Source organism: Candidatus Sulfurimonas baltica, from assembly GCF_015265455.1.
In the GTDB taxonomy this organism is placed as follows: Bacteria; Campylobacterota; Campylobacteria; order Campylobacterales; family Sulfurimonadaceae; genus Sulfurimonas; species Sulfurimonas baltica.
The window spans coordinates 1-115,343 of sequence record NZ_CP054492.1 but is presented as its reverse complement, the minus strand read 5'-3'; the positions used below and the strand labels follow the sequence as shown (position 1 = coordinate 115,343).

Here is a 115,343-nt window from a genome sequence, read left to right as displayed (position 1 = left end):
CTTTACGGAATGACCCTTGATGAGGCAATATCTAAAGCACTAGATAAAAACCCCTCTTTGGAGTCTATTGCAAACCGTATAGCAGTAAATAACTCTAGCATAGATATTTCCGATCAGCTTCCAAACCCCTCTCTCTCTTTTTCACAAAACACTTTAGATGAATCGCAGGCTATGAGTCAAAAGATTTTAACCTTGCAACAAAAGCTTCCATATTACGGCAAAAGAGATAAGTTGAAAAATATTTCTTTGGCTGAAAAAGAGGTTTTATCTACAAACTTGACACAAGCCAAAGTAACATTGGTAAATGAGATAAAAAATCAGGCTTACACTATTTGGGAGCTTGAGAGTCTTTACAAAACAATAGTTTCTTACGAGGAGTTAACAAAACAAAATATTGAACTTTTTCAATCTTACACTGCTACCTCCGGAAACCAACATATTGGGATTATGTCAGCTGAGCTAACTCTCTCCGATCTTCGTATTCAAAAAAGCACTTTAAATGCAAAAATATATTCATCATATGCAAAATTATCCTATCTTGCATCTTTTGAAATAAAAAAGCTTAACTTATCCCTTAGTATTAAGAAAATGCCGGATATGGAGAGCTTACATGTAGGATTAACAAATAACACTGCTCTCTCTTTAAGTGATAAACAGATTCAAAAGAGCAACGCTATTGTTGAGAGTGCCAAAGCAGAGAACTATCCGGATGTCAATGTTTTAGCAGCGTACTCATTTAGGAATAACTTTGACGACTTTATGACTTTTGGTATTGGGATAAATCTTCCAATATACTCAACAGAAGACTACAAAGAAGAGCAGGCAAGAAAATCAGCACTTGTAGCTCATAGCTTAAAAGAAGATACAAAAATATCTGTCGAGGCAGATTTTAAAACTGCCTATTTGCAGATGAAGTCTGCTTATGAAATCTACCATATAATTCAAAATGAGGCTCTTCCTCAAATAGAACATATGTTTGAATTAACGTCATCATCTATTGCGACAGGTGGAGATTTGTTTAAATATATAGATATCTTAATTAAAAAGCTAAAGCTCGAACAAACAAGCATAGCTGCTGTAGCCTCATATAACCGCAACATAGCAAAAATTTCTGCCCTTTCAGGAGAGTTAAAATGAAGACAAAATTAAAACTATTTTTACTGGTATTACCTTTACTGCTTGTTGCAAAAGATGCAACTGTAAAACAACTTTTTAGTGTACAGACCATAAAGGTAAAAAAAGAGACTAATAGCCAACGAATTAAAAACTACGGTTATGTAATGACGGATGAGAGTCGTAAATACGACATATCACCTCGCTTTGGTGGCTATATTGTTGAATTATATGCCGATAAAATATATAAAAAGGTAAAAAAAGGGGAGGCACTAGCTACCGTATATTCTCCTGAAGTATTTAAAGCAAAAGATGAGTATCTAAATACATTTAAGTATATAAAACAACGTCCAAATAAAGGGATGCTGGAGAGTTCAAAACTTAAACTACAACTCCTTGGAATAAGCGACAAAGAGGTAAACGAGGTTATTGACGGAACAAAGGTCTCACCAAATACTACTATTTACTCCCCTATAGATGGTTATGTATTTATTAAAAGCGTTGACAAAGGGGCTGCTTTCAATGCAAAGCAAAAACTTTTTCAGATAGTTAACCTTGATGAAGTTTGGGTTGAGACAAAACTCTTTGAAGAGGAGAGAGCAAGACTCTCAACTACTTCTAGCTATGAACTTACTTTTAAAGGGTTGGAGAAGGTTTACAAAACTAGCAATAAACTTCTTTACCCGCAGCTTGACCCAAAAGTAGCTACTCTGACTCTTCGTTTGAGAGTAGATAACGAAGCGCACAACCTATTTCCGGGAATGTACGCCAACGTTATTTCACTTATAGATGAGAAATCACAGCTTGTCTTACCATCAACAGCAGTTATTCGTAAAAGCGGAACTCACTATGTCTTTATGGTTGGCGAATATGAGGGTGAATATGAGCCTATAGAAGTAGAAGCTAAAATAATTGACGCTAACACATACGCAATTGTAAGTGGTCTTAATGAAGGTGATGAAGTTGTCAACAATGCTCTGTTTATGATGGATTCAGATGCTCAGATAAATTCACTATATTAGGAAATCAAAATGATTGAAAAACTAATAGAATTCAGTATTAAAAATAAATTTTTAATACTTATGATGACACTCTTTTTGTCAATGGGGTCTTACTATTCCATAAAGAACACTCCGCTTGATGCACTACCAGATTTGTCTCCTCCACAAGCAATTGTGCAGATAAATTGGCCAGGTCAATCTCCTGAGATTATAGAAGATCAAGGGACGTACCCTCTAGTTTCTCAATTTTTGGCAATTGCAGATATTGACACAGTTCGTGGATACTCTACTTATGAAAACGGTCTTATCTATATTATTTTTAAAGAGGGGACTGATCTTTACTGGGCAAGAAGCCGTGTACTTGAGCAACTCTCCGCTATACAGTCACAACTCCCTCCATCAATGGCCGTTTCACTTGGTCCTGATGCTTCGGGTGTTGGCTGGGCTTATGAGTATGCACTAACATCAAAAACAAAAAATCTGGCACAGCTTAGAACTCTTCAAGACTACTATTACAAATATGCACTTATGGGTGTAGACGGTGTCTCTGAAGTTGCTTCCATAGGCGGCTTTGTACCGACCTACCAAGTAAGCGTAAACAATGACAATCTTATTAGGTACGACTTAAGCATAAATGATGTTGCACAAGTTCTAAAAGCAAACAATAACGATACAGGCGGACGGATAGTAATAGAAAATGGTTTTGAGTGGATGGTTCAGGCCAAGGGCTATGTTCAAGATTTGGATGATATCAGAAGGCTTGTTGTAACTCAAAAAGGTGGCGTTGCCGTTACACTCGGTGATATTGCACGAGTTGAACTTACACCGGCAGCTAGGCGTGGCGTAGCAGATTTAAACGGTGAGGGTGAAGTTGTTGGCGGTATTGTACTGCTGCGCTACGGAGAAGATGTTTACTCGGCAATAAAACGTATAGACAAAAAAATGAAAGAGCTAAAGGTTGATGATGTTGATGTTGTTACTGTTTACGATCGCTCGTCTTTAATAGAAAAAGCTGTAGAAACACTAAAGAGTACACTTATAGAAGAGAGCATAATAGTTGTCGTCATTATTGGTCTATTTTTGATGCACTTTCGCTCATCTCTTATTGTTTTAATAATACTTCCTTTAACAGTTGGTGTAACTTTTCTACTAATGCACTTGTTTAATATTGGCTCAAATATTATGTCTCTAGGGGGAATTGCTATTGCTATTGGAGCGATGGTAGATGCCTCTATTGTTATGATAGAAAATGCCCATAAAATGTTGCATAAGTTTGAGACTAAACACAATAGGTTGCCAACAAACCAAGAGAGAATTGATGTCATTTTAAAGTCTTCTCAACTTGTTGGCCGCCCAATCTTTTTTGCTTTGGCACTTATTGTTGTCTCATTTTTCCCTATATTCGCTCTCTCAGGTCAAGAGGGTCTGCTTTTTACTCCTCTTGCATTTACAAAAACATTTACAATGGGAGCAGGAGCAATCTTAAGTATCACCCTTGTACCTGTTCTTATGATATATTTTGTAAAAGGGAAAATCTTACCGGAAAATAAAAATCCGCTAAACAGATTTTTTATATGGCTTTATCACCCCATAATTGTTTATGGACTAAAGCTCAAATATCTTGTTATTATTCTTGTTGTCGCTTCACTAGGTTACATGTACCCGCTTTACAAAAATTTAAAATGGGAATTTATGCCTATGCTTAATGAGCAAAGCTTTATGTATATGCCTGTAACTCCCTATGGAATCTCTATAGACCAGTCAAAAGCTTTAACACAAAAAACAGACAAGATTATCAAATCATTCCCTGAGGTTGAGACTGTTTTTGGAAAAGGTGGACGTGCTAGTACTGCTACAGACCCTGCACCTTTAGGAATGTTGGAGACTATAATAACTCTTAAACCCCAAAGTGAGTGGCGAGAGGGAATGACATATACAAAATTAAGAGAAGAGATGGAAGCAGCTCTTCAAATCCCTGGGCTTGTAAACTCATGGACTTACCCTATTCGTGGACGTATAGATATGCTTTTAAGCGGTATTCGTACACCTCTAGGAATTAAACTCTACGGTCAAACTCCAGACGGACTTCAAAAATATGGAAAAATAATCGAGGATAAACTTCGTGGCTTCAATAAGACTCTCTCTGTTTTTGCCGATCAGGCAAGTGCAGGATATTATGTAGATATAGAGATAGACGAAGAGGCTCTTCAACGTTATGGCTTAGCAAAAGATGCACTGCTTGAGTATACATCTTTAGCTATTGGCGGTATGAAAATCTCTACTATGTATAAAGGTCTAGAGCGTTACCCTATCACTCTGCGTTTAGATGAGAGCGAGAGACGTTCAATTGATAGCATTAAAGATATTCAGATTAAAACTAAACTTGGCTTTGTCCCACTATCTACTTTTGCAGAAGTTGGGTACAGACAAAGTGCTTCTGTAATAAAGTCTGAAATGGCAACTCCTGTTACATTTGTGTACATTACACCAAATGACGGGGTTACAGCATCGGAATACAAAGCACAAGCTCAAAAACTAATTGATGAGATTGATTTTGATTCGGGCTATTACGTAGAGTGGGCTGGGCAATCTGAGTATCTAGAGTCAGCTATGGCTAAAATAGTATGGATTATACCTGCTGTTTTACTTAGTATTTTAGTTCTTATATATTTTGCGCTCAAAGAGATGGTTCCAACTCTTATTGTATTTTTAACCCTCCCTTTTGCTCTACTAGGGGGCTTAATCTACATAGATATGTTGAACTTTGCTATGAGTATAGCCGTAATTGTCGGCTTTTTGGCACTCCTTGGTGTGGCAGCTGAAACCGCAATTGTTATGATTGTTTACCTTCAAGAGAGCGTCCATGAGTCTAAAGAGAAGCATGGCAATGAATTTAATCTGGTGCACTTAAACAAAGCAATATATGAGGGTGCCGTTCAAAGAGTCAGACCAAAACTTATGACAGTATTTTCACTTCTTGCCGGACTTGCTCCAATCATGTATTCACATGGTGTGGGGAGTGAAGTAATGCAGAGAATTGCTGCACCTATGCTAGGAGGAGCTATATCTTCTGCTATACTAAGCTTGATAATTATCCCTATTTTATATGAGCTGTATGCAAAAAAAGAACTCTCAAATAAAAAAAGAGAACTTGAAAATATCGGGGAAGAAAAATGATGAAAATTAAAATAATTTTATTTATTTCACTAGCGCTGCTTCTACTAAGCGGGTGTGGTGAAAAAAAAGAAGAGAGCAAAGCTGCTCCGGGTATGAAATGTGGTGCTGGAAAATGTGGTGCAAATATGTTTGACGGTAACTCCGCTTTAGCTAAAAAGAAAAACAATATACTCTCTCAGATGCGTGAAAAAGACTCACGAAAAGATTGTGTAATGCAAGCAAAGACAACGAAAGAAGCGTATGATTGTGTCCGTGACCCTGACGGCATCAAGCTTATTTTAAAATGTGGAACAGGGAAATGTGGGGCAGCACCTGCCATGAAATGTGCTGCCGGAAAATGTGGTGCTTCGATGAATGAGCCTAAACCTAAAAAAGAAGCTCCAAAAGAAGCTGTAATGAAATGCGCTGCTGGCAAATGCGGTGCCTCAATGAATGAACCCAAACCAAAAAAAGAAGCTCCAAAAGAGATTCCAAAAGAAGCTGTCATGAAGTGTGCTGCGGGAAAATGCGGCAGTTCTATGAAATAATGAGTTTAAATGATTGAAGCTTTTTATGTAATTATTGGGATGATATTTGGCGTACTAGCTCTTTGGATTATTGTAATTAAGGGTATGCAAAACTCTCTTGATGAAGAGACTAAAAAAGTTGCAGCACTCTCAAATGAAAATGCTGTTTTGCATGAGCGGATAAACGGTATAAACCAGATGAGTCAAGAGAAAATAGATTTGCTTGAGAAAAATAAAGAGCAGATGAAGCTTGAGTTTAAAGAGTTAGCAGACAAGATACTCGAATCTAATTCACAAAAGTTCTCTACTCAAAACCAAGAAAACATAAGCAAGATGATAAACCCTATGAGAGAGCAGTTCAACGAGTTTAAAAAGCAGATTGATGATGTTTACATTAAAGAGGCGAAAGACCGTTCAATGCTTCAAGCAGAGATAAAAAGCATCAAAGAGATAAACCATCAAATGAGTCAAGATACTAAAAATCTTACCAAAGCATTAAAGGGGGAGAGTAAGACTCAAGGTGTATGGGGAGAGATGATTCTAGAGAGCGTTCTTGAAAACTCAGGCTTAAGACTAGGAAAAGAGTATGAGCGTGAAGTGAGTTTGGAACATGAGAGTGATGGAAGTCGTTATAGACCTGACGTAATAGTTCACCTCCCTAACACTAGAGATATTATAATAGATGCCAAAACTTCACTAACTGCATATGAGCAGTATTGTTCATGTGACAATGATAAAGATAGAGAGAGTTTTGCCAATCTACATGTAGCCTCTATGAAAAAACATATCAAGGAGTTAAGCGGCAAAGATTACACCTCTTTAAAAGGTGTTGAGACACTAGACTTTATCTTTATGTTTGTCCCCATTGAGTCTGCTCTGCTAATGGCTATGGAGTATGACAGTACACTTTTTGACCATGCTTTTAAAAGAAATATCATCCTAGTTGGTCCAACTACACTTATGGTCTCTCTTCGTGCGGTTGAAAACAGTTGGAAGTATGAACATCAACAAAGAAATGCCCAAGAGATAGCAAAAAGAGCCGGCCTTTTGTTTGATAAATTTGCAGGGTTTGTGGAGAGCGTCGAGAGGCTTGGAAAACAGATAGTTACCGTACAAAAAACCTATGATGAGGCTTACTCAAAAATGCATCATGGTGCAGGAAGCATTACCAGCCAGTTTCAAAAGCTGGAAAAACTTGGAGCCGCAGCGAGCAAAGAGTTGCCTGAACACATAAATAGAATGGGAGAAGATTAGTAGCTTTATCAGTTTAATAGAAGAGATATAGGCAATACTAAAAATTTATAGCCATCTTTTTGCATCGGTATTATATGCTCACCCATGTAAAAAACAAATCCACCCCTAAAAAGTTCTCCGCTATTCTGGGCTAGTTTTACAAGTCCTCTTAGCTCTGAGCTTTTTATATTTGTAGAAGATTTTACTTCTATGCCTATTATATTTGTGTTACTCTGTTCTAGTACAAAATCAACCTCATAATCAGCATCTCTATAGTGATAAATCTTAGTTGTTTTTTGAGAATATGTTGTATGTTTTAAAAGCTCTGCATATATAAAGTTTTCAACTAAATTTCCAAGGTGTTCTCTTTGTGTTAGAAGCAGTGCTTCTTTATCTATACCCAGAAGATGCGAGGCTAAACCTGTATCTGTAAAGTGAATTTTAGGAGCTTTAACTTCTCTTTTACCTCTGTTAGTAAAGTAGGGATTTACTCTTTTGACAAGATATAGTGCTTCAAGTATCTCTATATCTGACTTTACTGTCATATCTTTTATAGCTAGATGTTGAGATAAGGAGTTATATTTTAAAAGATTAGCATTGTTGTGTGCTAGGAGTGAGAGTAGCTTAAATATCTCAGACTTGTTCTCCTGACTTACACGCTTTATAAGACTTAAATCCTTCTCAATACGAGCTGCAATGTAACTCTCAAACCAAGCAGAAGATACTCTTTGTGACTTATTATAAACGTCTGCAAAGCCACCTTTTACGATTATCTCAACTTGTTCCTCAACACTAATTGCTTTAAAGTTCCTATCTGAAACCTCTTCACTAAATAACAAATCTATTAAGTTCTCACTTTTATGGTGTATCTCATATTGAGAAAAAGGAAATAGATTTACACTTACCATTCTTCCCGCGAGTGATTCATTGATAGCACTCATTTTAAACAAATCAGCAGACCCTGTTAAAAGGAACATTCCATTTTTGTTTTCTTCATCTACTACCATTTTTAACGCTTTTACTAACTCTATTGCCATCTGTATCTCATCAATGACAGCAGGTGACTTTGCTAATTGTTTTGCAAAAGTTATTGGGTCATCTTTTGCAGCTTTTAAGATAGTCTCATCATCCATTGTATAGTATGAAAAACCAAGCTCTTTGGCTATCTCTTTACTAAGGGTAGTTTTACCAGATTGTCTCGGTCCTGCGATAGTTACAATTTTAAATGATTCTAGTAGTTCTAAAATGTAAGGTTTGATATTTCTTTGTATAAACATAGTTGCTCCATAATTATGAATTATTATATCATATATTATGAGTTATCAGAAGTATTATTATGATTTAACTTAATAATTTACTCTTTTGTTCTACATGTAGAATGGGAGAAGATTAGTAGCTTTCTCAACCATATAGTGAGTCAAGTATAGCATCTGCAACTCGAAAAGAGTTTGCATAAATAGTCCAAGTATACGGGACGCTTCCCCCAGTTGGCATAAAACTAGCATCTGTCACATAAAGATTGTTAAGCTCATGTGCCTTGCAGTTTAAATCCAAAACTGATGTTTTAGGATTTATTCCAAACCTGCACCCGCCAGCCACCAGATTTGGAGGGGGAGAGGCTGAAATATTTACAGATATATCTTCTGCTCCCATCATCTGCAAAACAATTCTTGCTTTTTTTGCTAAATACTCCCCAACCTCGACATCCCTGGGATGCGAGTAGAGGTTTATAGCTCCAACTTTTACACCATATTTATCTTTTACTTTATCATCTATGGTTACATTGCAGTAATCAGTTGGCAGCCAGTCGTTAAAAACTTCAAATGTCAAAACTCTTGAAGTTGTAAGATTTTTATGTATCTTTTCTTGAAGTTCCTTACCCCATAAAAGATGTCCGTTGTCACCATACATCTCTCTGCTGGCACGACTTATAATATTTGCATGTTCAAATAAAAAGTCTATAGTCCCGCCTTTGTACTTTTTCTCTCTGTGTTCGTACTCGTACCAATCCTGCAAGGAACGGTTAAAAAAGAGTCCAGGCTCCATTAACTCTTTTCGTTGTTCAGCTGTCAGCGATTCAAACCTGAATCTCCCTGTGCCACTTCCTCCCGCAGAAAAAATCAGATTTTTTCCAACTTCTCCACTATTGTTTGCCAAACCTTTGGGAAAGTGTACATTTTTAGAGTTTAAAAGAAGTCTTGATGTCTCGATTGCCTGGGCAGCAACTACAAATATATTCGCCTGAATAGTGTGACTTTTAAGATTTTTGTCATAGTAATGTGCTTTAGTAACTTTATGTTTATTGCTGTCAAGCTTATAAACAAAAGCATCAGTAACTATCTTTGCATTGCATTTTTGAAGCAGTGCAGCTCTTGCACTCCCCTTAGCCCCTGTTGCACACCCATAACTTCCGCAAAAGTTAGAATAAGAACAACCGTTTCTACCTAGTGCATTATGGGATAAAACAGCTCTTGGAGTTGGTATACTCTCATAACCCAACCTTCTACATGTAGAATCAAACCATTTAGTAGCACCATTGACTTCAAGCATTGGATATGGAAAGTTTTTTGTTGAGCGAGGCTCTAGAAATTTATGTTTTTTAGCATCTCCTGAGACCCCTATAAGTTCCTCAACCTTTGTATAATATGGCTCTAAATCTTTGTAGCTTATAGGCCAATCTACAACATTCGCCCCTTCTATCTCACCAAACTTGCTTTTTAGGCGAAAATCATTCGGTTTCATCCTGTGAAAATAACCGCTCATAAGGTTTGAAGAGCCCCCAACCATTGAGCCGTTCCAAAAATTCCAGTTGTATTCACTACCTACATATCTCGTTACAGAGCCATCTTTTTCTCTATCATTTATTACATGTTGCTCATCTTTTAAGAGCGGAGTAAAGAGAGACCTTCTGCTAACTGCTATCTCATCTTTAGAGAAATCTTCCTCTTTATAATTAGAACCTTTTTCCAAAACTATTACTTTGTATCCAGCTTTAGAGAGTTCATAAGCTATTGGTGAGCCACCTGCTCCACTACCCACTATACATATATCATACTTCACAAAAGTGCCTTTTTTGGTCTTGGTAATCCAGATTTATGATTTAGCCATTTCCAGCCTACCTGACCCTTATTCCCGCCATAAATCGGATCTCCGAGCATAGCTTCAAACAGATAATTCATAATAGTTTTAATCCAACTCTCTCCCCAATTTGTCTCTGCTATATCTTTTAGTGTCTCCTGCCGCTGTTGCCATGAGAGCGCTGAGTATAGTTTTTTATACTTTAAAACCGCCTCTTCATTGAGCCACTTAACTCCATCTTTTATAAAAGCTTTATCTTCATCAGTGACACGGGAGTGAGAGAGTATCTGAGTTAGGTAGTAAGTTGCGTTTATCTCTTTAGTATGTGGGAACAATGGGGTAGAGGGGAATAAATCACCCTGCACCATAGAGATAGTCTGCATTGGAGTAACAGCACCAAAGAGTTCACTCCCACATGTAACAAATACAACTGAACTTAGAAAGCTATTTTTTAAAAATAATCTGCGTGAATTAAAAATCATAGTTTATTATACTAATTTTTCTCGCCAAATATCAATCTATCCAAACTATACTTCCCTGCTCCGTTGGAAACAAAGATAAATAAAAATATCATATAGTAAAGCGGAATCTCAAAACCATTCTCTCCTGCTGAAAATCCATGTGGGAGATGCACCGTTACAATTGCAACAATCATCACAACTATAAGAGGCAAAGATATAGCCCTTGTAAATAGCCCTAAAGTGAGCAATACTACCCCTACTATCTCTGTTGTAGCTGCCATATAAGCATTTAAAAGAGGCAGAGGAATTCCCATTGAGCCAAACCACTCAGCAACATTCTCAATACTTTTCCACTTCATCATAGCCGGCTCGTAAAACCCGTAAGCAACTATTAACCTTGCTATAAGCAAAGAAAGTGGTTTAAATAAATCACCTACATGTGAAAAATTCATATACAACTCTTTGAGTTTCATAATAGACTCCTTTATGCACTTTAGCTTAAAATTATACTTATAGAGCGTGCACTCTTTGTGTAGTAAGAAATAATTGAAGCTTCTGATCAATTATCCAATTATTTATGATGCACTTGGCTGAGAAAGAGTTTAAAGGCTTGACCTCTTAAAAATATTTTAAAACTCTTTATGAGGATTTTAGGGCAAGTTTAAAAATGTTATATAATGCTGGATTATATATTTTATTTGTTTAAGAAAATTAACGAATACTTTATGATATAATTTCAACACTATATTACTAAGGAAGTTAACAATGAAAATTTTTCGTTTATTTTTAGCCTTGTCTGTTGTTGCAACGTTATCATTTGCCGGTGGCAAGGAGCTTGCGGTTCAACTTGGTTTAAACGCTAGTTCAAAGGCCATAACACAGTGGGAAAAAGTCTTCGAAAAAGACAAAAAGATGGCAAAATATGGCATAGACAAATTGTCTGATGCAGATAAAACTGCTTTAAAAAAGTATTTAACAAGTCATGCAGCGGATTCTGATCATCCTGAAGCAGCAGGTATATAAAGATGGAGTTTAAAATGAAAAAAGTAATGAAATTAAGTTTAGCGGCATCTATTCTAGCTTTAGCTATGAATGCAAATGCATCAGATGATATAAATTCAAAAATAGATAGTCTTCAAAAACAGATTAATGAACTAAAAAATTCTCAGCTTGATGTTAATGATGAGCTAGAAGAGCGTATTGATGAAGTTGAAACACTAACTATGACTGATAAAATCCAGTTTGGTCTTGACTTTCGTACACAAATGAACAACTTTGATGCAAAAGATGCTACTGGTAAAAGCTCAAAAGACAACAACTTGTGGACTAACCGTTTAAGATTAAACCTTAGTTCACAAATGACTGATGACATGAAGTTTAAAGCTCGCCTTAGTATGTATAAAAACTGGGCTGGAGATGGTGTTGGTAATATAAACACTATGTCTAATGTTGATATGATTCAAGGTAGAAGACCTAACGACTCTACTCTTTTTGTAGAAAGAGCATATGTAGATTGGACAGCAATTAAAGGTGATATTCCTGTAACATTTACAATTGGTCGTGGTCCTACTTCAGATGGTCCTTCTCACCAGTACAAAGACAACGGTGTTCGTAAGGCAACATACTCAGCACTTAGCTTTGATGCTATTGCAGATTCAATCGTTGCTACTCTTAACTTACAAAAAGTATCTGGCGTTAATGGAATGTCTCTTAGACTAGCTTATGGAAAAGGTTCTCAAGATAGTCAACCTGGAAGCTATGTAGGAAATCATCTTGGTGATGCTATGGAAGATATGAACTATTATGGTACTTTCTTTGAAACAGGTCTAGGAATGGAAGGTTCATTACTACAACTTAGTACACTATTGACTAAGGATGTTGTAGCGATGACTCCAGGTAATGCAAGTATTGGTGATCTTCAGCTTTCTACTGCTATGTTAGAGTTTACAAACATCAAGAGCACAGGTATTGACTTCTTTGCTCATTATGCTGTTTCAAAAGTTAAACCTAACGGCGCATATGGTTTAATGGATCCTAAAAGCCCAATAAGCATGACTAATCCACCTATGGGATTTTTAACAAATACTCCTGGTGATACATCAACAAAAAGTGGTAATGCTTTTTGGGTAGGTACTAGATACACTATGCCTTTTGAGTCTATGAATAATCCTCGTATAGGTATTGAATATAACAAAGGTAGTAAAAACTGGTTTAACTTTACTCAAGCTTCAAACTCTTTAACAAACAAGCTTGCGGCTCGCGGTGATGCTATTGAGGTTTACTATATTCAACCTATTAACCGTTTTGCACATATTCGTATTGGTGCAGAGATGATTGATTATGATTATACTATGAGTGGTTTCCAAGTTGGTGCACCTATGTCAATGTCTCAAGCTAATCAAGCAGCAACTATGATGGGTGTCACTGGATTTCAAATGGGTGCTATAGATAAACTAAGCAATTATTATTTAGTTTTTAACGTAACTTACTAAAAATATAAAAAGGCATATATAATGTTGATGGAATTAATTAGTAGACTAACTATTAAGTTTAAAATAATTAGCATAGTTCTTTGGGGCTTACTATTTTTAAGCATAACAAGTGCTGTTAGCTATACTGCCTTTAGTGCTTCAAAAAGTAACTTTGAGCAGCTTAAATCAAAACAGCTATACCTTATCGATATCTCTAATGATATCGGTGAGTCCATCACATCATTACAAAATGTCTTTTTAACAGCTGCTTCATCGCAGCTTGCACTTCAAAGTGATTATAAATCAAAAAATGATAAAATTCAACAAGATATAAAAAAATCTGTTTTAGAACTTAAAAAACTATCTTTAGAAGAAGAATTTAACGAATTAAAAAAAATAATCGAAAATATTGAACTCAGGACAAAAGCACTTGGTACTATAGGCGTTGGCATGGTTAGAGAGTTTACAGACCCCGATGCAGATGCTGAAGATAAAGTTGATGCTATTGGCTCGTACAACTCGGTTGCACTTAAAACAAAAGATGAGCTTAATCATCTTATAGAATTCTCAAATAAGTCATTAAACAAGCAAATATCAACATTTGGAGAATACCTAAGCAACTCACAATCAAACGTTATAATAATTGCTTTAGTTGCGTTCTTTTTAAATATAGCACTTAGTACGGCATTTGTTTTGGTTATCCAAAAATCATTAAATACCTTACGAGAGGATGTTGAAGGCATAGAAAGTGCAAAAGACTTTACTTTCATAAAAGCTGGACTAAAAAAGAATGAAATTTCCAATGTTTATTCAAAATTAAACAGTCTGATTTCATCTACGCGAGAAGCTATAAACGACTCTAAAAACAGTGCTGACGACAACAAAAGAGTTGTAAATGAAATAGATGCCCATTTTGTCAACATGACAAATAGTATGAATAGCACAGCAAACATAATCAAAGACACAACCGAATTCGGTGAAAAAACAGTCATTATGATAAAAGAGGCTATGGATGATGCTGACATTGTAAGGGAAGATATAGCAAAAGTAAGTCAAATACTTGATGATGCAAGTAAAAACATCGTTCAAATGATAGAAGAGGTGCAGAAAAGTGCTGAAATTGAAATGGGTTTAGTGGATGATTTATCAACTCTAAGCAATGATGCTCAACAAATAACAGAGGTTCTTACTATTATCGGAGATATAGCCGATCAAACAAACCTTCTTGCTCTAAATGCCGCTATTGAAGCTGCACGTGCGGGTGAGCATGGACGTGGATTTGCCGTTGTTGCAGATGAGGTAAGAAAGCTGGCTGAAAGAACACAAAAAAGTTTAGTTGAAATAAATTCTACTGTAAGTGTGATAGTTCAATCAATCAATGAGGCAAGCGAGAAGATGAGTTCCAATGGTAAAAATATCCAAAAAATAGCAGAAATTTCATCAAACGCAAAAGAGCAGATTGAAAATACAGTTATGACAATGAACGAAACAACAATTGCGATGAATACTTCGCTAGATGCTCTTAATAAAACTGGAGATAGTACGAACCACATCATTACTAAAATTGGTGAGATTAAGACAAACGTCGACAGTGATGTTCAAACAACAAAAGTTATATCAGATGAGATGAAAATTCTTGATAATAATGCTAAAGCATTAACTCAAAAATTATCTCAATTTAAAACATAATCAGAGAGTTTAAAAGCAAACTCTCTTAAATACTATTTTAAGAAGAGTTAGATAAATTTTTAAATCAACCGCACTTACCAGTGCCACATTTCATTGTTTTTTTAGGAGCTTCTTTGTCTCCTCCACATTTCATTGTCCCTTTTTCACCGCCACATTTCATTGTCCCTTTTTTACCGTCTTTGCACTTAGTTCCATCACAGTCTTTAATGTCGCAGTTCTTTTCAGCGCACTTATTTGCAGACTTCATTGAGTCTCCGCACTTACCCGCACCACATTTCATTGATTCCTTAGGAGCTTGTTTTTCTGCCCCACCACACTTCGCGCTCAGAGTTGTCACACCAACCCCTGTAAATAGAGCTGCACTTAGTAAGAGTGCCGATAATTTTAGAGTCTTCATTATTTTTCCTTATATTTTGGTGTAAAAATTATATATTATAAGTGTGTAGTGTTTGTGTAAAGAGCAAATAGTTTTGTAGTATAATAACATCAACAATAATCATTAAGGACAATTATGAGAGAGCCTGTAGAAGAGTTAGAATCAAGACTTGAGAGAGCATTACTAAGTATAGAGAACATTGCTGAAAAGGTTGCTGATAAAAAGATGGATGCGTATGAAGGTTTCATGGAGACTGAAAAATATAGAGATATCATAGTGGAGATTGGGTATAAGCTTAAAGAGGTAGGCATTGATATAACTACAAGAACTGAGCAACTTTGAGTGTTACTTTATATTTTCTCCGATCTACAGAACAAAAAATTGCAGAGGATATGCTCCACTTTGCTTATCGCTTAGATGAAGTTGCAAAAACTGTAGATGATATTTGTGAACTTGAAAAATATACCCAAAACTATGGACTAACAAACAGAGACTTGGGGCTATATGCCCTCAAAGAGAATAAAATTGCCGGGGCAATCTGGCTGCGTTTACTCAAAGAAGATGATAATGCAAACGGATATGTAAACGACAATACTCCGGTGCTGACGATAGGAGTTAAGCCTGAGTTTAGGGGAGAAGGGGTAGGCTCTTCAATGCTTGAGCAACTCATCTTGGAAGCAGGCTCACTATATGAAAACATAAGCGTAAGTGTTTTGAACAATAACAAAACAGTGAGTTACTTTGAAAAATTTGGTTTTAGCAAGATAGAAGAGTCGCTAGGTAAAAGTCCAACTGATGGCACTGAAGTAATGACTATGATAAAAGCAATCTCAAAAGAGTTAGTAAAACGCCCTAGTGACGGCTATGACCCTAGGAAATGGATGGACTAAAGATGAAAATACTTTTGATGGAAGATGATGCTGTTTTATCTGATATTTTACTAGATTATTTATCTGAGTCATGGGATGTAGATTATGCTTACAATTCCGAAGAAGTATATAAAAAATTAGATTCCGCAAAGTATGATCTTTTTATATTTGACATTAATGTAGCTGGAAAAAATGGACTTGAGCTTTTAGCCGAACTAAGAGAATTCAATGACACAACCCCAACTATATTTATAACGGCATACACAGATACTGCTTATTTGAAAAAGGCCTTTGAGCTTGGCGCTCATGACTATATAAAAAAACCTTTTGAGCTTGAAGAGCTAAATGCCCGCATACTAAACACAAAAAAACTTTTCAATATTGACAACAAAACTCAAATTTTTATCTCCGAGGGCATCTTCTATTTACCAGATCTACGACAAGTAAATAAAAACTCAAATATCTTCTCTTTGGGTCAAAAAGACGGTGAGATGTTGTTTTACTTTTTAAAAAATCAAAAACGAGTAATTACTAATGATGAGTTAATTCAAAATATTTGGGATTTTGACCATATACCAAGTGATGCAACTATACGCTCTCACATAAGAACTCTGCGCGAAATGATAGGAAAAGATAAAATACAAACAGTAAGAGGGGTTGGGTACACTTATGAATAACATAACAAAAAAATCATTTTACTCTTTTTTAACCCTCTACCTTCTCTCTTCATTTATATTTTTACTTTTTGCAAGCTACTGGTTCTACACTTCACAAAAAACTATAGAGATGCAAAACAACTACTACAAGATGAACCACATTTCCGATAGAGTAAGTTCGTCTATTATTAAAGCCCATATGATGGATAATAAGTTTATTCTTGATAGCTTTGAGAATGCAACAGTAGCTCTATATGATAATAAATATAAATTGATTGATGGGCAAAACATACAAAAAGTAGATTTGTCAAAAGAGTACTATATGGAAGGTGATACATTTACTCTAGTATCAAAAAGGACAGCAGGACACCTTGGCATTGATTATGTTGCAGTACAGAGCAATGAGTTCACACAAAGTGTCACAAAATTAAGAAATAAGGTTATTATCACTTCAATTTTTGTTGGGATAATCATTATAATTATTTCTGTAATACTCTCATATATATTTTTGCGTCCCATAAAAGACAAGATGCATGAGATAGAGGAGTTTGTAAAAGACACAACACATGAGCTAAATACGCCAATTACTGCCCTTATGATGAGTACTTCAAGAGCAAAAAATAAAAAAATATATGATGAAAAGATTATACAGAACATCTCTATCAGTACAAAACAGCTCTATGACATATACTCATCTTTAAGTTTCTTAAGTTTTGATGCAAAAAGTGAAGAAGCAGTAGAATTAAATTTTGTCTCTGTTGTAAATGAAAGTATTAAATATTTTAATGAGCTCTTGGAGAAAAAAAATATAATTGTAGAGTTTAAAAAAACCACATGTACTCTCACCATGGCTCCAACTAAAGCAAAAATGCTTATTAACAACCTTCTAAGCAATGCAATAAAATACTCACCTCCAAATAAAAAAATATATATCAGCGTACTACAAAACAGCTTTTCAATACAAGATGAAGGGATTGGCATCGCTAAAGATAAACTTGGCACAATCTTCAAAAGATTTACAAGGGCAAATAGCTATGCTGGCGGTTTTGGTGTTGGTCTCAGTATAGTTGACTCTATTGTTAAAGAGTATAATTTTAGAATTGATTTAACCTCAAAAGAGAGCGTAGGAACAACTGTTAATATAAAATTTCACTAAGCTGTATTATATAAACTATCTTGTAAAATACTTTAATCTAAAATAAACGGTGTATTTTAAAGGCTATAAATGGAACACGATAATCATTTTGAATTTTCAGCAAACTCTTCAAAAGATGGAATCTGGAGCTATGACATTCTTAAACAAGAGTTTAATCTTAGTAAAGAATGGAAAAAAAGGCTAGGATTTGCTCAAGATGAGAAGCTGGGGTATTTTGATTATTTAGGACTTATCCCTGATGAGAATAGATTTGACCATCATAATGCAATGCATGATGTACTAGAAAATCACTCTGGAGAACTTGAATATGTTCACTTCACTATCCAATACCCTCTTATCACTAAAAGTGGGGAAGAGCTAGAAATTGAAGACATTGGAAATATTTTTTTTAACGACGATAAAAAACCTGTAAAAATTGCAGGTTTTCATCGGGATATTACAAACAGATAGGGCTATTAAAAACGAAATACAAGACCTGCGTAAATGCCGGAAAAATCAATGTTTAAATTTGAGTCCGTCGTATCATCCGTCTCTATTTTTTGCACTCTGTATCCAACTTCTAAAGCAGGTTGAATTACTGGAACAAAATCCATAGTATAATCTACTTTTACCCTTACATCATACATAGTATTAGAATCAAATGAAATATATTTCACATCTGCCTCAATACCAATATCTGTTGTTGGAATTTCAACACGTGCTCTAGCATAAAGAAGCGGAATTGCTACTGTTTCGCTACCACTTAAGTCACCTGTGATACCAGCAACCGGAGCAACCGCGTAAGATATGTCTATAACTTTTATATCCAGACCAAGATCTAAAGTAATCCAAGCTGTATTATCTAAAATATTATAGTATGGGATAATATCATATTGTTTCATATCATAAGACATTGTAGTACTACCTACTGTTACATCAAAGTCTTTGAATTGACCACTTACCACTCCTTCATCACTAAGAGATGCATACTCCAACCTAAGATTAGGAAGGACAGGCACTGGATGCTTAAGTAGCAACCAAGCATAACCTTCTGTATTGTCTTTCTTGCTAGAAACATAACTACCGTCTGCCACACCATCAGTGTAACTTGCTGTACCCTCTGGAGTTTGCATCCAAGCTCCTGCACCCACTTCAACCCTTGCAATGTCAGCCATTGCAGCTGTTGATACTATTGCTGCGCATGTTAATACAGATAAAATTTTTCTCATTAAAAATCCTTAATATAATTTAATCAATTATAGCAAATTGGTTTGTTTAGTTATCTTAAGTTAAAAAGCAGTTGTGAAAACTTTTAGGACGGAAGTCCTAAAAAGGAGAAAAGGATACTTATGTATACCCCATTAAGTCTAAAATTTGTTACTTAACTAACAGCAGCGATTGCAGCGTCGTAGTTAGGCTCTTCAGTTATTTCTGGAACGATTTCTTTATAAGTTACAATACCATCTTCGTTTATTGCAAAAATTGCTCTACATGTTACACCAGCAAGAACAGAACCACCAAGTAATACACCGTATGCATTAGCAAAATCTTTGTTTCTAAAATCTGAAGTTACAGTTAAATTAGTGATACCTTCTGTTGAACAAAAACGCCCAGCAGCAAATGGTAAATCTAAAGAAACAATAGTTGGCTTTACACCCGATAAAGATGAAGCTTTTGCATTGAAATTACGAGTTTCAGTAGCACACACACCTGTGTCTAATGAAGGAACAACAATAATAAGTTGCTTGTGACCTTGAGCACCACCAACTACTACATCACCTAAACCGTCTGAATTTACAACAGTAACTGAAGGTGCTTTATCACCAACATTTACCTCATTTCCTAATAATTCTACGTCTGTACCTTTGAATTTTGTAGTTGCCATTTTGGCTCCTTATGTTTTAATTTAATTTATTTTAACAAAATAAACCTTTATTATTTTTAAAAAGTTTCTTTCTTGTTTTGTTGAGAGAAGTATATGTTAAATCGGATAATAATAGTCTTATTTAAACTTTGGAGCGATTTCTCATAAGTTTAAGTTAAGATTTGCCTCTCAAATAATGCTTCTAGGAGAAATATCTAACTCGTCGAGTGAACTAAACATCTCTTTTTCATACATCTCTATGGCAACTCTGCCTATCATTGCCGCGTTGTCTGAGCAATATTTCAGTTCACTTAAAAGCAGAGTGGCATTATGAGGTTTTAGTAACTCCTCTATCTGTGAACGCAGGTAAAGGTTAGCACTTGCACCTCCAACTATTGCGAACGTTTCAGGTTTTACCTCTTTAAAGTACTTCTTTAACTTCTGTGTGAGATGTGCTGTTGCAATATGCTCAAACGAAGCTGCTACATCTTTATATTCGCTCTCATCCACTTTCTCAATTGCAAGTCTTACCGCATTTTTAAGTCCTGAGTATGAAAAAGCTATAAGTTTAGATTGAGATAGAGGAATAGTAAAGTTATGCTTTTTTCTATCTCCATCTTTTGCTAACTCTTGAATAAGAGGTCCACCGGGATAACCAAGTCCCATCATCTTAGCCACTTTGTCAAAACTCTCACCAAAGCTGTCATCCATACTTTTAGCTACAGTCTCAATCTCTTCTAGGCTTTTAACTTCCATTACCTGCGTGTGACCACCAGAGACTAAAAGAACTGTTAGCGGAAAGTGTGCTTCTTTCTCTATGAAGAGTGAATATATATGCCCCACAAGATGATTTACCCCTATTAGAGGTACATCAAGGGCAACAGAGATTGCCTTAGCCATTGTCACACCCTCTACTAATGTTACTGCAAGACCTGGGGTTGAAGTGACTGCAACTGCTTTTAAATCCTTGAAATAAGGCTTGCACTCCTCGAGTATTTTAGGAAGTGCCTCTGCATGTAGGCGTGCTGCAAGTTCTGGAACAACTCCACCATAAACTGAATGCTCTAACTCTTGTGATATCTTTTTATGAAACAGAAGTTTTTTTGTTGCTATCTCTGTTATAGCAATTGCACTATCGTCACAGCTGCTCTCTATGCTTAATATCATCCTCTACCTCTCTTTGCGGCTTTTAATGTCCCATAGGGCTAATAAGCCAACCACAACCACAAGTAAGCCAAAAGTCACGCTCCAAATAAAAAAATCTCCGCCACTTGTTGCTTTATCAATACTATCTATCACTTATTATTTCTCCAAGATATGCACTCACTTGAGTATTTTCTAACTTCTAGATCCAAAGAAAAAACATCATCAACGCTTTTTGGCAACTCTGTAAATTTTTCAAAAGCATCTATTATAATTTTACTAATATCCATAAAACCTATCTCTTTATTTATAAATTTCTCTATTGCTACTTCATTAGCAGCGTTCACAACTACACCACGGGCAGGGTTTTTTAGCAACTCTTCTCTTATTTGCCAAACTGGGTATCTGTCTGTTGTAATCTCTCGAAACTCCAATGAGCCGACTTTTAGCAAATCTACATGTGGGAGTATATTCTCATCCATTTTGGCGTTTAATGCAAAAGCGATAGGGAGCTGCATACTTGCATGTGCAAAGTGTGCGGTGGTTGAGCCGTCTTTGAAATCTATAAGTGCATGAATAAGTGATTTTGTCTCAATAATCGCATCATATTCGCCCTCTCCAAAGAGCCATCTAGCTTCAAGGAGTTCAAACATTTTATTGACCATTGTTGCACTGTCTATTGTTATCTTTTGCCCCATTGACCAGTTTGGATGTTTTTGAGTGTCTGCTAATGTAGCGTTTTGAAGTTTGTTTAAATCCCAGTCTCTAAATGCTCCACCGCTCGCAGTGATAATCATTTTGCTTACCGGTCTGTTTTGCATTAGGTACCAAAGACCAAAGTGTTCGCTGTCTATCGGCTGGATTTTGCTTACATCTATAAAAGCTCCACATGAGACAAGCGACTCTTTGTTTGCAAGGGCAACTTTTTTTCCACATGCAAGGGATGTCAGAGTTGGACGAAGCCCTAAAAAACCGACAAGGGCATTTACAACTATCTCACTCTGCGAATCTTCTATAGCTTTTAAAACAGCCTCTTGACCATAAAAAACACTCTTATGGTTTACTTTTGCCATATCTTCTTTATCCGCAACAACAACTACTTTTGGATTATGTAAGGCAATCTGCTTGTTGAGAAGTTCTATGTTTTTTCCGCACACCAAAACCTCTACATGTAGAGAAAATTTCTTGGCAATTTCAAGTGTATTTACACCGATTGAACCTGTTGAGCCAAGGACTACCAACTACACTAAACCTCTTAAAAGAACTAACATGACTATTGCTCCAAACAGATATCCGTCAATTCTGTCAAGTATGCCACCATGACCCGGAAGTAAATCTCCGCTGTCTTTCACGCCAGCACTTCTCTTTAAAGAGCTCTCAAACAAATCGCCAAAAATAGAGCTTGTAGCAACCATAAATGAGATGATAAATGAGATGCCCAAATCAACTATGGTTAGTCCTACAAACATACCAGCAATAGTTGCGACTAAAATACCGCCTACAACACCCTCCATTGTTTTGTTTGGGGAAGTTTCGCTAAAAGGTGTCTTGCCAATGCTTTTACCAACTGCATATGCTCCAACATCCGTCATAGCGACAACAACTAAAAGCCATAGAAGCGATACCACTCCATACTCTTGGTACATTGTGAAGATAAACAGCATTCCGGCTGTAGGATAGATGAATGGGAGAAAGTTTTTCCAAGTTATATCTCTGTTGTATGCCGTGGCACTTGCATAAAAAACACCCGCAAGAACAAATAAATCATCACCGTACGGGTAAATTCCGGCTATTGCCCAGATGCCCGCTGCATAAATAAGCAAAGAGCCACTCTCTATTTCAAAGAGTCTTATAGCTTCTTTAAAGGCCAATATATAAATGGCACCAAGAACCAACCACATAAGAAAAAAGTTATCTATTAAACCAATAACTAAAACAGCTGCTACAAGTGCCAGACCAGTGACAATTCTCTCTTTTGAACTTGAAAATATACTCATCAGATAAATCCTAAATATAATATTAGGACAATTATAGCAAGTCAGACTTTAATATCTAAGTGGTAAGGATGAAACTCTTTGCCTTCATCTTCCTCTTTGTCTGATTTTTCTTGTTTTTTATTTCTTTTGCTCTCTTGGTCGGCTTCATTTTTTTCGTGTTCACGGTCAGGATCAACTTCGTGGTTTGCCTCTGCCGGACGCACCTCCAAAACTTTTGCCTCTTTCTCTTGGGTCGCTATCTGAGCTGCCATATTTTGAAAATCAACGCGGTTAGTATGGGCATTGGCAACAGAAGCGACACTCGCCATCTGCTGGTTTACATAGATTGCATTTCCGATAGGACCTATAGCCACAACTAACTCCTTGATTTTATTCTAAAATGAAAGTGTCCTCCATTTGTTTGTCCGCAAAAGGAACACGTCCCTTTTACTTCGCTGGCACCGCTGTGGTGACTGAAGTTAGCCTTTACAAGGCCTAAATCAGCATCGCCAGCGCAAGTTAAAATGAGACACCCCTCACAACTCTCAACGAGTGTCTATCTCTATGGTTTTGTACTTATTGTAAAGCACGTTTGCACCATTTTGAATAGTCACTTCTCTTCTAGGAGTATAATCGACCAAAAACCTGTCTTTTTGAATTGTTGTAAAATCAACACAGAGTCTTGCGGCACTCTCGATGATGTGCATTGGGAGGTTTTGCTTATCAGTTGTGATAATCACATGAGCCGATGGTCTATCTTTGAGATGAATCCAAATATCTTTTGCTCTTGCATTTTGTAGCAGTTCCACATTCCCTTTTTCATTTTTACCAAGCTGGACTTTATACCCCTCTATCCAAAAAACTTCAATACTTTCATTGACTTTTACTTTTTTAGCTTGTACGTTTTTTGGAAACAGAAGCTGGATTTTTGCTATATCTTTTGCCTCTTGAACTGTGTGAATAAAAAGTTTTATATGCTCTATTTTTGAGCTGAGCGACTCTTTTTCTATGTAAAGATGTAAGACTTTCTGTTTTGCTTTTTTACTTCTTGTAAAGAGTGAATTCGCCATTTGAGAGACTGAAGAGAACTCTTTGTGCAACTCTATCTCAACACTTTTACCCTCATAATCATCTACATGTAGAACTCTCTGATATGGATTAATATTATGCATATTTGCCAAAACCAAATTTCCATAGTGCTGGCAATTTTCAACCTCCGCCTGAAGTTTCGCTTCATCATCCAACGAGGCATATAGTTTCTCTAGTTTTTTGAGTTTTTTATTTAAAAATGAGACTTTCTGCTTTTTGAGAGAGGAGAGTTTCTCCTCAATATCTTGGGCATACTCATCATTTAAAAACTGCTCAACATCGTCAAGCGGGTACTCTTTTGCAACAAAAGGGGCTACAGGGACATCTAAAAGTTTCTGCCCTACCCTAACCTCGCGAAATGATGAAAACAGATCTACATGTCGGAGTGCTTCAAGAACAACATCATTTTCATCCAAGATAATAACATTGGTATATTTTCCCGTAAACTCAAACTGTAAATAAGTAATCTCCTCTTTGTATGCTGAAGCCACAGAGGTTTTAAACCTCACTATTTTATCGCCGTTTACAAGCTCTACATGTAGAATATTTGAGCGGTTAAATCGCTTTGCCAAAAGGACATCAAATGGCGCATTATAGACCTTTGAACGTGCGTAAGAAGGACATCTAAACATCTTAGAGTTTGAACGTTGCATATCAAAGTAGATTTCATCGTCTCTGTCAAATGCAACTTTAATGACAGTGTCACTGACTCTATAGATTGCAGATATCTTTTGAAATTTTTGTAAGTAGGTAATTATTTGTTTTAAATGTGATAGTTTCATAAAAAGATTTTATCTAAGTTTTCAGTTATAATTGCAAAAATTTAAAAAGGCTTGGACAAATGATTCCTAAAGGGTTTGGTAGAAAATACTTCTGTTTAGCTGCCATTCAAGCCTATATATCATTACTAAAAATCTCTGCTCTTAGCGTATCAGTTTGTACGCTTGACGGAAAACCACTTAAAGTAAAAAACAACTCTCCTCCCACCTCTTAACCATTCTTATATAATCAAGACCTTTGATTAATTCATAAACTAGATTCCAAGTCAAGCTTGGAATGACGATATTTTGTCGCTTGAAACGACGATATTTCTGTCGCTTGGAACGACGATGCTTACGTCATTCTGGACTTGATCCAGAATCTAGTTGCTAATTATTCATAGAGTTAAACTAATTACAAAAATAATGGAAAAAAATTATGTACAAAAAAAAGATACTATTATCAATACTTGCTTCAAGTATATTAGTTGCTCAAGAAATTGAGCTAAAACAAATCACAGTAACGAGTGCAACAACAACTACACAGTCTATAGAAGATGTCACATCCAATCTAAATGTTATAACCGCTAAAGAGATTGAAGAAAAACGCTATACGACGGTAGTTCAGGCATTAAACAGCATATCAGGTATTAGCTTCACAAGTAATGGTCCTATTGGACAAACATCTTCTGTATATTTACGTGGACTAAGCTCAAAAAGAACACTTGTTCTCATTGATGGTATCAGATACAACGATTTAACAGGTCTAAGCGGTGCTCCTTTTGGAGATTTGATGATAGGAGATATTGAGCAGATTGAGGTTATAAAAGGTGCTCAATCTGGTATTTGGGGAGCTGATGCAACTGCAGGTGTTATTAACATCATAACAAAAAGTGCAGAAAAAGGTGCTCATGCTTCGATAAATGTTGAGTATGGAAGTTTTAGCACAAAGAAGTATGGTGTTTTAGCCTCATACAAAACAGACGCTTACTACATAAAAGCCAGTGCACAAAAGATTGACTCAAACGGTTTTAGCTCACTGGTTCCAAACGGTGATGATATTGACATGTATGAAGATGACGGCTATAAAAACACAACTTCAAATATCAAACTTGGGTTTAATTTTGACGAAAACAACAAAGTAGATTTATCTCACACACTTATATACTCAAAGGTAGAGTCTGATCCTTTTGCAACTCCTAACGGTATTGAAAATTCAATCACAAAGGATAGTTTTAGCCAAGTAAACTTAAATCACAAAAACGATTTTACAGAGCTAGACGTTTATGCAAAACTTTCAATATTTAACAGAGATTATCCACAAGGATGGACAAAAGAGTTTGATGGAGAAGTAAAAGAGTATGGGATAAAGTCTAATACAGCATATAATGATGATGACTTTGTAGTTTTAGGTATAGACTACAAAACATTTGAGCATAAAAATGACTTGCAAGAAAAGTATAACAATAAGGCTATTTTCCTTACAAACTCTAATGAGTTCACTCTTTTAGGTGGGAGAACTGTTCTAAGTGAATCTATGCGATTGGATGCTTATGACAAATTTGATAATAAGACTACAGGTAAAGTAGGTATAAAACATTTTTGCAAAAATATAGACGGCTTAGTAACAAGTGCAAATATTGGTTCATCTTATAATGTGCCAACTCTGTATAATCTCAATGATCCAACTTACGGAAATAAAAACCTGACACCTGAAAATACACTAAGTTATGATTTAAGTGCAGAGTATAAAGCATTTAAAATCACTTATTTTAACTCTAAAACAAAAGATATGATTGATTTTGATTTGAATACTTGGAAGTATTTTAATGCCACAGGAGAGACTAAAATCCAAGGTTTTGAAATAGAGTACAATACTAAAATCAATGAAGATATCTCACTGACATCAAACTATACTTTGCTCGATGCCAAAAACAGTGATGATAAGAGACTTCAAAGAAGACCAAAAAACTCTCTTAAACTTGCACTCGATTATTATGGTGTTAAAGACTTACATGTAGGAATCAACGGTGAGTATATCGGTGAGAGACACAGCAGTGATGACAAGCAAGGCACACAAACAGGGAAATACACAGTTGTAAACTTTGTAACTAACTATGACATCAACAATAACTTTTCTGTATATGCTAAAATAGACAATCTGTTTGACAAATACTACCAAGTAGTAGACGGTTATGCAACTGCACCACTTAGTGCTTATGTCGGTGTGAATGCTAAATTTTAAGGAATAACGTGAGTATAAAAACAATATTTATTGCACTCCTTTTTGTACTCTCTCTTGGTGCTAATGAGAGGATAGTCTCTCTTAGCCCATCAATAACCGAAATTGTCTATGCTCTTGAAAAAGGTGACAAGCTTGTTGCTACGAGTGATTATTCCCTCTATCCGGAGGAGGCGAAAAAACTTCAGATTATCGGCGGATACAGCAATCCGAATATAGAAAAGATTCTCTCTTTCTCTCCTACCCTTGTTGTTGGGCAGGAACACAATGGGGCTACTATGCAAAAGCTTCAATACTTTAAAATAAAAACACTGATGCTAAATCTAAAAACTATAGAGTCAATAAAAAAATCTATTGCCCTTATAGACAAAGAGATTCACGGGTCAAGCCCGAGAATGACGAATGATATTGATTCCAAAGAGACTCATTCCAATGAGAATCACATTCGTCATTCTCAGCTTGACTGGGAATCTACTAAACTTATTAAAAACATAGACAACGCAATAAAAGATGCACCTAAAAACAAAAAACCTCACAGCGTAATGATAGTTTACGGACTTCATGAAGATTTGAGAAACGGCATTTACATCGCTGGTCACGACATATTTTTTGACGATATAATCTCTACATGTGGAAATACAAACGCTTACACAAGCGATACAACTTCTCAACCTGTTTTAAACTATGAAAACGTAATCGCACTTAATCCTGAGCAGATAATAATACTTTATTCTAAAGCTACAGACTCACATGTGGATGTGAAAAAAGCTCTACAAGCTTGGCACTCACTTCCGACAAATGCTTCAAAAAACAAACGAATCTCTATAGTAGACGAGAGCTATACGCACATCCCTTCACACAGGGTTGCACTTACTATCTCAAGGCTTTGCAGGGAGATGAATTTCTAATGTGCTATAATCGCTTTATTTATTCAAAACATTTATGAGACGATTATGAAAATAGAAAAACTTTTTAAAAATCTTAGCAACAATAGTGAGCTGCTTTTTTATCTTTTTGAACATCGAGATAAAGCAGTAACATACAGCGAGATAGAGCATATTTGTTCTGTAGAAAAACTAGAAATTCTAGTAAATTTTGAGATTATAGAACTTGTGCAAGATAAAATATTTTTAGATGGTAGAGTTATAAACTTTTTAGAAAACTATCTTGATATAGATGAAAATATTGAGGTTTCTCTTATCTCTGAAAAGATAAATACTCTAAAACATAAACTAGATATTTTAAGTGAATATAAAAATAGACAAAACGAGATAATCCCACAAATCAGACGAGAACTTAAAAAAATAGATTTTATACTTCTGCAAAATTTACTAAAATTGAGAATTCATATAGACAGGGTTTATAAAAATGTTTTTGAATTCAGCTTAAAAATAAAAGAGCTTAAATATTACAAAATAAAGCTAGATGAGTTCAACTCAGCACTAGTTGGTTTTGAAAAGTTTCTTTTTTTACATCAAAGCATAATGCACTCTTTTTATAACTCTGAACTAAACTCAATTTTGGAACTTTTACAAAACAATAGAGTGGAGTTAAATAGAAGTCTTATCCCTTTAACTCAAGATGTTATAGAGTACATAAACAAGGCTGAGAAAAAAAATATTTTTATAGAAAAAATTTCAAAAATAAAAGAGCTGAAGGACTCTTTAGAACTCAAAAACTCCACAAATATATTGGAGTTGATATCTAAATTTGATATACAAGAGAAACAGATACAAATAAAATCAAGACTTGATGATGAGATTCTTAGAAGTGAGCAATTAAAACCTCTGCTAGAGCGATTATCATCTAGTGCAAGTGTAAAAACAAAAACAGCAACGAATGTAAAAATATTTAATAAAAAAGTAGAAAAAGAGTTTGTAAATATCTACTCACTAAACTTAGAGTTTCGCGCATCCAATCAAAATCTGATAGAATTTTTACTCTCTAATAACAAACTAACAAACAAACCTATCAACGAGATAAGTGAAATATACTGCAAGCTTATTTTACTTTATGAAGATATATATAAAATCCAAAATGAAAATTTCAATTATGAAGATATGAGTTTTAAAAAGGTTTATTATGACAAGCAAATTAGATAAGCAGTTAACAGCAAAAATTTTCAACCATCTAAAAGACGGTAAATTTTTATCTCAAAACACACCAGATAAAAATGAAAAAAAATTATACACTTATGTGGAAAATAATAGTGATGAGATTATAGAACTGTTTCTTTATCTAGATATAGATTTAAAAATCAAAAATGGTTACTGCTACTTCGCTTCACTAGATAACAAGGAACAAAAAATCCAATCAATTTACGAACTAATTGATTTGCTTAGTTTTTTTTATAATTTCAATCCTATATTTGGCGTTGGTTTTAAGTTTAGTATCAACGATATCGAAGAGAGAGTAAAAGATGATATTACCCTAAAAGTAAAATTGGATAGAATCAAAAGTTTAAGCGGAGACACACTAAGAGCAAACTTATTGTCTCTAACGTCCAAGCTCGAAAAAAGAGGTTTTTTAACTCTTGAAGATGAGTATTTGCAAAGATATATAGTGTTAAACAGTTGTGATTATTTAATAGATTTTTTTAATAAAATAGAGATAAAGGAGTAGCTTTTGGATGCTTTAGAAAAAGTTGTACTTATAAAATCAGCAAAATATGAATATGCTGAAGTAGACCTTGATGGAAATTCTCTTTTCATAGGGGCAAATGGAGCTGGAAAGACTACACTTCTAAGAGCTATTTTATACTTTTATACAGCCGATGCGAGAACACTTGGAATAAGTAGCAGTAAAAAAATATCTTTTAGTGATTACTATTTTGAATACGATAATTCATATATTGTATATGTTTACAAAAAAAATGAAAAGTTTGTCTTGGTAACGGCATACAAAGATGTAACAGTGAAATTCAGGTTTTGCTTGCTTGATAAATTAGTAAATATACAAGATATTTTTGTTGTTAACAGCGCTCCAATAGATAGTGCTAAACTTTGGATAAAGCTCAAAGAACTTGGAATATTGAGCGGAGTTATTAGTAGCGGGAGTGAATACAAAAAGATACTCTACTCTAAATCTCACAAACTAAATTACTATACCCTTTTTGATGCAAAAGAGTATGATGGTTTTGTAAAAACGCTATCAAATATATTTATAAATTCCAAAGTTGATTCTGAAGCTATCAAAAGGGTAATAGTCTCATCTTTGCAGATAGATAAAAAAATAGATATTGAGCAGATAAAAAGACATCTTGAGAGGTTTGACACTCTTTATGAAGATATTTTTAGATTTAATAAGTATGATACCCAGATAAAAAAAATCATAAAACATATACAAGATTACGAACAAACAAAATCTTATATGCAAGATGAGTTTAGTTGCTTGGTAAACTCAAAAAAAATAACCTTAGAAAATATTCAAGAGCTAGATAAAGAGATTTCAGAGGCAAAAGTAGAGAAAACTCTTTTAGACGAAAAACAAAAGTATGAAAATAGTTTGTTTACAAAAAGAAAAGACAAACTAAGCAACGCTATCGCTGTCTCAAGAGAGAGCATTAAAAAAACGGAGCAAATAAAAGCTCACTATAAAGAGCAAAAGATTGATGAAAAAATATCTTCTTTTTCAAATCTTAGCAATCTTGAATCTGAGCGACAAAGAGTTGTATCAAAAAAAGAGTTCCTAACAAAAGAGCATCAAGAGATAGAGCAAAACCATAACAACCAAATTCAAAAGATACTAAATAATTTTGAAGCTCAAAAAAATCTTCTACAAAGCACTAAGCTAAACTTATCCATAGAACTAGAGACAAAAAAACAAATTTTAAAAACAAAAGAAAGTGAGGAGACTCAGCGCGTAAAAGATAGTTTTGAAAATAAAACTTCAAACGCCAAAGATGAAGCTCATACTTTAGATCTACATTTGAGTAAGTTTGATTTTGAGCTAAAAAATATAAAAAATAGAGATTATATTTTCAATGATGCGCAAAAATTATCACAACATCTGAAAACTCAAAAACAGTTAGAGTACGACATCTCAAGAGAAAAAGCAAACCTTGAAGCCAAAGATAAAGAGTTGAGAATAACAAACGAGTCATTTTTAAAGCAGATAGAACACAAAGAGCAGCAACAAATTCATGAAAAACAAATAATAGATAAAGATATTGACTCTTTAAAGAAACTAATATCACCAGATGAGAACTCTCTTAGCTTTAAAATAAATGCCAATCTAGGGCAAAGCGATAAATATATTCACTTTATTAAAGATGAGATTTTAACTAGTGATATTGATGTTCATATAAAAGATGATTCGAGACAAATATTTGCACTAGATTTTCTAGATTTTAAAGTACCAAAAAATAGCTTAGAAACAAAATATGAGAAGCTTAAGATATCTCTTGAAGCTATGTTGAAAAATTATTCAATACAGATTCATGAGATAAAAAACACTCAAAAGAACTTTGAAAATAAAATCTACAGAGACAAAAGAGAGCTAATAGATAAAATAAAATCTTTTGAGATACAACTAGCTGGCATTAAGAACAAAATCATCACCCTCAAAGAGCAAGACTCATACAAAAGAGTTGAGTTTCAGACAAATAAAGAAAAAGAGCTAGAAACTATACAATCCAATATAGATAAATTAACAAAAGAAAAAGAACTTTTAAAGCAGCAGATACAAGAGCTGGATAGTTTAAAAATAAAAGAGATTTCAGCAAAAAAATCACTCTTTACCAAAGAGCTGAATAAACTTACAGTTGAATATATAAAACCTCTAGAAGAGTTGGGGCTAAAACAAAAAAGTCTAGAGCAAGAGAAAGAAGATGCGACAAAAGAGCAAGAATATCTTTATAAAGAAATATTAAAAAATAAAAATATAGATATACAAAAACTACAGATATTAGAAAATAAAATAGCTGAACTAGCCTCCCAGATTGAACTAATCAACTCTTACAATGTACTTATAATAGAGTATAAAAAAGACAAGAGTGAATACATAGACAAAGAAAAAGAAAATACTAGGGAGCTAAAAGAGGCAACGCTTAAACTAGATCTTCTTAGTGATGAGCACAATCAGCTTAACTCTATATTTACAAGCCAACAAGAGCAGATACAAACTACTCTTATCCAAAAAACATCAGATCTAACTCTAAAACAAAACAATATTAAAAGAGTAGATGATTTTGAAAAAAGTTCTAGTTTCGCAGAATATTTAGAGTGGGGTATAAAATATGTTTCTAATGATGAGCTCCAAGAGATAGAGCTTATACTAAACAAGATAGACAATTTAGCAACAACTTATAGAAATTTACAAAACACGATACACAAAGCAACCCTAAAAGTTAGTGATTTGTATGATAACACTTTGCATATAAAAACAGGCTCTAGCCCTATTGATTCTGCATACAATTTACAAGAGTTTTACGAAGCAAAAAAGATAGATGAAGCTAAAGATTTTTTAGTTCGCAATCTAAATCAAATTGTAAAAAGTATAGTAGATGAGTATGATACGCTTTTAAACTCCCAAGGGCAGATTGAGTCTTTAATAAAAAAAATATCTAAACTGTTTGAGAGCATCAACATAGGAGTTGTAGATTCACTCTCGCTGAGATACTCTATAAGCAACAATAAAATTATAGATAGCTTCAAATCTATAAAACTTGAAAACGAAACAAATAAATTTGGATACGGCATCAATCTATTTAATGATAATAATAATTCAGAAGTTATAATAAAACTATTGAAACAGCTTGTAGATGTTATAGAGATAGAAGCGATAAGTAAAATAGAGTTTGAAGATAGTTTTCTTCTTGAATTTCGCGTAGTTGAAAATGGTAACGACAGTAAATTTGTAAGCTCTCTTGACAACATAGGTTCAAACGGAACAGATGTTTTAGTGAAAAGTATGATATATATAGCGATGCTTTATATTTTAAAAGAAAAAACAACAAAAAAAGAGCTTTTGTTACATGTAATCCTAGATGAGATTGGGATACTCTCACAAAGGTATCTAAAAGAGCTTATTGAGTTTGCAAATGCAAAGGGGATATATTTTGTAAATGGCGCCCCTGATGAAAAACTTATAGGAACATATAAAAGAGTTAGCTTAATAAGCAACATTGACAACAGCTCTGTTGTTCAGGAGTTGATTGTTAAATGAGACATTTGAGCACGCTCTTAAAACTAAAAAACGAAAAAGTTTTAAACTATTCGCAACTACCTAAGAGATTACTAAAAGAGTTGCTAGATGATGGGTTGATAGAAGTTAAAACAGTATCTGCAAACAAAAAAAAAGTTATTGCAAAAGATGAATTTTTTACTACCTACTACAACATAGAAGAGATTCAAAATGCTGATACTAGAGCAAAGCTAATACATGCACATACGGACTCAAAGCATAAAAGTCTTCCACCTCAAGATGGCTTATATATAAATGGTAACTGCTCTATTGAAGAGGTTAAACTTCCGCTATTTAGCCAAAGTGCAATTTTTTTAAAAGAGCTTCCAAATATAGATAAAAGCACCTTAATTATAGGTGTTGAGAACTTTGAGAATTTAATCTATTTTGAAAAACAGTGTAACTATTTTAGAAATGACAATATATTATTTATTTTTAGAAATAAGAAGATGTTGGAGCTATTTGAGAAAATTGAAAATGAGATTATCTATTTTGGAGATTTTGATTTAGCAGGAATTCATATATATTTGAATGAGATTTTTCCTAAAAATGAAAAGATAAAGTTTTTCATACCAGAAAATATTGAACAGCTTTTAGAAAAATTTGGCTCTAGAAAACTTTATGCAAGTCACCTAAGCAGATATACCAATATGTCATCTGATAATGAACAGATAAGTGAGTTAATCTCTCTTATGCATAAACACCAAAAATCTTTAGAACAAGAGTATTTTTTATTATGATTGAGTTAAAAAACCTTACATGTAGATATGACTCTAAACTAATTTTGGATGATATAAATATAAAAATCACCAATCATCTAAGTGTTCTTGGATCGAATGGCTCTGGTAAAAGTACTCTTGCAAAAGCAATATGCAATCTCGTAGATTTTGATGGTTTAGTGGAGTTAGAGTCTAAAAACATAAAAGAGTTCTCACTTTTAGATAAAGCTAAAACCATCTCTTACATCCCTGCAAAACTCGAACTCTATGACACATTTATAACCGCAGAGGAGTTTGTTCTGCTTGGGCGATTTGCTTATAAAAAAAGCTTTTTTGAGTACTCGACTAAAGACAAAAATATTACAAAACAGACTTTGGAGTTTTTAAAGATAGCGCATCTAAAAGAGCACACCATCAGCTCACTCAGTTCAGGAGAACAGCAACTCGTTTTAGTTGCTCAGGCACTTGCACAACAGAGTAAAATAATCATCTTTGATGAGCCGACAGCAAACCTTGACCCTCATAACTCTAAAATCATTGCCGAGCATATAAAAGGGCTAAAGGATTACCATCAAGTTATACTTATTACACACGATTTAAACCTTGCTTCTTATATTGACAGCCCTGTTCTTTTTATAAAAGATGCAGAGGCAAAACTCTACGAAGAGGGCTTTTTCAACAACTCCACTTTAGAAGAGTTATATGGAGTTGAGTTTGAGTCTTTGGCGGTTAAGTATGACTAAGTTTATTCTCTGGCTTCTTCTTTTTGCCATCTTAATCCTCTCCCCTTTTATAGGTGCAGTATCTCTACATGTAGAAAATATATTTGACCCGAATCATCTAAGTTCTACTATCTTTTTTGACTTGCGAGTGCCGAGGGTTTTGTTTGCATTTTTTGCGGGAGTTATCCTCTCTCTTAGCGGACTTTTGTTTCAGACTCTTTTTCGTAATGCCCTTATGACTCCTTACACTTTGGGTATCTCAAGCGGTGCAGTGTTAGGCGCTGGAATTGCCATAAAACTAGGGCTTGGAAGCTTGTTGTTTGGTATAACAGCCATCAGTTTGTTTGGCTTTGCAGGGGCTATTTTTACAGTTCTTCTGCTTATCTATCTCTCACAATTTTTAAAAAGTTCTCATCAAGAGTCGCTCCTACTTTTAGGTATCGCCCTCTCTCTTTTTTACACCTCGGCACTAATGATTGTTTTTTATCTCGGCGACGCCATGCAAAACGATATGCTAATTCGTTACACCATGGGTTCACTCTCTGTTATAGGATGGAGCCACCCTGCTACTCTTGGAGTTATCGCATTTTTACTCACTGCAATTATCTACATGTACCGCTTTGAGCTTCAACTTTTAGGAATATCAGACGAGTCTGCCTCTCTTAAGGGTGTCAATACAAAAAAGATTACCCTAATGCTTCTAGTTGCCTCCTCTTTTGCAATAGGAACGCTTGTTAGTATTAGCGGTCCTATCGGCTTTGTAGGGCTTATAGTTCCACATATTGTCTCAAAAATCTACCCAAGCACAATAAACAAACGCATACTAAAAACGGCTCTTTTTGGTGGACTTTTTTTAGTTTTTTGCGATACCATAACAAGAAGTTTACAGACTCAAAGTGAACTCCCCATAGGCATAGTTACAGCACTTATCGGCGGTCCGTTTTTTATATATTTGATTATCAGTAAAAGTAAAAAGTAAAGAGAGAAACTCCATGAACTTATTATCCAAAAACGCTCCACTTGAAGAGTCAATCAAAAAAATGAGAGCTGTCTTAGCAGATGTCGGGTGTGAGACCACATTTTCACAAGAGAAACATCCGCTTGAGTACTGCTTCTCTGTTAATCTAACTTCGGTTGAAGCACCTAACCATATCTACTCAAATGGAAAAGGGATACTTTCAGATGCTTCCATGGCGAGTGCTTTGGGCGAGTATATCGAGAGACTGCAGACAAATAACTTCTTTACAGACTTTTATCTTCCAAAGAGAAAATATTACCCGGATGAAGTGGCATTTGAATTTGGAGGTGAGTATCTAAGTGACGAGCTAAATGATATTTACAATCCTGATGGCGAACTAAGTGATGAAGATTTAGTTGATTTTAACAGCGACTATACAGATAAAATAGTAGCCCTTGCATTTATAAAACACTCTAACAAAGAGAAAGTATATATTCCTCTCAATATTTTAAACAACCTCTATGTGAGTAACGGTTTGGCTACTGGAAATACACCGCTGGAGGCTCAAGTACAAGCACTAAGTGAGATTTATGAGCGTTATGCAAAAATAGAGATAATCAAAAATGGATATTCGCTTCCAGCATTTCCGAATAACGTAGTACAAACATTTGAGAGAGTTCAAAGAGATGTTACAGCACTTCGTGAGGCTGGTTACATTGTAGAAGTTCTTGATGCGTCACTAGGTGGAGAGTTTCCGGTCACTGCCATCTCTCTTATAAACCCAAAAAACTCTACCCTTTTTGTCTCCTTTGGAGCCCACCCGATTTTAGAAGTTTGCTTAGAGAGAACTATGACAGAGCTTATGCAAGGTCGCGGACTTGATAATCTTGATGCTTTTGAAGTTCCAACCTTTGACATGAGTTTAGTAGCCGACAGCTTCAACCTTGAGTCTCATTTTGTAGATTCAAACGGGAAACTTGGGTTTAATTTTTTAAGCTCTAAAAAAAGTTTTGAGTACACACCTTGGAGTTACGAAGGCAATTCAAGTGAGGATGAGTACAACTTTCTACTAAATATTTTAGATAAAACCGGCAAAGAGATTTACCTAAGAGAGTATGACTACCTTGGTTTTTACTCATGCCAGATGATAATTCCCGGCATGTCAGAAGTCTACCCGATAGAGGACTTGGTTTATAACAATAAAAACAGAGGCAAACTGCTTCGTGATATGGTTCTAAATTTTGCTGAGTATGATGCCGAAGATATTTTAGATGAGATTGAACAGCTTGAAGACACTCTAAACATTGAAAAATATATCGGTGTTATATTTAAAAATAACTTCACAATGGGAGAGTTCAAAGCACATATGTACCTACAGCTAGGAAGCAAAGAGAGCGCTCTTGAACTCTTAGAGTTTGGGACAAACAAACTTGGACATGTAGTTGCAGAGCTGATTAGAATGGATGAAGAGGGGCTTGATTACAAGGACTACAAAGAGGCTCTTTTTAACGTCTTTACAAAAGAGAGAGTTGAAAAAGCTCAGCACATATTGGAAGATGATGAAGCTCTAATAGATATAACACTTCATAACGATTACAATAACATGTTAGCGATGTACGACAGACTTGAGAGCAAAAAACAAGGAATGGTTTTATGAGTTACAAATCTTGGTTTGACGCTCACGCTGACAAACATAAAAAGATTGTAGATAGACTTGTTGCAAAAGGATTTAGTAAAGAGGAGATTATTGAGTACTTTTATTTTGACAATATGGTTCAACATGAGAGAGATTTTTGTCCGCTCTATGAAGATAATAAAAAGTGCCATGATATGTCAAAACTAAACTGCTACCTCTGCGCATGTCCAAACTTCCGCTTTAACGATGAGGGGCTGGGAACATACAATGAGTTGAAAATTTTAAGCAAATGTGACATAAATAATGGTGAAGAGTTTGCAAGCGGTAAAAGTATTCACCAAGACTGCTCAAAGTGCACAGTACCACATCACAAAGCTTATGTAGAAAAACATTTCGACCTTGATTGGAAGAAAATCATGAAAGAGTGTGAAATATGAATTTATTTGCAAACTGCCATATTTTTTTAATGCTGCATAAACTTTCGATAAGATATTCGCATTAAGTTTCAAGGATTTGCATGAATAATGAAGTTTTACTATATACGGATGAAGATGGCAGAGTAAACTTAGATGTGTCACTAAAGAATGAAACAGTATGGCTGAGTCAAAGGCAGATGGCTGAGCTTTTTAATAAAAATGTCAAAACAGTGAATGAACATATAAAAAATGTATATAAAGAAGGTGAATTGGAAGAGAACTCAACTATCCGGAATTTCCAGACAGTTCAACTTGAAGGAAAAAGAGAAGTTCAGAGAGATATAAATTACTACAATTTAGATGTAATTATCTCTGTTGGTTATAGGGTAAAATCAAAACGAGGCACACAGTTTAGAATTTGGGCAACTAAAATACTTAAAGAATATCTGGTTAAAGGTTATGCCATCAACCAAAAAACAGTTCAAGAATCACAGCTCAATGAACTAACAGAAACTATAAACTTGATTAAAAACAGTATCGAGGATAAAGAGCTTCGCAGTGATGAGGCAAAAGGTTTATTGGACATCATCAATAGGTATGCTAAAAGCTGGGCGATACTTCAGGGTTATGATGAGAATAGCTTGGAAAATATTGTCGGAACAGAGGAAGTGAGATTTATTTTAGATTATGATGAGGCTGAGGCGGCTATATCTGAGCTAAAAAAAGAGCTTATGAAAAAAGGCGAAGCAACCTACCTCTTTGGCAATGAAAAGGCGAATGAATTTAAAGGGATTATCAGAAATATTTACCAAACATTTTCTGGAATAGATTTGATACCAAGCCTAGAACAAAAGGCAGCAAATCTACTTTACTACATCATAAAAGACCACGCATTTAGCGATGGAAACAAACGGATAGGCTCATTTATATTCATACTATTCCTAAGTAAAAACAACCTCCTTTGCAAAGCAAATGGCGAATTAAGGATAAACGACAACGCCCTAGTTTCACTAGCGCTTCTCATAGCAACAAGTGACCCTCAACAAAAAGAGTTGATGGTGAAGTTAGTTGTAAATTTATTGGGAGAATAATATGAAAAAACTAAACTTTAATCTCAACGGCGACAACATTGAAAACCTAGAAAACTTCAGTAAAATCCTAGACAAAGATGTTAGTGAAATCATGAACGAAGCACTTGAAGAGTACTTTATAAATGTACAAAAAAAATTATTTGAGAAAAACCTAGACGATGAAAATGCAATGACAAATCTTGACTTTGATGAATTTTGGGATGATGTGGAAATCTAAAACCGTAAGCACAGTTACTTTATGACATATTGTCATATTTAACATATTCATACACTCGTTTAGGTAAAATAATTTAACATAATCTTTAGGGGTTTTTATGAAGCAAAATATAACACTTACAACAAAAGATGAACTTACAGAATTTTTACTATACACTACTCCAAATAGTGAAGTTAGAGTTGAAATATTTGTAAATGATGAAACAGTATGGTTACCACAAAAAAGAATGGCTGAACTTTTTGGAGTACAAAGACCTGCTATAACTAAACATCTTAAAAATATTTTTGAGAGTGGAGAGCTTGAAGAAAATTCAGTTAGTTCCATTTTGGAACATACTGCCGAAGATGGAAAAAAATATCAAACTAAATATTACAATCTTGACGCAATTCTCTCAGTCGGCTACCGAGTAAACTCAAGCCAAGCTACACATTTTCGCATATGGGCTACAAAGGTTTTAAAAGAGTACATCATCAAAGGTTTTGCTATGGATGATGACAGGCTTAAAAACGGTCAGTACTTTGGAAAAGACTACTTCAAAGAGCTACTTGAACGTGTTCGCTCAATCCGCACAAGTGAGCGTAGGATTTATCAAAAAATCACCGATATATTTGCAGAGTGCAGCATAGACTATAACTCAAAATCAGAAACTACAAAAAACTTTTATGCGACCATACAAAACAGATTTCATTTTGCCATCAGCGGACAAACAGCCGCAGAAATTATCTACGAAAATGCAGATAAAACAAAACCTTACATGGGCTTACAAACTTTCAAGAACTCACCAAACGGAAGAGTTCTAAAATCAGACACAACCGTAGCAAAAAATTACCTCAGTGAAGATGATATAAAAAAACTAGAACGTGCGGTTTCTGGCTACTTTGACTACATAGAAAGACTCATAGAAAACAAAACAACCCTAAGCATGGAACAAGTTGCAAACTCTGTAAACAAGTTCTTAGAGTTCAATGAGTACAAGATACTAGATGACAAAGGCAGCATCTCAAAACAACAAGCCGAATTAAAAGCTCATAGTGAGTATGATGAGTTCAATAAAACGCAAAAAATAGAATCTGATTTTGATAAAGAGATGAAGAGGGTTTTAGGGAGCTGATAATTTCAACATAGCTTACTATGCATGTTAAAAAAAATCAATAATCTTAACATAGATATAAAAGAAGGAAAAAGAACAAATGAACTCACTAAGCATATTCGGTACAAGCTCTGACGCTGGAAAGTCTACTCTCTCTTTTGCTCTAACTTATCTTTTGCACCATCGTGGCATCAAAGTTGCACCGTTTAAAGCCCAGAATGTTTCCAACAACTCTCATGTAACTGATGACGGAGGTGAGATAGCTATTCCTCAGTTCTTTGCGGCAGAGGCAATCGGGCTTAAAACTACTACAAATATGAACCCTATTTTGTTAAAGTCTGGTGGTAAATCTAGCGCACATGTAATAGTTAACGGCAAAAGTGTCGCGAACAAAGATGTGCTTGAGTATTATCGTGATATTCACACATTAACGCCACATGTAAAAAAAGCTTTTTTAAAACTTCAAGAGGAGTATGAGTGTATAGTGGCTGAGGGGGCAGGAAGTCCTGTTGAGCTAAACCTAATGGATAAAGATCTGTCTAACATCTATATTGCAGATAAGTTTAATACCAAAATAATTTTGGTAGCCGACATTCAAAGGGGCGGTGTTTTTGCTTCCATATATGGGGTTTATAAGCTCCTCCCTTTAAAACTACGCAAGAATGTTATAGGCGTTATCGTCAACAAATTTCAGGGGGATATCTCTCTCTTTGACGAGGGTGTGCAAATCATTGAGGAGAGGTTTGGGATAAATGTTTTAGGTGTTGTCCCGTTTAAGCCTTTTAACCTCGGTTTTGAAGACAGCGAATCTATTATAAACTATGTTCAAGACACTACAAAAGCGATTATAAAAGTCGGCGTTATAAAACTCCCACACATCAGCAATTTTACAGATTTTGAGCCTTTGGTGTCAGACAAAGAGGTGGAGCTGGTCTTTATCTCAAATCCCGGCGATATTCTTACATGTGACGTGGTAGTTCTCCCTGGGAGCAAAAGAGTTGTGGACGATTTAGAGTGGCTGAGAGCTCGAGGTTTCTCCACGCTTCTAAGTTCAAAAGAACAAAAAGTGGTGGCAATTTGCGGCGGTTACGAGATGATGTTTGAGAAAATTTCAGACCCGCTAAAAGTAGAGTCAGAACTACAAGAGGTCTCTGGTTTTGGACGGATAAAAGGCGAGGTAGTATTTGCCAAAGAAAAAATAGTTAAAAAGGGGTGCTACCATCTTTTCGGGTGTATGGTTGAGGGGTATGAGATACACAACGGGGTTGCCAAAAAAAGAGCGAAAATGAAAAAAAACCTCTACGGAACTTTTGTGCATGGTCTTTTTGAGAGTGACGAGTTTCGCCATAAGCTATTTTCTGAGATAAATCAAGATTACAAGGGGTACAACTTCAGGGAGTACAAAGCACAAGCAATTCTTGAGTTTGCAGAGCATATAGAGCTACATGTAGATTTGGATTTTATCCAAAAAGAGTTATCTAAATAATATTATGATACTATACTAAAGTAACATTTTTTAATAATATTAATCAATAAAGGAGAGATTTTGAGATTAAAACTGATTCCTAAAACAAGTAAATACTACTACCGCTTTATTCTTATCTTGCTTTTTGTTTTTGTTGGTTTTATTATCTCGGCTGTCTCTATATTTGTGAGTGGTTACTACCAGTTAAACGCAATGCATAAAGAGTTTGACACTTCAGCAAAAAACACCCTTTTTTATAAAAAAGAGTTTTTACGCTCACAGACCGACAACTTTAAAAACTATCTTGCGGCGGTGGAGCAAACTTCGGAGTTTGAGGCTTTTATACGCAATGATTTAAAGAGTAGAAATCAGACAAAAGATCACATCGCTAGTATTATGATGGCAATAACGCACTCAAATCCAAGCATAATGCAGTTCAGGTTTATTGACAATAACGGGGATGAGACTATAAGAATAGACAGAGATTCATCTGGTGGCGCACCTTATAACATAGATAAAAAAAGTTTGCAAAATAAAGCTGACCGTTATTATTTTCAAGAGACCAAAGATGTTGCAAAAGGGAGAGCTTGGTTTTCAAATGTAGACCTAAGCATAGAAGATGGCAAAATTGTGCAACCTGTTGTTCCGATGCTCAGAGTAGCCAAAGCATACTACGACAACGACCGGTTCAAAGGCATTTTAATCATTAATATTTTTATGAAAAAGATTTTAGAAGAGGCTACGGCATCAGAACTTTTCAATTTGGCTATATTTGACAAAGACTCATATATATTATGCAGCAACCATGACGGGTGTGATAAGAACAGCAAAACTTGGACAAAATATCTTGAACACATCAATATTAACTGCTCACTAGATGAATATAAAAACAACACTCTTTTGAAGTTGCTTTTTCGTACAAAACAATCTTCTATTGAGATATCTGACATAATTGAAAATGGCGAAGGGCTGAAAATAGTCCTCGAAGAGAAACGCCAAAAGCTTATTGAACACACCAAGGATATAATAGACTATGTTTTGGTTATGGGAATAATAGTTTTCACCATATCTTTTCCGCTTGCCATAATGCTTTCTAGCTACCCGCTGAGACTTCATGAAAAGCTGGAGAAGTTTAAAAACAATTTGGTGAACAAGATAGATATTATAGACAAGTTTGTATGCATGTCCAGAACCGATATTGACGGAAATATCATTGAAGTAAGCACAGCCTTTACAAAACTAACCGGCTACACCAAAGATGAGCTTGTAGGAAAAAACCACCGTATTTTAAAGAGCAAAGAGACTCCGGCATCACTTCATCAAAACATGTGGCGCACTATTTTACATGGCAAAAATTGGACGGGCATTTTAAAAAATATACGCAAAAACGGAGATGAGTATTGGATAAGAAACAATATAACCCCGATAATCGAGAATGAAAAAATAACCGGCTTTACTTCAATTATAGAAAATATAACCAGTCAAAAACTCATCGAAGAGATCTCTATAAAAGATGAACTGACACAAGCTTATAATCGCCGTTTCTTTAACCAGATGTTTCACAAAGAGCTCAGACGTGCAAGACGTAACGGCAAAATGTTTTGTGTGGCAATGTTTGATATAGACTATTTTAAAAAATATAATGATACCTACGGACATATAAAAGGGGATGAAGCATTGCAAAAAGTGGTTGCTCAGGTCTCTCTTAAACTGCAACGCCCAAGTGACTACCTTTTTAGAATCGGGGGAGAGGAGTTTATTGTCATCTATTCCGATGAGCAAAGCTTTGATGAGGCAAAAATGTTTTCTTCAGAGATACTGATGTCAGTAAAAAACCTTAATATAGAGCACACTTCAAGCCTAAACGACGATGTTCTCACCATATCCTTGGGACTTTTAAATGTTACACCAGATTGCAAAATGGATGAGAGCGCAATTTTAAAACGTGTTGATGAACTTCTCTACATTGCAAAAGAGGCCGGACGGAATCAACTTGTATCCGAGGAGTGCTAGAGTGAAAAAAACTCTTTTTATAGGTGGTATCAAAAGCGGAAAATCACTTAATGCGCAAAAATACATATTGCAAATCAGCCATTTGCCTAAGCCCGTCTATTTGGCAACTACTGAGTTTATAGATGAAGAGATGCGAACAAGGGTAGAAGCTCATAAACTCAATAGAGCAGATGAGTTTGAGACCATTGAGGAGCCGCTTGAAATACTAAAAGTTATCTCTACATGTAAGAGTTTTGTTTTGTTTGAGTGTGTCAGCATGTGGATTAATAATATGCTACATCATAAAAGAAGTTTTGAAGATATGGTTAGAGAATTGGAGTCAGTTTTAAAGCTTGATAAAACAATAGTTTTTGTTTTAAATGACGTTGGTTGTGGCATAATACCGGACAATAAACTAGCACGTGAGTTTGTAGACATCAGCGGGAAACTATCTCAACTGATAGCTTCTGATTGTGATGAAGTCTACCACACCATCGCCGGCATATCAACGAGGATAAAATGAGCAATATTTTCAGAGGTTTCGCACTCGCACTCTCAATGTTAACTACTCTTCCTTTTTTCAAAGTTCACAACTTTCACAAAGGGATAAACGGCCATGCAGCTATGTTTTACCCTCTTATCGGAGTTTTACTAGGCACAATTTTATGGGCGGCTTACATACTTTTGTCTCCGTACATATCATCAACACACTTGGGAATTCTCCTTTTTGCTCTATGGGTCGTTCTCACGGGAGCTCTTCATCTTGATGGTTTTAGCGATACGATAGATGGGCTTTACGTGGAGAAAAGCAAAGCTTTGGAAGTTATGAAAGAGCCACATGTAGGCGGTATGGGGATGATTTTGACAGTAACCTTTCTTATACTAAAAGCCTCATCCCTCTCTTTGTTTCTTACCGACTATGAGGAGCTGCTCTATCTTTTACCGGCAATTTTAATGCTCTCAAGGCTCAATGCTGTTTTAGCAATTTACAACTATCCATATATAACTCCAAGCGGTATGAGCACATTGACAAAAGAGGAGCTAAGCAAAACACATATGTTTACAGCACTCTTTTACTCTCTGGTGTTAGTCCTTATATGGAAGGGGTTTATACTTTTTCTCGGCTCATTGTTAGTTTTGTTTGTTATTAAAAGATTTTTTATTAAGAGATATGGTGGTTTTACAGGCGACATATATGGTTTTACAATCGAAGTGACAGAGTTGGTTCTGTTAAACATTGTACTCTTTGGAATATTGTCTTAATGCAAATAACCTTAGTTCGACATGCAGAGGTGGATGGGGCATATCTTGGTTGCTATAACGGACATAACGACATAGGTTTGTCTTTAAAAGGTCATGAGCAGGCAAAAGAGCTAGCAAAAAGCTTAGACTCTCTAAACTTTGATGCTCTGTTTTGTTCGGACCTGCTGCGCGCCAAAGAGAGCATAAAATACTCTGCACATGTAAAAAATATCATATACACAGACAAATTAAGAGAGAAATCATGGGGAAAACACGAGGGGATGAGGTTTGATGATATTATTGCCCAAAAAGAGATAGAGTATATAGACTTTTTGCAGTGGATTAACGCCCTTGACGGAGAGCCGTATGAAGAGTATATCAAAAGAGTGAGAGAGTTTTTTTTAGAGTATCTCCCAGCCCTAAATAAAGAGCATATATTGGTTGTAACCCACGCAGGGGTTGTAAGAGTTTTTCTTAGTATAATAAAAAACATAACCCTAGAAGAAGCATTTAGCATTAAGATAGATTACGGAGATTTGATAATTGAAAACATATAATATTTTTACAAATGAAGAGGATTCTCTGCCGGTTGGCAAAGCAGACTTTCTTTTAGCTGCCTCAGTTACAAGGACATGTGAGATAGAGGGGATAACTCAGGCTGGGATTCCAGGGATGATACCTCTTACCCCTACGCTTGATGCAGAGTTTATAACAAACCAAAAAGTTTTCTCTTTGGGGGAGCTTGCGGAGACACCGACAGGTGTTCCGACTCCGGCTATTATTACAAGAGCGGTTCATAACCTGACACCCTTTAGCTCCATAGAGATTTTAAATCTGGGGCTTCATATATCTCCTCAAAATACTACATGCCAAAGCTTTGGCATTTCACCCTCTGACTCCATCGCTACAGGTGCAAACATAGACGCAAGAGATGTCTTTCACAAAGGGATGAAAGCCGGAAAAAGTTATGAACTCAAGGGCAGCTACCTCATACTTGCAGAGAGTACCCCAAGCGGAACTACCACAGCCGCGGCAACTGCCTTGGCTTTGGGGTATGAGTGTAAAAACGATTTCTCTTCTAGTTTTTTAGATGTACCGGACTCCATCAAAAACGGGACTATCCAAAAGGCTCTATCGCTTATAAACGAAGATATGGACAAATTTGAAAAACTCTCACATGTAAGTGATAATATGCTTATCTTTTGTGCAGGCTTTTTACTTGAAGCTTCAAGAAGATTTCATATAGTCCTAGCCGGCGGAACGCAAATGGCAGCCTGTCTGCTTGTAGCAGATGCCCTGAGAGAAGATGTTTTTATGCGTCTAAAAAGTGACAATATCACCCTTGCAACTACCTCTTGGGTGGCAAATGACGAGCACTCTGACATTGCTCATATTCTCTCGCTTCTAAGCTATAAGCCTCATGCTGTATATACAAGTTTTTCATTTGAGCAAGCGAGCATTCCTGTATTGAAAAAGTATGATGAGGGCGAGGCAAAAGAGGGTGTTGGAGCAGGGGCGGCACTTGGATACGCTTATGCAAACAAAATTACAAATAAAGAACTTTTGGAAGCTGTCGAATACATTTTATACATCCAATAATAACAAATTTATTTATTAACAACATAAATAATGTTATATTTCATTAATTATGGTACAATACTTTTTTTTAATCACCTTATCCAAGGAGTGATAATTATGAAGTTCATTTTACTCTTATTTTTAACAGCTTCTCTTCTACAGGCAAACATTGTCATAGTTACAAATAAAGGCTCCAATATTGGCAGTTTATCCAAAGAGTCGGTACAGTCAATATATCTTGCAAAAGTTAACACAATCGACAATGTTTGCATAGTGCCTTTGTTATGTATTAATGAAAAACTGCATGAAAAATTTGTAAATAAAATATTAAATAAATCAATATCTCAATATAACAACTACTGGATCAGATTAGTTTATACAGGGAAAAAACCTATCTCTCAAAAATTTTCTTACAATGAAATTGTTGAAAAACTTAACAATTTAAATACCATAGCCTTTATTGAAAAAAAAGATTTACAAGATAATTGGAAAATAATATATGAAGCAGATTAGCTAAAATATGAAAAATATTATCTTATATTACAACTCGCTGTCGCTGTTGAAAAAAAATCTTCTCGTCCCTTTGATAGGGATAATATCTATATTGCCTTTTTATTTTTTTATTCTCTCAAATACAATGAATATGAACTCCAACATGCAAGAGATTAATCTTGAACTGATACATCTTAATGAGTGTACTTTTAACAATATATCAATTTTAGAAAAAATACTTAATCAGCTAAACAGTGCGGTTGCGGCAAAAGAGTTAGAGTGGGTTGCCAATTCGGAGGCTCACGCAAATGAGATTAAATCCAATTTGCAAAAACATCTTCAGACCGATTATGGAGATGATATAAAAAAGGTTTTGGACTCATTTTTGGACTACTATGCATTTGCCAAGAGTGTATCCACCAAATTAATAAATAGCAACTATAGCTATGAGAATATAAGTGAAGACACCGAATTACTTGTCAAAAAATATAATAATATTTATGAGATGTTTAACGCCTTAAGGTTAAATATTAAAGATAAAATTGCGCAAAATATGAATTCCATATATGAAAACTCCAATTCCATTATATCAAACGGAAGTTATATATTTATACTCTGGTTTTCAATTTCAATCTCTGTTACATTTTTTATATCCAGAGATTTCAAATTTAGAATAAACCAGATTGTACAAGAGACAAGAGAAATTGCATCCGGTGATGCAGATTTTAACAAAAGACTCTGCATTGTATCTTATGATGAACTCGGAGATGTTACAAAATCAATCAATCTATTTATAAATAAACTTCATCAGGAGCATGAAGAGCTAGTTAAAGCAAAGAAGGAGCTCAAGAGTCTCTATGTTCTTGACTCCTTAACTAAACTTTACAATAGAGTTAAAATTGATGAAATTATTGATACCGAACTGCAAAGAATCAACAGATATACCAATAATAGTGTCTTCTCTATAATTTTGATTGATATAGACCACTTTAAATCTATTAATGACACTTATGGGCACTTGGCAGGGGACAGTGTTTTAGAGGAGTTCGCATTAATATTGAAAAACAATGCAAGAGCTACAGATTATGTGGGAAGATGGGGCGGTGAAGAGTTTATCATTATTTGTGTTGAAACAGACACTCATGGTTCTATGGCAGTCGCTGAAAAACTAAGAACGGCCATAGATAAGTTCGATTTTACAACAGTAGGGCATAAAACTGCCAGCTTTGGGGTTGCAAGCAGCACTAAAGGGATTGATGCAAAGACCATTTTAGATAATGCCGACAAGGCACTGTATAAAGCAAAAAACAGTGGCCGCAACCAAGTCGTGAACTATTCGGAGTTGCCTTAGCTTCTGCTTCGACCTCTAGCTCCCATTGTAGTATAGTGTTTTTTAAAACACGACTGGCATATACTGTATTTTGTATTAAGCGGCAAAGGTACCTGACACATTCTGCATTTTGAGGCCAAATGACTCTGTTGCAGAGACTCTTCTATGTATTGGTTGATAACTCCTCTCGCTATGCGGGCTTTATAGGCATCAGTAAAGTAGTCTTTAAATCTGTAGCTTAGCCAGAGGTAGAGTGAGATCTCTTTAACCATATCTTCTGCACGTAAAAGATCCTCTGATGTTTTGGCAAAACTTCCGGTAAGATGAGGCTCCACATATGCAATTGGCATATTCTTCTCCAGTGCTGTTAAATAACTCTCAAAAGCTCCTATAATATATGGTGATTTTAGAGTAAGCGGAGCGCAGGCAAGATGGTATTTGGTGGCTATATCCAAATCGTACGCATCTACAATCAAAGCAGCTTCGAGCATGTCATCCAAATTCCATGCAACAAACGGACCGTTAAACTCCATATTTTCCACGAAAAATTTTAGGATTTCACTTAATGAATTCTCTTCCAGGATGCTCCCTACAAGCCTTATGTGCTCCAGATTTGCCATAACCTTAAAAGGTATCGTTATAGCTTTTGCCTCTTTATAAAAGTTCTTTTTAATGATACCTAATACCTCTGAGGTTAAAGCCCCAACGTACCCTTTTTCATGCAGTCCAAACCTTCCGGCACGACCTGATATCTGATGAACTTCTGATGGGAGAAGATTTCTCTGGGTCACTCCGTCAAACTTTTCAGCCTTGGAAAAAAGTATAGTTTTTATAGGTAGGTTCATCCCCATGGCTATTGCATCAGTGGCTATTAGTATCTCTGTCTCTCCTGCCCTGAATCTTCTTGCCTCTTCTCGCCTTACCTCGGGAGAAAGATTCCCATAAACGACGCTGACTCTAAAATAAGCTACGAAGCTTTGCTTTAGCCTTAAAACATCCTTTCTGCTAAAAGCTATAATCGCTGTCCCCGCCTCAACATCTTTTATGCTTATTGGTCTATCTAGCAGCACTAGGGGATTTTTTCTCTCGAACTCAACTATCTCTAGCTCTTCTCCAAGATACTCCGCCAGTGCAATAATCGCATCTTTTGAGTTTAATGACCCTGTCATTATCACCTCTTTGGCAGGTGCCCCAATAATTGCATTTGCCCATGCCCAGCCACGGTCACGGTCATCTAACATTTGAACTTCATCAATTACACAAACATCGACATCAACATCAAAGTTTATCATCTCTATAGTTGAGCTTATATGTGTTGCATCATCATCTAAAATCTGCTCTTCGCCTGTTATAAGAGACGAAGCTATACCTCTCTCTTTTAGCGATTCATACCCTTCAAGTGCAAGAAGTCTAAGAGGGGCGAGATAGTAGCCTGTGTCGGCATACTCAAGCTTCTTCATAGCTTCATAAGTTTTACCACTGTTTGTCGGTCCTATGTGAAGAGTGAGTTTTCTTCTCATGCTTCTAGCCTGAGGAAATAGGTTTTTAAAATCTCTAATAGTCCTTGCAAGCAGAGCATGTCTCTGTTTTTTAATTATCTGATCATGAGTGCTGTGTACAAATCTTCTTACTGTTTTTCGTATTATTTTTGATGTTATATTTAAAGATAGCGGAAGCATGTCGAGTAAAAGAGCATAAACTCTTGAATGTAGCTCTAGTTCACTAAGGTGAAGCAGTGTTGCATATTTTCTGCACTCATCTACTATGCTCTGTAAATCTGTTAAAAACTGACCTTCATACTCCTCTTTCGACTCTTGAATAACCTCACTAAAGTCAAGTTCCTTAGATTTCCAAACATCTTCGAGAAGCGAATTAAGGGCTACATGTAGCTCTAAATTATACTCATGCTCCTTATCTGAATGTGGAAGCTTAAAACTCTGTTTTAGCCCAACTAGAAGCTCATCATCATGAACTTCTAATTCAACGGCTCCAAGTGCTTTTTTTATAATATCTTCGAGTATGCTCTCTTTTATCATAGGGTAAGAGAGCTTTGTTTTTGGGGGTGAGGCACGCAGAGCGCCTGCTATCTCTTTTTGTGTTAAATGTTTATGAGGGTCTGGCAAATTTTTTATAAAGTTGTTTATCTCCTCTTGCTTAAGGGCTACAACTCTCTCTTTCTCTTCGCCAATCTCGTTGATTAGTACAGACTCATCTGTATCTTGAAGATATTCATACTCATATTTCTTAGTATTTAGCGTAAGTATCTTATGAAAACTCTGAGCGTAAAGAACGTAGTGCAAAGAGGCATTAAACTCCAAAGAGTCATCTATATCAAAAATGCCGTCAAGTGCTTTTTGAAGTCTCTCTTTTTTTATGCCAAACCTGATGTGGCGAAGTTTTGACTCAACCTTGCTTATGGTAATCTTTTTGCTTCTAACTTCAGCATAAAGTTCATGAAGCATAGCTGCCTCTGCATTAGAGACATTTAGCTCTTGAAGGATTAAATCTATTTTCTCATCTCTGTCGAGATTTGGTTCTTTGGGAGCATTTGTGCTGTAGACGGTACCATTTGAGGCAAAAAAGTTTAAAATATCAGCTCTAAACTCCACATCTGCTTCGCTCCACATCATTCTCGCAGTTTTAATTAAGACATCTCTGTTATGCTCAATATCATAGATACCAAGCGTGTGAAAAAGCTCGCTTAAAGTCTCAGAACTTACTCTCTCAATTCCGACATCAAAAGGGTCATCATCAAAATATTTTCTGATTTTCTGGTTTATTTTACTGTTTTTTTTATTTTTTTTAGACATGTAAAATTGTAGCCAAAAGTCGTAAGTTTTATGACAACCTGCGCATAACTTTTTTTACTATATTTTTGTTTTAGGCTTTATGGTAACTATTGAATGATTTTTGTTCTCTAAATAATAACTAAACCAGACCCTGAATCAAGTTCAGGGTGACGGAGGGGAGGGGTGCCACCATTCCAAACCAAAGTCTCGTCATTCCAAACCAAAGTCTCGTCATTCCAACGAAAGTCTCGTCATTCCAAACCAAAGTCTCGTCATTCCAAACTTGATTTGGAATCTAAAGTATTTTTATATACAGTTTTGCCATAACTATTTAAAGCTTAGTTTCCAAGTCTGTAACTACTTTATGCATTTTGTAAAGTGAGTCAGGGTTTAGAGATATAGAGTCAATGGAGTTTTCTACTAAAAACTCTGTAATCTCTGGGTAGTCTGATGGTGCTTGACCACAGATGCCTATGTATTTACCCTCTTTTTTACAAGCATCAATAGCCATTTTTAGCATTCTCTTAACAGCCTCATTTCTCTCATCAAATATATGGTCTATCTTTGAACTCTCTCGGTCAATTCCAAGGGTGAGCTGTGTTAAGTCGTTTGAGCCTATGGAGTAACCGTCGAATATTTTTAAAAACTCATCTGCTAAAATAACATTAGCCGGTATTTCACACATTGCATATATCTCAAGTCCATTTACCCCTTGAATAAGCCCTTTTGAGTTTATAATCTCTATTACTTTTTTACCTTCATCGGGTGTCCGAACAAAAGGGATCATAATCTTAATATTAGTCAGCCCCATCTCGTCACGAACACGCTTTAATGCTTCACACTCCCACTCAAAAGCTTCTTTATAGCTTTTATCATAGTATCTGCTTGCCCCGCGAAAGCCTATCATAGGGTTCTCTTCAATTGCCTCGTAAGCAAAACCGCCAAGCATATTGCGGTACTCATTGCTCTTAAAATCGCTGCATCTTATAATTACCGGTCTTGGGTAAAAAGCGGCCGCTATTGTGCCGACGCCTTCGCTTAGTTTTTGCAAGAAGAACTCCTTTGCATCGCTAAATGGAGTCATAAAAGTACGAATTTTATTCTCATCTTTAACGCTTTTTCCTTTGTGCATATCTACAAGTGCCATAGGGTGGGCGTTTATGGAATTGGTCATAATAAACTCCATTCGGGCAAGTCCGACACCATCATTAGGCATTTTGGCAAGATTAAAAGCCTCAGCTGGGTTTCCGACATTCATGTAAAGTTTAGTTTTAGTTGGTATAAGATGGCTTATATCAATTTTATTTACTGAGTATGGGAGTTCACCTTTATATATATAACCCTCATCTCCCTGAGAACAGCTAACAGTAACACTAACACCACTCTCTAACACATCTGTTGCGTTAGTACATCCAACAACAGCAGGTACTCCAATTTCACGAGCTACTATTGCAGCATGACATGTGCGGCTTCCACGGTTGGTTACAACAGCTGATGCTTTTTTCATGATAGGTTCCCAATCAGGGTTTGTAGTGTCTGCAACCAAAACCTCACCCTCATTAAATAAGGCAAATTCAGATGTATCATTTATGATTCTTATCTTTCCAACACCGATTTTATCGCCAACAGAACGTCCGGATGCGAGTACCTTGGCATCTTCTGTCAAAGTTAAAGAATACTTCTCAATGCTTATGTCATTTTTTTGTTTGCTCATAACAGTTTCAGGTCTTGCTTGAACAATATATAGTTTGCTGTCGTTTGCATCTTTTGCCCACTCAATATCCATAGGACAATTGTAGTGATCTTCGATAATTATCGCCTGTTTAGCTAAGTTGATAACTTCATTATCGTTTATTGAAAAACTATTTTGCTCATCTTGGCTTGTCTGGACGTTATATGTTCTTTCTCCATTGTCGGCATAAAGCATCTTCTCTTTTTTACTCCCAAGAGAGTGTTTTAAGATAGTCTCTATGCCATTTCTCAGGGTGGGTTTAAAGATGAAAAACTCATCTGCATTTACCCGCCCGCTGACTACATTTTCACCAAGTCCCCATATAGAGTTAATAAGCACTAAATTATCACTTCCACTCTCTGTGTCTATAGTAAACATAATGCCGCTTGAAGAGTTATCACTACGCACCATCTTCTGCACGCCCACTGAGAGGGCAACCTTAAGGTGGTTAAAACCACGACTTGTCCGGTAGCTGATGGCACGGTCTGTAAACAAAGATGCAAAGCACTTTTTAACACTCTCAAGCAGCATGTCGGCAGTGTTCACATTTAAAAATGTTTCTTGCTGTCCTGCAAAACTGGCATCTGGCAAATCTTCCGCCGTCCCTGATGAGCGAACTGCTACGTCAACGCTCTTTACGCCATACTGCTGAGATAAGATAGAATAAGCCTCAATAACCTCATATTCAAGCACTTTTGGAAGTTTTGAGTCAAGAATTAGTTTACGTACAGCCAGACCTCTTTTTTGAAGGTTCTTTGTATCTGATATATCGAGGTCGTACAATATTTCTTTGATTGAGTTTTTGATTTGGTTTTCTTCTAGCAGTAACCAGTATGCCTCACTGGTTGTAGCAAAACCATTAGGAATATTTATCCCCTTGGCAGATAGCTTCTTATACATCTCCCCAAGTGAAGCATTCTTACCGCCTACTGTTGAAATATCATCTATTGTAAGCTCTTTAAAGAAGCGAATATATTGCATAAGATAACCTTTAAAAATATATATTATTATTTTATCATAATTATTTTAATTAAAGAGTATATGGGATTCCAAATCAAGTTTGGAATGACGAAACTTTGGTTGGAATGACGAAACTTTGGTTTGGAATGGTGGCACCCCTCCCCTCCGTCACCCTGAACTTGATTCAGGGTCTTGTCCGGGAAAAACTTAGAGATTTAAAACCTTATTTTACTTTTATCTTCTTGGTCTCTTTTTTGCTTTTTTTCGCATCAACTTTAGGAATAATCACCTCAAGAACCCCATCTTTTGATGATGCACTTATATTTTCAGCATCTACATTGTTTGGCAAAGTAAAATTTCTCTGAAACCTACCAAACGATGTCTCCACCTTATGATAATCTTCCTCTTTTACCTCTTTTTTAAAATTTCTCTCTCCTGAAATCTTCAGCACATTATCTTCCACATCCACTTTTATATCATCTTTATCTACTCCTGGCAAGTCAACATCAACATGATAGGCAAACTCCCCCTCACGAGTGTTCACGACAGGAACAAAACCTGAAATTGAGGACTCAAACTCTAAATCCAACTTTGGGAACGCACTACTGAGATTGAAAAATCTTTTATTAATCTCTTTCAAATCTTTGAACGGGTCATATTTTGTAATTAGCATAGCTAACTCCTCACTAGAAATTTAGCAGAAGGTAAAGGTAAAGGTAATAATAAAATATTCACAATTAAATTCTACGTCAAGAATTATAAATCATAAAACATTAAAATAAAATAAAATAAAACAATATATATTATTGTAAAAATATCACGCTTATACTTAACTTACACTCTTACTTTATACTTATGGTATCTATAAATAAAAAAGGATTTATTATGAAAACTACAATTACAGATTTCACACGTAGAAAATTTATGAGAAGTTTAGGGGTTGGTGCGGTTGTTGTTGCGTCTTCGGCGTTTGCGGCAGGTGCTAGAAAGAGAGGTAGTAGCACTGTTGTTGAGTTGAGCGATGAGCAAAAAGATACTCTTTTCTTTATTTTTCAAGAAGAGAAAGTGGCTAGGGATGTTTATATTACCTTAGGTAAAATGTATACTGATGAGACTACTTTTGCTAATATTCAAATTTCAGAACAAGAGCATATCTTGTCTGCTCAGGTTCTTTGTGAACGTTATGGGATTGACACATCCAGTGTAAACCTATCACTTGATGACAATTATATTGGACAGTTTGAACTTCACAGTATGCAAGAGTTGTATAATCAGTGTATAGAGCTTGGTCAAGTCTCTTTACTTGAAGCACTTAAAGTTGGTCGCTTTATTGAGGTAACTGATATTGAAGACCTTGAAAAAGCAGCGGAGGGGATGCCGTCCGATGTAGTTAACACTTATGAAAACTTAAAAAATGGAAGTCTCAACCACTTGGATGCTTTTGAAAAAGCCATAGCGAGAGAAAGCTAATTTACTGAGTAAAAGGTTATATCATAAAATAAAAAATAATTATTTCCATTTAAGTCCAACAGAGATACAATGGTCAAAAGAATATTCTTTTTCTATAAAACATATATAAGGAAATGTTATGCCTACTACAAATGAGAACTTAGATACTGCGTTTTGCGGAGAGAGTCAAGCGTATCAGAAATATAGTGCTTTTGCTAAAAAAGCACAAAAAGATGGCTTTGAAAATATTGCTAAACTGTTTCGTACAACAGCGGAGGCCGAGAAGATACATGCTGAAGGTCACTTAAAAGCTATGGACAAAGTTGGTTCAACCATAGAAAACCTTGAAGCTGCTATCGGAGGAGAGACTTACGAGTTTGAAGATATGTATCCTCCTATGCATGAGCAAGCGGTTAAAGACAACCATAAAGCAAAAAAGATGTTTGGCTATGCTCTTGAAGCTGAAAAAGTACATGCAGAGCTTTACCAAAAAGCACTTCAAGCCGTAAGAGATGGAAAAGATTTAGACGAAGTAAATATCTATCTATGCCCTACATGTGGTTATATAGAGTTGGGCACACTGCCTGAAAAATGTCCAGTATGTGGAGTCCCAGGCTCTACTTTCACTCAAATATAAGGAAAAATATAATGTTAGTATGCGAATGTAATGAAGTTAAATATGATGCTATTAAAGAGGCTGTTAAAAAACATGGTGATAACTTAGATGCTATTATGGAAGAGACTGACGCAGGAACCACGTGCGGATGTTGCCTTGAAAAAGATTGTGATAAAGTTGACTTACCTCTTCCTTTAGCCATTAAAAAAGCTTTAGAAGAACTAGCTTAAAAAATAGTTTGGGTGGGTGGTGCTTGATAATTAAATATGCACCACTCATCAACTAACAAAATAATATAACTATCACTTAAACATCTACACACTATAATACGTTTATGAAAATCAGAGCTTTATTATCAATACTTTTTGTCATCGCTACAACATTTAGTGTTATACACGAAGTTGAGCATATTATGCATACTGATGGTTATACATGTGAAGTTTGTATAGTTGATAACCACTTAGTTTCTGCAGATATTATAAGTAAAACTCAATATATTGAGATTTCCCACTTTGAAAAAATTTCACAAAAGAATCTACTTTCAACTCTACATGTAAAAGCAACTAGCAACCAAAACCGCGCACCTCCTTTCATTTCTTAACTACCCAAAATAAAACAAAAAACTTTATAAAAATAAAATATTATTATTAATAGGATAGAACTATGAAAAAGCTAATATGCTTACTATTAGTTGCATCGTCATTTCTTTTAGCTGATACAGATTTTGATCAGTTAAAAACACAGATGAGTAAACAGCAGCTTACAATACAAAAACTAGAAGAAAAAATAGAAAAACTTGAAAGTGCAAACCTTATTCAAGAGCAGACACCACAAATCCAAAGCGGTGCTTTCTCTCAGTCAAAATTTTTGCCGGATATATCACTTATAATGGATGCATCTTATGTTAATAGAAATAAAAAAGATAGTGAAATAGGTCATCTTGAAGTTCCAGGAGTTATTCACGGTCTTCTTGGCTCTCATTCAGATGGTGATATAACCCACTCAACATACAATGCAAATAGCGGCTTTAACCTAAACTATGCAGAGTTGGCAATCTCTAGTGCAGTTGATCCATTCTTTACAATGGATGCTATATTTCACTACAGTCAAAACGGGGTTGAGATAGAAGAGGCATATATAACTTCAACCGTATTAGGGCATGGTTTAAAAGTAAAAATGGGGAAATTTCTCTCAAATTTTGGTTACCTTACAGAAAAACACCATCACCTATGGAGTTTTAGCGATATGCCTTTAGTTTACCAAAGCTTTTTAGGTCTTCACGCAATCAATGAGACAGGACTTCAACTGCAGTGGACTGCTCCAACAGATACATATCTTATGGTTGGTGCAGAGATTTTACAGGGTGAAAATGAGCAGATGTTTGGCAGAGCAGCACTTGGTGATGAGGAGAATCCTATTGCAGGTGAGTCTAGTGCTCCATCACTCTTTGTAGCTTATGTTAAATCATCTTTTGACATTGGAGATACTACTATTTTTGGTGGTATTTCATATGCAAGCGGCAGTTCAAGGCTTGACTATTCCGGACTTGAAGAACCATATGTGTTTAGTGGAGACAGCTCACTTTATGGGATTGACTTACTTGCAAAGCACTACTTGGATTCATACAGTTATATCTCTCTACAGGGTGAATTGCTTATGAGAGATATGGATGGAGTTCAGTATGACCTAAATGCAACTGGTGATGTAGTAGGAAATGCAAATCTTAGAAAAAAACAAGCCGGATTCTATACTCAACTAGAGTACCAAATGAACCAAAGCTACAAAGTCGGCTTTAGATACGAATCTATCTATAAAAATGATGTTATCTCAGATGGCATAAACCAAAACGAAGCAAATAACCTAGATAAATACTCAGCAATGCTAGAGTACAGAACAAGCGAATTTGCAAGATTTAGTCTTCAGTACAGCCGAAATAATGCTTTGTACAACGAAGATGGTGTGCAACAAAGTGTCAATACGCTTATCTTTCAAGCAAATATAGCAATAGGCGCTCATGGCGCCCACTCTTTTTGATAGTCCGACAAAGCAACAAGTCACTTTGTCTCGCTTGGGGCGCTGTGCCCACTAAAGCTTGATGCCTTTGGTATCAGAAAAATAAATAAGGAAAATACATGTATAAATTATTATTGATTATATTAACACCTCTTGCCCTTTTTGCTCATATGAACATAGCGGTCAGCTACCCTTATATAGGGGCAATTACAAAGAGCATTGGTGCTGAGCATATAGATACTATCGTTCTTGCCAATGGAAATTGGGATCCGCACTTTATAGTCCCCCGTCCATCTCTTATATCAAAAGTAAGAAATGCTGATGCACTTATTATGAATGGTGCTCAACTAGAAATCGGCTGGCTACCTCCACTTATAAAAAGAGCTGCCAACCCAAAAACAAATGTTAATGCTAAAACTTTTTTAAACTTATCAAATTATGTCGCATTGATAAACAAGCCACAAAGTGTAAACCGTTCGGGCGGAGATTTGCACCCAGACGGAAATCCCCACTTTCACCTCAACCCCAACAATATATTAGTATTGGCAAAAACTATTAAAGAGTTTTTGTCATCTATAGATATTGAGCATAGTGATATTTATGAAAAAAATTATGCCGATTTTTCACAAGAGTGGAATAAAAAACTCACTCTTTGGAATGAGAAGATGGCTGATAAAAAAGGGACGAAAATTATCCAATTTCATAATGTTCTAGCCTACTTTCTTGAAGCTTACGGACTAGTGAATATAGGAGCCATTGAGCCGCTTCCTGGGATACCACCATCATCAAAACACACTTTAAACTTAATTAAGCTTATCGAAGATGAGAAGCCGTATGCCATATTTCACGATGTTTACCACTCGACAAAAACGGCACAGTTTATATCATCTAAAGCAGATATACCGCTTATTGTAATGCCCCATGATGTTGGTGCCTTGGAGTCTGTGGAAGATTTGACATCACTGTTTGATTATCTTACAAGCGCTATAAAATGATAGATATTTTTTTAGTCCCAATAGCACTTGTTGTTGTGTTGGTTATGCTTCATGCATGGTTTGGTGTCGGAATTTTAAAAAGAGGAATAATCTTTACAGATTTAGCAATAGCACAATTCGCAGCACTTGGTTCTGCCATAAGTTTGGGCTATTTTCACGAAGAGTATTTTTACATTCTTACTTTGTCCTTTGCACTGCTCAGTGCTTTTTTAATAGCTATCGCATCTCAAAGAGAGATAAAGCTAGAGGCTTTTATAGGTCTTTTATATGTCTTGGGAGCGAGTGGAATTATGATGGTTCTTTCACACTCTGCTGAGGGTATGGAGCATTTTAAATCTTTACTAGCAAGCGATATACTCTTTACTTCTCCTAACGATTTATACAAAAGTGCCATTATATACGCTTTTATCGCCTTAGCATTATGGAAAATATTGCCTAAAACAAAAGGCTTTGTTAGGGAGTTGCTGTTTTTCTCCCTGCTGGCTCTAACTGTTACATCATCAGTACAGCTAGCTGGCGTATTAGTAGTGTTTGTCCTTTTAATTGCCCCAGCATTTGTTGCGATATCTCTCGAGCTTAAAAAACCACTCCTTTACAGTTTCTTTTTTGGATGGTTTTTTAGCATAGTTGCCATTATAGCCTCATACTATTTTGATTTACCAACTGGATACAGCATAGTTTTCTTAGGTGCACTTCTCAGCTCAACTATAGTTTTATTTAGCTCGAAGAAAAACTCAGCACAAAACTAGATATTTTAATATATAATAATATTTTAAAATAAAACAAGGCAATAACTATGGAATCGTTTCACTGGGATAAGTACTATTTGACTGATATGAAAATGATTGACGAGCAACATAAAAAGCTTGTAGATATTATTAACGAGTATGGAAGTTTACTATCTGATGATAAGTTAAATACAGTAAGCCTTGAGAGAGTCTTTAAAGAACTATTTGACTACACACTCTATCATTTTGACGAAGAAGAGCAGTTGATGAGAACTATGAATGTTGATGAGCGTCACATCAGTAGTCATATCAAAAATCACAGATATTTTTTGGATGAAATCACCAGAATGCATGAGAGTCTATTGACGGACAGTCTAGCATATCAGATGAGTTATTAGATTTTTTGGTTCATTGGCTCGCTTATCATATTCTTGGAAAAGACCAAAATATGGCAAGGCAGATTAAAAAAATTGAAGCTGGACAAACTCCACATGAAGCATATGAAGAGGATATAGCAGAGGGGAATAATGCCAGAGAAGCACTACTGTTTTCATTGAATACTTTGTTTAACCAGGTTTCTGACAGAAACAGAGAGCTGTTAAAATCAAACTTGATGTTGGAAGAAATAGTTTTAGAGCGTACAAAAGAGCTACAAGAGGCTAATGATAAAAAAGATATTTTACTTTTCCAACAATCAAAGATGGCTTCAATGGGAGAAATGATAGGGAATATCACCCACCAGTGGAGACAGCCTATATCAATTATATCCATGTGGGCAAACAACATAATAGTAGATATAGATTTGAAAGATATTGAAAATAAGCAATTAAGAGAATATGCTGTAAATATCAACGACCAGACACAATATTTATCTCATACAATAGATGATTTTAGAAACTTTTACATCCCAAACAAAAACAAATCAACCTTCACGTTAAAAAGCTGCGTTGATAAGACAATGTCTCTTATGAAAGATTTATTTAAAACACACAATATAGAACTCATAGAAAATATAGAATATGTAGAAGTAACAGCTTTGGAGAATGAACTGACTCAAGCTATACTTAATATTTTAAAAAATGCTAAAGATGCTCTACTCACACTTTCTCATCAGAATAGAAAACTGATTTTTATAGATATTTACAAAAAAAATGATAGAGCTTTTATAGAGATAAAAGATAATGGTGGCGGAATTCCTGAGCGCATAATAGACAAAGTGTTTGAATCATATTTTACAACTAAAGCTAAGTCGCACGGAACAGGAATTGGTTTGCACATGACAGGGTCTATAATCAATAAACATCTCAACGGGGAAATATCTGCTTCAAACTCAGAGTATAAGTATGAAGGTGTTACATATAAGGGCGCTTTGTTTAGTATAAATTTTCCAATTGAATCTGCTTAAAAAAGAGTTTTATGAAATACCCAGATGAATGGACTCAAAAAGAGTTTTTGCAAAATAAACAAAAGCTTGAAGCTGATGGTATCAAGGTTATCCTAATTGACACTATCCTCTCTCCTATTGAAAAAGCTGACACATTTCTCTACAACCCATATTTACTGAGTCAAGAGGCTGAGGGAAGTGTCTTTGTCTTTTACTGCGACAGTGGTAAAGCTACCCTTAACAGACTTCAAGAGTACAAGGAGAAGTTCCCTCTGCACCACTGCATATCACTAAAGGGCGGTAGGGGTTACTGGCGAAAAAACATGATGGTTTTAGAGGACAATGAGTAGATAGCATGACAACCATAAGCCACAAAGAACTTTTAAAAAAATTTATACAACAACTTGATGAAGAGAAATTTTATGATGCCCATGAAAGTTTAGAAGCTATATGGTTTCCCCGAAGATTTGAAGAGAGTGATGAAGTAAAACTTTTAAAAGGTTTTATAAATGCTGCGGTTTGTTTTGAACTTATAAAAAAAGGTAGGCTAAGCTCAAGTGAAAAGGTTTGGGAAACTTACTTGAAGTACAAACCACTCTTACATGTAGTAGACTCCAAGTATACAAAAGAGTACCACACCATTGCTCTACATGTAGAAAAAATAAAAGAAAGTTACATCTAAATAACCTTATTGTATAATTCCAAAAAAATTAAATAGGCACTAAAACAATGAAACTACTCTTACTAATCACTATTTTTACAACACAATATCTATTCGCGATAGTCTCAATTGCTCCCGTTGAAATTGGCAATAAAGCTGGTTTTTCCACAAATATTGAGATAGGTCTTGAAACAAAACGTGGCAATACAGAAAAGGACAACTATAAAGCCTCTGCAAGGCTCTCTTATGACAACAACACTAGCTGTGTAGCGTGGGCAGAGATATCTGGAGAGTATGGAAAATCTAACAATGTAAAAGATACAAATAAAGCTTTTTCCCACTTTAGATATATACACTCATTAACAACAGATGAAAATTTAAGATATGAACTCTTTGCTCAATTCGAAAATGATGATTTCAAGCGAATTAACAGCAGAATATTAGGTGGGGCCGGACTAAGATACAGAGTGTTTAACAGTGCTCAAAACGGCAAAGGTTTTTTTGGGCTTGGTCTCTTCAATGAAGATATAAGATATACCAATCCACAAATAGATCCATCAGAAAACAATATAAGATTAAATTCATATCTTGCTTACAGTGTTGGCTTCTCTACGAATTCAACATTTTCGTGTTCATTATACTACCAGCCTAAACTCAATGACTTTAGCGACTACATACAAACAAATAAGTTAGAGCTAAAAATAAATCTCTTCAAAGAGCTATTTTTAAAATTCAACACTACATGGGATACGGACACCAACCCTCCCGTAGGTGTTAAAAAGTCTGATTTTACGCAGACAACAACATTCGTCTTTAATTTCTAAAATAAAAGGAGAAGATTCTTATGGATTTTTCTAAATACACAGATATAGTTACTCAATACGCCAGTGAATACTCACTAAAAATTGTTGCTGCATTACTTATCTTTTTCATTGGTAAAATTGTTGTTAAAAAGTTAACCGCCCTACTAAAGCACCTTATGATAAAAGCAAATATAGACAAAACATTTGTTGAGTTTTTAGAGTCAGTTATATATTTTGTTTTGATGCTTGTAGTAGTTTTAGCGGCTTTAAATGCTCTAGGTATAAATACCACGTCTTTCCTCGCTATATTTGGTGCAGCCGGTTTAGCTATAGGTTTAGCCCTAAAAGACTCACTTTCAAACATAGGAGCTGCTGTATTAATTATAATATTCCGTCCTTTTAAAGTTGGAGACACCATTCAAGCAGGCGGAGCAACTGGTACAGTAAAGGATATAAACTTATTTTCAACAATCATTGAACCAATAGATAAAAGCATTGTTATAGTTCCTAACTCCTCTATTATTGGTGGAAATATTATAAACTTCTCGCAAAGAGAACAACGTCGAGTTGATCACATATTTGGAATCGGCTACGGCGATGATTTAAAACTTGCAAAAGAGACTCTGATAGAGATTATAAATGCCGATGAGAGAGCTTTAAAAGAGCCTGCACCACTTGTTGCTGTAAGTGAATTGGGTGAGAGCAGTGTAAACTTTACATTTCGTGTATGGGTTAAAACAGATGATTATTGGGATGTTTATTTTGACATGTTAGAAAAAGTAAAACTAACATTCGATGAAAAAGGAATCTCAATCCCTTATCCTCAGATGGATATTCATACAGATAAAATTTAATCATAGCAGATTTGATTTTTTTGTATTCACTCCCCAGAGATATAAAAACAGAGTTGCCATTAGTGCGATTAGAGTCGCACTGAAAAACAGATACTTCGGATACCACTCATAGACGTAACCGGCAATTAAAGCCCCCATAAAAGCCCCTGCACCGTAAGTAATTCCTGAAAAAAACTGTTGAGCCAAAGACTTATGTTTATATAGATAGTAAAGATAACTAATTGCCGCTGAGTGAAACAGTGCGAAACTAAGTGCGTGCATTCCCTGTGCAAAGAAAAGAACCATTAAATTTTGAGGAAATAAAAAAAGTAAAAACCATCTAATGGAAGTTACAAAAGTAGTTATTTGAAGTATTAGAAGAAGATTGTTTCGTAGAAGTTTGCCTTGGAAAAAGAGCATAAATATCTCAGCTACGACACCAAAGCTCCAAAGATATATGGTCATATCCAAACTGACCCCATAATCTGTCTCATAAATAGTAAAGAAGTTATAAAATGAGCCAAAACTAACCTGCATAAGGGTAAGTCCAGCCCACAATTTCCAATCTGCTAGGATATCTATATCGTTTTGTACAGCTTCTGTATTATCAAGTATTGCTTGAGCATTCTTTGCAATAATAAAAGCTATGATGGTCGTTATGAAAGTTAAGACTAAGAGATAGTTAAGTGCAATATTTCCGGAGCTTAAAAACTTTACTAACACTAACGCCACTAAAACAAAACCGACTGAACCAAAAAGCCTTATTTTCCCATACCTCTCTTTGCCTATATGCTTTAGTGATATCAACTCTATATATGGAAGTACTAAACTAAGTCCTACTCCTAATCCTATATTTGAAAATAGCAACTTATAGAAGCTATCTAGAGAGAAGTAAAAAGAGAGTGCGCTTAAAAACATTACGGCAAGAGCGGCTTTAAACATATTTATAGTTAATTTCAGACCTTTTATAAAAGCAAAAGGGACTAAAAAACGAACCAATGGTCCTGCCGCAAAGATAATACCTATCTCACTAGCAGAGTATCCTGACATAGCTAACACTTTTGGCATAAAAATTATATAAACACCTATAATTGAAAAATAGAAGAAGTAAAAGGTAGCTAAAAGTGTTGACATGGTTATCCTCTTTGATTAGGATGAAATTATAACAGAATGTAAGAAGATGTGTAGGCATTTACCCATTATTAACTTATAACCAATACAATTAGGAATCTTAATTATGTTTCTCCCCTTTTCATAATTGGATTTAAAAAATTTATAAATTTGCTAGAACCGTCTAAGCCTTTTCCTCCCCTTTTTGGCTTAGACAAACACTAACTCAAAACCTCAACTACAGAGGAAATCATGAAAAAAATCATCCTCACAACACTCAACTCAAGATTTACTCACACGTCAATAGCTTTAAGATACTTATATGCAAATCTTAAAGAACTGCAGGGAAACACTGCCATATTGGAGTTTAGCATAAATGACGCTATGCAAACTGTCGCTGAAAAAATACTTATCCATACCCCGGATATTATAGGTATAGGTGTTTATATCTGGAATGTTACACAAGTAAATGAACTTATACATATCATTAAAAAAGTCTCCCCTGATACAAAAATAGTGCTAGGTGGTCCCGAAGTTTCACATGAGCCATTTCGTGTAAGTATGGATTTGGCAGACTTTATCATTCAAGGAGAGGCTGATTTAGCATTTTATGAGCTTTGCAGAGATATCTTAAAAGATAAAACTTTCTCAAATAGAGTTATAAAAGCTGCAATGCCATCTCTTAAAAACTTAGAACTTCCATATAAATTTTACACAGATGACGATATTAAAAATCGCTATATTTATGTAGAAGCTTCAAGAGGTTGCCCTTTTGAGTGTGAATTTTGCCTCTCATCTATGGATGAAAAAGTAAGAGCTTTTAATTTAGATGAACTTCTAAAGGAGTTCGAACTACTTTGGCAAAGAGGAGCACGCAATTTTAAGTTCATTGATAGAACTTTTAATCTAAATATGAAAACTGCAAACAGGCTTTTGGATTTCTTTTTATCAAAAGAGGATAAAGCTCCTTACTTTGCTCACTTTGAAGTTATTCCTGATCATTTTCCAGACTCAATAAAAGAAAAAATATCGCAATTTCCACATGGCGCACTGCAACTAGAGATAGGTATACAAACACTCAACCTTGAGATTGCAAACAATATTTCAAGACCACTGAAACTGGATAAGATTAAAGAAAATATAAAATTTTTAGAGAATGAAACAGATGCGCATATCCATCTCGACCTTATAGTTGGACTTCCTGGGGAATCCCTAGAGAGCTTTGGTAAAAATTTAGATGAACTGGTAAGCTTAAGTAGTTGTGAGATACAAATAGGGATACTTAAAAAACTATCTGGAACCTTTATAAACAGACATGATATCGAGCATAAAATGGTGTACAGCGACATTCCTCCATATGATATTTTGAAAAATAGTGAGCTGAGCTTCAATGATATTCAAATTATGAAAAGATTTTCAAGATTTTGGGATTTGACTTATAACAGCGGAAATTTCAAAGAGAGTGTTAAACTAATCTGGCAAGATAAAAGTGTTTATGAGAATTTTTATACCTTTAACATGTGGATATATAAGCAGACTGACTCTACCCACAATATTTCATTAACAAGGCTAGGGGAGCTCCTTTTTATGTATCTGTGTAAAGTCAAGGGAATGAAAAATGAGAAAGTTGCCCATATAATGCTTGGAGATATGATGAAACTAAAAGGCAGAGCAATCCCAAGCTATCTAAAAGCATACTCAAATAACTTTGTAACACAATCAAAAGATGGCACATCTGGTTTCAATAAGAGACAGCAATAATCTCAGAATTTTTTGGATATAATCACTTATGTTTAAACTAAGAGTTCTTATACTATTATCATTATTGCTCGTAAATACCACTTTTTCAAGTGAAGATTATGTAGAAAAACCTCTTTTAGATGAGATTGCCCAGAAGTATAAAGTGTTTGCAAAAAAAAGATTTTTTCTTCTTCAAGAAACTCTTAATTCTGTAAAAGATAAAAGTGATTTGGAAAAACTCGAAGCGGTGAACAAATTTTTTAATGATGTTAGATACTCTTCTGATATGAAAATCTATAACATGAGAGATTATTGGGCTACACCTTGGGAATTTTTAGGTAAAGATATGGGAGATTGCGAAGACTATGTAATAAGCAAATACTTTGCTCTCAAGTATTTAGGTATAGACTATAAAAAACTTTTTTTTACATATGTTCGTTCTACAAAATTTAAAGAACCTCATATGGTTTTAACATACTTTGAAACACCAAGAAGTGAACCGCTTATTTTAGACAACAACAATCATAAAATATTTTCAGCATCACAAAGAAAAGATTTAACCCCAATCTACAACTTCAATGGTGATGTACTTAATCAGATAGGCAAAGATACGAAAAAATCTCATAAAAAATGGGACCAACTAAAGCTCAACATGAAAAGGAAAAAAATATGACACTCTTTAAACAGATAGCCTTACTGCTCTCACTCTTTTTACTCACTATTTTAACAACAGTTTTAATATTAAACTTTCAAAGTGCCAACAAGGGTGTTCAGGACAGGCTTTACGAAGATGCTAAAAATACTGCTACCTCACTTAGTCTTTCACTGGGAAGTGCCAACGGCGACCTATCTATGATGTCAACCATGATTAATGCAAACTTTGATAGTGGAAACTATCGCAATATAACCCTTCTTGATGTTGACAACATTGCCCTTTATGACAGAACTATCGAAGGTGATATAACAGCAATTCCCGAATGGTTTTTTAATGCTATAAAGATTGAAGCACCTATAGCATCTGCTAACGTTTCTGCTGGCTGGAGTCAAGTTGGAATACTTAGAGTACAGAGTGATGCTACATACGCTTACAAGCAACTATACGCAATCCTAATAGACCTCGTTATCTCTTTTTGTGTAATTGCCTCGCTTAGTCTAATTATTATAAATCTACTTATACATGCAATTTTAAGGCCTTTAAGAGAGGTACAAAAGCAAGCTTCTGCTGTTATACGCAATGAGTTTATTATACAAAATACAATTCCTTATACAAAAGAGTTCAAAGATGTTGTTCTTGGCATGAATAATATGGTCTCAAAAGTAAAAGCTATGTTTGATAAAGGCAACGAAGAGCTAAAAATGCATAAAGAGCTAGAATATATTGATCAAAACACTTCTCTTAAAAATCGCCAATATCTTATAGATAGACTCCCAGAGTATCTTAAGATTGATGCAAGCTCAAAAGGCGGCATAAATATTATAGTTGCTCTAAGTGGAATGATAGAAGCAAATGAAAAGCTAGGTCACCAAGATGTGGATAAGCTTTTTCTTAAAATAGCAGATATATTCAGAAGTAATTCCAAAATATTTAAAAACTCTATCGTCGCTAGAATTAATCCTACAGAGTTTTCTCTTTTGTTGCCTGATTGCACTAGCGAGAAAGGTTTAGGAATAGCAAAAGATATATATGACAATATTACAAACGAGATTGAAGAGAGTGGCTTAAATAAAGATGAAACATTTGTCTCTCTTGGGCTATACGCATATAATCATACAGATACTATTGCTCAACTATTTTCAAACTCTGACAATGCACTGGCCCAAGCAAAATTTAACAAAAACAACATTCATTTAGTAAAAACAGAAAATATAAATGAAGTTATGGGTAAAGAAGCGTGGAAGAAGATTATTAATCAAGCATTGCTTAAAAATAGGTTTAACTTTGTCTCTTGGTCCGTAATAGACACTAGAGCTAAAAAACTTGAACATCACGTTCTTAGTATAAACCTTGCATTGGATAAAAGTACCTCTTATAGTTACGCTCAATTTATGGCACCTGCGATACAAACAGGACTAAGTAACAATGTATATAAAAATGTTGTAAGTATGCTTTTTAAGACTCCAGATATGATTTTAAGTCACTCCACTTACTCGCTCAGACTACCGTATGAATATCTGGATATGAAAGAGACTTATGAGGAGATACGTGAACTTCTCAAGAATAAAGCGCTTCCTTTTAAATTAATCATTGAGATGCCAGACAAGATGGTTCGTAAAGATTCTCAGCATATAAAATTATATAAAGATTTATTCCAAAAATATGGTATTGAGATTGGTATATTCGAATTTATAGGAGAGAGTGATGACTATCAATATCTCCAAGAGTTAAGACCTGTATATATAAAAGCTGAGAGTAGCTATTTTGTAAACCAGAGTGCTCAATCACTCTCCGCTCTTAGGCTTATTACAGACAGTATAAGTATCTCTCTTATAGCTGTTGGCGTTATGGATATGAAGACTGTTGATGAGCTTGAGAAGAAAGGCATATATATAATTCAAGGGTTGGCGACAGAGCAAATCGAGATTTAAACTCTTCTTGAGTTCAACCCCTTTGTCACAGCTTCGTTTATATCCTCTTTATAGTCAGGATTTAGTCTTGCAAGCGCTTTATCAAATTTAAGTATAATATCTTTGCTTGCGTTTCTATGTCTACAAAGCGTAAATAAAATATCAGCATAAACATCAAAATCAGGGTGAGCTCTTATACCTAACTTGGTATGCACAGTTCCATGGTATTTTATAACCAAATCAAGTGCCTCTCCTAGAGTTTGAGTAGAAGATTCTTTATCTTTTATGATTAACCTTAAAGACTCTAAGTCTGTCGGCATTTTAACTTGACTAGAAAGTTCAGGAGCAGACGAAACTTTTTCCTCTTCTCTTTTCTTTTCTCTCTCTCTTTTTTCATCATTTGGAATAAAAAATAGTAAAAAGACTAAGAACGCAAGAACTGCAACTAATCCCATTATAGATTCTACAATTAACTCTGTCTCTATTAACCCAATTTCCATTAATACTGCTTTTTACTATTATTTTTTTTAGTTATTATATCTTACCATCAATAAAAAAAAGTATTTTTCGGGGATTTTGCTAGAATATTTTAAGCACAATGGTGGACAGCTAGGGATTCGAACCCTAGATAGGTTACCCTATACCCGCGTTCCAGGCGAGCGCCTTCGACCACTCGGCCAGCTGTCCAATATGTAACTGGAATTTTATCTAAAAAATCTTAATTTATGGTTCTAGATGATAAAATAAATAAATAAATTAAAAGGGTGTATATGCTGAACATAGGTTCATTTTTAAAGCTTTTAAAAGAATCGTTTAGAGATTTATTGCCAATAATAATGGTTATTATATTTTTTCAACTAGCAATAATTCAGAGTGTGCCGGAAAACTGGCTTAGCACAGCAATCGGTTTGGCTATTGTAGGTGTTGGTCTAGCTGTTTTTCTTTTAGGACTTGAGGTTGGTATTTTTCCTGTTGGGGAGGGGCTAGCAAGCGATTTTGCACATAAAGGTTCTACAATGTGGATAGTAATATTCGCATTTATGATTGGTTTTGGTACTACGGTAGCGGAGCCCGCTCTTCTAGTTATCGCCGATAAAGCAGCCGGTATAAGCAGTGGAAGAATTGACGCTTTTGTTCTTAGAATGGTTGTTGCTTTTTCTGTTGGCTTTGCTATCGTGCTTGGTGTGTGGAGAATTATTAAAGGTCACCCTATTCACTACTACATAATAGCTGGTTATATTATGGTTGTTGCTGCTACTGCGTTTGCACCTGAAGAGATAGTTGGTCTTGCTTATGACTTGGGTGGAGTTACAACTTCAACAGTAACAGTCCCGCTTGTTGCAGCACTGGGAATTGGTCTTGCTTCTACTATTAAGGGTCGAAATCCTGTTTTAGATGGCTTTGGTCTTATAGCTTTTGCCTCTCTTACTCCTATGATATTTGTTCAGTTTTATGGGATATACGTATATGAGTTCGTGGAAGCTTCTAAGATAGTTGCTCCAGTTGTAATGCATACCGCAGAAACTGCTGCCGCATTTAATTTTAACCTAGTAACACTACTAAGAGGCATCCTAAGTGTTGCTATGGATGTTATACCTATCTTAGCAGTTATCCTCTTTTTTCAATATGTGATAATCAAAAAGCATATTGATAACCTAAAAGAGGTTATTATTGGTTTTGGACTTGTTATCATTGGTCTTGATGCATTTATTATCGGTTTAGAGATGGGTCTTTTCTCTCTTGGTGAGACAATGGCTCTGCAACTCACTCAAAATGACAGTACGGTTATTATCTACGCCTTCTCTTTTGCAATTGGGTTTTCAACAACTATGGCCGAGCCTTCTTTAACTGCTATTGCCAAAAAAGCCAAAGAGATTAGCGATGGAAAAATTAATGATTTTGTCCTTCGTCTTTTTGTTGCGCTTGGAGTTGCTATGGGTATTGCACTTGGAGCTTTTCGTATTGTAAACGGAGGTGAAATTGTTTACTATATCATGGCTGGATATATGTTTGTTATAGTTCTAACATTTATGGCTCCTAAATACATAGTTCCTATTGCTTATGACAGTGGTGGAGTTACAACTTCTACAGTAACCGTTCCTCTAGTTGCTGCACTTGGACTTGGACTTGCTACAAACATAGATGGTCGCGATCCTCTTATTGATGGTTTTGGGCTTATAGCATTTGCATCACTATTTCCTATGCTAACAGTAATGGCATATGGTATTATTACCGAGAAAATGGGAGTCAAAGGTCAGCATGAGCTTGAAGAGATTCACCTTGATGAACTTCAGCATGCCCTAGAACATGCTGAAGATATGGGGCTCTCAACTGTCAGCGTATATGGAACAGATAAAAGACACTCATACAAAATTCAATTCTCTGCTGTACATGTAGTAGTTCCTAAAAACTTAGAGGAGAAAGCTTTACTCGCTGCCAAAGATGCAGGAGCTAGAGGTGTAACAATTATGAGTGCTCACGGTATGGGACTCGATGAAATGGCCAATTTTTATAATAGACTTCACAGTGAAGAGACCGATTCAAACTTAATGTTTATCACACCAACAAAAAATGTTGGTCAAATCATTAAAAAAGTCATGGATGATTTGGATATTACAGGTGGAGGAGAAGGGATAGCCTACTCATACCCAATAACTCACTTAAAAGGTTTAACACTTAAGATAGGTGATTTATAGCGATAAATCGCTATAGTCATACTTATCCAAATCAACATAGTACTTTTTTCCTATAGTAATAATTCTCGAATCAATCTCTGCTTGTTTTTTGAACTTCTCTTTAATTTTTGAAGTTTTTTTCTTTGAAAAATCTTTACTTTTTAAATATTTACCAAGAGAGATAAGCCTGCTAACCTGCTCAGGCTCATCTATTTCAGCATCAACCATCTCTTCTATTACTTCATCCGGTGCACTTAACATAAACTTAGACGATATTGCATTTAGTATATTTTTAAGCTGTTCATCTTTATCTTTGTAAATCTGCTCGATTTTTTTTCTCTCAGCGATTAGCATCTGCTCTTTTTGATCTCTCAAGCTTTTTGTTTCGCCCTCAAGGGTCTCTATTTTTTGCTGGAGCTTTGCATTTTGTTCTTCTAAAAGTTTATAATACCTGTCATCTACTACAGGTGATGCCTTTATATTAATTGCTCTTTTTTGTGGTGTTTTAGCATTTGCATCACCGTCAAGTACAACTAGCTTTACCCCGTTTTCAACTTCACTCTGAAGGGAACCTCTTCTTATGCGGTTGTGAATAGCCTCTTTTGAGACACCGAGTATCTCAGCAGCATCTGCAATAGTTAACTTTGACATATAAAACCTTTCTTATCTCATGTTTTCAAAAACAAGAGGAGCTTCCCACTCTTGTCCACGAATCTCTGCTATAACTTTTTGTAAGTCATCTAGTTTTGCACCCTTTACACGTATAGCATCACCCTCTATCTGAGCATTAACTTTGAGTTTGAGTTTTTTTATCTCTGCTACTATTTTTTTAGCCTCTTTGGACTCAATATAATCAACAACTTTAAAAGTAACTTTTCTGTTGTTACCGCTAGAGTCTTCTACTTTTTGTTCTTCCAAAACTTTAGAGCTTAGCCCTTGTTTTAAAAATTTTGCTACTACAACATCTTTTAGAGCATCAAGCTTATTATCACTAGATGCTATCAAAACTAAAGTCTTAGCTTTTTCATTGTAGTCGACCTCATAAGTAGTCCCCTTAAAATCATAACGATTTGCAACCTCTTTATCTACCATATTTATAGCATTCTTAAAATTTTGCATATCTATCTTTGCACTTATATCAAACGAATATTCTTTTGCCATTTTCTTTCCTTAATTTTATTTCACACCCTCAATAGGCACCTGTTTTATAACAATTTAGCAGATTATAACATATTTGAAGTTTGTTAGTATTTCTAAAAAGTTGGACTTCCATCAAACGAACCGCCAAAACTTCCAAAACTTGGATCCATATAGCCCGCCATTGCACTCTTTGCTCTAAGCTTCTCTATATCTGCCTTACTTGAAATATCCTGCGGACAGACAATTGTACACTCGTTGCACAAAGTGCAGTCCCAAACACCGTTAGTTTGAATAGTGTCTATTTTATCTTTAGTGTTTTCTTCTCTTTTGTCGCTAACATATCTCCAAACTCTTGTTAGAGAAAATGGTCCTAAAAACTCACTGTTTACGGCATAAACAGGACAAGCGCTATAACATGAACCACATAAAATACAATCACTCTGTACTTCATTTATCTTCTCCTCCTCTTGAGTTATAGATATTTTTTTAGCAGGTGAGCTCTGCCAAGCTTTCGCCTTAAAATTAAACTTATATGCCTTGTTCATATTTACTACTAGGTCACGTATAACAGGAACATTGTTAAGAGGCTCTACTAAATCGCCATCTTGAACTTTATACGCACATGCCAAGATTTCTTTTCCATTTACTCTCATAGCGCAACTTCCGCATACACTGCTTCTGCAGCCGCTGGCATATACTAACGACGGGTCTTGTTTGGTTTTAATCTCATTCAAAGCCTCAAGCAAAGTTGCATCTTCTAAATCAAACTCATACTCAGTAAGCTTCTCTCTTTGAATATTAATTTTCATAACTAACCCTTGTGTTATCATCTACTATACTGTGAGCTTTAAACATTACATCATTCTCGTTTGGTGCATCTACTCTGAAATGGGCACCGCGGCTCTCGTCTCTTGCAATTGCACATATCAGCACCATCTCACAAAGTTGAAGCATATTTTTGAACTCCAAAAATTCTATTAAATTACTGTTGTATATTTTTGATTTATCGTCAACTCCCATCAACGGCAATTCATCTTTAATTTTATATACTTCATCCAAGGCAAAAATCAACTCTTTTTTATCTCTTTTGATCCCTACATTTTTATAAAAAATATCTCCAATAAGTTTATGTTTTTCATAAAAACTAACTCTACATGTAGCGTTTCTTATATTCTGTAGTATTTCGCTTTGAGCTTCTACATGTAAGGATAAATTCTCGTATGCTTTCACATTATTTGCATAACTAGCCGCATTGTTCCCGGCTTGTTTTCCAAAGACTATCAACTCTAAAAGTGAGTTTCCACCTAGTCTATTCGCTCCATGAACCTTATGGTTAGCACACTCACCAACAGCAAAAAGACCCATCACGTTTGTCATTGATTCTGAGTCTACCTCTATTCCGCCCATTGTGTAGTGGGCAACCGGCTTTATTGGAACTAAATCACTTACCGGATCAATGTTCTCATAAAGCTTTGCAAGTTTTCTCTCTTGAGGAAGCTCCTCATCTATAAACTTTTCTCCAAGATGACGAATATCCAAAAAAACATCCTCACCCTTTTGCATCTCATCATAAATTGCACGTGCTACCTCATCGCGTGGAGCCAACTCATTTGTAAATCTCTCTAGTTTTGAGTTCAAAAGATAACCACCTGCACCTCTGGCACTCTCGGATATAAGTATGGATGAGTTTTTAAGGGCTGTCGGATGAAACTGTATAAACTCCATATCGCTAAGTCTAGCTCCCGCTCGTAGTGCTGAGGCTATTCCGTCTCCTGTTGAGCTTGATGAGTTTGTTGTATGCTTATGAAAAATTCTGCTATATCCGCCGGTTGCCACTATTACACTTGAACTCTCATATATCTCAACTTCACCGCTTCGTTTATTTAAAACACTAACGCCGCAAACTGATAGTTTGTTTTCACTTTTGTTTGTTATGAACTCTAAAAGATATCTCTCATCTAAAATCTCAATACCTAGAGAAAGACATCTGTCATAAAGTGTATGAAGGATTTTTAATCCTGTATAGTCTTGCGCATAACATGCACGCGGTGCAGATGCCCCTCCTAGAGTCCTTTGTGCTATCTTGCCATCTTTTGTTCTGCTAAACGGTACACCGATGCTGTCTAACCACTCTACGGCACCTATTGCCTCTTCGCATAAAAACTTTACGGCACTCTCGTCTGCAATAGAATGAGCCGATTTCAGTGTATTTTGAATGTGTGCTTCAACACTATCTTCGCCTACGTTCGACAAAGCTGCATTTATGCCGCCCTGTGCCATGCATGTCTGACTTCTGGTAGGATACTCTTTTGTTAAGACTATAACTTTGGCTCCACTCTCATGAGCATGAATCGCTGAGACTAAACCTGCACCGCCTGCACCGATTATAACTACATCACTTCTCATACTTCATCCTCTGTTGCAATTCTCTTTTTAGCTTTTATTTCAATAACAAAGACTGCACCGACTTCGCTATTTTTAGCATATATTTTTCCATTATGATGTTCTTTTATTATACTTTTAGACATGTAAAGACCAAGTCCTGTACCATTTGCATCCATTTTTGTAGAAAAATACGGCTCAAATATGCTATCAATTATATCCTCGCTAATTCCTCCCGCATTGTCACTAATCTCCAAAACAACTTTTGTTTTATCATCATAAGTTTTTACAAAAATTTCCGGATTATTTATTTTTTTTAGTATCAGCTGCTCTTTCGCATTACCTAAAATATTTAAAACAACCTGTATAAACTCATTTTCGTGCAACTCTGCCTCTTTTTTTGAATTTAAATCCATTCTAACGGCTATTCCACTGGAGTCTAAACTCTCTATTAAAAATTCATACGCTTTTATTACCGCTTCATTCATATGCATCAATCTTACGTTTGCACTAGGTTTGTAAAAATCTCTAAAATCAGCGATAACATTACTTAGATTTAGAGCATGAGAGTCTATTTTTTTTAGTTTTTCATTGAAAAAATCTAGAAATTCTTCTCTTTGTTTCTCATCTTTTAAATCATATTTTTCAAGTTCAATTGCCATTAGCATTGATATATTAAGTGCAGAAATTGAGCCAAGCGGCTGTTTCCACTGGTGGGCTATCATACTAATCATCTCACCCATCTGAGTTAATCGAGACCTATGGAGCATATAAGTATCTTTTTTTTGCATCTCATCAACAGCATCTTTTACTTTCGATTCTAGAGTTTTATTTAACTCCAGCAACTCATCTTGTAAGAGTTTCAACTCTTTGTTTCTTTTACTCAAAATATAGTGTCTATGATAAAATATCACTACTGCCAGAATTATAAAAATTATAATCTCTATTAAATATTTAAATTCAATATTGTTTGTATAGTTTAGTTGCACCCAGCTATTTATAACTTTTTGCAGGTCAGATTTTTTTAGACTTTTGGAGACCTTTTCGTATATATCGAGAAGCACTTTATCATCATTTCTTACTGCAAAACCAATCTCTACCGTATCTTCAAGTTGGGTGTTTATCTTCAAATCTACTTTAGACATTTTCTGTATATAATAAGCAGAGCGCATCATAACATCTATATGTCCATAGTAATCCCCTCTCTCAACACCAAGTAACCCTTCCTCAATTAAATCAACAACACTCAGTTTTATATATGGGTATTTTTCACGCAGTATATCTATACTTGAACTACCCTTCATAATAGAAAACGTTTTATTTCTAATGGAGCCAAAATCTAAAATATAATTTGTTGATTTTTTAGAAACTATAACCAATTTATCACTATGATATGGGGTAGTAAAATCCAGATATTTTTCTCTTGATTGTGTTTTACTTACAATAGGCATCATATCGCACTCTCTATTTTCAGCACGCTCCAAAGACTCTTTCCATGTTTTAGTTTCAACTAGCGTGTATTGTATATTTGTAATGTTATGTGATAATTCTAAAATATCTGCACCGACCCCTATAAACTCCCCATTTTCAATAGCACTATATGGCAAAGAAGATGGTGCGACACAAACACGAATAACTTTTTTTTCTTTTAAATATGTAAGCTCATCTCTCGATAAATAAACATCTCCATCACTAAATAACAACTCGTCTATGTCGGCATTGCCATTTGTAAAACCAAGCACCTTGTAAACATCTAAAATTCTTTCTACTTTTTGTTTGTCAATATCACCAAAAGCTTTATTGTTTGCGTAAACCAATTTTTTTAGCTCCAAAGCTTCAAATATCAATGCATCTTTTGTTTTGTTTTGTGGGTTGTATTTACTATAGATAATATCAACGGTTTCGCTAATATTTGCAAATGCATACTCCCACCCTTTTAAAGATGCATCTCTAAATCTTTTTACTCTCTGTGGGTTTTGTAAAACCTCTTTTTGAGTTGTAAAAAGAATATCACTATAAAAATCAAATCCCCTCTCTTTTGGGGAAAAAACTGTAAAAGGAATCCCCATCTCTTTTAGTGTATATGTTTCATTTGATGTGTATCCGGCATATAAATCAACTTTTCCATCGATTAGCTCGTTTATGTCATATGTATGTTCTTTTGTAGTCAAGCTATTTTCATCTGTATATGCAGAGTTTAGCATCGCATGAACAGATGCTGTATCTATATCTTGATCTCTCAACATAACTGTTTTGCCAGCAAAATCTTTTACGCTCTTTATATTTGAAGATTTAAGAGCTATCAAAACATAAGGTGATGACTGAAATATAGCAGATATCAGGCTTATTTTTTTTCCGTTAGAATGTTCCCATATAAGACTTGAGCTACCAACACCATAAACAGACTTACCACTTAGAACCTCATCAAGTGTATTCATCGATGGTGTCATTTTGTTTATTTGCACATCTAACCCAGCCTCTTTATAAAACCCTTTCTCTTTTGCCATATAGTATCCGGCGAATTGAAACTGATCGAACCATTGAAGTTGTAGTGATACTTTTTCTAGTGCATGGACTGATATGCCAAGAGATAAAAAAAGAGATAGTAAAATAAAAACATACTTCATTGTTATATAGCCAAATATTAATTTATATTATTATAGCTAAAAAATAATACCGCAACACTCGCAAGCTGCCGCCTATTAAAACAAACCAAACAAACTTGAGTCTAACTAAACCAGCAACTACTGTTAGTGGGTCACCTATAATCGGAAGCCATGACAAGAGTAGTGCATAGTAGCCATACTTGTGTCCGTACAGAAATGCTTTAGCTCCGATTTTGGAACTGTTTAGTTTTGTATGTGTTTTTTCATAAAGGAAATAGCCTAAAATATAGTTTACAATTATGGCAAGTATATTTCCTGTCGAGGCAAAAACAAGAGCGATTAAAAGTGGCATATCGTTAGCCAAAGCTGTAATAAATACAACCTCTGAACTAAAAGGGAGAATGGTAGCTGCAAAAAATGCAGAAAAGAATAATCCTAGTTCAGCGATGAGATGTTCTCAACTACGCTGGCGATAAGAGTCTCTCTGGCTTCAACAGATGCCCAAGCTATATGAGGGGTTACATATATATTTTCTTTGTTTTTAACGTACAAAAGAGGATGGTTCTCTCTCATTGGCTCTGCCGTTAAAACATCTAAACCAAAATAGATATTTTTTTCATCAACCATCCTTGCAACTGCCTCTTCATTAATGATACCGCCGCGTCCAAGGTTTAAAAGAGTAGCTCCATCCTTACATGTTAACAACTGTTCATAGTCTAGAAGATTATTTGTTTTCTCGTTTAGAGGTGCATGTATTGAGATAATATCACAAGTTTTGAGAAGTTCGGAGAGTTCTACATGTAGAAAATCTTTTGTAGAGTTTTTACCGCTTGTTGAGTGATAACATACCTCTGCTCCAAATGCCGCTGCAATATTTGCAACTCCGCGACCAATTGAGCCAAGTCCAATAATTCCCCACTTTTTACCTTTAATCTCAAAAAATTCTTTTGAGACATCCGTAAATATTTTACTTCTTGAGTATCTGCCATCTTTGACATACTCATCATAATATCTTGAGTGTCCTACAAGATAAAAAAGCATTGAGAAAGTGTGTTGAATTACTGAATCAGTTGAGTAGCCAGCCACATTTTTCACTTCAATATTTCTACTCTTTGCTGATTCTAAGTCAACATTATTCATGCCAGTAGCAGCCACACATATAAGCTTTAAATTTGTACATGTAGCCATTAACTCGTCAGTTATAACAACTTTGTTTGTAACAATAACATCTGCATCTGTTATCCTATCTTGAACTTCATCAGCAGATGTGGTTTTATAAACTTGAACTTCTCCAAGCTTATAAAACCCACTTAAATCAGTCTCACCAAAAGTAAGAGCATCTAGTAGAACTATTTTCATTTAATAGTCTTTTATTTTTGTTATTAACTCTCTAGACTTCTCTAACGCTGCTTCAACTTCGTCAAACACAAGAGCGACCGCTAAACGTCTCCCCTTATGTGTCTCAGGCTTGGAGAAAACTCTAACAAAACTGTTATCACTAAAGAGGCTCTCATCCACTTTGATTACAGGGGCATTATTGTGAACTTCTGATTTAAAGGCTGCTGATGCACCTGGACCGTAAAATGTAAACCCTAAAGGAAGACCAAGAACTGCGCGAAGGTGAAGTGCGAATTCACTTTGAGACTGAGTTATAAGAGTTACCATTCCAGTATCATGTGGACGAGGGGAAACTTCTGAGAAATAAACCTCATCTCCCTTTACAAAAAGTTCAACACCAAACAAACCGCGACCGCCAAGCCCATCTGTTATAGTTTTAGCCATCTCTTGTGATTTTTTCTTTGCAACTTCACTCATTTGCATTGGCTGCCATGAAAAAACATAATCACCATCTCTTTGCTCATGACCTATCGGCTCACAAAAAACTGTCTCTTGCCCATTTCTTGCAGTTAGCATTGTTATCTCATAATCAAAATCTACAAAGGCTTCAACAATTAACTCACTAGCATCACCGCGAGCCTCTTTTGCTATTTCCCAAGATTTTGAAACATCTTCTTCGCTTTTACAAACACTTTGACCATGACCCGAAGAGCTCATAACAGGCTTAATAACACAAGGATAGCCCATACGTTTAGAAGCTTCTCTTAGTCCATCTTCCGTAGTTACAAACTCATAAGGACCTGTTTTGAGTCCAAGCACCTCCGCTGCAAAAGTACGAATATTTTTTCTGTTCATTGTTTTACTAACAGCATTAGCATTAGGTATAACGTTATAACCTTTATCTTCTGCTGCAAAAAGAGCATCTATAGATATAGCCTCTATCTCTGGCAAAATATAGTCAGGTTTTTCGCGATATATTATCTCTAAAAGAGCATCTTTATCTTGCATATTAACAACATATGAGCGGTGAGCCACATGATGAGCAGGTGCATTTTGATATCTATCAACTGCAACAACTTCAAGACCAAGTCTTTGAGCCTCAATAGCTACTTCTTTACCAAGTTCACCTGAACCAAGTAACATAACTTTTTTAGAATTTGATTTTAACGGAGCAGAAAATTGCATAGAAATTCCTTAATTTTATTTCACAAAATGAAGGAAAACCTTCATCTATTAGTCCGCAAAAGGAACAAAGTCCCTTTTACTCGTTTGCGCCACTGAGGCGACTCAGCGTGGAGAATGCCATATGTTAGCATTCCTAAAAGCTAGCCTTTAAAAAGGCATGATTTTTATGAAAAGGATTATATCAAAATGTGAATAAAATGAGGTTTACAAAAGAAGAAGTTATTTTGAGTTACCACGCTCTAGCGTGGTAATGAATTATCGTTTAAGTCCAATAAGTGTTTCTAAAAGCTGATCTGAAGTGGTAATTGTTTTACCATTTGCCTGATAACCCCTTTGAATAATAATAAGCTGTGTCAATGAACGTGACAAGTCAACATTTGATGCTTCAAGTGCTGAACTTTGAATAAATCCACGACCAGATGTTGCAGCTGAACCAATAATTGGATCGCCTGAGTTGGCAGTTTGTACGTATACACTACCACCTTCAGTTGCTAAACCTTCATTATTTGTAAATTTAGCCATACCAACTTGAGCAAGACCAAATGAACGACCATTTGAGAATGAACCAACCATAGTACCACTCTGATCAATTCTAATACCAACTAAATCCCCACCAGTAAAACCATCTTGTGATATACCAGATGTAGAACTTCTTGAGTCAAAACTAGTCATACCGTCAAAAAGGTTTGATGTACCAAAACTAAAACTTACTTGCTGATCTGCAGCAGAACCATTGTTACCAGTAAAAGAAACATTTGGCGGATTATAAGTTGCTAATGATCCATCACTATTAAAACGGATTGAACCATCTTTTTGATCATATGGAACTGTGTTGTCAATTGTTGCTGGTGCTGGAACTGATATTCTCATATTCCATGTACTACCTGTCGCTAAATCCACATCTGTTTTTCTAAACTCCATTCTAATAGTGTGCTTAGAACCAAGTGAGTCAAAAATATCTATCGAACTAGAGTGTGTTGCCGCATTAAAAGACTGAGAAAATGCTTTACCAGTACTTCCTGAAGATAAAGAAGAATTAAGTGCCTCAAGGTTTCTTGTAAAGCGTGTATTTTCAGATGGTGCACTTGACGTATTAGCTGTTGTTATTCCAGTAATTGCAAGAGCTACATCATAAGGATCTGCACCACCAGCTGGATTTTCTATCTCTAGCTTACCTTGAGAGTTTACTTTTACAGTTAAAGCACTAAGGGCAGTATCCCCATTATTATCTTGCCCTTGAATCTCTAGCTGATTACGTAAATCAGCAATTGTTTTGAATGTTTTATCAAAACCGTTACCGCCGGCACCACCATTGGCACCAGTTGGATTATACTGATATCTATAAGCCGTATGGTTTGCAGTATCTTGGGCAGTAGCCACGAAACCTGAGTTTGCAGTACCCACTGCACTTATTTTAATATTATGTGATGCGGCAGCATTATCATTCGTATTAACCAAGTTTATCTTATTATTAACACTGTCGTAAGTAGCTGAAATTCCTGTAAGTGCTGTTTTTGAGTTAATAGCAGTTACAAATCTAGAACCATTTTGAGCAGCACTCTCTGTTCCTGTAGAGCCGCTGGTTGTTACATTAACCGTATCTACGCCATTGTCCAATGTAAATGTAACATCCATCTCGCTTGCACTATTATTTGATGAAACAGTGACAGCTCCAGTTGCACTACCATTGTCATTTGCTAAACCTACTACAGTAAAAGAAACATCAGTAGCACTATCAAATGTAAGAGTATCACCTGCAATACCAACAGAGATATCACCTTCTCCTGCAAGAACATCAGCTGCAAAAGCAGCATATGTTGTATTAGAATAAAGAGTGCCATTAACCGTTGCGCTAATAGTATCACCAATAGCGATTGCTCTACTAAACGTACTCACTAAACTACTGCCTAGAACTACTGTAGGGGCTGTTAGTGTAGCGGCCTCAAATGATGCCCAAATACCTTGATTTGGTTGAAGAGCAAACCCCTCTCCTGTATCATTAAACATTACGCCTAAGTCTCCAGACTCTATAGCTCTTCCATCTGCATCAAGTGCTGGTGGAGTAGGTGCTGCTGGTGGTATACCAGATTTAACTTCGTAAGCAGGTGAGTAACTTTCTACAAATATACCTGCATTAAGGTTTGCTTTTAATGATACCTCAGTTGTAGGGCTTGCAGGTGTTGTAAGTCCAGGCGGAATTCGTATACTCTCAATTGGAGCAGTTGCGTCAACTTTACCTGTGACACTATCTCTTACCCAACCCTGAACAATAAAACCATTATTATCTACAAAGTTTCCGCTAGCATCAAACTTAAAGTCTCCGGCACGAGTATACTTATAACTTTTACCATTATCTGGAGAGACTATAAAAAATCCATCTCCTTGAATAGCTACATCTGTATTTTTATCAGAGTTTTGAATCGAACCCTGAGAGTGGATAGTCGTCATAGAGCTTACAGTTGAACCAAGTCCTACTTGAACAGCATTTTTACCACCAAGTTCACCTTGTGGAGCTGTTGCAATTGATTTTGTTTGAGCTAAAAGGTCAGAGAAGTTAGCACGAGAGTATTTAAAACCTGTAGTGTTAACATTTGCAATATTGTTTGATTCAACATCCATCGCAATTTGATGCGATTGCAGCCCGGATACACCGGCATATAATGATTTCAACATATTAAATCCTTTATTATATTTAATTCTCTAAAGGAAGAAGTTCCTCTAAGAGCTAAATATTTTTTTCTGTAATAGATATAGAGCATTTAGTGTTCCAATATATTAAAAAGATTATTGAGAGTAAGAAGTATTGATTTTGTTAGCAGTTTATAAATAATGCAGGATGGATGCTTAACCCTATGCACCCATATCTAGCGCTTTTTTAAGCATTTCATCAGCTGTTGTTATAGACTTAGAATTTGCATCATACGACCTTTGCATAATTATAAGGTCTGTCAATCCAACTTCCATTCTTACGTTTGAGCCTTCTAGTTTAAAGTTTGTTATATCAGTACCTATAATATTATTGCCGAATGCATCTTGAAAAAACTTTGCCGCCCCGCTGTTTGAACTCTCACTAAACCTAGCTCCGTTTACTCTCTCTAGTCCTCTGTCATTTGCAAAGTGATATACTGCTATTGTACCAACGTTACTCTGTGCACCATTTGTAAAAGTAGCTAGCACTTCTCCATTTTTATTTATATCATAACCAATAAGGTCACCGGCTGGAGTACCATTTGAAGAACTTGAAGATGAAAAAGTTCCACCAGATGATATGATTCCATCATAATCTATCCCCAAGTCAATACTAACTGTTGTACCTTGGTTATCTATACTTGTTAGAGTACTTGAGATTAAGGCACCTCTCTCGTTAAAATTGACAACACCATTTTGTGTATCATATATAGTTTCACCATCTAAAGTTTCAGTTGTTGCTTTTACATTCCACTGGCTTCCAGGTGCAACTTGCGGGTCTACTTTTGTAAACTCAAGTCTTAAATTATTTTTTACATCTTGTGAATTTATAACTCCAGCACTAATAGTAAGTGCTGTTTCATCTTCAAGTAAACTCAAATTTCCACCAAAAGTTGCTTCAGTTGTTGGAGTTGATGGGTAAGATAAAGTCGTTGGAAAACGAAGTTTTTGCTGAGTAGCAACTTCTCCAAGCGGGATACTAGCTAATTGCTCTGTCAGTACACCATTTTCAATATTTGAACCCATAGTACCTAGAACATAATAGCCATCATGTGTAACTAAATCTCTACTCTCATCAAAAGTGAAACTACCGTCTCTTGTATAAAGCGGATCAGACTCACCTTGAATACCAAACCACCCATCTCCTAATATAGCCAAGTCTGTACTTCTTTCAGTTAACTGAAATACTCCTCTTGACTCATCCATTGCAATGGTATTTAGTTTTGTACCTACACCTACACTACTGTTTACGCTAGAGGCTGCTGCATTAGTGACAAGCATCTCTTCAAACATAGATGAAAACTCAGAAGAGTATCCACGAAATCCAACTGTACTTGTATTTGCCAAATTATTTGAAACAACATCAATAGCCTGTTGTTGTGATCTCAGTCCGCTAAGTCCTGTATAAAAAGCTTGAGTCATCATGACATGCTCCTTAATTTATTAAGACACTTGTGCCTTTTTAATATACTTCTTTAATATTCTCTAATGGAACATAATTTGAACCAACTTTTACTAGTGTTTGTCCACCGTCAAATCTAACTGATTCTATCGGGTAAGCGCCAAGTCTCGTCTCTAAATTATTTCCGGCAGGGTCGGTGTAGTTTGCATTGACATAATAAATTCCACTATCTGCTTCATTTCCATTATTATCTTTTCCATCCCAATCAAACTGATATACACCGGATTTGTTTGTTCCAACATCTAAAGTTTTAATCAAACTCCCAGAGCTGTCAACTACTTGAATAGAGCCTTGCTGAATGTCTGATGGAAAGTATACTTCAAATGTACTGCTAGAACCCTCATCATAAGTAATAGCGTTACTTCCCAAGTCTGCTGTTTTGCCTATTGCAGCAATTGTTGAAAACTGTTGTGTTCCGCCAAGCGTTGCAGCTAATTCTGCTAAAGCTTTATTTGTATTTTCTGATGATTCCAAACCTGCAAGCTGAGAAGTCTGAGTTAAAATTTTCTCACTGTCCATAGGTTCGGTTGGATCTTGATGTTGCAGTTCAACCAAAAGAAGAGTCATAAAATCATCTTTACCCAAAGCAGTTTTATCTTTAGCTGCTGTTGAGACTGTTGGCTCACTATATAACGCTGCATTTTGTCCTATTGAATTGATAGCCATAATATATCCTTTATTAGGGTTCCCTCATATAAAGGGAATAACCATTATTGTTAGTTCACAAAAGGAACAAGCCCCTTTTATTTTGCTCTCACCGCTGTGGCGACTGAAGCTTGCCTTTTATAAAAGGCAGATTCTTAAAATAGCCTAGCTACTTAACCATAATGAGGCACAATAATTTCTAAAGAGCTTAAAATCTCTTCATTCGCCTCTTCGTTATCAAAATAGTTATACTCTTTATGAGCTTGTTGCCCATTTTGTTTTTGCTGATGTTGTCCACCGGCATTAGAGTCACCATTTTGTGAGTTGTTACTAAAGTTCAATGTAGCATTATTTATTCCATTATTGCTTAGCTGTACTCTCAGCTCATTAGCATTCATCGCCAAAGTATTTACGGCAGTGTTGTTCGAGCTGATATTTACATGTAGGTTTTTACCTCTTTGAACTATAGTCAAATCAATTTCACCCAATCTTTGCGGATTGAGCTGAACTTTTACTCTGGTAAATGGAGACTTATAATCTTCTATCGCTGTTTTCACATCCGTTGAAAGATATTTAATCATCTGCTTGGCTTCATTTAGCTTAACTTCAAAACTGTCCACTTTGTGCGTCGTCAACCCATCTATTTTTGAAGTTGATGTTGTTTGCTCAGATGATGAAGATTCACCGTGTAAAAGTTTTTCTAATGATTTTGCGGCATCTGAAGCTGCACTCGGTGCAATCACTTTAGCCGTTGCAACGGAAAAATCTGCCGTCATTATTGAGTTACTTATAGCCGGTTTCTCACCCCGCAAAAGAAGTTTTAATGTTTCGTCTGCTCTATCTTTTGGTGTTTTTTGCTCTGTGCTTATTGAACTGCTCGCTTTGGCCTGAACAATCTGTTCAGTGGTCGTATGTTCAACAACCGCCTGAGCCTTAAAAAGTGGTGTAGTTCTTACTTCTTTTGAAATTTGTGATATCTTTTCATCAGTTGCTTGCTCTTTGTATTGCTGGTCTTTTGGAAATTCACTCACTGTGGTATCTGCATTTTTTGATGTTTTTTTGGCATCCGGAGTGATTGCTTTCATCTCTTTATCTTGTGATATATCTTTTACATGTAGAGGTTGAACTTTTACCTCTTTATCTTGTGATGCATCTTTTACATGCAGAGGTTGAACTTTTACCTCTTTATCTTGTGGTATATCTTTTACATGCAGAGGTTGAACTTTTGCCTTATTATCTTGTGATGTATCTTTTACATGCAGAGGTTGAACTTTTACCTCTTTATCTTGTGGTATATCTTTTACATGCAGAGGTTGAACTTTTGCCTTATTATCTTGTGATGTATCTTTTACATGAGAAGTATCAACTCTTATCTCTGGAGTTTTAACTTTTGAATCAGATTGAACTTTTGAATCAGATTGAACTTTAACGTCTTCTAGTGTTATTTTACTAATATCAATACCGAGTTTTTTAGCAACTTCAGTTAAACCTTTAAGGGTATGTGGGAGCTCTTTAATAAGTGATTTTTTATAATCATCACTACCCTCTATCTTCGTTTTTAAGTAATCTTTTGCCTCAAAGACTAAGGTTTTTATCTCTTTTGCACTTAAAGAAGATACTAATTTTGGATTAAGCTCCATTAACTCTTCTATATTCTCATCTAAACTATCTTCATTTTTCAAAAGAGATATAAGCATATCTGCTTTTGATACAGTTTTTGAGCCACTGCTCTCTTTTACCTGTTCACCAAGCGATAGTATCAAAGCGCCGTTTTGAATAAGCTTACCATCTTTTTTCTCACTCTGACCTTTTAAAAGTTCTGAGAATGATAGTTTTGGCTCATCCTTTGGAGTTGACAAATTTAGAGGTGAAGACGCAGTTTTAGCTTCACTTTTTATATCTAATGAAATCATTTTTTGCTCCTATTGTTAATCTTGTATAGTTTGAATAACTCCAAACTATACTCAATCACTAAAGCTTTGCCTAATGGCAAGAAAGTTTTTACTCAAAAGCTTTAGATGGTTTTAAATAATAAAGCATAAATTATTCCAATGTTAAAAATATTTAAAAATTACCGATATTGTCCGCATGATTAAGATATTGATTTTATTATTTCCGTTACTGCTGTTTGGACTTAGCCCGTTTGAGTCGTCAAATAGTGATAGTTTTAAAAGCTCAACGCATAAAATAAATAAAAGTAATAAGAAGATTGTGGCATCTAAAAACACACAAATCAGATGTAGATGTGTGTGTGACAAGAGAATGTATAAAGAGCAGAAAATATCAGATGCTGTGTTGTTTTACAAAAATAACAGAGAGTACACTTTTAGCGGTATTGAATAAACTTGTCAAGACATCTCAACTCATTTTTATATGTTACACTAACCATATCCCTTAACTCTTCAAGAAGTTGCTGTGGTGTCTCTCCATCCTTTGGATAGCTTACTTTACTTGAGTCTAAGTCTCTAGCAAAAAATTCTATAAACATATTTTTCACAATTTCTGCTCCATACTTGTCTGTATACGGAAGAACAAAAAAGTAGTCCGACTCGTTGTTTACAATAGCGTCAGAAGTTCTAAGAACACTCTCTAGAGAACTTTTTATTACTTCTTTAGAGACGGTAGAGAAGTCACAATACAAAAGTGTGAAACTCTCTGAACGACTCTCGTCAAGTCTCTCGGATATACCTATATTTAACTCTAGAAGTTGTTTAAAATTGTCAAATCCAAAATGAACACCAGCCATATTACACCTCTTGTTTTAAGTTGCACAAAGTATATCGAAAAAAATACTTAAGTGTAAAGTTTTACATTATTGAATAAGGTTTTATTTCGTCCCTTGAAATAAATGGCGAACCCTGAACCTCTGCATCGTCATAAGAGATAGTATAATTACTATCCTCTTTCGTTTTACAGTAAGTTAAAATTATTTTTGTCGCCAACTCTTTGTCAGCCTCACTTGCGTTTTTGCTAAGCATGGCATGAGGACCGGGAATTCCAATTGTTTTCACATGGTAGTACTTAGCATTGTCTATATCCTGCAAGTAACCATTCTCATCTTTGTTTCTTCCAACTACTAGTTTTGCGCCGTCACTTAGACGAAAATGGCGACCGTATTTCATAAGTGGAATATCACGTACTTCAAACTTATCATACTTAATAAAGTCAAACATTTTTTTAGCAAAATTCTCGTCAGTTAAAAGACATCCTCCGCCTGGGCTCTCAAAGTTGTCAAGTCCTATCTCTTTTACCATCTCCATCTGTCTGTCACGACTTCTGCCAGTTATACCTTCTAGTTTTTCTCTATCTACCCAGCCATTTGTCTCAGCAATAGTTGGAGCTAACATTTTTGCAGACAAAGGGCGCAGAAGCAATCCGTCGCAGTTACTCTCATTTAGAACTATTTGGAGTGCATCTTTGTTTTGGCTCATTGGGCGCTGACCCATAACTTCACCACTTATAAGAAATGAAGCACCTTCAGCTTCCATAATCCGTTTTGCAACTGTAAACATCTTGGCATGACAATCTATGCATGGATTAAAGTTTTTACCGTAACCATGTTTTGGATCAAACAAAACATCTTGGAGATATTCACTCTGAATATCTATAATTTTCAACTCTGCACCAACTTGTTCACACATACTTTGCATATGTTCAAGCCTGTCTTTTGTACTTCCAAAGCCTGTATTGATATTTACAGCCAAAACCTCAATGCCTTGGTCTATAATAAGCTTTATAGCTAAAGTTGAGTCTAACCCACCACTGAACAGTGCGATTGCTTTCATCTTTTTCCTTACTAAATTGATAATTTAAATTATAGAATAATATACTATTTATTGCCTCTAGCCCCAGAAGAGCCTCTTGGTGAACGCTGACTTGGCTTATTTTGAGGTCTTTGTCTTGAATTTGAACCCCTAGCACCTCTACCACCACCTTGATTTATAGGTTCTGCCTTAATTGATGGATCAGGTTTGAAACCTTTTAGCCATACCTTAGGGATATCTTTTTTAATCAGCTTCTCTATATTTTCTAAGAACTCATGTTCATCTACACAAACCAACGAGATTGCTTCACCTTCATTGCCTGCACGTCCTGTTCTTCCAATACGGTGAACATAATCTTCACTGACATTTGGAAGTTCATAATTCACTACATGTGGAAGCTGGTCAATGTCTATTCCGCGAGCAGCAATATCTGTTGCGACCAAAACTCTCACTTCACCTTTTTTAAAATCAGCTAGTGCTTTTGTTCTTGCATTTTGGCTCTTATTTCCATGAATTGCTACAGCGGTAATACCATCTTTTTCAAGTTGCCCTGTAAGACGGTTCGCTCCATGTTTTGTTCTAGTAAAGACAAGAACCTGCTTCCATTTTCCCTCATTAATCAAGTGTGTCAATAACTCTCTCTTGCGAACTTGGTCAACATGGTAAACTGCCTGCTGAACAGTCTCAGAAGCAGTATTGCGACGGGCAACTTCTATAAGAGCCGGAGAGTTTAACAAGCGGTCTGATAGTTTTTTAATCTCATCTGAGTAAGTTGCTGAAAAAAGAAGTGTCTGCTTTTGTTTAGGTAGCACTTCTAATATTTTTCTAATATCATTTATAAAACCCATATCCAACATTCTGTCTGCTTCATCAAGTATAAGAAATTCTATATGTCTTAAATCTACAGTTTTTTGCGACATGTGATCTAGCAATCGCCCAGGTGTTGCGATGATAATATCTACACCTTTGCGAAGTTGTGTAATTTGAGGATTTATTTTTACCCCGCCAAATATTACAGTTGATTTAAATGGAAGATGTTTTCCGTAAAGTTCAACACTCTCTCCAACTTGGGCAGCTAACTCTCTGGTTGGTGTTAGTATAAGTGCCCTAACAGTATGTTTTGCTTTTGTAGGTTTAGCTCTGCTTAATAGCTCTAGTAGTGGCAGTGTAAAACCTGCAGTTTTGCCGGTACCAGTCTGAGCACCTGCGAGTATATCTCTTCTCTCTAATATAACAGGGATAGCCTGCTTTTGAATCGGAGTAGGTTCTGTGTAACCTTGCTCCTTAATAGCTTTTAATAATGGTGCTGATAAACCGAGTGTTGTAAACGACATAAAATTCCTAGTCTTAATATTGGTTCATAATAGCATAATTTATGGTAATATGAGATATAATCTTTGCAATATTTATAAAAACCTCACTAGGACCTCTTATGTCAGCCAACTCAATCACTGTAAAACACAACAAACACCGCATTCACCCTTGTCCTAATGATAAAAAACTATCTCTGCTTAATTTACTTATAGCTAATAATACAAAGTCAAAAATTCTTGTGGTAACCGCAAACTCTCCTGAACTTCTTAAGGAATCTGTAAATTGTGAAAATGTTACTATTATGGATGACAAAGAGCTTTTAGGTTCCAAAGATGTTACATGTGAGCTTTTAATCAGCTATGATCTGCCAATTGCGGCAATTGTTTACATGTCAAGATTAGCTCGCGCGACAGATGCGGCACTGATACTTCTTGACTCCAGCGAGCAAAAGCAACTATACCCAATTGAAACACTTCTCGGTAGAGTGATTAAGCAGGACCTAGTAGAGGGTTTTGCTTACGAAGAGAGTACAAAAATGGTTGTAGCACAAAAACCTGTTGAGAGACCAAAAAGAGAGTACGCTTTTAAAACAGACCCTGAAGATAAACCTAAATATGATAAAAAACCATTTGACAAAAAGTCGTTTGACAAGCCCAAATATGACAAGAAGCCATTTGATAAACCCAAGTTCGATAAACCAAAAAGAGATGGTGATTCAGGCGATAAAGCGAAAAAATGGGAAAAGAAAGATAAACAGCCTAATAAATTTTTAGGTAAAGACGAGAATGGTAAATCAATCTTTTCAGGTAAAAGTGGTGACAGAAACCATCGTCATGACGGAAGCAAAAGAGAGAGTTATGATGCTCCTAAAAAAGTTGGAAGAAAAATAAACATTAAAGCCCGTAAACCTAAAGAAGCGCCCGAAGAATAGGCTAATGAATTTAGCTTTTAAAAGCTACAAGTTCACCTCTTTTTAGTGTTGCTATCTTCCCACGAAATTTACGAATATAAAACGCTTTCTCTTCAAAAGAGACAGCGTTTTGCATATTTACTTTTTTTAACTCACGCTCATAATGTTTTGTTAAAAAAGCTATCAGTTCAGCCTTTAATGACTCTTCATCTATAAGCGATTTTATCTTATCATCCACCGATATTGCCATAAGCTTTGGTTCATCAAACTTTCCTCCAAGAGCCAGTGCCAACTCTAAAGAGTGAAACTGCAAAAGTGATGGGTCTAAAACATCTAATATCTGGTTTATTAACTCTGGTTTTTCCAAAACAGTTTTTATAAGACTGAGTTCCCACATATCCCGGTGGCGACTACTGTCAATCTTGTTTATGTTAGCTTGGTTAGTCTGGTTAGTTAGCTTAACGTATGATGGGTTCAATCCTAGTCGTGAAGCCAAATATGATTTATATTTTTCCTGCAACATTGGAGATAAAGTTTTAAGATACCCTATTCCATCTTGCATGCAAGCCTCTTTTGCTTTTGGGTCACGTAGATTGTAGCTTGAGATTATCTCTTCTAAAACAAACTCTATAAATGGTTTTGGTGTTCTGAACATGGTCGCAAGTTCTTCTACTTTGCCATTTTTCACCATATCTGCCGGATCAAGTCCATCTGAGAAAATAACAACACCTCCACTGAAACCGCCTGCACTTAGAATTCTTGATGCTTTAAGTGCAGCTGCTCGTCCTGGTTTATCCCCATCGTACGCCATTATAACTTTAGGTTCACCCTTTCTCAGTAGTGGCAAATGTTCCGCAGTCAAAGCTGTTCCTAAAGTTGCTACTGCGTTTGTAAACCCAGCTTGATGCAGCATAATAACATCAAGATACCCCTCTGTTATAACTATCTCTTTTGTTTTATAAACCTCTTGTCTTGCATGATGATAAGCGTACAAAAGACGAGACTTATTAAAAAATGGAGTCTCCGGAGAGTTTATATACTTTGCCTGATGCCCTGTTATAGTTCTGCCACCAAAACCAACTATAGAGCCATTAGCGGAGTGGATAGGAAAAGTGATCCTCTCTATAAATCTCGCAAAATATCTTCCGCTATCAAAGCCGACAACGCCCATCTCTACAGCTTCGCTCATATTAAAAAGATGAGATTTTATATAGTTTATCGTAGCATCAGTGTCAGGTGCATAACCTATACCGAATTTTTCAACACTACTCTCATAGATTCCGCGCTCTTTTATATACTGTGTTGCCGCTGGCTTAGAGGTTAAAAGATTTTGATACCACTCATTTAACTTATCCATAAGTTGTGAACGTGGCTTATTTTGCTTATTGTCTGTATAAGAGAGTGAAAAATTATAAGTTGATGCTAGTTTTTCCAAGGCCTCTGGGTAGTTGAGTTTTTCATACTCCATCGTAAACTTAATGCTGTCACCGCCTGCTCCGCATCCAAAGCAGTGATATATCTGCTTTGTCGGGCTTACAACAAAAGAGGCAGATTTTTCATCATGAAAAGGGCATGGTGCTTTATAGTTTGCACCTGACTTTTTCAGCTCGACATAAGAGCCTACAACATCAACAACATCAAGGCGTGCTTTAAGGGCTTCTATAGAATCTTGGGTAATCATAAAAATATTATACTCTTAAGTGGTTTAAGAAGCTATGTAATTATAAAATATTATGATACAATTCCATTCCAAAAATTTTTACAGAAAGTGGGTGATGTGATATGCCTGGTATAGTACTACGTAGTGATGACAATTTTGATGCATCTTATCGTCGTTTCAAAAAGCAGACTGACCGTAACTTAATCGTTACTGAAGCTCGTGCTCGCCGTTTCCATGAAACGCAAACTGAAAAACGTAAGAAGTTCTTAATAGCATCTCGTAAGAAAATGCTTAAGCGTCTTTATATGATGAGACGTTACGAATCACGCCTATAGACATAAGCCTTCGGGCTGTGTTTACTTTTAAAACAACCTCAAAAACCTCCAAATCACATAAAATCTAAAAGTTTATCTACCTATAATTTTCCATACATCTCATTATAAAAACTTAACGCATGTCTGTCACTCATCGAAGCAATATAATCGGCTATAACTCTATGTTTTTTTCTGCTCTTTAGCTGCTCACGATAAAATGTTGGAAGCATTTTTTCCTCTTCCATAAGCCCTCTGTAGAGGCCTTTGATAGCCTGTTTGCCTGCAAACATTTTTATTACTATCTTTTTATGCTGATAAAGCTTGTTAAAAAGTAGCTTTTTTAGCTTTTTTATTTTACTCTCAAGCTCTGGTTTAAAACCTATTGGAATCTCAATTTTTGTATCCAAAACAGCACTAAAAACCTCTCTATTGTCAATTTTATCTTTAGAGTTTTCTAAAAGAGAGAAAACCAGATGGTTTATCAGATGTGAACTAAAGCGGTAACGGAACATCTCATCTTCATCTTCAGATATCCCTTCTGCTTCTACTTTTTCTAAAATCTCACTTATCAACTCACTCTCTTTGAGATCATTGAAAGATATTAGCCCCGAGTTTATCCCATCATCAATATCGTGACTGATATACGCTATCTCATCAGCTCTGTCAACGACCATAGCCTCTATGGATGGATGCGTCTCTAAGTTAAACTGCTCATCTATTATAGAGGGTAAGAAGCTTTTTTTATATGGGTAAGAGTGTTTTAAGATACCTTCAAGTGTCGCAAACGTAAGATTTAGCCCATTAAAATCTTTATACCTCTTCTCGATTGATGAAACAACTCTAAAACTTTGAAAATTATGCTCAAAACCATTCTCAAACCCATCATCCCTTAAACACTTGTTAAGAGTGTCTCCTCCTATATGTCCAAAAGGGGTATGCCCTAAATCATGAGCAAGTGCAATAGCTTCTGCCAATGATTCATTCAGTCCTAGATGGGAAGTGATTGAGCGGGCAATCTGCGAAACTTCAATAGAGTGAGTCAAGCGGGTACGAAAAAAGTCCCCGTCTTGGTTTAAAAAAACCTGCGTTTTATACTCTAGTTTTCTAAAACTTCCACAGTGAATAATTCTGTCTCTGTCTCTTGCATAAGGGTTTCTAAAATCTTTATCTATCTTGTAAAATCTATTATGTGCTTGCATATCAATAGTGCCTTTTATGCTTTTATTACCTGGTTTCTACCAGCTTTTTTAGCCTTGTAAAGAGCATTGTCAGCTCTTTTCATAACTGTAAACGGGTTACTCTCTTTTGAAGCTTTTTGTACGACCCCAGCTGATATATTTATATATATCTCTTTAAAGCTCTCTTTGTTTCTGACTTTAAAAGGGCTTTTGGCAATTATATCCCTTAATATATCTGTATGAGTGTAGGACTCACCTGAGTCTTTTGATGGAAAGAGTAGTACGAACTCCTCTCCTCCATATCTGTAAGCTTTTCCACCGCCGGTCACATTTGACAATTTTGATGCAACCATCTTCAAGACTTCATCGCCGGTATCATGTCCGTATGTATCGTTAAACTTTTTAAAATGGTCTATATCTATCATAGCAAGTGAATATCTTATACCAAGTTTTGCCATATCTTCGACCAACGCTCTTCTCCCTGGCAAGGATGTAAGTTCGTCGTAAAAAGCCAAGCGGTAAGACTCTCTGATAAGAAGAGCAAAGATAATCACACTTATAGCCAAGAGAGAAAGATCATTCACATATTGCGTTTTTATAAAGTATAGGCCGCCATAAAAGGTAATTGTCAAAATTAAAAATGAGCTATTGTACATCAGCAGTCTATTAAATATCACTAACGCACTCATAATAAACATTACAAAAATACCAATAGCTACAGATAAATCTTTAAGCGGATAAAAAGATATTGCAAATATTTTTATCTTTAACATTTCCAGTAGCTCCGCATTGGGATAATAAATAAAATATAAGACGGCTGTTATCTCAACAACAAAAAAAACAATCTTGAAAATGCCCCAGATTGAGAATAGTCCTCTCTCTCTTAATAATAAAAAAACAAGAATATGCAGAGGATAAAGAAGTGAAACATACAAAAACAAATCTGTTGCTTTTGCAGCACCTAGGTATTCAAATCCAATTTGCATAAAAAGAAGCGGCACTATAACAAAGATAAATCTGTTACGGTTAAAATGCCATGATACCCATATTATGAGCGCACTCATGGCATAAAAAAGATACGGGACTAATTCAATTATTGCGGTCGGGATTTTTGTTTCATTAAAAACAATCAACGCAAACACCAAAGATATCAGTATAGGAATTGATATGTTTAGTGCTATAGATTTTAGAGGATTCATTTATCTCTTTATGGGTATTAATAAATCAGATTATGATTTTTTAAGAAACTTTGTAAGAATAAAAATCTTTGTTCCGTTTACGCGACCTTCTATATGCTCCGCATCATCATGAACCAATGAAATATTTCTAACTGCTGTACCACGCTTTGCTGTAAAACCTGCACCCTTAACCTCTAAATCTTTTATGATTACAACTGTATCACCAGCCTGAAGTACAACCCCGTTAGAGTCTTTATGAACTACCGATGATTTACTGCCTATACCGGATTCTGCCCAAGCTCTTTCGATCTCTTCAAGATACATCATATCCATTAAATCTTGGCGATTGAGTAAACTTAAAAGTCTAAAAGTTAAAACTTTTACAGCGGGAATTTCGCTCCACATGCTGTCATTTAAGCAGTTAAAATGGTTCTCATCCATGCTGTCAGGATTCTCTATTTGAGCTCTACATGTAGAGCATATACAAACAGATGTTTCACTGCTTCCATCAGAGGGTGCAACTTCAAAATCAGTCAGCCCGTCACTCCCTCCGCATAACTCACATACGCCGCCACTTCTGCTTTGTAACTCTTTTACTATACTCATCTATTTCCCCTCTTTATGAAACTCTATATCATCTTTCAACTGCGTAGATGTTTTAGTCTTAGTTTTATCAAATGCTTTTTGAGCATCTGCTTCACTGTAATTTCTGCACTCTTGAGGTATAACAGCGTTAGGCTCTTTTGCAATCTGATCACACATTGCAGCATTTACTTTAAAATATGAACATCCACTGAATAACACAGCAAATAAAAAACCAGATATTAAAATATATTTTTTCATATGAACTACTTCCTTTTAATAATTAAATCTAAATATTTTGATGGTGTTTTTCGCATCATCTCTTGTGCCAGCCATCTTATTTGAAAAAATGCAGCACCGCTGTCTCTAAGTGTAAGGTAGTTTTTAAGGCTTCTGAGATTGAATGTAACAACCATATCAACTTTTACATTGTCTGTTATTATATGCTTAAAAGCATCACCGACATTACGTTTCTTTTTCCCTGATTCTAAAGCAGAAAAAAGTGCCTCTGAATCACCTTTGAACTCTTGTAAAAATTCCAATGAGCTTTTTGCTACTGCTATATCATCAAAATTATCCACTTTTGATGATTGATATTTTAGCTTATCATAAATAGCACCTATTTCGATTTTGTTATACTCTTCATCTTGAGTTACAAACATATTAAAGCCTAAAACTTTCTCTACAAAAAAATCTTTACTGTCAGAAGTTTGCGATGCCGTGAATGCGTTTATGATAGAACTCATCGTATATCTGGTGCTTCTTACACTTATAGCTTGTATGCGGTGGCGAGCATGCTCTTGAAGAACACCCCTTGAAGTTGAGCGTATCAAAAAACTAAGATTTGCATGTTCTAAGATTGAGTGGTGAAAATATGTCCAAGCCAAATCATCTAAAAGATTTGATTCTTCAATATCATTTATTTTTCTACATGTAGAATCATCCGGCATGTGATTTTCAATATATTTTATAGCCTCATTTTCACTGTTCTCAAACGAGTCATAACAAGTTCTAGCCGCTGCTTCAGCCACACCAATACCTGTCTCTTGCATTAAGACTACTTCAGGTTTTGAATACTTTATGCCATACATATCTTCCATAATCTATCCTATATTATATTGATTGACATTTTACAATAATAAACTTAGTATATATCTGCTACCTTGAGATGCTAAACCCAATTGCAAACTTTTTTATGCGATTGTTATAATCAATAAGACTCTCACCATATCCACTGAATAGTTTTACATATAAAAAAAGATCATCTCTGCCAAAAGCGGGATAACTGTAGTTTATCTCTGCAGCCCCTTTATTACTATAACTGTATTTCAACTTCAATTCTAAAAGATGTTTTTTATATGGGACCATAAACTTTATATGACCGTGTCCCATGTAATCTATCAAATCAGGGTTGTAGTCATTAGTATCTGGTAATCTTGTCCAAAGTTTCAACTCTGCAAACAAGGTTTTATACTGAAGCAAGAAGCTGCCACTAAAAAAATTCCATGAGCGCTCTTCGTCCCCGCCTCTTCCGTTTGATTCATGTGCAATTGCTAATCGTATGGACTTTATAAGCCTTCCATCGCTTAACTCTGAGGTTGGAAACATAACAAAAACCTCAGGGTTATAGTTTGTTTCTCTAAAAAAAGCCGAATCTGAATAAAACTGCCAAAATGACTTTTGGGTATAAGCAATTGAGTATATCTCGTTGAGACCAAGGATATTTGCTGCCACATCAAACTTAACGCTAATTTGAAACTCTGTCTCTATCTCTTTTGCTTTATGTCCGTTCGTATTTGCATAGTCACCGTCATATCTGTAACTTATAGGCAAAAAATAGTTGGCATTATGAGCTTTGAAATTATAAAGAGATTGTGAGTATTGCCTTATTGTATCTTCTGTTTCATTTTGATCTAGTCTGTCTAAAGAAGTGTATAATTTTTTTTGCTCTTTTTCTATCTCTCTGCTATAGTTGTATTTAGCTTGCTTGTAGTAACTCTCAGATGAAATTTTATACCATTTTGAAGCCTCTTCTTTGTCTACTTCATGCCCTTCGCCTTGTTCGTACATGTAAGCTAAAATATATGCGGCATCTGAGTCATCTTTTGCCAGTTTTTTAAACATTTCAAATGATTTTTTGAAGTCACCCTTTTTATATACAGCGTGAGCATCCTCAAACTTTGTTGAGGCGTCAAGGCAGAGAGCTAAAAGAAGTGCTGCAAAAAATAGTTTCATTTATATTACTTCTGCACCCCGTCCAATATAGGTACAAAATCGCACTCTTCCAACTCTTCTCTCTCTACGGAGTCTCCTATTTTTCTAAAACGTGTTATGACCTGCTTTAATCCAACCTGCATCGGAGCTACTAATATCCCGCCATCACGCAGTTGTTCAAAAAGTTTTTGCGGAACCTCTTTTGCGGTTGCAGAGAAAAGAATTCTATCGTACGGAGCATACTGAATCCAGCCGTTTTGTCCATCATCTGTTCTTGTGTGAATATTGTTAATTCCAAGTTTTCTAAAGCGCAGTTTTGCTTCTATCATCAAAGGCTCTATTCTCTCAATAGTAAACACCCCGCGAAACAGATGCGATAAAACTGCAGCCTGATAACCGCTTCCGCACCCTACTTCTAAAACTCTATCTGCACCCTTGGTCTCTAAATACTGGGTCATTTTAGCAACTGTTAGAGGTGAACTTATCCATTGTGATGAACCCAAAGGAAGAGCATCTAACTTATAGGCATTGTGTTTAAAACCGATTGGCACAAACTCTTCTCTATTGGTTCTGGAAATAGCCTCTTTTACATCATCATCAAGTGAAAATATTTGGTGGCAATCGTTTGCTAATCGAGCTGTCTTTGTTGCTGTAATTCTATCCAATACCTACATCCATATATCGCCTCATTGTGGCAATTTCTTTTTTATCATATGGCACTTCTAAGCAAGGCTTATTCCCATTTAGCTCAACTTCACCTTGTGGCTTTATAATACCACTCATTTTACTGCACTCTTTATTAAGAGAGTCGCTTGCAACGACATAGCACTGATTGATTATAGCAAGAGCTTGTGTTAGTGTTTTGTAGTGCTGAGTTCTTAAAACACCCCACCAAGCCGGAACGGCTATAACGTCACACCCCTCAAGACGAAGCCACAACTCTTTAAAGCGAAGTTCAAAACAGATTAAAATCCCTATTTTAATCCCGTCAACTTCAACAATCTTAATATCTTTATCTTCACCTTGCGACATGTACTTATGTTCATCACCAAAACGAAACAGTCTCGCTTTTGCTTGAGTGTGAACTATCTCGCCATTGTGAAAAATTTTAGCAAAATTAAAGACTTCACCATCTTTTTTCTCAATCATAGTTGCTATAATTATTTTGTTTTTTGAAGCTTTAATCAATGCTTCATTTGCTACATGTGAAAACTCTACCACCTTTTCAATATTCTCATAATCAAAAGATGTCAAACAAACTTCAGGTGCGACTATTAATGATTTTTCATCCGTTTTACTTATAAGTTCTAAAAGTGTTTGCAGGTTAGTGTTATAGTTGTTAGTAGTGTCAAAAAGTAGTGAGCAGAGTTTGTACTCACCGCTTTTAGATATATTTTCTTTAATAATATTACTCTCCGATAGGAATTTAGTATATTATTATATCTTTAAATTATAAAATAGTATGCTAAAAAAAGTACCGTTAGCTTCATTAATAAAACTATTGTGGTGCCTATTATATTTCCAATCTGACAAGAGGTGCAGTGCTTATATTGTTTCCCTTCATATTGCGCATATAAGAAATAAATAACAATAAGAAAACTCATTAAAATCATAATATAATTTTCTACTGTTACCAAACTCTTTAAACTCTCATCACTCATAAAAAAGCTCGATACTACACCAATAATTCCAAAAATGAAAAGATATTTAAAAGCTTGAAGTATTCTATCTCTTTTAAACACTGTCGGACAATCGTTTTGCGTAATCGCATCCGTTCCAAACTCCAGCTTTGAATCAAAAAGTTTTTTCTCAGCCTCATCAAGTCTTACTCGAAAGTTTGAGCCAAAAACATAATCAATTTTTCTCTGAATAGTTATGGCTAACTCCCCATCAGCCTCTAAAAATTGCTGATTGCCACTTCTGTCCTCATACATAAGGGTGATTTTTTTATATCTTATTGTTTTAGCACTCATACCGGGGAAATAGGCTGTAGTCTCAACCGGCGTAATACTCCCTTCTCTTTTTAAAACTCTCGGATTTACCAACTCTATAAACTCGCCATCTTTTTTTACTACTACAACGGAGAGTGGTGAACCTATCTGAAATGCCGCAAGTGCATCTAAATCATTCGCTTGGATTGTATCTTTTAAATCTTGGACAATTGCGAATAGCTCATCATTAAAGAATCTAACATTTGCACCAAATTCCAAACTTGGAGTTGTCGGGTATGTAACAATTTTTTTTACCATTATATTTATCCTTATTTAAATGTCATAAGAGCATAGCCATCATTTTGATAACCAATTGTATCAATAAAACTGTTTTCTGATATTTTAACAAAAGGGAGAACATAATCTTTATCTATTGTATTGGCATTTAGGCTCATCGCGCAAACAGTTACATCAACACCTTTTTTAGTAGCTAATCTCTCAAGTTGTTCTCTTGCTTTTTGCATATTTGCCAACTCTGCATCATCCATTATAATCTCATCTATATTTTTTGAAACTATAGGGGCGCAACTGCCGTGAATCGTAATGGCAAATTTCACGCTATCGCCTTTTTCCTCAATCATATCTATAGTTCTCTCGATTAAAAACATACGGCTAACAATGTATCCGCTGTTCTTCGAACTGCAGTCAAAAACAGCTTTGAACTCTTTTGCTTGAACTATACCAGAGAGTAGTATAAGTGCTAAAAATATATATTTCATAATCTTTTATTGACCTAAAGCAAAAACATTTGATAGCGTGTTTATATAGTTGAAGTATCCTGTTATTGCTACTGCCTCAACTATTTGAACATCACTATAACCCATATCTTTCAGTGCATCAATTTCACTTTTAAGTACTTTGTAGTTATCTTTTTTAGAGGCTCTAATACAAAAATTTAAAAGAGCTTTTTCTTTATCATCAGTATTGATAGCATCAACACCTTGTAAAACTTCTGCTATTCTCTCATCTGATAGTCCAAGCATTTCTGCGATACCTTTATGTACATCAACACACATTTTACAGCCATTTTCTACTGATATAAGAAGTGCAATTGACTCTTTAATATCATAAGACAATGTTGTTTCATCAAGTAGATACTTTTGAATCATCCCGTCTGTTGCAAAATATATTTTATCATCAAGTGCCATTAGTTTAAATATTTCACCTAGTTTGCCTGTTTTTTCTAAAATTGGACGAGCTTTATCTTGAATTGCAGGACTCATATCTTCAAATTCCGGTAGTTTTATATGTGCCATTTTTTTTCCTTTGTTATTTAAAAATTATTGCCAAAACATTAAGTTTGACTTATCGTTTTATAATTATAGAGTTTATTTCTTAGATAATGTTTTATTCAACTATTTTACTCTGGTTTCTCTATTATCAGCAGGGTCTTCATAATTAATGGTTGGAAGAAGATAAGCTGTTATCAAAAGTACACTACTTAATACAAGAACAATCGCCAAGTCGTATCCGCCAAATACATCGGATAGTCTTATCTTACCCAAATTGGGTCCTATAATATTTTCAATCCACGGATAAACAAGAGTAAAAACCGCTCCACCAACCATACCTCCAACAACACCAACAAAAGTATCAACGCGACCTTCTGAAACTGAAACAAAAAATGCTGATGGGCATTTTCCTAATATAACTAAACCAATACCAAAGATTATTGCGCCAACAATCAGGCCACCTAAAATAGTAGGTTTGATAGCATAACTAGCATAACCAGAATCAACTAAAAAGTAAAAACCTATGCTTGATAATGCAACAGTAGTCATTGCCATTCTTGGAACTAAAGTATCCTCAAAAATCATAAAACCGGCCATTTTTTCAAACTTATCAAGACGTGAATAAAGAATAATTGCACCAAAACAAAAACCTATAAAAAGTACAAGCCATACAGAACCATGTGCTTGATTTGCTACAAGGCTAAACATATTTGAAATACGATCTAACATTCTCTACACCTCTTTTTCTTATAAAAAAATCTACCTGTTATCATTCCTGTACCTAATGCAACAACAGCAAATATAATCCCGCTAACTGCTATTTGTGAACCACCTGAGAGTATATGTCCAGCATTACATCCACCAGCTAAGCGTGCTCCAAAAACCAGCATAAAACCTGCTATAAAACTCCAAACCATTCGAGATTTAACAGAGCTATTTTTACGCTCCTTCCAAAGTGTAGGTATGTAGCTAATGCGAAACGTTTTTGTAACAAAGACAGACATAAATAGTCCACCAAAAAATACACCAATAAGCATTACACCTTCCCAGGCACCACTCTCCTGTATAATTGCAACATATTTATGGTCCTCGGCATCAAGACCAAAAATTAAGTTTGCAAGGTAACTCATCCCAGTAGAAGCGCCGATTGGTCTATCTGCACCCCAAACTGAAAAACTAATAAAAAACAGTAAGCTCATGGCTATACCACCAACCCACCAAGGTATTGAACGAGGCATTATTTAATCCTTTGTTTGAAAAACGTTAAGTACTACTTAACGTTAAAATTATAGGGTATAATTCTTATATCAATATTAATAGGCTAATAGATGGAATATAAAATATCAGAAATAGTCACACAAACAGATGTACCAAAATCAACGATTCTTTACTATATAAGAGAAGGTTTACTTCCTGAAGCAAAAAAATTTAAATCAAATGTACACAGATATAGTGAAGAACATGTAGAACTGATTAAGTACATAAAATATATGAAGCAAGAGCTGGGAAGCTCAAATGAGCAGATAAAAACTGCCCTGCAACATAAAAACCAATCTCTTTCAAGTTCATTTTCAATGTTAGCCCCACTTATGCAAACACTAAGCGCTATACCTGCAGGGGCTAAACACTATACTAAAGAGCAATTTATAGAGCATTATGACTTTGATATTAAACTTTTAGAACAACTTCTAAGTGACGGCGTACTTGTACCGCTAGCAGATGATGATTTTACTGAAAAAGAAGCTTCTATTATTAGATTGATTGAGGATATCAGAGAAACTGGTGTTAATTACACTCTGATAAAAAACTATGTTCATCACGCAAAAGAGTTAGCCAAAATAGAGTATGAGATGCAAATTCAGCTTTGCAGTGTTCGTAGTGATGAAAACTTTTCAACACTATGGAAAATTATGTTTGAGACTCTTTTTAACGCTAAAGAGTACCTTTTTAGCCGTTATACTTATAAGGTATTATTTAAAGCGCTTAAAGATGAGATTTCTAAAAATCATCATCAAAAGTAAGGCTTCCTTTTGAGTAATTAGCAACAGTTCCCTCAAAGAAGTTTGTTTTTTGGTCGTTAAATTTTGAGAAGTCATCAACCCACTTAATAGGATTTGTTACATTGTAAAGCTTCTCAAAACCAACAGACGCTAGTCTGTCATCTGCAAGATATTGAATGTACTGTTCAATAATAGTGTCAGTTAAGCCCAATATTTGCCCTTGTGTTATGTATCTGCCCCAATCTGTTTCAAGTTGTACAGCCTGTTTAAACATTGCTATAACCTCTTCTTTGAGCTTATCAGTAAATAAATCAGGTCTCTCTTTTCTAAGTGTATTTATAAGGTTTTGAAAAAGAACCAAGTGAGTAACTTCATCTCTTTGAATAAATCTAATCATTTGTGCAGAACCCAGCATTTTGCCACTTCTAGCCAACGTGTAAATATAAGCAAAGCCACTATAGAAATAGATTCCCTCTAAGATTTGATTTGCAAAACAAGCTTTTACAAAATTGTGCTCAGTGGGGTTTGAAGAGAGGTCATCATAAATACTGGCAATAGCATCATTTTTTGTCTTTAGCATCATATCTCGACGCCAAAGGTCATAAATTTCTTCAGAGTTTGTAGATATGCTATCTACCATAACGGCATAGCTTTGTGAGTGAAGCGCCTCCTCAAATGATTGTCTAACAAGTATAAGGTTGACTTCTGGAGATGTTACGTAAGGGTTTATATTATCCATTATATTATTTGTTTGAAGAGAATCCATAAAAATCAGCTGTGAAAGAGCTTTGTCATAAGCATCTTTTTCTGCTTGTGTAATATTTTTATAGTCTATAACATCGCGAGTCATATCGACCTCTTTTGGGAACCAAGTGTTGTTCAACATCACTTCCCAAAGATTATATGCCCACTGATATTTTATATTATTTAGCTCAAATATCCCTGTCGGATCTCCACCAAATATTTTTCTATCATTTACATTTTCTTTAGATTCTGGATTATATATTTTTTTTCTATTCATCTCACACCCTTAAATTTTAGTGTACGATTATAGCCATCTCTATATAAATTTAACTTTACATATTTGTGACAAATTTCAAAACGATACTTTAATAAAACAATATTTTCTTATAATAGTCCAATAAAATTATTATAAAGGATAATGTATGAAACTTTTTATATCTTTCATACTTTTAATTACAACAATGAATGCAATTGATTTAAAACCCTGGAAGGGTAGGATAGAACAGCTTAGTGAAGAAGAGAAATATGTACTTATAAACAAAGGTACAGAGAGACCTTTTGTGGGGAAATATACCGACACAACAGATGGTGGTGTATATACATGTAAGATATGTCAGACACCACTTTACAAATCGGATGATAAATTTAAATCCAGCTGTGGATGGCCAAGTTTCGATGATGCAATTGCTGGGGCTGTAAAAAGAGTTCCTGATGCAGATGGCAGACGTGTTGAAATAGTTTGTGCAAAATGTGGCGGACACCTGGGACATGTATTTGAAGGCGAAGGCTATACTGACAAAAACACTAGACACTGTGTAAATTCAATCTCATTAGAATTTAACAAAAAAGATGATGCTAAAGTAGACAATCTATCAAAAGCTTATTTCGCTGGTGGTTGTTTTTGGGGAGTTGAATACTACTTAGAAAAACTAGATGGTGTAAAAGAGGTTCACTCTGGCTTTATGGGCGGACATGTAAAAAACCCAAGCTATTATGAGGTAGTTCGCTCCAATACAGGGCATCTTGAGGCAGTTGAAGTAATTTATGACAGTTCAAAAATATCTTACAAAATGATTGCAAAAACTTTTTTTGAGATTCACGATCCTACTCAAGCTAATGGTCAAGGTCCAGACATAGGAGAACAGTATCTCTCGGCAGTTTTTGTGAATAATGAAAACGAAAAAAATACAATAAGAGAGCTTATTTCTCAACTTAAGCAGAATGGTTTTGATATTGCTACAAAAATACTAGAAAAACAAGAGTTTTATAAGGCTGAAGAAGACCATCAAAACTACTACAATAAAAAGGGAACAAAACCATATTGTCATGGTTATAGAAAAAGATTTTAAGAGAAATAATAATTAATTATTATTTCCCCTTATCTACCAGCTTTTTCGCACTATATGTGTCATATCTTCCTGTATCATCAGTTTTCTTGAACTCTGTAGCTTTTTCATCTATTGAGTTAATCATATTATTTTTAAAATCTGTTGCTGTATTCCCAGTTTCATGAGAATATATAATATAAATACCTATTGCCAATACAAATAAAGCAAACTTAGTATTGCCACTCTGGAAGAAACTAAAAGCTGTTATAACAATTGCAAGTAAAGAAGCTGGGTATATTAAATCATCCATTATTTATCCTTTTAGTTATTTTATAAAAGTATATCATATTTATAATAATTAAAATTTATTAAAGTTTATTAAATGAGGAGATTTCACATATGACAAATATGGCATATGTGAAAATATTAATTGAAGAGTGTAGAAATTACTACTATTTACGAGAGTGTCTTTTTCTTTCAGCTTCTGTTAAATATCTTTTACGGATACGAACAGATTTAGGAGTTACTTCAAGAAGCTCATCATCTTCAATCCACTCTAGTGCACGCTCTAGTGACATGTCACGTGGTGGAATAAGTTTAATAGCCTCATCTGCACCTGATGAACGTACATTTGATTGTGCTTTACCTTTAATAGGGTTAACAACTAAATCATTTGAACGTGAATGTTCACCAATAATCATACCTTCATAAACTTCAGTTTGAACACCGATAAAAAGAACACCACGATCTTGAATACCAAATAATGAAAATGCTAAAGTAGAACCTGGAGTCATAGATACTAATGCACCATAAGATCTTGATTCAACAGTTCCAGAATAAGGACGGAACTCTAAGAAAGAGTGATTCATAATACCTTCACCCTTAGTATCTGTTAAGAATTGACCACGGAAACCGATAAGAGCACGAGCTGGGATTTCAAACTCAATTCTTTGGAAACCTTGCCCCATTGGAAGCATTGATTTCATCTCAGCTTTTCTTTTACCAAGACGCTCAATAACACCACCAGATAACTCTTCAGGTACATCAATAACAAGATGTTCAAATGGTTCACATTTAACACCTTCTATCTCTTTAACGATAACTTCTGGACGAGAGATACTAAACTCAAAATTTTCACGACGCATATTTTCAGCAAGTACAGTAATCTGAAGTTCTCCACGTCCTGAAACTTTAAATTTACCTTCTCCAACAACTTCAAGCTTCATCGCAACATTTGTATTCATCTCAAACTCAAGTCTCTCTTTTAGTTTGTTTGAAGTAACGTGCTTACCCTCTTGACCTGCAAGTGGAGAATCATTTACAGCGAAAACAACAGTTAGAGTCGGCTCTTCGATGTGCATTGGGTCAAGTGGCATTGGGTTGGCAGGATCACAAACAGTATCTCCAACATCAACAGTCTCTAAACCAGCAAATGCAACGATGTCACCAGCTTCAGCCTCTTGAATTTCCATACGGTTAAGACCATGAAAACCTATAAGTTTTGATATCTTACCCTTAACTAATGCGCCATCAGCTTTTGCAAGCATAATATTGTCACCTTTTCTAATAACACCGTTAAAAATACGAGAAATACCTATCTTACCAACATAATTGTCATAATCAAGTGTAAATACTTGAGCTTGTGTATGGTTTTCTCTATCACCCTCTGGCTCAGGAACATGCTCTAATATAGCATCAAAGATACATCCAAAATCTCCATCAGGATCACTCATATTCAATTTTGCCATACCATCACGTGCAGCAGCATAAATAATTGGGAAATCTTGTTGATCATCAGTTGCATCCATTGCAGCAAATAGGTCAAACATCTCATCAACAACACGCTCAGGATCAGCTGAAGGTTTATCAATTTTATTGATAACAACAATTGGCTTTTTACCAAGTGCTAACATCTTTTTAACAACAAACTTAGTTTGAGGCATAACACCCTCATAAGCATCAACAAGAACTAAAACACCATCAACCATTTTAAGAACACGTTCAACTTCTCCACCAAAGTCAGCGTGACCCGGAGTATCGATAATATTAATTTTGTAGTCTTTATAACGAATAGCTGTATTTTTAGAAAGAATCGTAATACCACGCTCTTTTTCTAAATCATTACTATCCATTGCTCTTTCAGAGTGTGCTTCATGAGCACCGTATGTTCCAGACTGTTCTAATAATCCATCAACAAGTGTAGTTTTACCGTGGTCAACGTGAGCGATAACGGCAATATTTCTAATTTTTTGCATTAATTTTTCTCCATGTGTAATTCCCAAATATTATAAATAAGCAATAAGCACTCTTTTAAATATGGGAAAATTTTTCGCGATTATACCCAAATAAATGTTATAAGGAAGTAAAATAAATGATATACTTTTGTCAAACCAAATGAAAAAGATATTAATGATTAATTATCCAAAAAAGTTAGATGTTATTTTTGACAAACTTTATAATAATAACGCTTTACCCATACTGGTTGGTGGATTTATTAGAGATAAAATACTAGGTCTAAATTCAAAAGATATTGATATAGAAGTTTATGGAATATCATTATTTTCAAAACTCGAAGAGTTATTGCAAGAGTTCGGAAGTGTCAATAGTGTTGGTAAAAGTTTTGGAGTATGTAAACTACAATATCAAGGGTATGAATTAGACTTCTCGTTTCCCAGAGTTGATAATAAAAATAATGTTGGTCATCGTGGATTTCAAATAGAAATTAACCCAAATTTAGATTTTAAAACTGCAGCAAGCAGAAGAGATTTTACAATAAATGCTATAGGGTATGATGTAAAAAATAAAATATTGCTTGACCCGTTTAATGGTTTAATAGATTTAAAAAATAAAATACTCAGAGCTGTAAATGAACACAGTTTTATAGAAGACCCACTTAGAGTTCTAAGAGCAACACAATTTTGTGCCAGATTTGAACTTAGTATAGATGAAAAACTATTTGAACTTTGTAAAGAGATGGTTAGCAACCAATTGCTAAATGAATTACCAAAAGAGAGAATTTTTGAGGAAATAAAAAAACTTATTTTAAAATCAAACAGACCTTCTGTTGGCTTTGAACTTTTAAAAAAATTTGGTACTAATATTTATACAAATAATATTTATGTATTAGATGAAATATCAAAACAACTAACAACTAATTCAGTTACTAACACTGTGTTGATGTTAGCAGCTTTGTGTTTTGATTATAATGATAAGCAAGCAACAGATTTTATACGAAATCTTACAAATGAAAAAGAATTACTTAATAGAGTTTTACCTCTTATAAAAAATCATAATGAAATTAATAAAATATTTTATTCATCTGAAGGTAACTATAGACTATATAAACTAGCTACAGAGGTAAAAATTGAAGAGCTTTTGATTTTAAGCAATGCAATATATTTTACTAATAATAGTTCTAATATATATGAAGCTGGTGAAGCTATTTATAAAAGGGCTAAAGAGTTAAATATATTAAAAGAAAAACTCCCTCCTCTTTTAAAAGGGAAGGATATTTTGAATTTTAAAATTAAACCGTCTCCAGAATTTTCAAAAATTTTAGATGAAGCATATGAAGCTCAAATGAGTTGTGAGTTTACCACTCATATTGGGGCAATTGATTGGTTAAGCAATCACCTAAAAGAAGCTAAAGATTTTCAAAGAAACTAAAGCTTAGAACTATCAATCTCTATAACAGTATGAACATTTCCACGAGGATTATAATCAGCAATAACTTTCATATACTTTGGTTTTAATTTTCTCTCAAGTAGTTCATAGATTTCATTTGCACTATTTTCATGAGATACATGTTTATCTCTAAATGAATTAATGTACAATTTAATAGCTTTTAACTCTACAACCCACTCATCTGGTGTATATTCTAAATAAATGGTAGCATAATCAGGGTATCCGCTTCTTGGACAAAGGCAAGAAAACTCTGGAAGAGTCATTTTAATTAGATAATTTCTCTTATGTTCATTTGGCCAAATTTCCAAATCTTTATCAACATCAAATTCATTAACAATTTTTTCACCGTATTTCATTTTAATCCTTAATTTTATAATTTTTTTAAAGGTGTTATATATTTACCTTGTATATAATCAATATCTAACTCTTTTGACAAATTATATTCTTTTTCATTTTCAACCATTTTAATCCAAGTTTTTACACCTTTTTGGTGTGCCATTATATTAAAACCGTTTATTACATTTTTATATTTATTCTCATTTGTATCTTTAGTATAATAACTATCAAACCTAACAATGTCAATATCCAAATCTCTAAGATATAAAAAACTTGTGTGAATTGATCCTAGTCTGTCAATTGCTATTTTTATACCTATATTTCTTAATGATTGTAAAATTATATTATAATTTTCAATTCTAGAATAATACTCTTTTTCACTAAGTAAAAAAATTATTCTATTTTTTGCATTAGAATTACTATTTATAAGCTCTTTTACTCTACTTAAAAAAAACTGATTTCTAATAGAAGTTGGTGTTATAGATATAGCAAATATATCTTTATTAGATGCTTTACAATTTTTTATATTTTCTTCTAAAACAATCAAATCATAATCAACCATAAGTCTAAGTTTATCTAAAACTTTCATATATTTTTTTGGATGAATAAGTTTATGATTTTGAGTTTTTAACTTTATAAAGCACTCACTTATTATTACAGAATCTTTTTCAAATACATCTTGTGTCATTATTTCAAAGTCTCTATTTTTTATTGCATTTATTACATGTGATTCCAACTCACTAGGATTCATCTCATCATCTAAATTTGCTACAAGTTTATAATTTTGATTTTGTAATTCAAAAAGATTTTCTATAAGATAATAAATATCAATTGATAGAGCGGTATCATTTATAGCTCCAGATATTTTAACTTCTATATCATCCACTTTAAATTCATCAGCCTTTAAAAACATAAGTTCTAATACTGTTTTGTAATTTGCTTTATCACCTTTAAGCCCGACTATAAAATCACCACCTTTTATATGTCCAAGTGGAAAATTAATTATCTCTTTAGTTTTAAAATATTCACCTATCCATTTAGCAACTTCAAAAAGTACTTTATCACCATTTTTTATACCATAACGACTGTTTATCTCATTTAAATTGTCTATACTTATAAGTAAAAGCGTATATTCTTTATTCTCTTTTAATTCTTTTTTTAAATATTTATATAAATATTCTCTTGTAAATACTTTGGTTACACTATCTGTTATTTTAGTATCAAACCCTTTATATATAAGATAAAATATAAAGTAAATACTAAATAATAAAACTAAAATTGATTCAATATAAAAAGAACTACTTAAATTTTCACTGCTTGTAATAAATGTATGAAAAATAAGAGCAATAACTAGAGCAAAAATAGGAAGTACCATTCTAAGTGCTAACCTAAAACGGTATTCTCTCTCTTTTGTTTGTGGAAGTAACATTATAATTTCTAAACGTCTAAATGTTTAACATCTTTAGCATGAGTCTCAATATAATTACGACGCGGTTCAACTTCATCACCCATAAATAGAGTAAATGTATCTGATGCCAATTCACCATCTTCTATTTTTACTTGAAGTAAAACACGATTTTCCGGTGTCATTGTTGTTTCCCAAAGTTGATCAGGATTCATTTCACCAAGACCTTTATAACGTTGAATATATGCACCTTTTTTAGCATATTCATTAATATCTTGTAAAACTTGAAGAATATCTTTACCAAAACTTAGATTCCACTCTTGTATTTTTTTGAAAACAAAACTAGCCTCATTAAAATGTGGAGCTGAAAATAGATCATCGTTTATTAGTAATTCTTCCATACCATCTTTAGTTTGAACAAAAATATGTATAGAATCTTCTGTAATACTTTTAGTTAAAATATTATTTCCACTATCAAGTAAGAATTTTTCAACATTTTCATACATACTTTTTATATCAAGTCCTATAATATCAGGGTTTTCAATAAAATAACGTATTAAATCAACTAATGCATATCTTCTCTCTAATGCTTCAAGTGATCCTCTATAATGATCTACCATTCTAAAATATGCAACTAAATCATTACTTCCAACACCATCTATTTCTAAAGATTCTATACCATTTTCAATAAGATAATCGTTCATTGCACGATCATCTTTAAAATAAATTTCTTTTTTACCTTTTTTATAACGATAAAGAGGTGGTTGAGCTAAATATAAATAACCTTTTTCAACTACATCACGGAAATGTCTAAAGAAAAAAGTAAGTAATAGTGTCTGTATATGTGAACCATCAACATCCGCATCGGTCATAATAATGATTTTATGATAACGAAGTTTTTCTTCTTTATATTCTTCACCAATACCACAACCCATAGCAGTTATCATATTTGTAATCTCTTCAGATTTTAAAATTTTGTCGAGTCTAGCTTTTTCAACATTTAAAATTTTACCCTTAAGTGGCAAAATTGCTTGAAAAACTCTATCACGACCCATCTTAGCTGAACCGCCTGCAGAGTCCCCTTCCACTAGATAAAGTTCACAAATAGATGCATCTTTACTTTGACAATCTGCAAGTTTACCAGGAAGTGTTCCAACACTCATAGAATCTTTTCTACGAGTAAGTTCACGAGCTTTTTTTGCAGCTTCACGTCCACGAGCAGCCATAAGTGATTTTGAAACTATAGCTTTTGCTTCAAGAGGATTTTCTTCGAAGTATTTAGAAAGAAGTTCATAAGTCTGTTTTTGAACTAATGGTCTTACATAAGTATTTCCAAGTTTACCTTTAGTTTGTCCCTCAAATTGTGGTTCAGGTATACGAGCAGAAACAATAGCAATAAGACCTTCACTAGCATCTTCTCCACTAATTTTTAAATCTTTCTCTTTTGCTGCACCGTTTTGTGTATTATAGTTTGAAATAACACGTGTAAGACCAGCTCTAAAACCAGCTTCATGTGTTCCACCATTAGGAGTTCTAATATTATTTACGAAAGATGCAAGTTTTTCTTCATAAGTGTCATTATACATAAGTGCTATATCAAACTCTATATCTTCTATTTTTGCAGAAAATGAATAGACCTGAGCAACTATATTTTTTTTGTTCATATCTGTAACATATTGGGCAATACCACCTTCAAAGTGATATTCCTCTTTTACATTAGTTCTCTCATCTTTAAAAATAATTGTTATAAATGGATTTAAATATGCTAATTCTTTAAAACGTTTAGATAAATATTCAAATTCAAAAGTAGTTGTTTCAGTAAAAATACTTTCATCAGGAGAAAATTCAATAGTAGTTCCATTTTTTCTAGTAGTTCCAGTTACAAATAATGCTTCTTGAGGTATACCTTTTTTAAAATTTTGTTCATGAATTTCACCATCTCTATAAATAGTCATTTTAAGATTATCTGAAAGTGCATTTACAACAGAAACACCAACACCATGTAGACCACCAGATACTTTATATGTATCTTTGTCAAATTTTCCACCAGCATGTAAAACTGTTAATACAACTGTTGCAGCAGACATGCCCTCAGTAGGGTGCATACCAGTAGGAATACCACGACCATTATCAGAAACTTTACAAGTTCCTTCTTTTGTTAGCGTAACATTTATTGTATTACAATGACCAGCCATCGCTTCATCAATTGAATTATCAACAACTTCATATACTAAATGGTGAAGACCACGATGACCTGTATCACCAATATACATACCTGGGCGTTTTCGAACAGCTTCTAAACCCTTAAGGACTTTAATATTACTAGCACCATAATTTTGTTCCATCAAATAATTCCTACTATTAAAATCTTAATATAATTAGGGATATTCTATCTAATGTTTACTAAAAATAAGTTTTATGATTATTATTTGCGAAAGTATAAATTAATTATTCCACTAAAGAGGAATAATTTTAATATTAAAAAGAGTTATATTACTATTGGCATAACAACTGTTTTAAAGTTGCCATCACTTAAAACAAAAGGTAAATTACCTTCATTTAATCCTATACTAAATTCAGAATTATTAATTGTATTTAAAAAATCTAAAAGATATTTACTATTAATTGCAATAGTGAAAGGGGATGTAAAACTTGTTTCAAAAATTATATCAGTTTTTGCTTCTATATTATCATCACTAAGTGATTCAAATGTAATTAAATTATTTAAAAAAGTTATTTTTACATCTGAAGAAATTGTAGTAATTTGTTTTATAGATTCTATCATTATAGCTTTAGGAAGTACTATGGTATTTGCTATTTCTTTAGGAATAATTCTTGAATATTCTGGGAATTTACCATTTATTAGTTTTGTAAAAAATGTGTATTGATCAGAATGAATTATTAGGTTAGTTTCATCATAATAAATTTCAATATTATCAAAGAAAAGTTTTTGAATTTCAATAATTGCTTTTTTTGGAAGAATAATAGATAATTCGATGGCTCCATTATTTATTACATTAACAACTGCTAATCTTCTTGTATCAGTAGAAGCAAAATTAATACTATCTTGTTTAATATCTATTAGAGCACCGTTTAATTCAAATTTAGGATTATTAGTATCAATTGAAGGTGTAATTTTTTTAAGAGATTCAATTAATGTTTGTGAATCAATTGATATACGTGGTTTTCCATCATAATTAGGAAACTCTGGAAATTCATTATATGAAAATGTAGGGAGTTTAAAATTTGAATGTGATTGAGAAATATATAACATATCATTTTTAACTTCTAAATTGATTTCACCATCTTTTAAAATTCTAACAATATCTAAAAATTTTTTACCGTTAGCTGTAACACTACCATTTGAAATAATATTAATTTTATCAGTATATACTAAAAAACCAATTTCATAATCTGTAGCTTTAATAGTTAAATTTGAGTTTGATACATCCATAAAAATATGTGAGGTTATTTGAGAAGTATCTTTTTTTTCTAGAAATGGTTGAGCATGAACCAAAATGTTTTCTATTATAGATTTTTGTATTATTATTTTCATACGAATTCCTATTTATATTATAAAATTATAGTAATAGTAGTAGTGGTAAGTGAATATGTGAAAATCACTTTAAAACCCCTATTTTAAGAGCAGTATAGAAGTTGCTAACTTATGCAACTTTATTCACAACTGTTCACATATATGATTATATCTTTTTTTTACTAATTTTTACTTTTTAAGAAGATGAAGTAATTTTATTTGTTAATTCTTCTATTTTTACTTTAAAATCTTCATCATTTTCAAGGAGTTCATTTATTTTTTTAAGAGTGTGACTAATAGCAGTATGATCTTTCATACCAAAATACTTAGCTAGTTGAGGCATAGTATTTTGTGTTAGCTCACGACAAAGATATATTGCTATTCTTCTTGCATATACAAGATTTTTACTTCTACCTTTTGAACGAATTTCACTTGGTTTTATATTTAAATCTTTTGATACACTTTTTGTAATAGTATCTAATGTTAAATTAGCAAGATTTTCTTGAAGTTGATCTTTTAATACATTTTTTGTAAATTCTAAATTTATATCTACATGTATAAGTTGTGAATAAGCATGTAGTTTAGATAATATTCCCTCTATTTCACGAACATTACTCTCTATTACGGTAGCAATATAATTAATAATATCATTAGTAAGTACAACTTTATTTATTTCACATTTACTTTTAATAATTGCTATTTTAGTCTCTAATTCTGGTGGTTGTATATCGGCAACTAAGCCCCATTCAAATCTACTCTGGAGTCTCTCTTCTAAACCGCCAATTTTTTTAGGATGTTTATCAGCTGTGAGAATTATTTGTTTTCCGGCACCTTTAAGTGCTTCAAATGTATGGAAAAATTCTTCTTGAATACTGTCTTTATTACTTAAAAATTGAATATCATCAATAAGTAGTACATCACATTTACGGTATTTTTCCTGAAATAACTGCATTGATTTATTTCTTAAATGCCTAATAAAATCGTTTAAAAATTGTTCAACTGTTGTATATATAACAATTTTACCTTGATTTTGAAAAACATTTCCAGCTGCTTGCATAAGGTGAGTTTTTCCTAGACCAACACCACCATATATAAAGAGTGGATTATAAACTTCACCTGCTTTTTCGCTTACACTTTTAACAGCAGCGTAAGCAAATTGATTAGAACCGCCAACCATAAAATTGTCAAATGTGTGAGAAGGGTTTAAAAGTGAGTGTTGAGTTGGTTTTTTTTCACTTTCACTTTTAATAGTTGTTTTAGTTTCAAAGTTTTTAAGTGTGATTTTTACAGTTACTTTTGTTTTATTATTTATTTCAAACAGATGTTCAATTTTAGAAGTATATTTATTTTTTATCCAATTTAAAACTAAAGTATTAGGAACATAAAATATAGCCAAATCACTGCTAGATTTTCTTGTATCATATACTAAATGTTTTATATATCTGTTATATTCAACTTCTGTTATCTCTTTTTTCAACAAATCTAAAATTTTTTGACCTACATTCAC

The 115,343-nt window shown here is 34.8% G+C and carries 112 protein-coding genes and 1 tRNA gene (1 of these 113 running past the window's edge); 58 read left to right on the top strand and 55 right to left on the bottom strand.

Annotation, left to right across the window (positions count from 1 at the left end; translation table 11 throughout):
• The 5 genes in view from HUE88_RS00565 to HUE88_RS00545 are tightly spaced (at most 9 nt apart) and all read left to right on the top strand, a layout consistent with a single transcriptional unit that may run on beyond the window.
• A protein-coding gene (locus tag HUE88_RS00565; protein WP_194370059.1) for a TolC family protein crosses the window boundary here: on the top strand, positions 1–1,137 show its 3' portion. The gene continues 114 nt to the left of window position 1, outside the view; 1,137 of the gene's 1,251 nt are visible here — the last part of the coding sequence; its start codon lies off the left edge, out of view; its stop codon occupies positions 1,135–1,137.
• Complete coding sequence (locus HUE88_RS00560) at positions 1,134–2,135, top strand: permuted SH3 domain-containing protein (RefSeq protein WP_194370057.1); 1,002 nt, start codon at positions 1,134–1,136, stop codon at positions 2,133–2,135. Before HUE88_RS00565 ends, HUE88_RS00560 begins: the two co-directional genes overlap by 4 nt.
• A gap of 9 nt (positions 2,136–2,144) precedes the next feature.
• Entirely contained in the window at positions 2,145–5,291 is a 3,147-nt protein-coding gene (locus tag HUE88_RS00555) for an efflux RND transporter permease subunit (protein WP_194370055.1), read from the top strand.
• Positions 5,288–5,818 (top strand): hypothetical protein, encoded by a 531-nt coding sequence (locus tag HUE88_RS00550; protein WP_194370053.1) that lies wholly within the window; start codon positions 5,288–5,290, stop codon positions 5,816–5,818. The genes HUE88_RS00555 and HUE88_RS00550 overlap by 4 nt, the downstream gene beginning before the upstream one ends.
• Before the next feature lie 9 nt (positions 5,819–5,827).
• Entirely contained in the window at positions 5,828–7,051 is a 1,224-nt protein-coding gene (locus HUE88_RS00545; RefSeq protein WP_194370051.1) for a DNA recombination protein RmuC, read from the top strand.
• A gap of 8 nt (positions 7,052–7,059) precedes the next feature.
• Here the strand turns inward: HUE88_RS00545 and HUE88_RS00540 are convergent, their stop codons facing one another.
• The 4 genes from HUE88_RS00540 to HUE88_RS00525 all read right to left on the bottom strand — a co-directional run bounded on the left by HUE88_RS00540 (position 7,060) and on the right by HUE88_RS00525 (position 11,042).
• Complete coding sequence (locus HUE88_RS00540) at positions 7,060–8,307, bottom strand: ATP-binding protein (RefSeq protein WP_194370049.1); 1,248 nt, start codon at positions 8,305–8,307, stop codon at positions 7,060–7,062.
• Between the two features lie 124 nt (positions 8,308–8,431).
• Positions 8,432–10,090 carry a GMC family oxidoreductase gene (locus HUE88_RS00535; protein ID WP_194370047.1) on the bottom strand — a complete coding sequence of 553 codons (1,659 nt, stop codon included), beginning with the start codon at positions 10,088–10,090 and terminating at the stop codon, positions 8,432–8,434.
• Positions 10,087–10,590: a gluconate 2-dehydrogenase subunit 3 family protein gene (locus HUE88_RS00530; RefSeq protein ID WP_194370045.1), complete on the bottom strand. Its 504-nt coding sequence runs from the start codon at positions 10,588–10,590 to the stop codon at positions 10,087–10,089. Before HUE88_RS00530 ends, HUE88_RS00535 begins: the two co-directional genes overlap by 4 nt.
• An 11-nt stretch (positions 10,591–10,601) precedes the next feature.
• Positions 10,602–11,042, bottom strand: coding sequence for an HvfX family Cu-binding RiPP maturation protein (locus HUE88_RS00525; RefSeq protein ID WP_194370043.1), 441 nt, complete (start codon positions 11,040–11,042; stop codon positions 10,602–10,604).
• A gap of 292 nt (positions 11,043–11,334) precedes the next feature.
• Between HUE88_RS00525 and HUE88_RS00520 the strand changes: the two genes are divergently transcribed.
• Genes HUE88_RS00520 through HUE88_RS14055 form a run of 3 tightly spaced genes read left to right on the top strand, consistent with a single transcriptional unit; the run spans position 11,335 to position 14,729 of the window.
• The gene (locus HUE88_RS00520; protein ID WP_194370041.1) at positions 11,335–11,592 is read left to right on the top strand and encodes a hypothetical protein; all 258 of its coding nucleotides are present in this window, start codon (positions 11,335–11,337) and stop codon (positions 11,590–11,592) included.
• A 14-nt stretch (positions 11,593–11,606) separates the two neighbouring features.
• On the top strand, positions 11,607–13,061 hold the full coding sequence (locus HUE88_RS00515; protein ID WP_194370039.1) for a DUF3373 family protein: 1,455 nt from the start codon (positions 11,607–11,609) through the stop codon (positions 13,059–13,061).
• 27 nt (positions 13,062–13,088) lie between these two features.
• Entirely contained in the window at positions 13,089–14,729 is a 1,641-nt protein-coding gene (locus HUE88_RS14055; protein ID WP_272872702.1) for a methyl-accepting chemotaxis protein, read from the top strand.
• A 64-nt stretch (positions 14,730–14,793) separates the two neighbouring features.
• Here HUE88_RS14055 and HUE88_RS00505 read toward each other — a convergent pair whose 3' ends face one another.
• Positions 14,794–15,126: a hypothetical protein gene (locus tag HUE88_RS00505; RefSeq protein ID WP_194370035.1), complete on the bottom strand. Its 333-nt coding sequence runs from the start codon at positions 15,124–15,126 to the stop codon at positions 14,794–14,796.
• Positions 15,127–15,240: 114 nt separating this feature from the next.
• Between HUE88_RS00505 and HUE88_RS00500 the strand changes: the two genes are divergently transcribed.
• The 5 genes from HUE88_RS00500 (at position 15,241) to HUE88_RS00480 (ending at position 18,236) form a co-directional block, all read left to right on the top strand.
• Positions 15,241–15,447: a hypothetical protein gene (locus HUE88_RS00500; RefSeq protein ID WP_194370033.1), complete on the top strand. Its 207-nt coding sequence runs from the start codon at positions 15,241–15,243 to the stop codon at positions 15,445–15,447.
• On the top strand, positions 15,444–15,995 hold the full coding sequence (locus tag HUE88_RS00495; protein ID WP_229860109.1) for a GNAT family N-acetyltransferase: 552 nt from the start codon (positions 15,444–15,446) through the stop codon (positions 15,993–15,995). Before HUE88_RS00500 ends, HUE88_RS00495 begins: the two co-directional genes overlap by 4 nt.
• 2 nt (positions 15,996–15,997) lie before the next feature.
• Positions 15,998–16,651, top strand: a complete 654-nt coding sequence (locus HUE88_RS00490; protein ID WP_194370031.1) for a response regulator transcription factor — start codon at positions 15,998–16,000, stop codon at positions 16,649–16,651.
• On the top strand, positions 16,644–17,786 hold the full coding sequence (locus tag HUE88_RS00485) for a sensor histidine kinase (RefSeq protein WP_194370029.1): 1,143 nt from the start codon (positions 16,644–16,646) through the stop codon (positions 17,784–17,786). Before HUE88_RS00490 ends, HUE88_RS00485 begins: the two co-directional genes overlap by 8 nt.
• A 69-nt stretch (positions 17,787–17,855) precedes the next feature.
• Positions 17,856–18,236, top strand: coding sequence for a PAS domain-containing protein (locus HUE88_RS00480; protein WP_194370027.1), 381 nt, complete (start codon positions 17,856–17,858; stop codon positions 18,234–18,236).
• 5 nt (positions 18,237–18,241) lie between these two features.
• Here the strand turns inward: HUE88_RS00480 and HUE88_RS00475 are convergent, their stop codons facing one another.
• The 7 genes from HUE88_RS00475 to HUE88_RS00445 form a co-directional block, all read right to left on the bottom strand.
• Positions 18,242–18,994, bottom strand: a complete 753-nt coding sequence (locus tag HUE88_RS00475) for a TIGR04219 family outer membrane beta-barrel protein (protein ID WP_194370025.1) — start codon at positions 18,992–18,994, stop codon at positions 18,242–18,244.
• Between the two features lie 152 nt (positions 18,995–19,146).
• The gene (gene tpx, locus HUE88_RS00470; protein ID WP_194370023.1) at positions 19,147–19,650 is read right to left on the bottom strand and encodes a thiol peroxidase; all 504 of its coding nucleotides are present in this window, start codon (positions 19,648–19,650) and stop codon (positions 19,147–19,149) included.
• A 168-nt stretch (positions 19,651–19,818) separates the two neighbouring features.
• A complete protein-coding gene (gene tsaD / locus HUE88_RS00465) occupies positions 19,819–20,796 on the bottom strand; it encodes a tRNA (adenosine(37)-N6)-threonylcarbamoyltransferase complex transferase subunit TsaD (RefSeq protein ID WP_194370020.1) in 978 nt (325 codons plus the stop codon).
• A gap of 128 nt (positions 20,797–20,924) precedes the next feature.
• Positions 20,925–22,013 (bottom strand): 1-deoxy-D-xylulose-5-phosphate reductoisomerase, encoded by a 1,089-nt coding sequence (dxr, locus tag HUE88_RS00460; RefSeq protein WP_194370018.1) that lies wholly within the window; start codon positions 22,011–22,013, stop codon positions 20,925–20,927.
• On the bottom strand, positions 22,014–22,769 hold the full coding sequence (locus HUE88_RS00455; protein WP_194370016.1) for a phosphatidate cytidylyltransferase: 756 nt from the start codon (positions 22,767–22,769) through the stop codon (positions 22,014–22,016).
• A 41-nt stretch (positions 22,770–22,810) separates the two neighbouring features.
• Complete coding sequence (locus HUE88_RS00450; protein WP_194370014.1) at positions 22,811–23,122, bottom strand: hypothetical protein; 312 nt, start codon at positions 23,120–23,122, stop codon at positions 22,811–22,813.
• Positions 23,123–23,293: 171 nt separating this feature from the next.
• Complete coding sequence (locus tag HUE88_RS00445) at positions 23,294–24,619, bottom strand: NFACT family protein (protein WP_194370012.1); 1,326 nt, start codon at positions 24,617–24,619, stop codon at positions 23,294–23,296.
• A 59-nt stretch (positions 24,620–24,678) separates the two neighbouring features.
• Between HUE88_RS00445 and HUE88_RS00440 the strand changes: the two genes are divergently transcribed.
• From HUE88_RS00440 to HUE88_RS00335, 22 genes are all read left to right on the top strand, one after another.
• Positions 24,679–24,831 carry a hypothetical protein gene (locus HUE88_RS00440; RefSeq protein WP_194370010.1) on the top strand — a complete coding sequence of 51 codons (153 nt, stop codon included), beginning with the start codon at positions 24,679–24,681 and terminating at the stop codon, positions 24,829–24,831.
• Between the two features lie 203 nt (positions 24,832–25,034).
• Positions 25,035–26,840, top strand: coding sequence for a TonB-dependent receptor plug domain-containing protein (locus tag HUE88_RS00435; RefSeq protein WP_194370008.1), 1,806 nt, complete (start codon positions 25,035–25,037; stop codon positions 26,838–26,840).
• Between the two features lie 8 nt (positions 26,841–26,848).
• Positions 26,849–27,745, top strand: coding sequence for a helical backbone metal receptor (locus HUE88_RS00430; protein ID WP_194370006.1), 897 nt, complete (start codon positions 26,849–26,851; stop codon positions 27,743–27,745).
• Between the two features lie 45 nt (positions 27,746–27,790).
• Entirely contained in the window at positions 27,791–28,939 is a 1,149-nt protein-coding gene (locus HUE88_RS00425) for a hypothetical protein (protein ID WP_194370005.1), read from the top strand.
• Positions 28,920–29,459, top strand: coding sequence for a condensin complex protein MksE (locus HUE88_RS00420; protein WP_194370004.1), 540 nt, complete (start codon positions 28,920–28,922; stop codon positions 29,457–29,459). Before HUE88_RS00425 ends, HUE88_RS00420 begins: the two co-directional genes overlap by 20 nt.
• Before the next feature lie 3 nt (positions 29,460–29,462).
• Positions 29,463–33,002: an ATP-binding protein gene (locus tag HUE88_RS00415; protein WP_194370001.1), complete on the top strand. Its 3,540-nt coding sequence runs from the start codon at positions 29,463–29,465 to the stop codon at positions 33,000–33,002.
• Positions 32,999–33,760, top strand: a complete 762-nt coding sequence (locus HUE88_RS00410; protein WP_194369999.1) for a DUF7281 domain-containing protein — start codon at positions 32,999–33,001, stop codon at positions 33,758–33,760. Before HUE88_RS00415 ends, HUE88_RS00410 begins: the two co-directional genes overlap by 4 nt.
• Complete coding sequence (locus HUE88_RS00405; protein ID WP_194369998.1) at positions 33,757–34,482, top strand: ABC transporter ATP-binding protein; 726 nt, start codon at positions 33,757–33,759, stop codon at positions 34,480–34,482. Before HUE88_RS00410 ends, HUE88_RS00405 begins: the two co-directional genes overlap by 4 nt.
• Entirely contained in the window at positions 34,475–35,440 is a 966-nt protein-coding gene (locus tag HUE88_RS00400; RefSeq protein ID WP_194369996.1) for a FecCD family ABC transporter permease, read from the top strand. Before HUE88_RS00405 ends, HUE88_RS00400 begins: the two co-directional genes overlap by 8 nt.
• Positions 35,441–35,453: 13 nt before the next feature.
• Entirely contained in the window at positions 35,454–37,076 is a 1,623-nt protein-coding gene (locus HUE88_RS00395) for a YcaO-like family protein (RefSeq protein ID WP_194369994.1), read from the top strand.
• Positions 37,073–37,492: a hypothetical protein gene (locus tag HUE88_RS00390; protein ID WP_194369992.1), complete on the top strand. Its 420-nt coding sequence runs from the start codon at positions 37,073–37,075 to the stop codon at positions 37,490–37,492. Before HUE88_RS00395 ends, HUE88_RS00390 begins: the two co-directional genes overlap by 4 nt.
• 80 nt (positions 37,493–37,572) lie before the next feature.
• Positions 37,573–38,562: a virulence RhuM family protein/type II toxin-antitoxin system death-on-curing family toxin gene (locus tag HUE88_RS00385; protein WP_194369990.1), complete on the top strand. Its 990-nt coding sequence runs from the start codon at positions 37,573–37,575 to the stop codon at positions 38,560–38,562.
• 1 nt (position 38,563) lies between these two features.
• The gene (locus HUE88_RS00380) at positions 38,564–38,779 is read left to right on the top strand and encodes a hypothetical protein (RefSeq protein ID WP_194369988.1); all 216 of its coding nucleotides are present in this window, start codon (positions 38,564–38,566) and stop codon (positions 38,777–38,779) included.
• Positions 38,780–38,876: 97 nt separating this feature from the next.
• The gene (locus HUE88_RS00375; protein ID WP_194369986.1) at positions 38,877–39,890 is read left to right on the top strand and encodes a virulence RhuM family protein; all 1,014 of its coding nucleotides are present in this window, start codon (positions 38,877–38,879) and stop codon (positions 39,888–39,890) included.
• A gap of 79 nt (positions 39,891–39,969) precedes the next feature.
• Positions 39,970–41,355: a cobyric acid synthase gene (locus HUE88_RS00370; RefSeq protein ID WP_194369985.1), complete on the top strand. Its 1,386-nt coding sequence runs from the start codon at positions 39,970–39,972 to the stop codon at positions 41,353–41,355.
• A gap of 60 nt (positions 41,356–41,415) precedes the next feature.
• Positions 41,416–43,347, top strand: a complete 1,932-nt coding sequence (locus tag HUE88_RS00365; protein WP_194369983.1) for a diguanylate cyclase — start codon at positions 41,416–41,418, stop codon at positions 43,345–43,347.
• 1 nt (position 43,348) lies between these two features.
• Positions 43,349–43,849: a bifunctional adenosylcobinamide kinase/adenosylcobinamide-phosphate guanylyltransferase gene (locus tag HUE88_RS00360; protein WP_229860108.1), complete on the top strand. Its 501-nt coding sequence runs from the start codon at positions 43,349–43,351 to the stop codon at positions 43,847–43,849.
• Complete coding sequence (locus tag HUE88_RS00355; RefSeq protein WP_194369979.1) at positions 43,846–44,589, top strand: adenosylcobinamide-GDP ribazoletransferase; 744 nt, start codon at positions 43,846–43,848, stop codon at positions 44,587–44,589. The genes HUE88_RS00360 and HUE88_RS00355 overlap by 4 nt, the downstream gene beginning before the upstream one ends.
• Positions 44,589–45,125 carry an alpha-ribazole phosphatase family protein gene (cobC, locus tag HUE88_RS00350; protein ID WP_194369977.1) on the top strand — a complete coding sequence of 179 codons (537 nt, stop codon included), beginning with the start codon at positions 44,589–44,591 and terminating at the stop codon, positions 45,123–45,125. Before HUE88_RS00355 ends, cobC begins: the two co-directional genes overlap by 1 nt.
• Positions 45,112–46,167: a nicotinate-nucleotide--dimethylbenzimidazole phosphoribosyltransferase family protein gene (locus HUE88_RS00345; RefSeq protein WP_194369975.1), complete on the top strand. Its 1,056-nt coding sequence runs from the start codon at positions 45,112–45,114 to the stop codon at positions 46,165–46,167. The genes cobC and HUE88_RS00345 overlap by 14 nt, the downstream gene beginning before the upstream one ends.
• 96 nt (positions 46,168–46,263) lie before the next feature.
• Positions 46,264–46,659 (top strand): hypothetical protein, encoded by a 396-nt coding sequence (locus HUE88_RS00340; protein ID WP_194369973.1) that lies wholly within the window; start codon positions 46,264–46,266, stop codon positions 46,657–46,659.
• 130 nt (positions 46,660–46,789) lie between these two features.
• Positions 46,790–47,989: a diguanylate cyclase gene (locus tag HUE88_RS00335; protein ID WP_229860107.1), complete on the top strand. Its 1,200-nt coding sequence runs from the start codon at positions 46,790–46,792 to the stop codon at positions 47,987–47,989.
• On the opposite strand, the gene HUE88_RS00330 is transcribed toward HUE88_RS00335, so the two are convergent.
• The 3 genes from HUE88_RS00330 to HUE88_RS00320 all read right to left on the bottom strand — a co-directional run bounded on the left by HUE88_RS00330 (position 47,986) and on the right by HUE88_RS00320 (position 54,122).
• Positions 47,986–50,778 carry an SUV3 domain-containing protein gene (locus HUE88_RS00330; protein ID WP_194369969.1) on the bottom strand — a complete coding sequence of 931 codons (2,793 nt, stop codon included), beginning with the start codon at positions 50,776–50,778 and terminating at the stop codon, positions 47,986–47,988. The two genes, HUE88_RS00335 and HUE88_RS00330, sit on opposite strands and share 4 nt — an antisense overlap.
• Positions 50,779–51,088: 310 nt before the next feature.
• Positions 51,089–53,470 carry a phosphoenolpyruvate synthase gene (gene ppsA, locus HUE88_RS00325; RefSeq protein WP_194369967.1) on the bottom strand — a complete coding sequence of 794 codons (2,382 nt, stop codon included), beginning with the start codon at positions 53,468–53,470 and terminating at the stop codon, positions 51,089–51,091.
• A gap of 202 nt (positions 53,471–53,672) precedes the next feature.
• Positions 53,673–54,122, bottom strand: coding sequence for an Hsp20/alpha crystallin family protein (locus HUE88_RS00320; protein ID WP_194369965.1), 450 nt, complete (start codon positions 54,120–54,122; stop codon positions 53,673–53,675).
• Between the two features lie 212 nt (positions 54,123–54,334).
• Between HUE88_RS00320 and HUE88_RS00315 the strand changes: the two genes are divergently transcribed.
• The 13 genes from HUE88_RS00315 to HUE88_RS00255 all read left to right on the top strand — a co-directional run bounded on the left by HUE88_RS00315 (position 54,335) and on the right by HUE88_RS00255 (position 62,952).
• Complete coding sequence (locus HUE88_RS00315; protein WP_229860106.1) at positions 54,335–54,919, top strand: ferritin-like domain-containing protein; 585 nt, start codon at positions 54,335–54,337, stop codon at positions 54,917–54,919.
• Between the two features lie 118 nt (positions 54,920–55,037).
• Positions 55,038–55,535, top strand: coding sequence for a rubrerythrin family protein (locus tag HUE88_RS00310; protein ID WP_194369962.1), 498 nt, complete (start codon positions 55,038–55,040; stop codon positions 55,533–55,535).
• Between the two features lie 11 nt (positions 55,536–55,546).
• A complete protein-coding gene (locus HUE88_RS00305) occupies positions 55,547–55,744 on the top strand; it encodes a (2Fe-2S)-binding protein (RefSeq protein WP_194369960.1) in 198 nt (65 codons plus the stop codon).
• A 104-nt stretch (positions 55,745–55,848) separates the two neighbouring features.
• Positions 55,849–56,115 carry a hypothetical protein gene (locus HUE88_RS00300; RefSeq protein ID WP_194369958.1) on the top strand — a complete coding sequence of 89 codons (267 nt, stop codon included), beginning with the start codon at positions 55,849–55,851 and terminating at the stop codon, positions 56,113–56,115.
• Positions 56,116–56,177: 62 nt separating this feature from the next.
• Positions 56,178–57,548 (top strand): hypothetical protein, encoded by a 1,371-nt coding sequence (locus tag HUE88_RS00295; RefSeq protein ID WP_194369957.1) that lies wholly within the window; start codon positions 56,178–56,180, stop codon positions 57,546–57,548.
• 98 nt (positions 57,549–57,646) lie between these two features.
• Positions 57,647–58,522 (top strand): metal ABC transporter substrate-binding protein, encoded by an 876-nt coding sequence (locus HUE88_RS00290; RefSeq protein ID WP_194369956.1) that lies wholly within the window; start codon positions 57,647–57,649, stop codon positions 58,520–58,522.
• The gene (locus HUE88_RS00285) at positions 58,519–59,271 is read left to right on the top strand and encodes a metal ABC transporter permease (protein ID WP_194369955.1); all 753 of its coding nucleotides are present in this window, start codon (positions 58,519–58,521) and stop codon (positions 59,269–59,271) included. Before HUE88_RS00290 ends, HUE88_RS00285 begins: the two co-directional genes overlap by 4 nt.
• A gap of 47 nt (positions 59,272–59,318) precedes the next feature.
• On the top strand, positions 59,319–59,648 hold the full coding sequence (locus tag HUE88_RS00280) for a bacteriohemerythrin (protein ID WP_194369954.1): 330 nt from the start codon (positions 59,319–59,321) through the stop codon (positions 59,646–59,648).
• 50 nt (positions 59,649–59,698) lie between these two features.
• Positions 59,699–60,655, top strand: coding sequence for a sensor histidine kinase (locus tag HUE88_RS00275; RefSeq protein WP_194369953.1), 957 nt, complete (start codon positions 59,699–59,701; stop codon positions 60,653–60,655).
• An 11-nt stretch (positions 60,656–60,666) separates the two neighbouring features.
• A complete protein-coding gene (locus HUE88_RS00270) occupies positions 60,667–60,984 on the top strand; it encodes a hypothetical protein (protein ID WP_194369951.1) in 318 nt (105 codons plus the stop codon).
• 5 nt (positions 60,985–60,989) lie between these two features.
• Positions 60,990–61,316 carry a DUF309 domain-containing protein gene (locus HUE88_RS00265; protein ID WP_194369950.1) on the top strand — a complete coding sequence of 109 codons (327 nt, stop codon included), beginning with the start codon at positions 60,990–60,992 and terminating at the stop codon, positions 61,314–61,316.
• Positions 61,317–61,363: 47 nt separating this feature from the next.
• The gene (locus HUE88_RS00260) at positions 61,364–62,119 is read left to right on the top strand and encodes a DUF481 domain-containing protein (RefSeq protein WP_194369949.1); all 756 of its coding nucleotides are present in this window, start codon (positions 61,364–61,366) and stop codon (positions 62,117–62,119) included.
• A 20-nt stretch (positions 62,120–62,139) separates the two neighbouring features.
• Entirely contained in the window at positions 62,140–62,952 is an 813-nt protein-coding gene (locus HUE88_RS00255) for a mechanosensitive ion channel family protein (protein WP_194369948.1), read from the top strand.
• Here HUE88_RS00255 and HUE88_RS00250 read toward each other — a convergent pair whose 3' ends face one another.
• The gene (locus HUE88_RS00250) at positions 62,953–64,065 is read right to left on the bottom strand and encodes an MFS transporter (protein WP_194369947.1); all 1,113 of its coding nucleotides are present in this window, start codon (positions 64,063–64,065) and stop codon (positions 62,953–62,955) included.
• A gap of 228 nt (positions 64,066–64,293) precedes the next feature.
• On the opposite strand from HUE88_RS00250, the gene HUE88_RS00245 reads away from it, so the two are divergent.
• Genes HUE88_RS00245 through HUE88_RS00235 form a run of 3 tightly spaced genes read left to right on the top strand, consistent with a single transcriptional unit; the run spans position 64,294 to position 68,367 of the window.
• Positions 64,294–65,802 carry a B12-binding domain-containing radical SAM protein gene (locus HUE88_RS00245; RefSeq protein WP_194369946.1) on the top strand — a complete coding sequence of 503 codons (1,509 nt, stop codon included), beginning with the start codon at positions 64,294–64,296 and terminating at the stop codon, positions 65,800–65,802.
• Between the two features lie 28 nt (positions 65,803–65,830).
• Entirely contained in the window at positions 65,831–66,454 is a 624-nt protein-coding gene (locus HUE88_RS00240; protein WP_194369945.1) for a transglutaminase-like cysteine peptidase, read from the top strand.
• Positions 66,451–68,367, top strand: a complete 1,917-nt coding sequence (locus tag HUE88_RS00235) for a LapD/MoxY N-terminal periplasmic domain-containing protein (protein ID WP_194369943.1) — start codon at positions 66,451–66,453, stop codon at positions 68,365–68,367. Before HUE88_RS00240 ends, HUE88_RS00235 begins: the two co-directional genes overlap by 4 nt.
• Here the strand turns inward: HUE88_RS00235 and HUE88_RS00230 are convergent.
• Positions 68,364–68,846 (bottom strand): hypothetical protein, encoded by a 483-nt coding sequence (locus HUE88_RS00230; RefSeq protein WP_229860105.1) that lies wholly within the window; start codon positions 68,844–68,846, stop codon positions 68,364–68,366. The two genes, HUE88_RS00235 and HUE88_RS00230, sit on opposite strands and share 4 nt — an antisense overlap.
• A 99-nt stretch (positions 68,847–68,945) precedes the next feature.
• A tRNA-Ser gene (locus HUE88_RS00225) sits at positions 68,946–69,033 on the bottom strand.
• An 83-nt stretch (positions 69,034–69,116) separates the two neighbouring features.
• On the opposite strand from HUE88_RS00225, the gene HUE88_RS00220 reads away from it, so the two are divergent.
• Positions 69,117–71,042 carry a DUF1538 domain-containing protein gene (locus HUE88_RS00220; RefSeq protein WP_194369941.1) on the top strand — a complete coding sequence of 642 codons (1,926 nt, stop codon included), beginning with the start codon at positions 69,117–69,119 and terminating at the stop codon, positions 71,040–71,042.
• On the opposite strand, the gene HUE88_RS00215 is transcribed toward HUE88_RS00220, so the two are convergent.
• From HUE88_RS00215 to fliK, 12 genes are all read right to left on the bottom strand, one after another.
• Entirely contained in the window at positions 71,037–71,672 is a 636-nt protein-coding gene (locus tag HUE88_RS00215; RefSeq protein ID WP_194369939.1) for a DNA-binding protein, read from the bottom strand. The genes HUE88_RS00220 and HUE88_RS00215 overlap by 6 nt on opposite strands.
• A gap of 12 nt (positions 71,673–71,684) precedes the next feature.
• A complete protein-coding gene (locus HUE88_RS00210; RefSeq protein ID WP_194369937.1) occupies positions 71,685–72,182 on the bottom strand; it encodes a YajQ family cyclic di-GMP-binding protein in 498 nt (165 codons plus the stop codon).
• Positions 72,183–72,274: 92 nt separating this feature from the next.
• Positions 72,275–72,970, bottom strand: a complete 696-nt coding sequence (locus HUE88_RS00205) for a succinate dehydrogenase/fumarate reductase iron-sulfur subunit (RefSeq protein ID WP_194369935.1) — start codon at positions 72,968–72,970, stop codon at positions 72,275–72,277.
• A complete protein-coding gene (locus HUE88_RS00200) occupies positions 72,960–74,567 on the bottom strand; it encodes an FAD-dependent oxidoreductase (protein WP_194369933.1) in 1,608 nt (535 codons plus the stop codon). Before HUE88_RS00200 ends, HUE88_RS00205 begins: the two co-directional genes overlap by 11 nt.
• On the bottom strand, positions 74,564–77,170 hold the full coding sequence (locus HUE88_RS00195; protein WP_194369931.1) for an ABC transporter substrate-binding protein: 2,607 nt from the start codon (positions 77,168–77,170) through the stop codon (positions 74,564–74,566). Before HUE88_RS00195 ends, HUE88_RS00200 begins: the two co-directional genes overlap by 4 nt.
• 22 nt (positions 77,171–77,192) lie before the next feature.
• Complete coding sequence (locus HUE88_RS00190) at positions 77,193–77,501, bottom strand: YqaA family protein (protein ID WP_194369929.1); 309 nt, start codon at positions 77,499–77,501, stop codon at positions 77,193–77,195.
• An 83-nt stretch (positions 77,502–77,584) separates the two neighbouring features.
• Positions 77,585–78,508, bottom strand: coding sequence for a D-2-hydroxyacid dehydrogenase (locus tag HUE88_RS00185; protein WP_194369928.1), 924 nt, complete (start codon positions 78,506–78,508; stop codon positions 77,585–77,587).
• The gene (gene purT, locus HUE88_RS00180; RefSeq protein WP_194369927.1) at positions 78,509–79,672 is read right to left on the bottom strand and encodes a formate-dependent phosphoribosylglycinamide formyltransferase; all 1,164 of its coding nucleotides are present in this window, start codon (positions 79,670–79,672) and stop codon (positions 78,509–78,511) included.
• Between the two features lie 255 nt (positions 79,673–79,927).
• A complete protein-coding gene (gene flgE / locus HUE88_RS00175; protein ID WP_194369926.1) occupies positions 79,928–82,345 on the bottom strand; it encodes a flagellar hook protein FlgE in 2,418 nt (805 codons plus the stop codon).
• A 177-nt stretch (positions 82,346–82,522) separates the two neighbouring features.
• On the bottom strand, positions 82,523–83,785 hold the full coding sequence (locus HUE88_RS00170; protein WP_194369925.1) for a flagellar hook-basal body complex protein: 1,263 nt from the start codon (positions 83,783–83,785) through the stop codon (positions 82,523–82,525).
• A 37-nt stretch (positions 83,786–83,822) separates the two neighbouring features.
• On the bottom strand, positions 83,823–84,488 hold the full coding sequence (locus tag HUE88_RS00165; protein ID WP_194369924.1) for a FlgD immunoglobulin-like domain containing protein: 666 nt from the start codon (positions 84,486–84,488) through the stop codon (positions 83,823–83,825).
• 152 nt (positions 84,489–84,640) lie between these two features.
• Positions 84,641–86,380 carry a flagellar hook-length control protein FliK gene (fliK, locus tag HUE88_RS00160; protein ID WP_194369923.1) on the bottom strand — a complete coding sequence of 580 codons (1,740 nt, stop codon included), beginning with the start codon at positions 86,378–86,380 and terminating at the stop codon, positions 84,641–84,643.
• Positions 86,381–86,555: 175 nt separating this feature from the next.
• Between fliK and HUE88_RS00155 the strand changes: the two genes are divergently transcribed.
• The gene (locus HUE88_RS00155) at positions 86,556–86,810 is read left to right on the top strand and encodes a hypothetical protein (RefSeq protein WP_194369921.1); all 255 of its coding nucleotides are present in this window, start codon (positions 86,556–86,558) and stop codon (positions 86,808–86,810) included.
• Here HUE88_RS00155 and HUE88_RS00150 read toward each other — a convergent pair.
• From HUE88_RS00150 to HUE88_RS00140, 3 genes are all read right to left on the bottom strand, one after another.
• Positions 86,794–87,213 carry a hypothetical protein gene (locus HUE88_RS00150; RefSeq protein ID WP_194369919.1) on the bottom strand — a complete coding sequence of 140 codons (420 nt, stop codon included), beginning with the start codon at positions 87,211–87,213 and terminating at the stop codon, positions 86,794–86,796. The two genes, HUE88_RS00155 and HUE88_RS00150, sit on opposite strands and share 17 nt — an antisense overlap.
• 61 nt (positions 87,214–87,274) lie before the next feature.
• Entirely contained in the window at positions 87,275–88,252 is a 978-nt protein-coding gene (locus HUE88_RS00145; protein WP_194369916.1) for an argininosuccinate synthase domain-containing protein, read from the bottom strand.
• 44 nt (positions 88,253–88,296) lie between these two features.
• Entirely contained in the window at positions 88,297–89,565 is a 1,269-nt protein-coding gene (locus tag HUE88_RS00140; protein ID WP_194369914.1) for a DEAD/DEAH box helicase, read from the bottom strand.
• 98 nt (positions 89,566–89,663) lie between these two features.
• Here HUE88_RS00140 and HUE88_RS00135 point away from each other — a divergent pair, with 98 nt between their 5' ends.
• On the top strand, positions 89,664–90,476 hold the full coding sequence (locus HUE88_RS00135; protein ID WP_194369912.1) for a hypothetical protein: 813 nt from the start codon (positions 89,664–89,666) through the stop codon (positions 90,474–90,476).
• 10 nt (positions 90,477–90,486) lie between these two features.
• On the opposite strand, the gene dnaG is transcribed toward HUE88_RS00135, so the two are convergent.
• A complete protein-coding gene (gene dnaG, locus HUE88_RS00130; RefSeq protein ID WP_194369910.1) occupies positions 90,487–92,136 on the bottom strand; it encodes a DNA primase in 1,650 nt (549 codons plus the stop codon).
• Positions 92,137–92,237: 101 nt separating this feature from the next.
• Here dnaG and rpsU point away from each other — a divergent pair, with 101 nt between their 5' ends.
• On the top strand, positions 92,238–92,450 hold the full coding sequence (gene rpsU, locus HUE88_RS00125; protein ID WP_194369908.1) for a 30S ribosomal protein S21: 213 nt from the start codon (positions 92,238–92,240) through the stop codon (positions 92,448–92,450).
• An 80-nt stretch (positions 92,451–92,530) separates the two neighbouring features.
• Here rpsU and HUE88_RS00120 read toward each other — a convergent pair whose 3' ends face one another.
• The 13 genes from HUE88_RS00120 to HUE88_RS00060 form a co-directional block, all read right to left on the bottom strand.
• Positions 92,531–93,628, bottom strand: coding sequence for a deoxyguanosinetriphosphate triphosphohydrolase family protein (locus HUE88_RS00120; protein WP_194369906.1), 1,098 nt, complete (start codon positions 93,626–93,628; stop codon positions 92,531–92,533).
• Positions 93,629–93,642: 14 nt separating this feature from the next.
• The gene (locus HUE88_RS00115) at positions 93,643–94,806 is read right to left on the bottom strand and encodes a GGDEF domain-containing protein (RefSeq protein WP_194369904.1); all 1,164 of its coding nucleotides are present in this window, start codon (positions 94,804–94,806) and stop codon (positions 93,643–93,645) included.
• 30 nt (positions 94,807–94,836) lie between these two features.
• On the bottom strand, positions 94,837–95,391 hold the full coding sequence (locus tag HUE88_RS00110) for a PhnA domain-containing protein (protein ID WP_194369902.1): 555 nt from the start codon (positions 95,389–95,391) through the stop codon (positions 94,837–94,839).
• A complete protein-coding gene (locus HUE88_RS00105; RefSeq protein WP_194369900.1) occupies positions 95,392–95,628 on the bottom strand; it encodes a hypothetical protein in 237 nt (78 codons plus the stop codon). It abuts the gene before it with no gap.
• 5 nt (positions 95,629–95,633) lie between these two features.
• Positions 95,634–96,467, bottom strand: a complete 834-nt coding sequence (locus HUE88_RS00100; protein WP_194369898.1) for an FAD-dependent thymidylate synthase — start codon at positions 96,465–96,467, stop codon at positions 95,634–95,636.
• A gap of 58 nt (positions 96,468–96,525) precedes the next feature.
• Positions 96,526–97,602: a phospholipase A gene (locus tag HUE88_RS00095; protein WP_194369896.1), complete on the bottom strand. Its 1,077-nt coding sequence runs from the start codon at positions 97,600–97,602 to the stop codon at positions 96,526–96,528.
• Between the two features lie 5 nt (positions 97,603–97,607).
• On the bottom strand, positions 97,608–98,246 hold the full coding sequence (locus HUE88_RS00090) for a protein-L-isoaspartate(D-aspartate) O-methyltransferase (RefSeq protein ID WP_194369894.1): 639 nt from the start codon (positions 98,244–98,246) through the stop codon (positions 97,608–97,610).
• The gene (locus HUE88_RS00085) at positions 98,239–98,904 is read right to left on the bottom strand and encodes a carbon-nitrogen hydrolase family protein (protein WP_194372445.1); all 666 of its coding nucleotides are present in this window, start codon (positions 98,902–98,904) and stop codon (positions 98,239–98,241) included. Before HUE88_RS00085 ends, HUE88_RS00090 begins: the two co-directional genes overlap by 8 nt.
• A gap of 122 nt (positions 98,905–99,026) precedes the next feature.
• Complete coding sequence (locus HUE88_RS00080) at positions 99,027–99,830, bottom strand: peptide deformylase (protein WP_194369892.1); 804 nt, start codon at positions 99,828–99,830, stop codon at positions 99,027–99,029.
• An 11-nt stretch (positions 99,831–99,841) separates the two neighbouring features.
• Positions 99,842–100,291, bottom strand: coding sequence for a DsrE family protein (locus HUE88_RS00075; protein WP_194369890.1), 450 nt, complete (start codon positions 100,289–100,291; stop codon positions 99,842–99,844).
• Between the two features lie 6 nt (positions 100,292–100,297).
• Entirely contained in the window at positions 100,298–100,828 is a 531-nt protein-coding gene (locus tag HUE88_RS00070; protein WP_194369887.1) for a carboxymuconolactone decarboxylase family protein, read from the bottom strand.
• A gap of 99 nt (positions 100,829–100,927) precedes the next feature.
• Positions 100,928–101,533 carry a YeeE/YedE thiosulfate transporter family protein gene (locus HUE88_RS00065; RefSeq protein ID WP_194369884.1) on the bottom strand — a complete coding sequence of 202 codons (606 nt, stop codon included), beginning with the start codon at positions 101,531–101,533 and terminating at the stop codon, positions 100,928–100,930.
• Entirely contained in the window at positions 101,527–102,042 is a 516-nt protein-coding gene (locus HUE88_RS00060) for a YeeE/YedE thiosulfate transporter family protein (protein ID WP_194369882.1), read from the bottom strand. Before HUE88_RS00060 ends, HUE88_RS00065 begins: the two co-directional genes overlap by 7 nt.
• Before the next feature lie 90 nt (positions 102,043–102,132).
• On the opposite strand from HUE88_RS00060, the gene HUE88_RS00055 reads away from it, so the two are divergent.
• Entirely contained in the window at positions 102,133–102,825 is a 693-nt protein-coding gene (locus HUE88_RS00055; RefSeq protein WP_194369880.1) for a MerR family transcriptional regulator, read from the top strand.
• Here HUE88_RS00055 and HUE88_RS00050 read toward each other — a convergent pair.
• The gene (locus HUE88_RS00050; protein WP_194369878.1) at positions 102,803–103,825 is read right to left on the bottom strand and encodes a ribonucleotide-diphosphate reductase subunit beta; all 1,023 of its coding nucleotides are present in this window, start codon (positions 103,823–103,825) and stop codon (positions 102,803–102,805) included. The genes HUE88_RS00055 and HUE88_RS00050 overlap by 23 nt on opposite strands.
• A 145-nt stretch (positions 103,826–103,970) precedes the next feature.
• Here HUE88_RS00050 and HUE88_RS00045 point away from each other — a divergent pair, with 145 nt between their 5' ends.
• Positions 103,971–104,897 (top strand): bifunctional methionine sulfoxide reductase B/A protein, encoded by a 927-nt coding sequence (locus tag HUE88_RS00045; RefSeq protein ID WP_194369876.1) that lies wholly within the window; start codon positions 103,971–103,973, stop codon positions 104,895–104,897.
• Positions 104,898–104,916: 19 nt separating this feature from the next.
• On the opposite strand, the gene HUE88_RS00040 is transcribed toward HUE88_RS00045, so the two are convergent.
• Entirely contained in the window at positions 104,917–105,186 is a 270-nt protein-coding gene (locus HUE88_RS00040; protein ID WP_194369874.1) for a hypothetical protein, read from the bottom strand.
• 142 nt (positions 105,187–105,328) lie between these two features.
• Positions 105,329–107,131 (bottom strand): translational GTPase TypA, encoded by a 1,803-nt coding sequence (typA, locus tag HUE88_RS00035; RefSeq protein ID WP_194369872.1) that lies wholly within the window; start codon positions 107,129–107,131, stop codon positions 105,329–105,331.
• A 154-nt stretch (positions 107,132–107,285) separates the two neighbouring features.
• Between typA and HUE88_RS00030 the strand changes: the two genes are divergently transcribed.
• Positions 107,286–108,542 carry a CCA tRNA nucleotidyltransferase gene (locus tag HUE88_RS00030; RefSeq protein WP_194369870.1) on the top strand — a complete coding sequence of 419 codons (1,257 nt, stop codon included), beginning with the start codon at positions 107,286–107,288 and terminating at the stop codon, positions 108,540–108,542.
• Here the strand turns inward: HUE88_RS00030 and queF are convergent.
• The 5 genes from queF to dnaA form a co-directional block, all read right to left on the bottom strand.
• Complete coding sequence (gene queF / locus HUE88_RS00025; protein WP_194369868.1) at positions 108,539–108,916, bottom strand: preQ(1) synthase; 378 nt, start codon at positions 108,914–108,916, stop codon at positions 108,539–108,541. The two genes, HUE88_RS00030 and queF, sit on opposite strands and share 4 nt — an antisense overlap.
• A gap of 14 nt (positions 108,917–108,930) precedes the next feature.
• Positions 108,931–110,325: a bifunctional diguanylate cyclase/phosphodiesterase gene (locus tag HUE88_RS00020; RefSeq protein ID WP_229860104.1), complete on the bottom strand. Its 1,395-nt coding sequence runs from the start codon at positions 110,323–110,325 to the stop codon at positions 108,931–108,933.
• An 8-nt stretch (positions 110,326–110,333) separates the two neighbouring features.
• Entirely contained in the window at positions 110,334–112,646 is a 2,313-nt protein-coding gene (gene gyrB / locus HUE88_RS00015) for a DNA topoisomerase (ATP-hydrolyzing) subunit B (protein ID WP_194369866.1), read from the bottom strand.
• A 143-nt stretch (positions 112,647–112,789) separates the two neighbouring features.
• Positions 112,790–113,857, bottom strand: a complete 1,068-nt coding sequence (gene dnaN / locus HUE88_RS00010) for a DNA polymerase III subunit beta (RefSeq protein WP_194369863.1) — start codon at positions 113,855–113,857, stop codon at positions 112,790–112,792.
• 175 nt (positions 113,858–114,032) lie between these two features.
• Entirely contained in the window at positions 114,033–115,343 is a 1,311-nt protein-coding gene (dnaA, locus tag HUE88_RS00005) for a chromosomal replication initiator protein DnaA (protein WP_194369861.1), read from the bottom strand.

Coding starts and splice junctions, on each gene's coding strand:
- HUE88_RS00560 (WP_194370057.1), top strand. CDS start 1,134: ATGAAGACAAAATTAAAACTATTTTTACTGGTATTACCTTTACTGCTT.
- HUE88_RS00555 (WP_194370055.1), top strand. CDS start 2,145: ATGATTGAAAAACTAATAGAATTCAGTATTAAAAATAAATTTTTAATA.
- HUE88_RS00550 (WP_194370053.1), top strand. CDS start 5,288: ATGATGAAAATTAAAATAATTTTATTTATTTCACTAGCGCTGCTTCTA.
- HUE88_RS00545 (WP_194370051.1), top strand. CDS start 5,828: ATGATTGAAGCTTTTTATGTAATTATTGGGATGATATTTGGCGTACTA.
- HUE88_RS00540 (WP_194370049.1), bottom strand. CDS start 8,307: ATGTTTATACAAAGAAATATCAAACCTTACATTTTAGAACTACTAGAA.
- HUE88_RS00530 (WP_194370045.1), bottom strand. CDS start 10,590: ATGATTTTTAATTCACGCAGATTATTTTTAAAAAATAGCTTTCTAAGT.
- HUE88_RS00525 (WP_194370043.1), bottom strand. CDS start 11,042: ATGAAACTCAAAGAGTTGTATATGAATTTTTCACATGTAGGTGATTTA.
- HUE88_RS00520 (WP_194370041.1), top strand. CDS start 11,335: ATGAAAATTTTTCGTTTATTTTTAGCCTTGTCTGTTGTTGCAACGTTA.
- HUE88_RS00515 (WP_194370039.1), top strand. CDS start 11,607: ATGAAAAAAGTAATGAAATTAAGTTTAGCGGCATCTATTCTAGCTTTA.
- HUE88_RS14055 (WP_272872702.1), top strand. CDS start 13,089: ATGGAATTAATTAGTAGACTAACTATTAAGTTTAAAATAATTAGCATA.
- HUE88_RS00505 (WP_194370035.1), bottom strand. CDS start 15,126: ATGAAGACTCTAAAATTATCGGCACTCTTACTAAGTGCAGCTCTATTT.
- HUE88_RS00500 (WP_194370033.1), top strand. CDS start 15,241: ATGAGAGAGCCTGTAGAAGAGTTAGAATCAAGACTTGAGAGAGCATTA.
- HUE88_RS00490 (WP_194370031.1), top strand. CDS start 15,998: ATGAAAATACTTTTGATGGAAGATGATGCTGTTTTATCTGATATTTTA.
- HUE88_RS00485 (WP_194370029.1), top strand. CDS start 16,644: ATGAATAACATAACAAAAAAATCATTTTACTCTTTTTTAACCCTCTAC.
- HUE88_RS00480 (WP_194370027.1), top strand. CDS start 17,856: ATGGAACACGATAATCATTTTGAATTTTCAGCAAACTCTTCAAAAGAT.
- HUE88_RS00475 (WP_194370025.1), bottom strand. CDS start 18,994: ATGAGAAAAATTTTATCTGTATTAACATGCGCAGCAATAGTATCAACA.
- tpx (WP_194370023.1), bottom strand. CDS start 19,650: ATGGCAACTACAAAATTCAAAGGTACAGACGTAGAATTATTAGGAAAT.
- tsaD (WP_194370020.1), bottom strand. CDS start 20,796: ATGATATTAAGCATAGAGAGCAGCTGTGACGATAGTGCAATTGCTATA.
- HUE88_RS00455 (WP_194370016.1), bottom strand. CDS start 22,769: ATGAGTATATTTTCAAGTTCAAAAGAGAGAATTGTCACTGGTCTGGCA.
- HUE88_RS00445 (WP_194370012.1), bottom strand. CDS start 24,619: ATGAAACTATCACATTTAAAACAAATAATTACCTACTTACAAAAATTT.
- HUE88_RS00440 (WP_194370010.1), top strand. CDS start 24,679: ATGATTCCTAAAGGGTTTGGTAGAAAATACTTCTGTTTAGCTGCCATT.
- HUE88_RS00435 (WP_194370008.1), top strand. CDS start 25,035: ATGTACAAAAAAAAGATACTATTATCAATACTTGCTTCAAGTATATTA.
- HUE88_RS00425 (WP_194370005.1), top strand. CDS start 27,791: ATGAAAATAGAAAAACTTTTTAAAAATCTTAGCAACAATAGTGAGCTG.
- HUE88_RS00420 (WP_194370004.1), top strand. CDS start 28,920: ATGACAAGCAAATTAGATAAGCAGTTAACAGCAAAAATTTTCAACCAT.
- HUE88_RS00410 (WP_194369999.1), top strand. CDS start 32,999: ATGAGACATTTGAGCACGCTCTTAAAACTAAAAAACGAAAAAGTTTTA.
- HUE88_RS00405 (WP_194369998.1), top strand. CDS start 33,757: ATGATTGAGTTAAAAAACCTTACATGTAGATATGACTCTAAACTAATT.
- HUE88_RS00400 (WP_194369996.1), top strand. CDS start 34,475: ATGACTAAGTTTATTCTCTGGCTTCTTCTTTTTGCCATCTTAATCCTC.
- HUE88_RS00395 (WP_194369994.1), top strand. CDS start 35,454: ATGAACTTATTATCCAAAAACGCTCCACTTGAAGAGTCAATCAAAAAA.
- HUE88_RS00390 (WP_194369992.1), top strand. CDS start 37,073: ATGAGTTACAAATCTTGGTTTGACGCTCACGCTGACAAACATAAAAAG.
- HUE88_RS00385 (WP_194369990.1), top strand. CDS start 37,573: ATGAATAATGAAGTTTTACTATATACGGATGAAGATGGCAGAGTAAAC.
- HUE88_RS00380 (WP_194369988.1), top strand. CDS start 38,564: ATGAAAAAACTAAACTTTAATCTCAACGGCGACAACATTGAAAACCTA.
- HUE88_RS00375 (WP_194369986.1), top strand. CDS start 38,877: ATGAAGCAAAATATAACACTTACAACAAAAGATGAACTTACAGAATTT.
- HUE88_RS00370 (WP_194369985.1), top strand. CDS start 39,970: ATGAACTCACTAAGCATATTCGGTACAAGCTCTGACGCTGGAAAGTCT.
- HUE88_RS00355 (WP_194369979.1), top strand. CDS start 43,846: ATGAGCAATATTTTCAGAGGTTTCGCACTCGCACTCTCAATGTTAACT.
- cobC (WP_194369977.1), top strand. CDS start 44,589: ATGCAAATAACCTTAGTTCGACATGCAGAGGTGGATGGGGCATATCTT.
- HUE88_RS00340 (WP_194369973.1), top strand. CDS start 46,264: ATGAAGTTCATTTTACTCTTATTTTTAACAGCTTCTCTTCTACAGGCA.
- HUE88_RS00335 (WP_229860107.1), top strand. CDS start 46,790: ATGAACTCCAACATGCAAGAGATTAATCTTGAACTGATACATCTTAAT.
- HUE88_RS00330 (WP_194369969.1), bottom strand. CDS start 50,778: ATGTCTAAAAAAAATAAAAAAAACAGTAAAATAAACCAGAAAATCAGA.
- ppsA (WP_194369967.1), bottom strand. CDS start 53,470: ATGCAATATATTCGCTTCTTTAAAGAGCTTACAATAGATGATATTTCA.
- HUE88_RS00320 (WP_194369965.1), bottom strand. CDS start 54,122: ATGCTAATTACAAAATATGACCCGTTCAAAGATTTGAAAGAGATTAAT.
- HUE88_RS00315 (WP_229860106.1), top strand. CDS start 54,335: ATGAAAACTACAATTACAGATTTCACACGTAGAAAATTTATGAGAAGT.
- HUE88_RS00310 (WP_194369962.1), top strand. CDS start 55,038: ATGCCTACTACAAATGAGAACTTAGATACTGCGTTTTGCGGAGAGAGT.
- HUE88_RS00305 (WP_194369960.1), top strand. CDS start 55,547: ATGTTAGTATGCGAATGTAATGAAGTTAAATATGATGCTATTAAAGAG.
- HUE88_RS00300 (WP_194369958.1), top strand. CDS start 55,849: ATGAAAATCAGAGCTTTATTATCAATACTTTTTGTCATCGCTACAACA.
- HUE88_RS00295 (WP_194369957.1), top strand. CDS start 56,178: ATGAAAAAGCTAATATGCTTACTATTAGTTGCATCGTCATTTCTTTTA.
- HUE88_RS00290 (WP_194369956.1), top strand. CDS start 57,647: ATGTATAAATTATTATTGATTATATTAACACCTCTTGCCCTTTTTGCT.
- HUE88_RS00285 (WP_194369955.1), top strand. CDS start 58,519: ATGATAGATATTTTTTTAGTCCCAATAGCACTTGTTGTTGTGTTGGTT.
- HUE88_RS00280 (WP_194369954.1), top strand. CDS start 59,319: ATGGAATCGTTTCACTGGGATAAGTACTATTTGACTGATATGAAAATG.
- HUE88_RS00275 (WP_194369953.1), top strand. CDS start 59,699: ATGGCAAGGCAGATTAAAAAAATTGAAGCTGGACAAACTCCACATGAA.
- HUE88_RS00270 (WP_194369951.1), top strand. CDS start 60,667: ATGAAATACCCAGATGAATGGACTCAAAAAGAGTTTTTGCAAAATAAA.
- HUE88_RS00265 (WP_194369950.1), top strand. CDS start 60,990: ATGACAACCATAAGCCACAAAGAACTTTTAAAAAAATTTATACAACAA.
- HUE88_RS00260 (WP_194369949.1), top strand. CDS start 61,364: ATGAAACTACTCTTACTAATCACTATTTTTACAACACAATATCTATTC.
- HUE88_RS00255 (WP_194369948.1), top strand. CDS start 62,140: ATGGATTTTTCTAAATACACAGATATAGTTACTCAATACGCCAGTGAA.
- HUE88_RS00250 (WP_194369947.1), bottom strand. CDS start 64,065: ATGTCAACACTTTTAGCTACCTTTTACTTCTTCTATTTTTCAATTATA.
- HUE88_RS00245 (WP_194369946.1), top strand. CDS start 64,294: ATGAAAAAAATCATCCTCACAACACTCAACTCAAGATTTACTCACACG.
- HUE88_RS00240 (WP_194369945.1), top strand. CDS start 65,831: ATGTTTAAACTAAGAGTTCTTATACTATTATCATTATTGCTCGTAAAT.
- HUE88_RS00235 (WP_194369943.1), top strand. CDS start 66,451: ATGACACTCTTTAAACAGATAGCCTTACTGCTCTCACTCTTTTTACTC.
- HUE88_RS00230 (WP_229860105.1), bottom strand. CDS start 68,846: ATGGAAATTGGGTTAATAGAGACAGAGTTAATTGTAGAATCTATAATG.
- HUE88_RS00220 (WP_194369941.1), top strand. CDS start 69,117: ATGCTGAACATAGGTTCATTTTTAAAGCTTTTAAAAGAATCGTTTAGA.
- HUE88_RS00215 (WP_194369939.1), bottom strand. CDS start 71,672: ATGTCAAAGTTAACTATTGCAGATGCTGCTGAGATACTCGGTGTCTCA.
- HUE88_RS00210 (WP_194369937.1), bottom strand. CDS start 72,182: ATGGCAAAAGAATATTCGTTTGATATAAGTGCAAAGATAGATATGCAA.
- HUE88_RS00205 (WP_194369935.1), bottom strand. CDS start 72,970: ATGAAAATTAATATTCAAAGAGAGAAGCTTACTGAGTATGAGTTTGAT.
- HUE88_RS00200 (WP_194369933.1), bottom strand. CDS start 74,567: ATGAGAAGTGATGTAGTTATAATCGGTGCAGGCGGTGCAGGTTTAGTC.
- HUE88_RS00195 (WP_194369931.1), bottom strand. CDS start 77,170: ATGAAGTATGTTTTTATTTTACTATCTCTTTTTTTATCTCTTGGCATA.
- HUE88_RS00190 (WP_194369929.1), bottom strand. CDS start 77,501: ATGCCACTTTTAATCGCTCTTGTTTTTGCCTCGACAGGAAATATACTT.
- HUE88_RS00185 (WP_194369928.1), bottom strand. CDS start 78,508: ATGAAAATAGTTCTACTAGATGCTCTTACTTTTGGTGAGACTGATTTA.
- purT (WP_194369927.1), bottom strand. CDS start 79,672: ATGCAATTTTCTGCTCCGTTAAAATCAAATTCTAAAAAAGTTATGTTA.
- flgE (WP_194369926.1), bottom strand. CDS start 82,345: ATGTTGAAATCATTATATGCCGGTGTATCCGGGCTGCAATCGCATCAA.
- HUE88_RS00170 (WP_194369925.1), bottom strand. CDS start 83,785: ATGATGACTCAAGCTTTTTATACAGGACTTAGCGGACTGAGATCACAA.
- HUE88_RS00165 (WP_194369924.1), bottom strand. CDS start 84,488: ATGGCTATCAATTCAATAGGACAAAATGCAGCGTTATATAGTGAGCCA.
- fliK (WP_194369923.1), bottom strand. CDS start 86,380: ATGATTTCATTAGATATAAAAAGTGAAGCTAAAACTGCGTCTTCACCT.
- HUE88_RS00155 (WP_194369921.1), top strand. CDS start 86,556: ATGATTAAGATATTGATTTTATTATTTCCGTTACTGCTGTTTGGACTT.
- HUE88_RS00150 (WP_194369919.1), bottom strand. CDS start 87,213: ATGGCTGGTGTTCATTTTGGATTTGACAATTTTAAACAACTTCTAGAG.
- HUE88_RS00145 (WP_194369916.1), bottom strand. CDS start 88,252: ATGAAAGCAATCGCACTGTTCAGTGGTGGGTTAGACTCAACTTTAGCT.
- HUE88_RS00140 (WP_194369914.1), bottom strand. CDS start 89,565: ATGTCGTTTACAACACTCGGTTTATCAGCACCATTATTAAAAGCTATT.
- HUE88_RS00135 (WP_194369912.1), top strand. CDS start 89,664: ATGTCAGCCAACTCAATCACTGTAAAACACAACAAACACCGCATTCAC.
- dnaG (WP_194369910.1), bottom strand. CDS start 92,136: ATGATTACCCAAGATTCTATAGAAGCCCTTAAAGCACGCCTTGATGTT.
- rpsU (WP_194369908.1), top strand. CDS start 92,238: ATGCCTGGTATAGTACTACGTAGTGATGACAATTTTGATGCATCTTAT.
- HUE88_RS00120 (WP_194369906.1), bottom strand. CDS start 93,628: ATGCAAGCACATAATAGATTTTACAAGATAGATAAAGATTTTAGAAAC.
- HUE88_RS00115 (WP_194369904.1), bottom strand. CDS start 94,806: ATGAATCCTCTAAAATCTATAGCACTAAACATATCAATTCCTATACTG.
- HUE88_RS00110 (WP_194369902.1), bottom strand. CDS start 95,391: ATGAGTATAGTAAAAGAGTTACAAAGCAGAAGTGGCGGCGTATGTGAG.
- HUE88_RS00105 (WP_194369900.1), bottom strand. CDS start 95,628: ATGAAAAAATATATTTTAATATCTGGTTTTTTATTTGCTGTGTTATTC.
- HUE88_RS00100 (WP_194369898.1), bottom strand. CDS start 96,467: ATGGAAGATATGTATGGCATAAAGTATTCAAAACCTGAAGTAGTCTTA.
- HUE88_RS00095 (WP_194369896.1), bottom strand. CDS start 97,602: ATGAAACTATTTTTTGCAGCACTTCTTTTAGCTCTCTGCCTTGACGCC.
- HUE88_RS00080 (WP_194369892.1), bottom strand. CDS start 99,830: ATGGTAAAAAAAATTGTTACATACCCGACAACTCCAAGTTTGGAATTT.
- HUE88_RS00075 (WP_194369890.1), bottom strand. CDS start 100,291: ATGAAATATATATTTTTAGCACTTATACTACTCTCTGGTATAGTTCAA.
- HUE88_RS00070 (WP_194369887.1), bottom strand. CDS start 100,828: ATGGCACATATAAAACTACCGGAATTTGAAGATATGAGTCCTGCAATT.
- HUE88_RS00065 (WP_194369884.1), bottom strand. CDS start 101,533: ATGTTAGATCGTATTTCAAATATGTTTAGCCTTGTAGCAAATCAAGCA.
- HUE88_RS00060 (WP_194369882.1), bottom strand. CDS start 102,042: ATGCCTCGTTCAATACCTTGGTGGGTTGGTGGTATAGCCATGAGCTTA.
- HUE88_RS00055 (WP_194369880.1), top strand. CDS start 102,133: ATGGAATATAAAATATCAGAAATAGTCACACAAACAGATGTACCAAAA.
- HUE88_RS00050 (WP_194369878.1), bottom strand. CDS start 103,825: ATGAATAGAAAAAAAATATATAATCCAGAATCTAAAGAAAATGTAAAT.
- HUE88_RS00045 (WP_194369876.1), top strand. CDS start 103,971: ATGAAACTTTTTATATCTTTCATACTTTTAATTACAACAATGAATGCA.
- HUE88_RS00040 (WP_194369874.1), bottom strand. CDS start 105,186: ATGGATGATTTAATATACCCAGCTTCTTTACTTGCAATTGTTATAACA.
- typA (WP_194369872.1), bottom strand. CDS start 107,131: ATGCAAAAAATTAGAAATATTGCCGTTATCGCTCACGTTGACCACGGT.
- HUE88_RS00030 (WP_194369870.1), top strand. CDS start 107,286: ATGATTAATTATCCAAAAAAGTTAGATGTTATTTTTGACAAACTTTAT.
- queF (WP_194369868.1), bottom strand. CDS start 108,916: ATGAAATACGGTGAAAAAATTGTTAATGAATTTGATGTTGATAAAGAT.
- HUE88_RS00020 (WP_229860104.1), bottom strand. CDS start 110,325: ATGTTACTTCCACAAACAAAAGAGAGAGAATACCGTTTTAGGTTAGCA.
- gyrB (WP_194369866.1), bottom strand. CDS start 112,646: ATGGAACAAAATTATGGTGCTAGTAATATTAAAGTCCTTAAGGGTTTA.
- dnaN (WP_194369863.1), bottom strand. CDS start 113,857: ATGAAAATAATAATACAAAAATCTATAATAGAAAACATTTTGGTTCAT.